Raw genomic sequence first — 115,343 nt, 5'->3', positions numbered from 1 at the left:
AATGCGGGCCTCGGCGGTTTCTGGCCGCTGCTGATCCTGGCGTTGCTGGCGTTCCCGATGACGTTCTACGCGCACCGCGGGCTGACCCGTTTTGTGTTGTCCGGTCGCGAAGGCGCCGACATCACTGAAGTGGTGGAAGAACATTTCGGCATCAAGGCCGGCGCGCTGATCACCTTGCTGTACTTCTTCGCCATTTTCCCGATCCTGCTGATCTACAGCGTGGCCCTGACCAACACCGTGGGCAGCTTCCTCGAGCATCAACTGCACATCACGCCGCCACCACGCGCCGTGTTGTCGCTGGTGTTGATCCTCGGCCTGCTGGCGGTGGTGCGTTGCGGCGAGCAATTGATCGTCAAGGCCATGAGCCTGATGGTCTATCCGTTCATCGTCGCCCTGCTGTTCCTGGCGGTGTACCTGGTTCCGCACTGGAACGGCGGCATCCTGACCACCGCCAGCAGCGTGCCGGCACCGTCGGCGCTGTTGCACACCCTGTGGCTGGCGATTCCGGTGATGGTGTTCTCGTTCAACCATTCGCCGATCATTTCGGCCTTCGCCGTGGACCAGAAGCGTCGCTACGGTGATCACGCCGAGGAGCGCAGCTCGCAGATCCTGTCCCGGGCGCACCTGTTGATGGTGGTGATGGTGCTGTTCTTCGTCTTCAGTTGCGTGCTGACCCTGTCGCCAGCGCAACTGGCTGAAGCCAAGGCGCAGAACCTGTCGATCCTGTCGTACCTGGCCAACCACTTCAGCAATCCGACCATCGCCTTCGCGGCGCCGTTGATTGCCTTCGTGGCCATCTCCAAGTCGTTTCTGGGGCACTACATCGGCGCCAGCGAAGGTCTCAAGGGGCTGATCGTCAAGAGCGGCAAGCGTCCGTCCGCCAAGGCCCTGGACCGCATGACTGCCGCGTTCATGCTGGTGGTGTGCTGGATCGTCGCCACGCTGAACCCGAGCATCCTGGGCATGATCGAAACCCTCGGTGGCCCGGTGATCGCGGCGATCCTGTTCCTGATGCCGATGTACGCCATTCGCAAGGTGCCGGCGATGGCACGCTATCGCGGTCAGGCGTCCAACGTCTTCGTGACGGCGGTGGGCCTGGTGGCGATCACTGCGTTGATTTATTCGTTGAGCGCGTAAGATCAAGAGATCGCAGCCTTCGGCAGCTCCTACGGTAGGCCGCGTTCCCCTGTAGGAGCTGCCGCAGGCTGCGATCTTCTGATTTTCAGCTACAGTGGCCGCTGCACGTGATACGTGCAGCGGCTTTTTTTCGCCTGGAGACATTGGATTGTCGAGCACCCCCAACGCCAACCCCACCGAGCAACCCAATCGCTGGCAGGACCTGTTGGCCGGGTTGTCGATAGCCGGCCTTTTGTTGCCCGAAGCCGTCGCCTATTCAAGCATCGCCGCAGTGGCGCCCCAGGCCGGGGTGATCGCCTTGTTTGCCGGGTTGTTGTGCTATGGCCTGTTCGGCACCAGCCGTTTTGCCATTGTTTCGGCCACTTCATCCTCCGCCGCCGTGCTGGCCGCCGCGACCGCCACCTTGGCCAATGGCGACTCTGAGCTTCGCTCGACGCTGGCCATCGGCCTGGTACTGATGACCGGGGCGTTTTTCTTGCTGGCCGGGCTGTTCAAGCTCGGCAGCGTGACGTCGTTCATCGCCAAGCCGGTGCTGCGTGGCTTTGCCTTTGGCCTGGCGCTGACCATCATCCTCAAGCAGGTCGCGAGCGTGGTGGGTGTGCATCTGACCGAAGCCAACCTGGTGGGTTTTCTGCCGCAATTGCTGGGACAACTGCCGCAATGGAACTGGGCCGCAGCCACGGTCGGCGCCGTGGCATTGGCCTTGTTATGGCTGTTCGCGCGGTTTCGGCGCCTGCCGGGTGGTTTGCTGGTGGTGGTGATCGGCATCACGGCGGGGCAGTGGCTGGACCTGCCGGCCTATGGCGTGAAGCTGATCGGCTTGATCGACCTGAGCCTGGAGGTGCCGAAGCTGCCGCTACTGCCGTTTACCGACTGGCTGCGTGTGGGTGAGCTGGCGTTCGCCATGGTGATGATTCTGTATGCCGAGTCGTATGGCTCGATCAGTGCCTATGCGCTCAAGCACGGTGATCGCGTCACCTCGAACCGCGACCTGCTGGCACTGGGGGCTTCCAACCTGCTGTCCGGTCTGTTCCACGGCATGCCGGCGGGCGCAGGGTATTCGGCGACGTCGGCCAATGAGGCCGCCGGTGCCACTTCACGCCTGGCCGGGATCGTGGCGGCGCTGGTGGTGCTGCTCATTGTCCTGACGGTGCTGCCGTATATCGCCCTGACGCCGGAACCGATTCTCGCCGCCATCGTTATCCATGCGTTGGCGCGTGGCTTGAGCCTGCAGCCGCTGGGACGCTATTTCATCTGGCGCCGTGACCGCTTGCTGGTGATCTGCGCCGTGGGGGCGGTATTGGTACTGGGTGTGCTGGACGGCTTGCTGGTGGCGGTGGCGATCAGTGTGTTGCTGATGCTCAAGCAGCTGTCGGCGGCGGATATCCAGATTCTCGGGCGCATCGATGGCGGTCACGACTTTGTCGACCTGCAACGCCATCCAACGGCCCAGGCCGTGCCTGGTGTGTTGATTGTGCGGCCGGGTGAAGCGTTGTTTTTTGCCAATGTCGAGCGGATTCTCGGCGCTGCCTTGCACTTGATCCGGCATTCGCAAACGCCGATTCATACGGTGATTCTCAGCCTGGAGGAGTCGCCGGATCTGGATGGCACCAGCATTGAAGCGTTGCAGGCGTTTTTCGTGCGGATGCGTCAGGAAGGTAAGTGTCTGATTCTGGCTCGTCTGAAGGACGACGCACAAACGGCGTTGGCGGCGTTGCCGCAGGTGGGGGCTAACGGGGTGGTGCTGAGCGGGTTGAGTGTGGATGGTGCGGTGCAGCAGGCGCTTCAGTTCAATGCATGACCCCCTGTGGGAGCGAGCCTGCTCGCGAAGACGGTGGGTCAGCCAGTATCGATGTTGAATGTACTGACGCTTTCGCGAGCAGGCTCGCTCCCACAGGGGGTGGCATAAAAAAACGCCGCTCATCTCACGATGGGCGGCGTTTTTCATTGCGTTGCAGCGTTAGGCTTGAACGACCGGGATGTTGGCGTTCGCAGCAGCTTCACGGAACTCGGCGATCTGGTCGAAGGACAGGTAGCGGTAGACATCGGCCGCCATGCTGTCGATCTTGCCAGCGTATTCCATGTACTCCTCGACGGTCGGCAGGCGACCCAGGATGGAAGCCACGGACGCCAGCTCGGCCGAAGCCAGGTAGACGTTCGCGCCGTCACCCAGACGGTTCGGGAAGTTACGGGTCGAAGTCGACACGACGGTCGAGTTCGGCTCTACACGTGCCTGGTTACCCATGCACAGCGAGCAGCCCGGCATTTCCATGCGCGCGCCGGCCTTGCCGTAGATGCCGTAGTAGCCTTCTTCGGTCAGCTGGTGAGCGTCCATCTTGGTCGGCGGCGACAGCCACAGACGGGTTGGCAGCTGACCCTTGACCTGTTCCAGCAACTTGCCGGCAGCGCGGAAGTGACCGATGTTGGTCATGCACGAACCGATGAACACTTCGTCGATTTTCTCGCCAGCAACGCTGGAGAGCAGGCGAGCGTCGTCCGGGTCGTTCGGCGCGCAGAGCACAGGCTCCTTGATGTCGGCCAGGTCGATCTCGATGACTTCGGCGTATTCGGCGTCCTTGTCCGCTTCCAGCAGCTCAGGGTTGGCCAGCCAGGCTTCCATCGCTTGAGCGCGACGTTCCAGAGTACGTGCATCGCCGTAGCCTTCGCCGATCATCCAGCGCAGCAGGGTGATGTTGGACTGCAGGTATTCGGCAATCGACTCTTTGGACAGCTGGATGGTGCAACCGGCAGCCGAACGTTCAGCCGAGGCGTCAGACAGTTCGAACGCTTGCTCTACGGTCAGCTTAGGCAGACCTTCGATCTCCAGGATGCGGCCGGAGAAGGCGTTCTTCTTGCCTTTCTTCTCTACGGTCAACAGGCCAGCCTGGATCGCGTAGTAAGGAATGGCGTGAACCAGGTCACGCAGGGTGACGCCTGGCTGCAGTTCGCCTTTGAAGCGAACCAGGATCGACTCAGGCATGTCCAGCGGCATGACGCCAGTGGCTGCGGCGAACGCAACCAGGCCGGAGCCGGCCGGGAACGAGATGCCGATCGGGAAACGGGTGTGGGAGTCACCACCGGTACCGACGGTGTCTGGCAGCAGCATGCGGTTCAGCCACGAGTGGATGATGCCGTCGCCCGGACGCAGGGAAACGCCGCCGCGGGTCATGATGAAGTCAGGCAGGGTGTGGTGGGTGGTCACGTCGATCGGCTTTGGATAAGCCGCGGTGTGGCAGAAGGACTGCATCACCAGATCGGTCGAGAAGCCCAGGCACGCCAGGTCTTTCAGTTCGTCACGGGTCATGGGACCTGTGGTGTCCTGGGAACCCACTGTGGTCATCTTCGGTTCGCAGTAGGTGCCCGGACGAACGCCGGTCACGCCGCAAGCCTTGCCGACCATTTTCTGCGCCAGGGTGAAACCCTTGGTGCTTTCAGCCGGAGCTTCAGGCTTCTTGAACAGGGTCGAAGGTGGCAGGCCCAGCTCAGTGCGAGCCTTCTCGGTCAGGCCACGGCCGATGATCAGCGGAATACGGCCGCCGGCACGAACTTCGTCCAACAGGACCGGGGTCTTCATTTCGAAGGTGGTCAGGACTTCGTCGGTGCCGTGTTTGCAGACTTTGCCAGCATGCGGGTACAGGTCGATCACGTCGCCCATGTTCATGTTGGAAACGTCGAATTCGATTGGCAGTGCGCCAGCATCTTCCATGGTGTTGTAGAAGATCGGAGCGATCTTGTTGCCGAAGCAGAAACCGCCGGCACGCTTGTTCGGCACGTAAGGAACGTCGTCGCCGAAGAACCACAGTACGGAGTTGGTCGCCGATTTACGCGAAGAACCGGTACCGACCACGTCGCCGACGTAGGCGATCGGGAAGCCGGCGTTGCGCATTTCTTCGATCTGCTTCATCGGACCGGTGACGCCTTGTGCGTCCGGCACGATGCCGTCGCGCGCCATTTTCAGCATGGCCAGGGCGTGCAGCGGGATGTCCGGGCGGGACCAGGCATCCGGAGCAGGGGACAGGTCGTCGGTGTTGGTTTCGCCGGAGACTTTGAACACGCGCAGGCTGATCTTGTCGGCCAGGGTAGGGCGCTTGACGAACCACTCGCCGTCAGCCCAGGACTGCAGCACGCCCTTGGCGTGAACGTTGCCGTTCTTGGCTTTTTCCGCGACGTCGTGGAAGGCATCGAACATCAGCAGGGTGTGCTTGAGTTCTTCGGCAGCTACTGGCGCCAGTTCGGCATCGTCCAGCAGGTTTACCAGGGTCACGATGTTGTAGCCGCCCTGCATGGTGCCGAGCAGTTCAACAGCGCGCTTCTTGTCGATCAGGGGGGAGTTGGCTTCGCCCTTGGCGATGGCGGACAGGAAGCCGGCCTTGACATAGGCTGCTTCGTCCACTCCAGGCGGAACGCGATTGGTGATCAGGTCAACGAGGAATGCTTCTTCGCCAGCCGGGGGATTTTTCAGCAGCTCGACCAGGCCTGCAGTTTGTTCGGCGTTTAGCGGCTGGGGAACGATACCCAGTGCTGCGCGCTCTTCGATATGTTTGCGGTAGGCTTCAAGCACAGTTATTACCCTCATCAGTGGTCCCAAATGGGTGTCCGGGACGCTCATCCCGAAATTGCCGTACTCATGCGCTGCATGGCGTTGTGAGCCACTTAGCCAGAATTACCGACAATTCCTTACAGAAGCTGCTTTCAAAGTTTTACGCCTGCAGAACGGGAGCTGATGAGGGTTGGCGTTGGGCTTTTCCCCGCTGGAAAAACCCCTCGCCAACACCGCTCTGAAGGAACGACTGTGCTCGTGACGCTTTGAAAACAGCTTCTAACGGACATTGGCGCCTAAAAAGGCAGGCTGATTCTACGGCAAAAAAAAATTTAAGGTAAGTCAGGTTTTATTGGACTTTGGTGGCGGGCGGTAAACGCATATTTAGCCATGGCCCTGAGCTTTGAGGGGTGATCAATGGTGGACAAAGGTCTAACATGCCGGCCTGTTCTGCTTTTTCGCGTTTTGCCTACCTATGCCCAATCAGACCATCAAGACGCCGTGCGTCGGCCTTTGCTCCACTGTTTACGGTGACCTGGTGTGCCGTGGCTGCAAGCGTTTCCACCACGAAGTGATCCACTGGAATGGCTACAACGAGGAGGAAAAGCGCGCTGTATGGCTGCGTCTTGAGCAATTGCTGTCGCAAGTGATGGCCGCCAAGGTGGAAATTTTCGATCCGGCGCAGCTGAGAATGCAGCTGGAGCAACGCAAGATCCGTTTCGTGCCCCATCAGTCGGAATATTGCTGGGCCTACCAGTTGATCGCCCGGGGGGCGCGGGTGATCAACAACCTGGAAGCCTACGGGATGGTGTTGCTGCCGGAGTTTCGCGACTGGAAGCTGCCGGAATTGCGCGATGCCATTGATCGGGAGTTTTTCCTGCTCTCCGAGGCGCATTACCAGCGCTACATTGCGCCGGGGTTCCTGAAAGACGCCTTTGGCGGCTGAAAAGATCGCAGCCTGCGGCAGCTCCTACAGGAAAACACGATCAATGTAGGAGCTGCCGCAGGCTGCGATCTTTTGATCTGCCCTCAATGCTTGCCGGCAATCTCCTCAAGATGATCCTCGATCTCCGTCGGCTTGAGCACCAGCACATCGCTCTCGACCGCATCGAGTACCACTTCCGCCGTATTGCCGATCAACGCGCCTGACAACCCGCTACGCGCCACGGTGCCGATGACGGTCACGGCCGCCTGCAGCTTATGCACCATGAACGGAATCAACACGTCCGCCGGGCCTTCCTCGATGTGCAGGTGTTCATCGTCGATGTCGAACTCGGCCTGGAACGACTTGCATTGCTCGCGGTAGCGCGCCTGGATGGTTTCGCTGAGTTGAAACGTCGGGTCGGCGGACGACAGCATCGGCGACGGGTGGGCGCTGATCACGTGCAAACGGGCCTTGGCCAGGGTTGCGATTTCATAGCCATGATTGATGATGGTGTCGTGCAGGTGGCGGTGTTCGAGGTCGGTGTTGCCGACGTCGACAGCGGCCAGGATCACTTTGCCTTGCCATGAGCCAGCGGTTTTCACCAGCAGTACCGGGGAAGGGCATTGGCGCAGCAATTTCCAGTCTTCGGGTGTCAGCAGGGCCTTTTTCAGGGCGTTGTCGGGAAAGTGCTGCTTCACCACCAGACCGCAGCCTTCGGCTTGCTGCACCTCGACGATCGTTTGATGCAGGCTGTGGTTCCAGGCCTGCTCGGTGGTGACGCTGTAGCCGTCCTCCGTCAAGGCGGCCTTGAGCACACTCAACATGCCACTGTGATCATGCCTGGGGTCGCACACCAGCAGATGCAACTGCGCCTGGGTCACGCCGGCGATCAGCTTCGCCCGTTTGAGCGCGAGGCTTTCAGAGTGTTCGGGGTCGATGACCACCAGAATGCTGCGTACGGCTTGCATGAGTGCGATCTCCTGAAAATTAAAAAGCACGGCGTTGCACAACTATAGTTGCTGCCTGCGATTCGGGGACTTGATGCATATCAACGGTTGGCGACTGGTGGTCTGCGGGCAGGCCGGTATAATCGGCGCCCTTCGTTTTGAACCTATTTGTCCGTGAGCCCCATGATCCTTCCCGAAATTCACGAGTTCCTTGGCTGCCGCACCCCCGACGGCTGGGTTCAAGCCGCGCTGGCCGATCAGGAAACCTTGCTGATCGACCACAAGAACTGCGAATTCAAGGCCGCCAGCACTGCGTTGAGCCTGATCGCCAAGTACCATTCCCACGCCGACCTGATCAACATGATGTCGCGCCTGGCCCGGGAGGAACTGGTGCACCACGAGCAGGTCATGCGCCTGATGAAGCGCCGCAAGATTGCGCTGCGCCAGCTGTCCGCCGGGCGTTATGCGTCGGGCCTGCGCAAGGTGGTGCGCAGTCACGAGCCGGTGAAACTGGTGGACACCTTGGTGGTGGGCGCATTCATCGAGGCCCGCAGTTGCGAGCGTTTCGAAGCGCTGGTGCCACATCTGGACGAAGAACTGGGCAAGTTCTATTTCGGCCTGCTCAAGAGCGAAGCCCGGCATTTCCAGGGTTACCTGAAACTGGCCTACCAGTATGGCGACGCCAGGGACATCGCCCAGGTGATCGACAAGGTCCGCGCCGCCGAACAGGAACTGATCGAGTCTCCGGATGTGGAATTCCGTTTCCATAGCGGCGTACCGGTCGCGGCATAACCACACAAACCCGGGAAAGTGTAGGAACAGCCGGTCGACGCTCGATTGCTGGCGATGGACTCCAGTGCGCCGCGTTTTTCCAGCTCTCACGCGTCATCGTTAACGACCATCGCTGCGATGCGGCGACCCGACAAGCCAGCTCCCACAGGGGACCCTGCCCACGCTGAAACTGTAGGAGCCAGCCTGCTGGCGATGGACTCCAGTGCGCCGCGTTTATCCAGTTCACACGCGTTATCGTTCACGACCATCGCGGGCAAGCCAGCTCCTACAAGTGTCCTCCAAACCAGTGAAAGTCCCCCCAAAAAAAACCGGCCTTTCTGGTCGGTTTTTTTGTCAGGTGTTCAGCTTCAGAAATCCCACGTGGTGGTCAACATCACGTTGCGTGGTTCGCCGTAGTACGTGGTGTCGAAGTTGCCCAGGCCCGTCAGGTAGCGTTTGTCGAAGACGTTGTTGGCGTTGACGGTGAAGCTCAGGTTCTCGTTGAACTGGTAGCGGCTCATCAGGTCGACGAGGGTGTATCCGCCTTGCTTGATGCGGGTGTAGTCGCCCACGGTCGGGCTGTAGATCTTGCCGTAGAACGCGCTCTGCCAGCTGATGCCGCCTCCGATGGTCACCTTGTCCAGTGCGCCGGGCAGGCGGTAGGTGGTGAACGTACGCACGACGTGTTCCGGTTTGCTGGTGGACAGCGGGAAGCCGAAGATGCGCTGTTCATCGGCGTCACGGGTGCGGGCGTAGGTGTAGCCGGCCGACACGTTCCAGCCTTCGGCCACTTCACCGGCCAATTCCAGCTCTACGCCTTTGGTGGTCGCGCCGTCGACGGCTTTGTAGATGCCTTCGTTGGTCACCGGGTTGGTGCCGATCGATTCGGCGAGGTTGTCTTGCTCGATGCGGAAGAAGGCCAGGCTGGCATTCAGGCGCCCGTCGAAGTAGGCGGCTTTCAGGCCGGCTTCGTAGCTGTCGCCTTCGACCGGTGCCAGGGTCGAACCGTTGATGTCCTTGTAGGTTTGCGGCTGGTAGATGCTGGTGTAGCTGGCGTAGGCCGAGTAGGTGTCGTCCAGGTCATAGACCACACCGGCATAAGGCGTGACCACGCCATGTTCCTTGTAGCTGGCATGGGTGTCATCGAGTCCGGCACCCGGATAGTACGAATAGTCTTCGTTGTACTTGAAGGTGCTCAAGCGGCTGCCGAGGATGATCGACAGGTCATCGGTCGCGTGCAGGCGCGTGGCCAGGTACAGGCCGTTCTGGCTTTGGGTGCGTTCGTACTTGCCGTTCTTCGGGAAGTCCTGTTCCGGCAGATCGCCGTTCCAGTCGTAGATGCTCCCCGGGACCATGGCGAAGGCACTGGTGTCGAAGGTCGCGCCGGTCTGGCGCGAGTGGGAGGCCATGAAGCCGGCCACCAGTTCATGCTCGCGGCCACCCAGGGAGAAGGGGCCGGTGACGTTCACGTCAGCGGTGTTTTGCACCCGATGACCTTCCCAGCGACCCCAGTACAGGAACATGCCTTCGCCGGTGGCGCGGTCCGGGTTGCCGCCACTGGCCGAGGCCAGGCGAGTGTCGTGATCGGTGGTTTTCTGGTCGACAGTGGCCTTGAACGTCCAGTCGTTGGCCAGGGCCTGTTCCAGGGAGGCGAAGTAGGTGATGTCGTCGAAGTCGCGACGACTCCAGTCGGCGCCCGGGTTGAAGTGACGCGGGAAGTCGGTACGGCCGCCGTCCGAAAAGTACACCGGGTTGCCGGTCCAGGACGAGCCGCGCGGGGTGGTGCTGGACTTGTCGACGCCGAAGGTCAGCAGGGTGTCGGGTGTCAGGTCGGCTTCGAGGATGCCGTAGAACAGGTCCTTCTTCTGGCTGTAGTGATCCTGGTAGGCGTTCTTGTCGGAATAAGCGCCGACAAAGCGGCCACGCACGCTGCCGGAATCGTTCAGCGAACCGGAAATGTCGCCGACGCTGCGATAGGCATCCCACGAACCGACAGTCCCGCTGATCGACGCCTTGAATTCCTTGGTCGGCTTCTTGCGGATCAGATTGACGGTGGCGGACGGGTCGCCCGAACCGGTCATCAGGCCGGTCGCACCCTTGACGATTTCGATACGGTCCAGGCTGGAGGCGTCGTCGCCATTGCTGGGGTTTTCACCGTAGACGCCGTCATACGGGATGTTGATGCCGTCGTACTGGAAGTTGGTGATGGCAAAGCCACGGGCGGAAAACTCGGTGCGGTCACTGTCGTACTTCTGCGTCGAAATGCCGGGGGTGTTGCGCAACGCGTCGCCGACGGTCTGCACGCCGCGGTCGTCCATCTGCTGACGGGTGATGACGGTCACCGATTGCGGCGTTTCGCGGATCGACAGGGGCAGGCCGGTGGCCGAAGACGTTGAACCGGTGGTGTAGGAGTGGGTGCCTTCGGTGGTGGCGCCCAGCGCCTGGGCGGAAATGTTCGTTGCGCCCAGTTGCAGTACACCGTCGTCCTTTGCCGGCTTCTTCTCGGCATCGGTTTCAGCGGCGTGGGCGGCGAGGCTCAACAGGGCGGCAGGCAGGGCCAGCGCCAGAGGGCACATGGCAAAACGGAAACGGGCGACAAGCGGGTGCGACATGGGGATCCCTTTGCATCGAATCGATCGGTAGTTGAAGTGCTTCTGAGGGGTTAACCGAACGAAACATGCAAAGGGGAACTGCCGCCTGAAAAAAACTGATAATTATTCTCAGCGAGCGAGGCCGAGACGCTGATGCCACTGGGCGATGGATTCTTCAGGGTACAGCTCGAACTGCTGATCCCCGGGCTGCGCCTGGACCTCCACCCACGGTGCTTTCGAGCCGAGCATCAGGTGCGTGTGCTCCGGCGGCACCGGCAGCGGCGTGTCGATGGCCGAGGCGAACGGATGAATCAATTCCGGCCACTGCGGGCTGAACAGCCACAGGCCCGAGCCGCAGACCGCACAGAAATGCCGCTCGGCGCTGCTGCTGTGGGCGCGTTTGTCGCCTTCTTCCTTGAGCCGCGCATGGTAAATCGCGATGTGCTTGCGCCCGCGTACCTTGAGGCTGGCGGCATCGCCGCCGAGGTTGATCGCATAGCCGCCACCACCCTGGGTCTTGCGGCAGATCGAGCAGTAGCAACGCTGGTACGGGTAGGGGTGGGCGCAGGTCAGGCTGAACGACACCGCGCCGCAATGGCAGGAACCTTCGAGTTGCATGGGAGCCTCCGGCTGTCTTGAGCGTACCCGGGACAGCCTAGACCCTTAGCGTGACTCGACAGGCACCAGAATCGCGTCGCCGGTCGCCACCAGTTTCAACTGATCGCCGGTTTGCGCGAACAACTCGGCGCGGGCGAATACCTGCTTCTTGCCGGCCTTCACCACGCGACCCCGGGCGATGAACACTTCACCCACCGCGGGCGCAAGGCAATTGACCGAGAAGTGCGAGGCCAGCACGTTGCCCGCCACGGTGCCGGCGGCAAAACCGCAGGCGGTATCGAGCATCGCGCCAATCAGGCCGGCATGCAGGAAGCCGGCGTATTGCGCCATGTCGGCTTCGCGAAACGCCAGGGTGAGTTCGGCTTCGCCGCTTTGTGCGCGGGTCACTTCGAAGCCGGCCCAACGGTTGAAGGGCGAGGTCGAGTTGATCTGTTTGAGTGTGTCGAGCATGGTGGATCCCTCCGGTTGAGTGTTCAACATGCGCCGGGTGCGGGTGGATGTCATGGTCCATAAGGGAAGGTGATGGGCGGGTGGGTTTGTGGTGAATGGGCTGGCCTCATCGCTGGCAAGCCAGCTCCTACAGTGTTCGAGTCGTACACAAAATATATGCATGCCGCTAAACCTGTAGGAGCTGGCTTGCCAGCGATAGCGCAGTCCCACTGGACGGCCGGCAAACGCCAAGTCAGCATGTCCCCCTCGAAACCGGGACACGACCTGATGCGACGATTACCTTCCCTGGCAGCCCTGCGAACCTTCGAATGCGCGGCCCGCCATGCCCATTTCGGCCGGGCGGCGGCCGAGTTGTGTGTCACCGACAGCGCGGTCAGCCACCAGATTCGCCAGCTCGAGGAGCAGCTCGGTGTGCCGCTGTTCGTGCGCGAAGGCCGGCAGATTCGCCCGACCCTGGCCGCCGGGCGCCTGATGCAAAGTTTGCAGCAGGCTTTCGAACTGATTGGCGATGCCTGCGATGAACTGCGCGATCCTTCATCGCTCGCGGTGCTGCGTCTGGCGGTGACCGCCGAGCTGGCGCAAAAGTGGCTGATGAGCCGTCTCACGGATTTCTATGCGCGCTATCCGCACATCACCCTGCATCTGTACGAACAACCGATCGACGCCACGGCGCCGGGGGAAGACATCGACCTGGCGATCACCTACGGCACCGGCCCGGTGGACAGCAGCGCATATTTCGTCCGGCCGCTGCCGGCGTTGCAGTTCTTCCCGGTGTGCAGCCCCGGCCTGTTCAACCAGGGCACGCTGAAAACCCCGAAGGACCTGGTCCGTCACTGCCTGCTGCACGACGACCAGGACGGCAAGACCTGGACCGCGTGGCTCACCAGCCATGCCGGCGACCAGCGCCCCGACCGCCAGTTGTATTTCGCTCATGCCGGGCTGGCGCTGGAGGCAGCGGCACAAGGGCAGGGCGTGGCCATGGGCGACAATCTGACGGCCCAGGAAGATTTGCTCAGCGGCCGCCTGGTACGGCCGTTTACGTCGAGCATGACTGCCCTGGGCCAATACGCACTGGTGTGCGAACGGGTGCGGCTGGAGCGTCCGGCCGTGGCGCAGATGCTGGAATGGTTCAACGATCAGTTGCTCGATTGATGAGTTGAATTCAAGTATTCCGAAATAATCATCGTTGGCGAGCCAGTCGCCAACGCCCTTAGCCTGTGGTCATTCCAATCCCTGCTGAAGAGGTTTGACCATGGCCCGTTTGCTCGACACCACTCCCAAACAGGACGGTTTCCGTCTGCCCGGCGAATTCGAAGCCAAGTCCGGTTGCTGGCTCGGCTGGCCGGAGCGCACGGACGTCTGGCGCAACGGTGCCAAGCCTGCGCAGAAAGTCTGGGTGCAGATCGTCACCGCCATTTCCATGAGCGAACCGGTCACCGTGTGCGCCTCGGCGGCACAGTTCGCCACCGCGCGCCGCCAGTTGCCACCGCAGGTGCGTGTGGTGGAAATGACCTGCAACGACACCTGGTTCCGCGACAGCGGCCCGTGCTTTGTGGTCAATGACCAGAGCGGCGAAGTGCGCGGCGTCGACTTCGAGTTCAATGCCTACGGCGGACTCGACGGCGGCCTGTACTACCCGTGGGACAAGGACGACCAGATCGCGGGCAAGATCCTCGAAATCGAACGTTTCGACCGCTATCGCGCGCCCTTGATTGCCGAATTGGGCGGCATCCAGAGCGACGGCCAGGGCAGCATCCTCACCACCGAGCAATGCCTGCTCAATCGCAACCGCAACCAACATCTGGGCAAGGACGAAGTCACCCGCCGCCTGACCGATTACCTCGGCGCCGAGCAGGTGATCTGGTTGCCGCGGGGCTGCAAGTTCGACGAAACCGATGGCCACGTCGACGACCTCGCCTGCTTCGTGCGCCCCGGTGAAGTGGTGCTGCAATGGACCGACAACCGCGACGACCCACAGTGGGAAATCTATCAGGAAGCCTATGACATCCTGCGCAGCACCCGCGACAGTCGCGGCCGCGAGCTGATCGTGCACAAGCTGCCGCAGCCGGATGTGCTGGAATGGACGGCCGAAGAAGCCGAAGGGCTCGACCAGCAGGACAGCACCCATACCCGCCAGGCCGGGACGAAGATCTGCGCGTCGTACATCAACTACTACGCCGGTAACAGCGCCATCGTGGTGCCGCTGTTTGGTGATCGCAACGACAAGGTGGCGCTGGCGACCCTGGCCGAGCTGTTTCCGAAACACAACATCGTCGGCATCGAAAACTCCCGGGAAATCCTCCTCGGCGGCGGCAACGTCGCGTGCATCACCATGCCGCAGTACGCCGGCACTGCTTGCAACAAAAAGGGAGTTTGACCATGGGCCTGCACAAACTGACTCAAGCAATACTGCTGGTGCTTGCACCCCTGTGTGTGCAGGCCGCCGACACCGCCAGACCGGTGGTCAACCTGTACATCTGGGGCGAGTACCTGGCCCCGGATACCCTGAAAAACTTCGAGGAAAAAACCGGCATCCATGTGGTGGCCGATCATTTCGATTCCCTGGAAACCGTCGAGACCAAGCTGCTCACCGGCCGCAGTGGCTACGACCTGGTGTTGACGGCGGGGCAGCACCTGTCGCGCGCCATCGAGAGTGGCGCGGTGCAGACGGTCGACAAGCAGCAACTGCCGCATTTCGCCGGCGTCGGCGAGGAGTTCCGCCAGCACATGGCGGTGTTCGATCCGGGCAACCGCTATGCCGGGATCTACGCCTGGGGCACCACGGGCGTGGGTTATCAGGAGCAGGCCGTGAAACAGCGCCTGGCCGACGCGCCGACCGACAGTTGGGCGATGCTGTTCGACCCGGCCGTGGTCTCGAAATTCGCCGATTGCGGGGTCAGCCTGCTCAACGATCCCAATGAAGTGTTCGCGGCGGTCATGAAGTACATGGGGCTGGACATCAATCGCCAGAACCTCGACGACCTGAAACTCGCCGAGCAGCAACTGGCGAAGATTCGGCCGTACATTCGCTACTTCGACAACGACCTGAACATCAGCGACCTGGCCAACGGCAACACCTGCGTGGCGATGTCGTGGAACGGCAACGTGGGCATCGCGGCGGGCCAGGCCGAGGCGGCGGGCAAACCGTATTCGCTCCAGTACCGGATTCCGAAGGAGGGCACGTTGATCTGGTTCGATGCCATGGTCATTCCCAGGGATGCGCCGCATCCAAAGGCCGGCCTCGCCTTGATGGACTACCTGATGACCCCGGAAGTGATCGCGCCGATCACCGACACCATCCATTACGCCAATGCGATCACCGCGGCGGATGGCTTGATCGACCCGGCGATCCGCAATGATCCGGGGACGTATCCACCGGCCGCGGTCAAGGCTTCGCTGTACAGCAAGAATGACAATGGCAAGGCGTTCAACCGGGCGTTGATCAGGGCGTTCAGCCGGTTGAAGTCAGGGTTGTAAGGTCAACCCGACCCTTGTAGGAGCTGCCGAAGGCTGCGATCTTTTGACCTGGCTTTTTAAAGATCAAGATCAAAAGATCGCAGCCTTCGGCAGCTCCTACAGTGGTCTAGCGGGTGGGCACCCGCCATAAATACCAGGCCGCCACCGTTCGGTAAGGGCTCCACGCCAAGCCGATCTCGATCATCTGCTTGCGTGTCGGCTGCACCTGAAGTCCCTTGAGCCGGCGATAACCCTCACGCACGCCAAAGTCGTCGGCCGGCAGGATGTCCGGGCGTTCCAGGCTGTAGATCAGCAGCATCTCCACGGTCCAGCGCCCGACGCCACGCAACGTGATCAACCGCTCGATCAATGCTTCATCGTCCATGGCCAGCGCCGTGGCGTAATCCGGAACCACACCGTCCAGTGATGCCTGGGCGATACCCTGGATGGTCGCGATCTTGCTCGCGGAAAACCCGCAACTGCGCAATCGGTCGAAATCCGTGGCGACGATCTGTTCAGGCCGGGGAAAGGCACCCGAACCGAACAGCGCCAGCAGCCGCCCGACAATCGCATCGCCGGCCTTGGCGTGCAGTTGCTGATAGGCAATCGCCCGCACCAGCGACTCATAGGGATCACGCGCCGCATGCGGCTGGTGCAGGCACGGGCCGATGGTGTCGATGTGGCGGCGCCAGTCGTCATCGATGGCGGCCAGGAATTCACTGGCCGCCTGATAGCCGTCGGTCATGGACTCAGGCTTTCCCGGACGGTTTCAACAGGGCGTTGATTTCGCCATAGGTGAAAGCCTTCAGGTTGTGGCTATCGAACTTGCCGGTTTGCAGAAAGCTTTGGGCGATGCCGGCCATGGCGCCGTAGAGGAATTCGGCGATGCCGGAACCGGCGCTCAGACGGCGTACGCCGAGCGCTACAAGCGCTTCGGGCGACGGCAGGCCCGGGAACCCCAGCACATTCAATGGCAGCGAGGTGCCGTGGCACAGCGCCTTGATCTCGTACTCGGCGGTAACGCCCGCCGCAAACAGGCCATTGGCACCGGCCGCCTGATACAGCGCGGCGCGCCTGAGGGTTTCGGCGACGCGGTCTTCGGCAGGCACCAGGCCGCGCAGGTAGACATCGGTGCGCGCATTGATGAACAGGTTCACGTTACGTCGATCGGCCACCTGGCGCGCGGTTTCAATCTTGCGTACCAGCAACTCCGGCGGCGAGGAACCGTCTTCGATATTGATCCCGACCGCGCCGGCGGCGATCACCGCGTCAATCACCTGTGCCACCCGTTCCAGGTCATCGGAGTAACCGGCCTCGATGTCCACCGTCAGCGGCACCGAAATGACCCGGGCAATCGACTCGACGGTCGAGACCAGGCGCTCAAGGGGCAGGGTGTTGCCGTCCGGGTAGCCATGCACCCAGGCCACCGCGGCGCTGCTGGTGGCGACCGCCTTGTTGCCCAGTTGCTCCACCAGTCGCGCCCCGGCGGCATCGGCGACGTTGGTGAGGATCAGCAAGCCTTCGTGATGCAGTTGGTGCAGTTGATTGTCGAGCCTGTCCATCGAGTTTCCTTCCTTATGAAAAGCCTGTGGGGGATCAGAGCGTCAACTGCTCCGTGAGCTGCACCGCAGCGTTTTCCAGCCTGAGCAGAAACGCCTTGCGCGGCTGGCCTCCAGCGTAGCCGGTCAGCGAGCCGTCGGCGCCGATCACGCGGTGGCACGGCACGACAATCGATAAGCGGTTATGCCCGTTGGCCAGGCCCACCGCCCGGCTGGCACCGGGCTTGCCCAACGTCGCGGCAAGGGTGCCGTAGGTGGTGGTCTGGCCGTAGGGGATCTTCGCCAGTTCAGCCCAGACGCGGCGGGAGAACTCGCTGCCGGGCATGTGCAGGGCAACGCTGAACTCAGTCAGCGTCCCGGCGAAGTACGCCGACAATTGCGCTTCGATCTGCTGCAAATGCGTGTTGTGCCCCGGGGCCACGGCGTAACCGAAACGGTTTTGCAGCGCTTGGACCGAAGGGGGCAGTGAGGCCTGATCGAGAAACTCCAGCAGCACCAGCCCGCGCCGTTCGGCCATGGCGATCATCGGCCCCAGCGGCGTGGTCAGGCGCGTGAACAGCAACGGCTCGCTGTTGGCCGCACGGCCCGGGGTGATGTGGAACGACTTTTGAAAGGCATCGCGAAAGCCGCTCAGGGACTCGTAGCCGGAATCGAAGGCGACATCGTCGATGGAGTCGCCCTGCTTGATCCCGCCCAACGCCGTGCCCAGGCGCCGGGCGCGCAGCCACGCGTGGAAGGTCATGCCGAAATGTTGCTTGAACCAGCGGCGCAGTTTCAGCGGCTCGATGCCTGCGGCCAGTAGCTGGGCGTCGGTCCAGCGCTGCTCCGGGTCGGCGTCTACCGATTTGAACAGCGTCTGCACCCAGTCCGGCGCACTGGCGGCAGTGTCCAGCGGTTTGCAGCGCAGGCAGGCGCGGTAGCCCGCCGCCAGGCATTGCTCGGCGTTGGCAAAGAACTCGACATTCTCAGGCTTCGGGCTGCGGGCGGTGCAGCCGGGGCGGCAGAAGATGCCGGTGGTCTTGACCGCCGTGAAGAACACGCCCTCGTAGGAGGTGTCTCGTTCGAGCATGGCGCGAACCATCTCGGCGCGGGGCGGGAGCAGCGTTTTTTGTAGGTTCATGGGCGCAGCATAGAGGGCGTCATGGGTGGCCTCCACCGGAAAATCGACAGCGAATTCCAGTTGTTTCCAATCCTGCTTCGCCCTCAAGTGTGGAATGGCTCGCGATCGGCCAGTTCTTCCAGCAGATCGGCCGAAGGCACAAAGAACAAGCCACCCGTGACTGCCGTGCTGAAATCCAGCAGGCGGTCGTAATTGCCAGGCGGTTTGCCGACAAACATGTTCTCGAGCATTTGTTCCATAGGCTCAGGCGAACGCGCATAGCCGATGAAATACGTGCCGAACTCACCGGCACCGGGCCGGCCAAACGGCATGTTGTCGCGCAGGATTTTCACTTCCTGCCCGTCCTTGGTGATCGTCGTCAAGGCGCTGTGGGAGCAGCTGGGTTTGATCGAGTCATCCAGTTCGATATCGGACAATTTCGTGCGCCCGATCACCCGTTCCTGGGCTTCGACCGAGAGCGCGTTCCAGGCCGTCATGTTGTGCAGGTATTTCTGCACCAGCACATAGCTGCCCGCGGCAAACAGCGGGTCTTCATCGCCGACCATCGTGAAGTGGGCAGCCTTGCGCCCGACCGGGTTTTCGGTGCCATCGACAAAGCCGATGATGCTGCGCATATCGAAATAGCGAAATCCCTGAACTTCATCGACGACCGAGACCGCGTCCCCAAGGGACGAGAGCAATTGCGTGGCCAGTTCGAAGCACAGGTCCATCTGCTCGGCACGAATGTGCAGCAAGATGTCGCCCGGCGTTGCCACCGCTCGACGTCCTTCGGCGCCGAACTCGCGAAACCCGTGCAGCGAGGCCGGGCGCGGGCTGCCGAACAAGATGTTCCAGGCACTGGAGCCAAAGCCACAGATGCACGACAAATTGCCGGAGGGAACACGCTTGCCAACTGAACGCGTGAGGGCCGCGATGTCTGTACACCAGGCCCGCACTTTAGCGGCCGCATCGCCACCGGGCGCCAATGTGGCAACGATGAAAATCGCGCTGCCGGTGATGGGGCTGCACACCGCTTGAGGCTCTGGTGTTGGGTGATCCATTGGCATTTGCACTCCATGAGCAGGGGGAATGTTCAGGCGCGTCGCGCCATCAGCAACACTGAAGCCGCCGCCGACAGCAACCCGGCGCAGCAGCGGTTGAACAGGCGCTTGCCGGACGGCCTGGCGAACCAGCGGCGCATGTGCAGGCCCATGTAGGCATAGGCGCCGATGGCGATCCATTCCAGCACCAGGAACAGCGTGCCCAACACCACGAACTGCGGCGCAATGGCCTGGGCCGAGTCGACGAATTGCGGCAGGAAAGCGGTGAAGATCAGGATCGCCTTGGGGTTGCCGGCCGCCACCAGGAACTCCTGCCGGGCCAGTGCCAAGGTGCCCGCTGGCGCACTGGTGACCACGTTCTCGACCGCGGGATCGGCGCGCCACAACTGCCAGGCGAGGTAGAACAGATACGCCGCCCCCAGGATCTTGATAGCGTAGAACAACAGTTCTGAAGTTTGCAGCACCACCGCCAAGCCCGCCGAGGCCAGGGCTATCATCCCGGCGAACGCCAGCAACCGGCCGATGCCGGCCACGCACGCGGTGCGGTAGCCATAGCGGGTCGAATTGCTGACCGACAGCAGGTTGTTGGGGCCGGGTGCCATGTTGAGGGCGAAGCAGGCCGGCAGAAACAGGGTGAGGGTGGCGAGGTCCATGGTCGGCTCCTGAAGCAAGAGCGCTATTTTTATCATAGGCCGGCGGTGGTCAGACCCATACAGTGATGGGCGTAAACCACCGTATCAGGGCTCATTTGGCGAATTTTTTCGCCCCGGCGACGCACAGGATCACCGCGACGGTCACACCCAGCATGCCGAGGCTGACCTGTTCATGCAGCAGGGTCGCCGCAAGAGTCAGCCCGAAAAACGGCTGTAGCAGCTGCAATTGTCCAACGGCGGCGATGCCTCCTTGGGCCAGGCCGCGATACCAGAACACGAAACCGATCAGCATGCTGAACAGCGAGACGTAAGCCAGGCTGAACCAGGCTGGGGTGCTGATGCCGCTGAACGAAGCCGGCATGCGCATCCAGCTGAGCAGCGCCACGACCGGCAGCGACAGCACCAGCGCCCAGGAAATCACCTGCCAGCCACCGAGGGTGCGCGACAGCTTCGCGCCTTCGGCATATCCCAGGCCACAGGCAAGGATCGCCAGCAGCATCAGGATGTCGCCCTGGGGGGAGGCGCTCAGCCCCTGGGACAGGGCAAAGCCGACCACCAACAGGCTGCCCAGCACCGAGAAAATCCAGAACGCCGCCCGTGGTCGCTCGCCGCCGCGCAGCACGCCAAACACCGCCGTCGCCAGGGGCAACAGGCCGACGAAGACGATGGAGTGCGCGGACGTCACGTATTGCAGCGCCAGGGCTGTCAGCAGGGGAAAACCGATGACCACGCCGAGGGCGACTATGATCAGCGGGACCAATTGCTGGCGCGCCGGGCGTTTTTCCTTGAATAACCCCAGCAGACACAGCGCCAGGATCGCCGCGATGGTCGCCCGCGCAACCGTCAGGAACACCGGGTCGAATTCCAGCACCGCCACCCTTGTCGCTGGCAGCGAGCCGCTGAAGATCACCACGCCGATCAGTCCGTTGATCCAGCCGCTGGTGTTGTTTTCCAGCGTCCGGTGTTGCAGGTTCGAAGTCCGTTCCATTTGGCTCACGCTCATTGTCTGATTGCACGAAACCCATCGTATGAGCGAGTATCGATACAATCAAAAAATTGTCATGGATACATCTCGACATGCCTCGATCCCGTTACAAAACGCTGGTGGATGCCTTTGCCGCCGACATCCGTTCCGGGTGTTTGCCGCCGGGCACGCGCCTGCCGACACACCGGCAACTGGCAACCGAGCACGGCCTGGCGCTGGTCACCGCCAGCCGGGTCTATGCCGAGCTGGAGGGCATGGGCCTGGTCAGTGGCGAGACCGGTCGCGGGACCTTTGTCAGGGAGACCTCGCTGCCGCCGGGGCAGGGCATTTCGCAGCACGTGGTGGCGGCGGGGATGATTGACCTGAACTTCAACTATCCGTCATTGCCCGGGCAGGCCGACCTGCTGCGCCATGCCTTGCGTCAACTGGCGTTGTCCGGTGACCTGGAGGCGCTCCTGCGCTATCAGCCCCACGCGGGGCGCCTGCATGAGCGGGCCTCGGTCGCGCGTCATCTGGCCGAGCGCGGGCTGAACGTGCCGGCCGAGCAGGTGTTGATCGTCAGCGGTGCCCAGCATGGCCTGGCGGTGACGCTGATGACGCTGCTCAAGCCCGGCGATGTCATCGCCGCTGATGCGCTGACCTACCCCGGTTTCAAGACGCTGGCCGAAACCCTGCATCTGGAAGTCTTGCCCATTCCGGTCACGGATACCGGGCCTGATCTGCCGGCCCTGGCAAAACTCTGCCGCAGCCGATCGGTGCGCGCCGTTTACTCGATGCCGACCTTGCACAACCCGCTGGGCTGGGTGATGGACGCCGATCAGCGCGAGCAACTGGTGGCGATAGCGCGCCAGTATGACCTGACGATCATCGAGGACGCCGCCTACGCGTTCCTGGCCGAAAACGTGCCGCCACCCCTGGCCGAGCTGGCGCCGGAGAGAACGGTGTACGTGTCCGGTCTGTCGAAGAATATCGCCACCGGCTTGCGCGTCGGCTTTATCGCCGCGCCAGCGCAATGGATTGCCGCCTTCGAACGCACCATCATGGCGACCACCTGGAACACCCCCGGCGTGATGACCGCCATCGCCACGGCCTGGCTCGACGATGGCACCGTCGTCCAGCTGGAAGCGCAAAAACGTGCGGACGCCCGGGCCAGGCAAGCCCTGGCCCGGGAGGTGTTGGCGGGACTCAGGACCGTCAGTCACCCGAATTCCTACTTCATCTGGTTGCCGTTGGCGGAAGACGCCCGGGCCGACCAGATCGCCATGGCGCTGATGCGCGAGCAAGTGTCGGTGTCGCCGGCCGAGCCCTTTGCGATCTCAGCCCATGTGCCCCACGCGATACGCCTGGCGTTGGGCTCGGTGGACATGGACTCGCTGCGCATTGCCCTGGGCAAAGTGAAAAGCGTTGTCGGCTATTACTCATAGCGAAGCAGGGCAGTTTTGTTCAATACGCGAGCCGCTCGGCTCTTTACCTTGAGGGCCTTGTTCAACTCGATGGAAGAAGGTGTGCAATGAGTCTGATGATGTCCATGGCGGCGTTTGCGCTGGTCGCGTCCATCACGCCGGGGCCGGTCAATATTGTGGCGTTGAGCGCCGGCGCGCGGTTTGGCTTCCGGGCCAGCCAGCGTCACGTGGCCGGGGCCACGCTGGGGTTTGTCCTGCTGTTGGTGCTGATGGGGCTGGGCCTGCATGAGTTGTTGCAACAGTGGCCGGCGTTGACCCAGGGGGTGCAATGGGCCGGCGTAGCCTTTCTGTTGTACATGGCCTTCAAGCTGGCGGCCGACAATGGGCAGGTGCAAGCCAGTGAGTCGGCGCAGGCCCCGTCAATGCTGTATGGCGCCATCATGCAATGGCTCAACCCCAAGGCCTGGCTGGCCTGCGTGGCCGGCATGGGCGCGTTTGTCGCCGATGGCGAGGCACGTCTGGTCTGGCAGTTTGCCGCGATTTATCTGGTGATCTGCTATGTGTCGGTGGGTTGCTGGGCTTATGCCGGGACGTTTTTGCGCGGCTTCCTGCACAACCCGGCGGGGATGCGGTTGTTCAATCGGGTTATGGCGGCGTTGTTGGTGGTGAGTGCGGTGTATCTGGTGTTGCCGTAACGGCAGTCACTGCAGCTTTTGTGGCGAGGGAGCTTGCTCCCGCTGGGCTGCGAAGCGGCCCCCGCTTTTCTTCAGGTCAATCATGTAGGCAGGTTTTGCGACGGCTTCGCCGTCGAGCGGGACGGTGCGGCGATCCGACAAGCTCCCTCGCCACAGATTCAGCCGAACCCAAGAGTCGACCTAAACCAAAGACTCAACCGCGATACTGCCCCGGTGTCGCCGCCAGATGCTGTTTAAACGCCCGTTGAAAATGCGCCTGATCGGCGAACCCCGCTTCCAGTGCCACGTCCGCGATCAGCTTGCCGCTGCGCAATTGATCCTGGGCGAACTGGATGCGCCGGTTCACCAGGAACGCGTGGGGCGTCATGCCGTAATGCTGTTTGAAGGCGCGGATCAGGTAGGACGGTGACAATTGCGCCGCCTCGCAAATATCTTCGAGCCTGAGGGTTTGCGTGCAGTGGTCGCGGATGTAATCGGCGGCACGCTCGAGCTTGAAATTGGGTTCGCGCAGCGGTTGATCGACCGGGTTGAGTCGTAGCTGCACGTCAGTGAAAAACTCCACGGCCACGCTGTGTTTGCGCAGGACATCCTGCTGCGGGTCGACCAGCACTTCATACAAGCCCGCGAGGCCGGCAAACAGATTGGCATCCCGCGTATGGGTCGCTGAAAAACGGCGAAACGCCGCGTCATCGCTGAACCCGAGCTGGTGCTGCAAATCGGTCAGCCACGGCGTATCGACGTACAGCATCAGGTACGACCAGGGTTGGTCTTCGATCGGGTTGCAGGCGTGCACGTCGCCGGGGTTCATCAGCACCACCGTGCCGGCGCTGACCTCGAAGGCTGACTGCTCATGGAGATAGGTGCTGCGCCCGGCGGTGATCGCCCCTATGGAGAAGTGCTCGTGGGCGTGCCTGGTGTAGCAGACCTCGCGCCCGTCGGCGATTGCGCGGGCTTCGATGAAGGGCAGGGCGTCATCGCGCCAGAAGCGCGGGGCCTTGTCGGCGTTCTTTGCAACGGCGTGCTTCATGCTCTCTCCTCGGCAGGTCAGCGTCCGAGTGTATTAGCTCTCGCCGTCAAAGGCTCGTTGCAGTGTGGCGATATCGAGTTTTTTCATTTGCATCATCGCCTGCATGGCTCGCTGGGATTTTTTCGTGTCGGGGTCTTTGAGCATGTCCATCATCGCGACGGGGACGATCTGCCACGACAGCCCGAACTTGTCTTTCAGCCAACCACATTGCTGGGCCTCGGGTGCTCCGCCGGCCGACAGGTTGCCCCAGTAATGGTCGACTTCTTCCTGGCTCACGCAATTGACCTGGAACGAAACCGCCTCAGTGAACTTGAACAGGGGGCCGCCGTTGAGGCCGGTGAAACTCTGGCCGTCGAGTTCGAAGCTGACGGTCATGACCGAGCCTTCGGGCCGGCCGTGGAACTCGAAACCGGCGCGGCCGTAATGGGTGATGGCGGTGATTTTCGAATGGTCGAAGATCGAGCAATAGAACTTCGCCGCTGCTTCGGCCTGATCGTCGAACCACAGGCAGGGCGTGAGTTTTTGTACGCGTTGCATGGCGGGCACTCCTCGGCAGGTTATGCATGCAGGAATACAGCGTAGCCAGCCTGAGTGGGGTCGGCAGTACCGTAGATCGCCAAACAGCCGTTTCAGGGCGCGATCAGAACGCCCACCGGGTGGTCAGTTGCACGGTGCGCGGTTCGCCATAAAACCCGGTGCCGAAGTTGCCCAGCCCGGTGTAGTAGGTTTTATCGAACAGGTTCTTCACGTTCAGCGTAGTGCTCAGGTGCTCGTTGAAGTGATAGCGCGCCATCACGTCCACCAGGGCGTAGCCCGGTTGGGTGATCGTCGTGTACTGACCGAAGTTGACCGTATCGGCGGGGTCGGGACGGAACACCTTGCCGAAGAATTCGCTTTGCCAGTTCACGCCGGCGCCGACGGTGAGCCCGTCCCACGCGCCTGGCAGGCGGTAGGTGCTGAAGACCCGCAACAGCTGTTCCGGTGCCGTGGTTTGCAGCACCGAACCGTAGACGTAATCACCCTGGGCATCGCGGGTGTGGTTGTAGGTGTAGCCGGCCGACAGGTTCCAGCCGTCGCGCAATTCGCCGGCCAGTTCGAACTCGAAGCCTTGGGTGGTGGCGCCCTGGACGGCGCGGTACACCGACTCGGTATCAACGCCACTCACATGTTCGGCGATGTTGTCCTGTTCGATGCGGTACAGGGTGAAGCTGGCGTTCAGGCGTCCGCCAAAGTATTCGGCCTTGATGCCTGCTTCAAGACTTTTGCCCTGTACCGGATCGAGCAGTTGCCGGTTGGCGTCCTTGCTCATTTGCGGCTGATAGATGCTGGTGTAGCTGGTGTACACCGACCAGGTGTCGTCGAGATCACAGACAAGCCCGGCGTAAGGCGTGACGACACCGCTCTGGCGATAGCTGTCGCGCAGGTCGGCGCTGTGCGGGTCACTGTAGTCCAGGTCGTCGTGTCCGCTGAAGTTGCTGACACGCGCGCCGAGGATCAGCGCCAGGTCGTCGACGGGTTTGAGCCGGGCGGCCAGGTAGGCGCCGGTCTGGCGCTGGACGATGTCGTCGGTGCCCACCCGCGGGATCTCGGGTTTGGCAAACTCGCCGCGCCAGTCGAAGATGCTGCCGTCCACCGGCGGGTACACCGAACCGTAAACCGGGATGTCCTGGCGCGTGTTCATCGACATGAACCCGGCGATCAGTTCGTGCTCGCGACCTGCCAGGGTGAACGGACCGCTCAGGTTGACGTCGACGTTGTCCTGCACCTGGTCGCCCTTGAACTTGCCCATGTACATGAACATGCCGTCACCGCTGACCGGGTCCGGGTTGCCGCCACTGGCGGAGGCGAGGAAGGTATCGTGCTGGCGGTGCTTGCGGTCGTAACTGACCTTGAGTGCCCAGTCGTTGGCCAGTTGTTGCTGCACGTTGGCGAACAGCGTCTGGTTGGTGAAATCGCGACGGCTCCAGTCGGTGGCCGGGTTGAAGGAACGGGAGAAATCGGTGCGCGAGCCGTCGCTGTAGTACATCGGGAAACCGGTCCAGCTGGCGCCCCGGGAGCGGGTGTCTTGCTGGTCGATACCGAGGGTGACGAGGGTGTCCGGGGTCAAGTCGGCTTCGACAATGCCGTAGGCGATGTCCCTGGTGTTGCGGTAGTGATCGACGTAGGCGCTGCGGTCCTGATAGACCCCGACCAGACGCCCGCGGACATTGGCGCTGGCGCTCAGCGGTCCGGATATATCGCCCTCACTGCGATAGTTGTCCCAGGAACCGACGGTGCCGCTGACCGAGGCTTTGAATGCTTGGGTCGGGCGCTTGCGAATCAGGTTGACGGTTGCCGAGGGATCACCCGCCCCGGTCATCAGGCCGGTCGCGCCCTTGATGATTTCGACGCGGTCATAGGGGGCCATGTCGGTGCTGGTGGTGCCGTAGTCGTAGACACCGTCGTAGTCGGTATTGACGCCGTCGTACTGGAAGTTGGTGATCGGCAGGCCACGGCTGGAGAACTCCCAGCGCTCGCTGTCGTAGTTTTGCACGCTGATGCCGGGCGCGCGGCGCAGGGCGTCGACGATGCTGGTGGCGCCCTGGTCGTCCATGAGTTGGCGGGTGATGACCGTGACTGATTGCGGCGTCTCGCGCAGCGACAGCGGCAGGCCGGTGGCTGAAGACGTCGAGCCGACGGTGTAGGAATGGGAGACTTCGCTGATGGTCCCGGGTGCCTGCCCGGAAATGTTGGTCGCCCCCAGTTCCAGCGGGCCTTGTATGACGGGGGCGGCGTGCAGCACATACCCGCCGTTCCCCTGGCGTTGCGCTTGCAGGCCGCTGCCTTGCAGCAGTCGTTGCAACGCTTGCTGCTGGCTGTAGACACCGTTGAGGCCAGGGCTGCGTTTGCCGACAGCGAGTTCATTGTGTCCGGCGAGAAAGATCCCGGCCTGTTCGGCAAAGCGGTTGAGAACGCTCACCAGCGATCCGCCGGCGATTGCGTAATGGTGTGTCTGGCTGCCGGGTTGTTCGCTCTCGACCAGAGGAGCGGCTTGACTGCGCGACACGTCAAGGCCCGGCAAGATCACCGCCAGTGCCAACACCAGCGGATGCAAGGCGAAGCGCTGGCGAGTAAGGGTGGCGCGCGGCATGGAGTTCCCGGAGGTCGGATCAATCTGCATTCGAAGTGCTTGAAGGATTAACCGAGCGAAAAAGACAAAAGGGAACCGATGCGCCGGAAAAAACCCTCATCAGGTTTTCGGGCCTACGTTGACCCACCACTCCAGTGGCTTCTGCACCCGGACCGGCAATGCCGCTTCCAGCAGGCGCAAGGCCTGATCGGTGTCCTTGAGCGGGAACGCACCCATGACCGGCAGCCCGGCCACCGCCGGGTCACATCCCAGATGCCCGGGACGATAGCGGCTCAGTTCTTCGAGCAACTGCCCCAGCGGCAGGTTGTCCGCCAGCAACAGGCCGCGGCGCCAGGCTTCGCGGCCGGCCGACGCAGCGGTCGGTGTCGGCGTGTGGTCTTGTGTAAAACACAGCTGCTGTCCGGCCTTGACCACCTGCACCTGACCCTGGGTGGTGTGGACTTCAACTGCGCCTTCGTAGACATTCAACAGCGTTTGCCGGTCTTCCTGGCGCACGCTGAAACGCGTACCCAGCGCGCGCAGGCGGCCCTCGACGGTTTGCACCAGCAGCGGGCGGCTCGTGTCGCTGGCGGTGTCGATCAACACCTCTCCGGCCTGCAACAGCAACAACCGTTGTGCGGTGTCGAAACGTACATCCAACGCGCTGAGGGCGTTGAGCCAGATCCGGCTGCCGTCGCTGAGCCGGGTTTCCCGGGTTTCGCCGGTGCCGGTGGAGAGGTCGGCGGTCCAGCGGGCCAGGGACAGCGGCAGGGCGCCTTGCCGCCATGCGCTCCAGCCGAGCCAACTGCCCGACACCAGGACCAGCAGGCTCTTGATCGTCTGGCGGCGGCTGATGGAGGAGCGCCCGCTGTTGCGTAACACGTGGCCGGCCGCTTGTTGATGATTGTCCTGTAGCGCGGCAAAGCGCTGGCTCACACGCTCGACATAGTGCCACGCGGCCTGATGCTCGCCGCTTTGCGCCAGCCAGGCTTGCCAATGCTCGCGTTCCTGCTCGCTGGCGTGCTGGTCGTTGAGTTGCACGTACCAGCTGGCCGCCTGTTCGAGGCTGGCGTGGCTGATGGCGTTGGTGGCGGCACGGGTCATTGAATCAGCAGGCCGTCGAGTTCGGCTTCGAGCATTGCGCAATGCATCAGCGCCTGGGCCAGGTACTTTTTCACCATGCGCTCGCTCACGCCGATTTCTTCGGCAATGTTTCGGTAGGGCAGCCCATGAACCTGCGCCAGAACGAACGCATCACGCACCCGCTGGGGCAAGCGCTGCAGCATGGCATCCACTTCGTACAGGGTTTCGACGATGATCGCCCGCTGCTCTGGCGAAGGCTGGACGGCCTGGGGCTGCGCGGCCAGGGTCTCGAGCCAGGCCCGTTCCAGATGGCGACGACGCCAGTGGTCAATGCACAGGCCGCGGGCGATGGTCGCCAGGTAAGAGCGTTCGTGGGTTTCCCCGTCAAACACCTGAGGACATTTGAGCACCCGTATGAAGGTGTCATGGGCCAGGTCTGCGGCATCGAACGCATTGTTCAAGCGTCGGCGCAGCAACTCGTGCAGCCAGTGGTGGTGGCTGGCGTAGAGGTTCTGGACGCTGGAGGAGTCGGCAACCGTCATCGTGAGCACATGTCCATGGGCGATCCGCCTGCCTGTGTAAATAAGAATTGATCGCGATTAAAGCAAAAGGCCTATGGGTGTGCAAATGATATTGGTTTGCTTTTACAGAATTCGATCCGGGCTCGAATGAATTTGCAGTCTTTATGACACCTGTGTGTGTCATAAAGACTATTTCTGCTATGAGTCAAATTGACTGCGGATCTTTGAAGTCATTGATTTGCAGGGAGTTAGCTCATTGGCACGAAACATGATGCAGGCAACGTACAACTGAACGCCTTCAGGAGTACGCAAAATGTTCGACTTCTTCAGCCACCCTCAGAACGTTCTTCAACTGTCGAGCCGTGTGCTCGGCGCTGGCCTGGCGATGCTGCTGGCCGGCATCTACGGCGCCTATCTCTACGACGGTCAGCTTCCGATCGTCGTGCTGGTGAGCCTGCACGCCATGACCATTCTCGGCCCGACCCTGTTGAAAATCGGTTATGTCATGCGCCTGCTTTCCCAATATCGCCTGAGCCGAGACTTGGTCCGGGTGGTGGCTTGATGCGTCGGCTTGGCGCTGCAGCGCTTTTCAGTGTTGGTTTTCGGCCGTTCTTTCTGGCCGGAGCCGGGTTCGCCACCCTCGCCGTGGCGGTCTGGGCAGTGTGGCTATACGGCCGTTTACCCCAAGCGCAACCCGTGGGCGGCATGCTGGCCTGGCATCGACATGAAATGCCCTTCGGCTTTGCCGCAGCCATCATTGCCGGGTTCCTCCTGACCGCGGTACCGAACTGGACAGGTCGACCGGGGCTCAAGGGCTGGCCGCTGATCGGCCTGGTGCTGGTGTGGTTGCTGGCGCGACTGGCTTGGTGCCTGCCGATGCCTGCATCCTTGCTCCTGGCCTTGCAGGTGCCTTTTCTGCCGCTGCTGGCGTGGGCGTTGGGGCGCGACCTGCTGGCTGCGGGCAAGCGCGAGAATTATCCGATTCTGTTGATGGTGTCGCTGCTGGCCGGGTGTCAGGCGTTGACGTTGCTGGGGATTGCCATTGATGACGGCAACCTGCAGCGGCATGGCGTGCTGGCTGCCCTGTGGCTGGTCGGTGCGCTGATGAGCGTGATTGGCGGGCGGGTGATTCCGTTCTTTATCCAGCGCGGCTTGAACCGCCCGGCAACGCCTGCGGCCCATCCGTTGCCGGGCAAGGTGCTGCTGGTCAGCGCCATGCTGGCGGCGCTGTCCTTTGCCGCCGGTTTGAATGACGTGCCCCGTGTGTGGCTGGCACTGCTGTTTGCGTTGATCAGCGCTTTGCATCTGCTGCGCCTGTGGCGTTGGCGTGACCGCGGCCTGTGGCGCGTGCCGCTGCTGTGGTCGCTGTACCTGGCTTACGCCTGGCTCGCCGTGGCGACGCTGGCCATGGCGCTGTGGCACCTGGGCTGGCTGGCGCAACAAAGCCTGGCCACCCACGCGCTGGCCGTCGGCGGTATCGGCGGGTTGATTCTGGCGATGATCGCGCGGGTCAGCCTGGGGCATACCGGGCGTTTGCTGCAGCCGTCCGGGGCAGTAGTTGCGGGGTTTGTCCTGGTGTTGCTGGCGGGGGCGTGCCGGGTAGGGTTGGTGCCTTTTTCCAGTCTCGGATTGGCGCTGTCGGCGTTGCTGTGGTGTAGCGCTTTTGCGCTGTTTGTCTGGCGCTACACTGGGATTTTATTGGGGCCAAGGCTCTAGCGAAGGGTTCCAGGGCCGCCCATCGAGGCGGCCATTGCATGACCGGTGGTCGATGCGCCAAGGTCTGGCGGCAAATCTGCGCTTAGCTGAAGGGATAACCCGAGGCGCGCGCAGGTTGTACAAGGCTGCAGCGACGCCCCTTCAGATCACCGTGAGTCTGAGGAACCGCGCCATGCTCACCCTGAACATCAATGGCCAGGATCAGGAGCTGGATGTCCCCGCCGACATGCCGTTGCTCTGGGTCTTGCGCGATGTCGCCCACCTCACCGGCACCAAGTTCGGTTGCGGCATGGCCCAATGTGGAGCCTGCACGGTGCACGTCGACGGCGCGCCGCTACGCTCCTGCATCACACCGGCCACCGCGGTCGCCCATGGACAAAAGATTCTCACCATCGAAGGCCTGTCGACGGACGGCTCGCACCCGGTGCAACAGGCCTGGGCGGAGCTCGACGTGGTCCAGTGCGGTTACTGCCAGTCCGGGCAGATCATGTCGGCCGTAGCGTTGCTGGCGAAAATTCCAAAACCGACCGACAGCGACATCGATCAGGCGCTGTCCGGCAACATCTGCCGCTGCGGCACTTACCCGCGGATTCGCGCCGCGGTCAAGCGCGCCGCCGAGCTGGGTTGAGGTGGCCATGAACAGCATCAACGCGTTATCGCGCCGGGGCTTTCTCAAGGGCAGTGCTGTGCTGGGCGGTGGGCTGGTGGTGGCATTTGTCATGCCCGGCACCCACCGGTTCGCCTTGGGCGCGGAGAATCAGGGCAACGTGTTTGCGCCCAACGCTTTCCTGCGCATTGGCAATGACAACAGCGTCACCGTGTTGCTCGGCCATTCGGAAATGGGCCAGGGCATCTGGACCGGCCTGACCATGCTGATTGCCGAGGAACTGGACGCCGACTGGTCGAAGATCCGCGTCGAGCATTCCCCGGCATCGGCCGCCGATTACGGCATGCCCGGGTTTGGCGGGATGCAGATCACCGGCGGTTCGACCTCGACCTGGATGGAATTCGATCGCTATCGTCAGGCCGGCGCGGCGGCGCGCTTGATGTTGATCGATGCCGCGGCCAAGCGTTTCAACGTTGCTCCCTCCGAAATTCATACAGAGTCGGGCGTGGTGGTTGCCGGTGAGCATCGCGCCACCTACGGCGAGTTGGCCGATGACGCCGGACAGCTGCCACCGCCGGACCCGGCCTCGATCAAACTCAAGGACGCGAAAGACTGGCGGCTGATCGGTAAACCCACCCAGCGTCTGGATACACCGGAGAAAATCACCGGTCGGGCGAAATTCGGCATGGACGTGCAGTTCGATGGGCTGATGACGGCGATGGTCGCCCGTTCGCCCACCTTCGGCGGCAGCGTCAAATCCTTTGAAGGCGCCGAGGCGCTGGCGATTCCCGGCGTGCACAAAGTGGTGCAAGTGCCGACGGGCATTGCGGTGATTGCCGATCATTATTGGGCGGCGAAGCTGGGGCGCGATGCGCTGAAAGTCGAGTGGAACCCGGGGCCGAACGCGGGGCTCAATAGCCGGGCGCTGCTGGAAAGCTTCCGCAAGCTCGCCGCCACCCCCGGCCTGAACGCTGGCCAGGCGGGCGATACCCCGGCTGCGCTGGCGAAAGCGGCCAAGACCATCGACGCCGAATACAGCGTGCCCTATCTGGCCCACGCGCCGATGGAACCGCTTAACTGCACCGTGAGCATCAGCAAGGACAAGTGCGAAATCTGGACCGGCACTCAGTTCCAGACCCTGGACCAAATGGTGGCCGGGCAAATCACCGGGCTCAAACCCGAACAGGTCGAGATCCATACCGAGTTTCTCGGCGGCGGCTTCGGGCGCCGGGCCAATCCGACCTCGGACTTCGTCAGCGAAGCGGTGCATGTCGCCAAGGCCGCCGGTATGCCGGTGAAAACCGTGTGGGCGCGGGAGGACGACATCCGTGGCGGCTATTACCGTTCGGCGTTCCTGCACCATGCGCGTATCGGGCTGGGCGCTGACGGCCTGCCGCTGGCCTGGAAGCATGTGATGGTCGGGCAGTCGATCATGGCCGGGACCTCGCTTGAAGCGAGCATGGTCAAGGACGGGATCGACAAGACCTCGGTCGAGGGCGTGGCCGACAGCCCCTACATCGGAGGGCTGGCCAATCACCAGATCGAACTGCACTCGCCACAAACCGGCATCAGCGTGTTGTGGTTGCGTTCGGTGGGTCACAGCCACACGGCGTTTGTCATGGAGTCGCTGATCGATGAGCTGGCGACGGCGGCCGGCAAGGATCCGGTGGAGTACCGGCGCACCTTGCTCAAGGACCATCCGCGCCACCTCGGTGTGTTGAACCTGGCGGTGGAGAAGGCCAACTGGACGGCGCCGCTGCCCGATGGCCATGCCCTGGGTGTGGCGGTGCATGAATCGTTCGGCAGTTACGTGGCCCAGGTGGCCGAGGTGTCCGAGGACAATCTCGCCATCCGTGTGCACCGGGTGGTGTGTGCGGTGGATTGCGGCATTGCGGTCAACCCGCAGAGCATCGCTGCGCAGATGGAGTCGTGCATTACCTTTGGCCTGAGCTTCGCCTTGCACAGCAAGCTGACGCTCAAGGACGGGCAGGTGGTGCAGTCCAACTATCATGACTATCAGGTGCTGCGGCTCAACGAAATGCCGGTGGTCGAAGTGCATATCGTGCCCAGCAGCGACAAACCCGGCGGTATCGGCGAAGCCGGTGTGCCACCCACGGCACCGGCGGTGGCCAACGCGGTGTTTGCCCTGACCGGGCAGCGCCTGCGCGAGCTGCCCTTGCAACTGTCGGGAGTGTGAGATGAAACGTCATCACTGGTTGCTTGGGGCGGTGATTCTGATCTGTCTTGCAGCCTACGCGTCGCACGTGTTTGCCGATGACCGCGAGGCCTTGCAGGCGTTCGACACCGTGCAGAAGGTCTTCCAGAGCCCGCGTTGCCAGAACTGCCACATTCCCGGGGATTCGCCGCTGCAATTCGATGCCGGCGTGCCTCACGCCATGAATGTGGTTCGCGGCATGGACGGCAAAGGCGCGGCCGGGTTGCCCTGTGCAACCTGCCATGCGCAAAGCAACCCACCGGCCAGTTATGGTCCTCATGCGCCGCCCGGGGCGCCACACTGGAGCCTGCCGCCGGCAGCGCAGCGGATGGCCTGGATCGGCCTGCCGGCCGACCGGCTGTGCGCGATGATCAAGGATCGCGCCAGCAACGGCGACCGGGATTTCGCCGCGCTGATCAAGCACGTCAGCGACGACAAGCTGGTGCTGTGGGGCTGGAATCCGGGCGGCAATCGCGCGCCGGTGCCGGTACCGCACGACATCTTCGTCAGCCAATTCAAACGCTGGGCCGACGCAGGCGGGCCGTGCCCGGTGACGGGTAGCTGACCAACGGCACGCTTGCGGGGAGTCAATGCGAGTATGGGCGACTCTAACGTGCATACCCGCAAAGGGAGTGAACGATGTTGATCTCAGGCAAAACGGGCAAAACGGGTCGATCCGCACGCCCGTTGCTCACGCCACAGCAAGAACGGGAGCGGCTGCGTGAAATGGCGCGCCAGGCCGAGCGAGAGCTGGCGGGCGTGCAAATGGCAAGCATGGATGAGCTGACGCTGCTGTCCAATCGCCATGGCTTCACCGCGCTGGCCCGGCTCGGGCTGGACGCTTGCCGGACGCTGGAGACGCCGGCGACGCTGCTGTACTTCTCCCTCGATGAGTTCAAGCGCATCAGCTATCTGTATGGCCGGGCCAAAGGTGACGATGCGCTCAAGTCCTTCGCCGATGTCCTGCGTATCGGCTTTCGTGAGAACGATGTGGTCGGCCGGCTCGAAGGCGACCGCTTCGTGGCGCTGCTGACCGGGTCCGGCACCGTGGAGACTGCGGCGATCAAGGCACGACTCAATGAGATACTCGACGAGCGCAACGCTGCGGCGCATCGCAGTTATGACATTCGCTTCAGTGTTGTCCAGGTCGAATATGACCCGGTTGTGCATGGCACGATCGAGGAGCTGCTGGGGGAGGCTGAGAGTGTGATGAGCCGTTAGGGCTGGACTGTGTACATATCCGTTTCTTCGGTAACGGCGGCTTATGGTTTCGCCCTTACGGCGAGTCCCTTTTGTCAAACGACACAAAAGGAACCAAAAAGTCTCGCCGGTATGACTCACCCACATAGGTAACAAAACAGTTCAAGCACATAGGTAACAGTTTTTAACTGGCACTGGTCGATTCCGAGGATCTGACCATGCCGTGGCGAGAGCTGAAACCTATGGACCTGAAAGTGATGTTCATTGCCGATTATTTGTCTGGTCGACTCAATTTCAGTCAACTCTGTGCGGCTCACAGCATCAGTCGCAAGACTGGTTACAAGTGGGTGGCCCGCTACAACGCGGACAGCATTAATGGCTTGGCGGAGTGCAGTCGCAAGCGACACTCCCAGGCTCAGGCCGTGCCGTTTGCGGTCAAGGAGGCCATTCTTGAGCTGCGCGGCCAAGGGCAAACCACACCGGGCCCGAAGAAGATTCAGACAGCCCTGAGTGAACGGTTTCCAGATCAGTCTCCGCCCTCGAAAACCACGATCTACAACGTGCTTAAAAAGGCGGGTCTGGTGCCCCCACGGCGTTTACGTCAGCGTGTCGCCATCTATCCCAAGCCACTTCAGAAAGCCGATCTTCCCAACCAGCTCTGGAGCGCCGATTACAAAGGCCAATACCTGACGGGAGACGGTGTCTGGTGTTACCCCCTGACAGTGATGGATCACGCCAGTCGCTTTCTACTGGCGTGTGAAAGCATGCCCAGCACGACTTTCAAGGACGCCAAGGCAACCTTCGAGCGGCTATTTAAGATGCATGGAATGCCCGAGCGGATCCGTACCGACAACGGTGTCCCTTTTGCTAGCGGTGGGCGTGCCGGGTTATCGCAGTTGTCCATCTGGTGGGCCCGTCTGGGCATCATTCACGAAAGGATTCAACCTGGTCGACCAGAGCAAAACGGACGGCATGAGCGCATGCACCGCACGCTGAAAAGTACGTTGCCAAGGCCGCCGGAAATTGAGTGGGGAGCCCAGCAGAAACATTTCGATCTGTTCATGCAGCACTACAATCATGAGCGTCTTCATGAGGCGCTGGGGCAGAAAACCCCCGGCTCTTGCTACACAAGCTCTTCACGACCTTATCCGGGCAAGCTGCCGGAGATGAGGTACCCAAGCCATGTTGAGGTTTACCGGACGGACTCCAACGGCGTGGTGAACAAAGGTAGGCTTAGAATCTATGTCGGCTACGTGCTCAAGCATGAAACGGTTGGGTTGGAGAGCGTCAGTGAGGGTGTTTGGGACATCATTTTTGGACCGGTAGTATTAGGCCGCGTTGATGAAAGGGATGCCAAAGACGCTTATCTGACGCTCAAAGTAATCAGAAATAAGTGATCAGGTGTTACCTATGTGACTGAACTCTTCTGTTACCTATGTGGTTGATCCCTTCACGCCCCTTACGTACGGCCCCTCGCTGAGGCTCGGGGTACCTTCGCTGCGGTATTCATCCGGGGGCATTGCCCTCCGGTCGGCTTCGCTTCGACCTACATGCAATGAGTTCGACTGCGTCGAACGGCGCTGCGCGCCCATCCCCGGATGAACACCTCCACTCAGCCTGCCGAGGGGGCGGGTGGATCAAGATCAAGAGCGGCAGGCGAGCTAACGCTCGGCCTGTTGAGTGGTGAAGAGCGTTTGTGTACGCCGTTCGGCTAAACACACGCCCCTGTAGGAGCTGCCGAAGGCTGCGATCTTTTGATCTTGATCTTCCGCTCTTTCAACATTGTCAAAAATCAAATGCAGGATCTGGCTTGCCAGCAATGGCGTCCCGACAGACACCGCCTATTTGGCAAACAACTGCCCAATATCCTTGAACGCCTTGAACTCCAGCGCATTCCCGCAAGGATCGAACAGAAACATCGTCGCCTGTTCGCCCACCAGCCCCCGAAAACGAATCCCCGGCTCAATCACGAAGCGAGTTCCCAGTGACTTCAGCCGCTCGGCCAGTGCTTCCCACTCCGCCATCCCGAGCACCACGCCAAAGTGCGGCACCGGCACATCGTGGCCATCGACAGCATTGGTATGAGCTGCTTCTTGCGAAGGGTTTTTCGGCGCCAGGTGAATCACCAGTTGATGGCCGAAAAAGTTGAAATCGATCCAATGGTCGCTCGACCGACCTTCTTCCAGGCCAAACACCGTGCCATAAAAGTGCCGGGCGGCGGGCAAGTCGTAGACCGGAATGGCCAGGTGAAAAGGGGAGAGTTGCATCGGGCGAACCTCGGTGGTGGGTGGGCGTGTGTTGAGTTTAGTCCTGTGCTTTTTGATTGAAAGACGATAATTTTTGCGTCGAGCTCAAATTATTTCGATCAATCGAGGCCGCCATGCTGCGAGAACTGAAAACCTTTGTCGCCGTAGCGCGTCACGGCACTTTCGCTGCGGCCGGTATGCACATCGGCCTGACGCAGTCGGCCGTGAGCGCGCAGATTCGCAACCTGGAACAGGCCCTGGGCATCCGTCTGTTCGACCGCACCGGCCGCCAGGCGCTGCTCAATGCGGCGGGGCAGCGTGCGTTGCCGATGGCCCGGGAAATGCTCGAAACCTTCAGCCGCATGGCGGTCAGTGACGATGTCAGCGAGTACCGTGGCGAGTTGAAAATCGGCGCGGTGGCGACCGCCCAGACTGGACTGTTGCCCCAGGCACTGCTGCGATTGCGCCAGCAGGCGCCCTTGCTGGAGCCCAAGCTGGTGCCGGGTGTGTCACTGAACCTGCTGAGTCAGGTGGACACCGGGGAAGTGGACCTGGCGATCCTGATCAAGCCGCCATTCGAACTGCCCAAGGAGTTGTCCGCGCAGGTGATACGCCGGGAACCGTTCGTGCTGATCGTACCGGCGGACGTGGACGGCGATGATCCGTTGCAACTGCTCACCGAGCACCCGCATGTGCGCTACGACCGCAATTCGTTTGGCGGGCGACTGGTGACGCGTTTTTTGCGCGAACAGCAGATCGAGGTGCACGGGGCACTGGAGCTGGATGAACTGGAGGCGATTGTCAAAATGGTCGAGTGTGGGTTGGGGATTTCCCTGCTGCCGGAGGCGGGGCTTTGGCTGGAGCATGGGGCGAAGGTCAGGGTGATCCGCTTAGGCGAGCTGACCTTCTATCGAGAAATTGTCTTGTTGCAGCGCTACAGCCAGCGTAATCAGGCGATTCAGCGGTTGTTTGCCCAATGCCTGACGCCGATAGCTGACTGAATATAACCCCTGTGGGAGCGAGCTTGAACTGGCCTAATGATTTTGGACACTTCAATCGGGCGCTATGATGGCGCTCAAATCTGAGGTGTTTGGATATGCGTAAATCTTATTCCAGTGAGTTCAAACTCAAGGCCGCCAGCATGGTGCTGGACGAGGGTCAGTCAATTCCCGATGTTTGTGCCAGTTTGGATATTGGCCCTACGGCCTTGCGCCGTTGGGTCGACCAGGTTCGCAAAGAACGCTTGGGTTCGACCCCGGTGGGGGCCAAGGCAATCACCGCCGATCAGCGGGAGATTCAGCAGCTCAAAGCGTTGCTCAGGCAAAAAGACCTGGACATTGAAATCCTAAAAAAGGCCAGTGCTCTCCTGCTTTTGGACTCCAAAGATCATTCGCGCTGATCAATGAGCTGGACGAGCAGTACGGCGTTAACAATTGCTGCCGGGCGTTTGGAGTCACCCGCAGCAGCTTTTACGCCTGGCGTCAGCGCCAGGGCAAGGTGAATCCTGAACGGGAGAAACTTAAGGCCGTGCTGGTCAAGCATCATCAGGAGTCCAGAGCGTCCGCAGGGTCTCGCACCCTGTCCAAGGAACTGCAAGCCAAGGGGCATCGTGTCGGGCGACATATGGCTCGTAGCTTGATGCGCGAAGCCGGTGTTGCCAGTCATCAGCGGCGGCGGCACAAGTACAAATCTTCCGGCGTTGAGGCGCTGGTGGCGCCGCATGTGCTCAAGCGCAAGTTTGATGTCACGGCGGTTAACCAAGTGTGGTGCGGCGATGTGACCTACATCAAAGTCGGCACGCGCTGGATGTATTTCGCGGCGGTGCTGGATCTGTTTGCCCGCAGGATCGTGGGCTGGTCGTTTTCGATGATTTCCGATGCCACGCTGACCTGCGAAGCGTTGCGGATGGCGGTCGACCTGCGAGGCCGGCCAAAAGAGGTGCTGTTTCACTCTGACCAAGGCTGCCAATACACCAGTCATAAATTCAGGAAAGAAATGCGCAAACATGGCCTCCTGCAAAGCATGAGTCGCAAAGGTGAGTGCTGGGACAACGCTCCGATGGAGCGTTTCTTTGGAAGCCTCAAGTCAGAGTGGGTACCAGAAGACGGCTACCGCTCGGAACATGAGGCGCGGGTGGATGTGCAGCGTTATGTGATGCGTTACAACAACGTCAGGCTCCATAGCTACAACGACTACCGGTCGCCGGTAGCTATGGAGAAACTGGCGGCATGAAACCGTAACTGGTGTCCAAAATTAGTTGACCAGTTCAGCTTGCTCGCGATATCGGACTGACATTCACCATTGATGCCAACTGACAGATCGCCATCGCGAGCAAGCTCGCTCCCACAGGGGATTACATCAGGTCTGAAATTACGGGAATAAAAAACCCGCCAATAGAGGCGGGTTTTTATTGGCTGACCGAAGATTACTCTTCGAGGCTGCCCATGGCCGTGGTGTTGAAGCCACCGTCCACGTACATGATTTCACCGCTGATGCCGGACGCCAGGTCCGAGCACAGGAAGGCGCCGGCGTTGCCGACTTCTTCGATGGTGACGTTGCGGCGCAGCGGAGTTTGCGCTTCGTTGGCGGCCAGCATCTTGCGGAAGTTCTTGATGCCGGAAGCGGCGAGGGTGCGGATCGGGCCTGCCGATACGCAGTTGACGCGAGTACCGTCCGGGCCCAGGGAGCCGGCCAGGTAACGTACGCCGGCTTCCAGGGAAGCCTTGGCCATGCCCATTACGTTGTAGTTCGGCATGGTGCGCTCGGCGCCCAGGTACGACAGGGTCAGCAGGCTGCCGTTGCGGCCTTTCATCATTTCGCGGCCGGCCTTGGCCAGGGCCACGAAGCTGTAGGCGCTGATGTCGTGAGCGATGCGGAAACCTTCACGGGTGGTGGCTTCGGTGAAGTCGCCGTCCAGTTGGTCGCCCGGGGCGAAGCCGACGGAGTGCACGATGCAGTCCAGGCCGTCCCACTTCTTGCTCAGCGCTTCGAAGACCTTGGCGATTTCTTCATCGCTGGCCACGTCGCACGGGAAGCACAGCTCAGGGTTCGAACCCCAGCTCTGTGCGAACTCTTCGACACGACCCTTGAGTTTGTCGTTCTGATAAGTGAAGGCAAGCTCAGCGCCCTCGCGATGCATGGCGGCAGCAATGCCGGATGCGATGGACAGCTTGCTGGCGACACCGACGATCAGTACGCGCTTACCGGCGAGAAAACCCATGTGTTGCTCCTCTTTCAGGTTATTGCGCAGTGGCCGGAGCCAAAAAAGCGGCTTCCAGCAACTGCTGTGTATACGGATGTTGGGGGGCGGCAAAAATGCTTTGCGCGTCTCCCTGTTCGACCACTTGGCCATGCTTGACCACCATCAACTGGTGGCTCAGCGCTTTCACCACAGCCAGGTCATGGCTGATAAACAGATACGTCAGGTTGTACTTGGTTTGCAGCGAACGCAAAAGCTCCACTACCTGGCGTTGTACCGTGCGGTCGAGGGCCGAAGTCGGCTCGTCCAGCAAAATCAACGCCGGTTTTAACACCAATGCCCGGGCAATGGCGATTCTCTGCCGTTGCCCGCCGGAAAATTCGTGGGGGTAGCGGTGCCGGGTTTCCGGATCCAGGCCTACCTCCTTGAGTGCTGCAATGATCGCTTGTTCCTGTTCCGCCGCGGTGCCCATCTTGTGGATCCGCAGGCCTTCTCCAACGATGTCGTTCACGCACATCCGTGGGCTCAGGCTGCCGTACGGGTCCTGAAACACCACTTGCATCTCCCGCCGCAGCGGCCGGACCTGTTGCTGCGTCAGGCTGTCCAGCGGCTGGCCTTCAAAGCGAATGGCGCCTTTGCTGGCGATGAGCCGCAAAATCGCCAGGCCCAGGGTCGATTTGCCGGAACCGCTTTCACCCACTATCCCAAGGGTCTGGCCCTGGGGCAGGCTGAAATTGATGCCGTCGACCGCCTTGACGTAATCCACCGTGCGCTTGAGCAAGCCTTTCTTGATCGGAAACCAGACTTTCAGGTCCTCGACCGCCAGCAAGGGCGGGCCGATCACGTTGCTTGCAGGCTTGCCGCCGGGCTCCGCTGCCAGCAGTTCCCGAGTGTACGGATGCTGCGGCGCGCGGAACAATTCTTCGCACGATGCCTGTTCGACGATGCAACCTTGCTGCATGACACATACGCGATGCGCAATTCTTCGCACAAGGTTCAAATCATGGCTGATCAGCAGCAGCGCCATGCCCAGCCGCGCCTGCAATTCCTTGAGCAATTCGAGGATTTTCAGCTGAACGGTCACGTCCAGCGCAGTGGTGGGCTCGTCGGCGATCAGCAGTTCCGGTTCGTTGGCCAGGGCCATGGCGATCATTACCCGCTGGCGCTGGCCGCCGGACAATTCGTGGGGCAGGGCCTTGAGGCGTTTGTGTGGCTCGGGGATGCCGACCATCTCCAGCAACTCCAGGGTGCGTTTGGTCGCGACCTTGCCGCTCAGGCCCTTGTGGATGCCCAGCACTTCGTTGATCTGCTTTTCGATCGAGTGCAGCGGGTTGAGCGAGGTCATCGGCTCCTGGAAGATCATCGCAATCCGGTTGCCACGAATGTGGCGGATGGTTTTTTCCTTCAGGTCCAGCAGGTTCTGCCCGGAATATTCGATGGTGCCGGAGGGATGGCGGGCCAGCGGGTAGGGCAGCAGGCGCAGGATCGAGTGTGCGGTGACCGATTTACCGGAACCGCTCTCGCCGACCAAGGCCAGGGTTTCGCCGCGCTTGATGTCGAAGCTGATGCCTTCGACGGCCCGCTGACAACGATTGCCGACGACAAATTCGACGGACAGGTTGCGCACTTCGATCAGATTGTCCTGATTCATTTCACTTCCTCGGGTCGAAGGCATCGCGAGCGGATTCGCCGATGAACACCAGCAGGCTCAACATCAGGGCCAGCACCGCAAAGGCGCTGATGCCCAGCCACGGCGCCTGCAGGTTGGATTTGCCCTGGGCCACCAGTTCACCCAGCGACGGGCTGCCTGCCGGCAGACCGAAACCGAGGAAGTCCAGGGCGGTCAGAGTGCCGATGGCGCCAGTGAGGATGAACGGCATGAAGGTCATGGTCGAGACCATCGCGTTGGGCAGGATATGGCGGAACATGATCGCGCCGTTCTGCATGCCCAGGGCGCGGGCGGCGCGCACGTATTCCAGATTGCGCCCGCGCAGAAATTCGGCGCGCACCACGTCCACCAGGCTCATCCACGAGAACAGCAGCATGATCCCCAGCAGCCACCAGAAGTTGGGTTGCACGAAGCTGGCGAGGATGATCAGCAGGTACAGCACCGGCAGCCCGGACCAGATCTCCAGGAAGCGCTGCCCGGCCAGATCCACCCAGCCGCCGTAGAAACCCTGCAAGGCGCCGGCGATCACGCCGATGATCGAGCTGAGCACGGTCAGGGTCAGGGCGAACAGCACCGAAATGCGGAAACCGTAGATCACCCGGGCCAGCACGTCGCGGCCCTGGTCGTCGGTGCCCAGCAGGTTGTCCGTCGAGGGCGGGGCCGGGGCCGGGACTTTCAGGTCGTAGTTGATGCTCTGGTAGCTGTAGGGAATCGGCGCCCACAGCACCCAGGCGTCCCTGGCCTTGAGCAGTTCGCGGATGTACGGGCTCTTGTAGTTGGCTTCCAGCGGAAATTCGCCGCCGAAGGTGGTTTCCGGGTAGCGCTTGAGCGCCGGGAAGTACCAGTTGTTGTCGTAATGCACCGCCAGCGGCTTGTCGTTGGCGATCAGCTCGGCGCCGAGGCTGGCGCCGAACAGGATCAAGAAAAGCCACAGCGACCACCAGCCACGCTTGTTGGCCTTGAACAGTTCGAAGCGCCGGCGATTGAGAGGGGACAGGTTCATCTCAATGCTCCCGGCTTTCGAAGTCGATGCGCGGATCGACAAAGGTGTAGGTAAGGTCGCCGATCAGTTTCACCACCAGCCCCAGCAACGTGAAGATGAACAGCGTGCCGAACACCACCGGGTAATCGCGGTTGATCGCCGCTTCGAAACTCATCAGGCCCAGGCCGTCGAGGGAGAAGATCACCTCCACCAGCAGCGAGCCGGTGAAGAAGATACCGATGAAGGCTGAAGGGAAACCGGCGATCACCAGCAGCATGGCGTTGCGGAACACATGGCCGTACAGCACGCGGTGGTTGGTCAGGCCCTTGGCCCTGGCGGTGATCACGTACTGCTTGTTGATCTCGTCGAGGAAGCTGTTTTTGGTCAGCAGGGTCATGGTCGCGAAGTTGCCGATCACCAGCGCGGTCACCGGCAGCGCCAGGTGCCAGAAGTAGTCGAGGATCTTGCCGCTCATGCTCAGTTCATCGAAGTTGTTCGAGGTCAGCCCGCGCAACGGGAACCAGTCCAGATAACTGCCGCCGGCGAACACCACGATCAACAGGATGGCGAACAGGAACGCCGGGATCGCGTAGCCGACGATGATCGCCGAACTGGTCCAGACGTCGAAATGGCTGCCGTGTCGCGTGGCCTTGGCGATCCCCAGCGGGATCGACACCAGGTACATGATCAGGGTGCTCCACAGCCCGAGGGAGATCGACACCGGCATCTTTTCCTTGATCAGGTCGATGACCTTGGCGTCGCGAAAGAAGCTGTCGCCGAAATCCAGCGACGCATAGTTCTTGACCATGATCCACAAGCGTTCCGGCGCCGACTTGTCGAAGCCGTACATGTGTTCGATTTCCTTGATCAGCGCCGGGTCCAGGCCCTGGGCGCCGCGATAGGCCGAGCCTGCCACCGAGACTTCGGCACCGCCGCCGGCGATGCGGCTGGTGGCGCCTTCGAAGCCTTCGAGCTTGGCGATCATCTGTTCCACCGGCCCGCCCGGGGCGGCCTGGATGATCACGAAGTTGATCAGCAAGATGCCGAACAGGGTCGGAATGATCAGCAACAGTCGACGAAAAATGTACGCCAGCATCTGATTACTCCGTGCCCGCAGGATCGGCCTGCAGTATGGTTTCGACTTCTATCGCCGGCTTGATGTCGGGCTTGACCCACCAGGTGGCCGTGCCGATGTCGTACTTGGGCGAGACCTTCGGGTGGCCGATGTGGTTCCAGTACGCCACGCGCCAGGTCTTGATGTGCCAGTTGGGTATTACGTAATAGCCCCATTGCAGAACGCGGTCCAGCGCGCGGGCATGGGCCACCAGGCTTTTGCGCGAATCGGCGTTGATCAGTTGTTCGACCAGTTGATCGACCACCGGATCTTTGAGCCCCATGGAATTGCGGCTGCCGGGTTTGTCGGCGGCGGCCGACATCCAGAATTCCCGTTGTTCGTTACCTGGTGAGTTGGACTGCGGGAAGCTGCCGACGATCATGTCGAAGTCCCGGGAGCGCACGCGGTTGATGTACTGCGAGACGTCGACCCGGCGGATCACCAGATCGATACCCAGGTCGCTCAGGTTGCGTTTGAACGGCAGCAGCACCCGTTCGAATTCGGTCTGGGCCAACAGGAATTCGATGACCACCGGCTTGCCGGTGGCGTCGACCATTTTGTCATCGACGATGCGCCAGCCCGCCTCCTGCAGCAGTTGATAGGCTTGCCGTTGCTGGGCGCGGATCATGCCGCTGCCGTCAGTGGCGGGGTTCTGGAAGGCTTCACTGAACACCTGCGGAGGCAGCTTGGCGCGAAACGGTTCGAGGATCGCCACCTGTTCGGCGTCAGGCAGGCCGGTGGCGGCCATTTCCGAGTTCTCGAAATAACTGCGGGTACGTGCGTAGGCGCCGTTGAACAGTTGCTTGTTGGTCCATTCGAAGTCCAGCAACAGCGACAAGGCCTGGCGCACACGCACATCCTGGAACACCGGGCGACGCAGATTGAACACGAAGCCTTGCATGCCGGTCGGGTTGCCGTTGGGGATCTGCTCCTTGACCAGTCGGCCCTCGGTGACCGCCGGGATGTTGTAGGCGTTGGCCCAGTTTTTCGCGGTCATTTCCAGCCAGTAGTCGAACTGCCCGGCCTTGAGTGCTTCCAGGGCCACGGTGTTGTCGCGGTAGTAATCGGTGGTCATCACGTCGAAGTTATAGAAACCGCGATTGACCGGCAGGTCCTTGCCCCAGTAGTCCTTGACCCGCTCGTAGCGCACCGAGCGCCCGGCCTTCACTTCGCCGACCTTGTACGGGCCGCTGCCCAACGGGATCTCCAGGTTGCCCTTGTTGAAGTCGCGGTCGGCCCACCAATGCTTGGGCAGCACCGGCAACTGGCCGAGGATCAGCGGCAGCTCGCGGTTGTTGGTGTGCTTGAACTTGAACAGCACGGTCAGCGGGTCTTCGGCGATCACTTCGGCCACGTCGTTGTAGTAGCCGCGGTACATCGGTGCGCCGTCCTTGGTCAGCATCTGGAAGCTGAACACCACGTCTTCGGCGCGTACCGGATGGCCTTCATGGAAGCGTGCTTCGGGGCGCAGGTAGAAGCGCACCCAGCCGTTGTCCGGGGCTTTCTCGATCAGCCGGGCGATCAGGCCGTACTCGGTGAACGGCTCGTCCAGGCCTTGCTTGGCCAGGGTGTCGTAGATGATGCCGATATCATCCGCCGGTACGCCTTTGCTGATGAACGGGTTGAGGCTGTCGAAGCCACCGAACCCGGCCTGGCGGAAGATCCCGCCCTTGGGGGCGTCGGGATTGACGTAGTCGAAGTGCTTGAAGTCGGCCGGGTATTTCGGCGGCTCGTTGTACAGGGTCACGGCGTGTTGCGGGGCGGCGCAGGCCAGCCCGGCGAACAACAGGCCGCTGGCCTGCAGGAGCAGGGTGCGGATGGGGTTCATTGATCTTTCTCCGAAGATTTCAGCCACCACGCATTCAGGCCCAGGGTGTAAGGCGGCGTGGTGACAAAGGCGAGCCGGTTGCGGTACGCCAGGCGGTGATAATTGAGGTACCAGTTGGGAACGATGTAGTGCTGCCACAGCAGCACGCGGTCAAGGGCCTTGCCGGCGGCGACTTGCTGGTCACGGGTCTGGGCGGCCAGCAACTGTTCGAGCAGATGGTCGACCACCGGGTTGGCAATGCCGGCGTAGTTCTTGCTGCCTTTGACCTCGGCCTGGCTGGAGTGAAAGTACTGCCATTGTTCCAGGCCCGGGCTGAGGGTCTGGTTGAGGGTCATCAGGATCATGTCGAAATCGAACTGGTCGAGGCGCTGCTTGTATTGCGCGCGATCGACCGTGCGCAGCTGCGCATCGATGCCGATGCTGGCGAGGTTCTCGACGTAGGGCTGGAGGATGCGTTCCAGGTTCGGGTTGACCAGCAACAGCTCCAGGCGCAAGGGTTGGCCTGCGGCGTTTTGCAGGTGCTGGCCATTGAGCTTCCAGCCGGCTTCGGCGAGCAGGCCGAGGGCTTTGCGCAAGGTCTCCCGGGGGATAGCGCGGCCATCGGTCTGCGGCAGGCTGAACGGCTCGGTAAAGAGCCTGGCCGGCAGCTGTTCACGGTAGGGCTTGAGCAACAGCCATTCATGCCCGACCGGCAAGCCGCTGGCCGAGAACTCGCTGTTGGGGTAATAGCTCAGGGCGCGTTTGTAGGCACCGCTGAACAGCGCGCGGTTGGTCCATTCAAAGTTGAACATCAGCCCCAGCGCTTCACGGACCCTGGCGTCCGAGAAAGTCACCCGGCGGCCGTTCATGAACAGGCCCTGGGTCTGGGTCGGGATCTGGTGGGGAATCTGTGCCTTGATCACGTCACCGCGGCGTAGGGCGGGAAAGTTGTAGCCGGTGTCCCAGTTTTTCGCCTGATGCTCGATATAGATGTCGAATTCACCGGCCTTGAACGCCTCGAACGCGACGTCGCTGTCGCGGTAGAACTCGACTTCCATGCGGTCGAAGTTGTACTTGCCGCGATTGACCGACAGGTCCTTGCCCCAGTAATCCTTGACCCGTTCGAAAACGATCTGGCGTCCTGGCGTGACCGACGTGATGCGATACGGCCCGCTGCCCAGCGGCGGTTCGAACGTGGTGGCCTTGAAGTCACGGCCTTTCCAGTAGTGCTGTGGCAACACCGGCATTTCGCCCAGGCGCAGGATCAGCAGCGGATTGCCGGCGCGCTTGAACACGAAACGGATGCGCTGGGGGTTGAGGATGTCGACCCGCAGCACCTCCTGAAGGTTGGTGCGGTACAGCGGATGCCCTTCCTTGAGCAGCGTGCGATAGGAGAACGCAACGTCGAAGGCGGTAATCGGCGTTCCGTCATGGAAGCGTGCTTCAGGGCGCAGGTTGAACACCACCCAACTGCGGTCCTCGCTGTACTCCACCGACTGGGCGATCAGGCCATAGCTGGACGCGGGCTCGTCACCCGAAGGCGCGTACTGCCCGGTGCCGACCATCAGCGGTTCGTTGAGTTCGTTGATGCCGTATTGCAGGAAGTTCGGTGTGGTGACCGGGCTGGTGCCCTTGAAGGTGTACGGGTTGAGCGTATCGAAGGTGCCAAACGCCATCACCCGCAACGTACCGCCCTTGGGCGCTTGCGGGTTGACCCAGTCGAAGTGGGTAAATCGGGCCGGGTACTTGAGCGTGCCGAACTGCGCATAACCATGGCTTTCGCTGATCGTCGCGCTTGCGGTGGAGCTCAAGGCCAGGCTGATCAGGAGCAGGGGCAGGGGACGCTTCAAATAGGAGATCCGATCCAGGCGGCTTGGGCTTTGTGGACCGTACAGTAACAGCTTGTATGGACAGGAAAAAGACGGGGGTTAATGGGTAAATTCGGCTGGACGCAATCCTGTGGGAGCTGGCTTGCCAGCGAAGGCGGCGTGACGGGCGAAATCGATGTTGACTGTGCCGATGTCTTCGCTGGCAAGCCAGCTCCTACAGGTATAAAAAAGCCCCTGAAATCAGGGGCTCTTTTTAATGCGGATTGGCCACCGTCAACATCTGGCCGGGCTTCAGCGCCTGGCCGACACGAGGATTCCAGCGCTTGAGGTGCTGCATCTCGACGTTGAAACGCTTGGCCACGAGGGCCAGCGAGTCGCCTTGCTGGACCTTGTACTTGGTCTGCTGCTTTTTGGAGTTGGCGGCAATCACGGTGTTGACGCGCCCGGAGCTGCGTTTGCTGTTGTCCTGCATGACCAGGGTCTGGCCGGGCTTGAGATTCTTGCCGGTCAGTTTGTTCCAGCGTTGCAGGTCCTTCACGTCAACGTTGTTGGCCTTGGCGATGGAGCCGAGGTTGTCTCCCCGTTTGACCCGGTAGGACCGCCTGGCGCTGGCGACCTGGGTGTCGTCGGCGCCTTCGAAGACCGGCTTGAGCGATTTTTTGCTGATCAACTCTTCAGGACGCATGGTCTGCAGGCTGCTGGTCAGCAGTTGCGCCTTGGAGGTCGGCACCAGCAGGTGCTGTGGGCCGTCGATGGTGGTGCGCTGCTTGAAGGCCGGGTTGAGCTGGAACAGTTCGTCTTCGTCGATGTTTGCGACTTCAGCGACCTTGGACAGGTCCATGCGCTGGTTGATTTCGACGACCTGGAAATAGGGCTGGTTGGCGATCGGGTTGAGGTTCACGCCGTAGGCTTCCGGCGCCATCACCACTTGCGACAGCGCCAGCAACTTCGGCACATAGGCCTGGGTTTCGGAGGGCAGCGGCAGGTTCCAGTAGTCGGTCGGCAGGCCCAGCCGCTCGTTGCGCTCGATGGCCCGGCTGACGGTGCCTTCACCGGCGTTGTAGGCCGCCAGGGCCAGCATCCAGTCGCCGTTGAACATGTCGTGCAGGCGGGTCAGGTAATCCAGCGCGGCGGTGGTCGACGCGGTGATGTCGCGACGGCCATCATAGAAACGGGTCTGGCGCAGGTTGAAGTAACGTCCGGTGGACGGGATGAATTGCCAAAGACCCACCGCGTCGGCCCGGGAGTAGGCCATCGGGTTGTAGGCACTTTCAATCACTGGCAGCAGGGCCAGTTCCAGCGGCATGTTGCGCTCTTCAAGGCGCTCGACGATGTAGTGAATGTAGAGGCTGCCACGTTCACCGGCGTTTTCGAGGAAAGACGGGTTGCTGGCGAACCACAGGCGCTGCTGCTCGATGCGCGGGTTGACACCCAGCCCGTCCTGCAACTGGAAGCCCTGGCGCATACGCTCCCAGACGTCCTGTGGAATTTGCGGGCTGGGCTTTTCGCTGAGCCAGATCGGCTTCTGCTTGGCGCGCGCGGCGATGTTCGGCGTGTGCGCCGCATCGGTCTGCGGCGCATGGCTGGAACAGCCCGCCAGGGTGGCGGACACAGCCACCGCAATGGCTTGAGCCAAGCGGGTCAATGCGTCTGAACTGATGGCTTTGCGAATAGGTGACGACATTGGCTGGAAGTAAGTTCCGGGCAAAAATGTCGGGCGATTCTAGAAAGCGCACCCTGCGCGGTCAACCTTTCAGAATTGTTGCAGCCTTGTGGGACCCCTTTAGAACGTGTCTTTCCACGCTCGAAGCGCAGCAAAAACCATATCGGGCGCCGAGTTATCGGTGCCGGTCCGTTCGTCCGCTTTTTCTTTAACGGATGTTTCAGCGGAACGCAAAAACGGGTTTGTGAGCTTTTCCAGTGCCAGTGTCGACGGCAGCGTCATGATCCCGGACTCCCGTTGGCGGGTGACTTTGGCCAGGCGTTCGGCCGTATCCGGGTTGTTCGGCTCGACGGCTGCGGCAAACTTCAGATTGCTCAGGGTGTATTCGTGGGTGCAGTAGACCAGCGTGTCTTCCGGCAACCCCGCGAGGCGTGTCAGCGAGCTGTACATTTGCTGTGGCGTGCCTTCGAACAACCGCCCGCAACCGGCGGCAAACAGGGTGTCGCCGCAGAACAGCAAACCGTGATGGTAATAGGCGATATGTCCCAGGGTGTGGCCGGGGACCGCGAAGATATCGAAGTCCAACCCGAGCACGCTGATGCGGTCGTTGTCCTTGAGCGCAACCTCCCGCGCCGGGATCGTTTCGCTGGCCGGACCATAGACTTTCGCGTCCGTCGCTTTTTTCAGCTGTTCGACGCCGCCGACGTGGTCATGATGGTGGTGAGTGATCAAAATATCACTCAGTACCCAACCCGGATTGGCCGTGAGCCAGGCGTGTACCGGGGCGGCATCACCCGGGTCGACGACCGCGCAGCGTTTGCTGCCGTGGTCTTGTAACAACCAGATGTAGTTGTCGGTGAAGGCGGGCAGGGCTGTGATCTGTATCATCGTCGGATTCGCCAAGCGGAAAACAATGGCGCATCTTAGAACTTCCTGGCGCGTTGGAGAATGCAATGACTGATAAAGCGTTCGCACAGGCTGATCCTGACTGGCTGGCGTTGATCGGCGCGGCCCGCGAGTGGCTGGAAGGTCCGATCGGGCAATTCCTGCTGGACGAAGAGCGGCGCATGCTCGAAGACGAACTCGGGCGGTTCTTTGGTGGCTATCTGGTGCATTACGGTCCCTCGGCTCAGACTCCGCCGTCAGCGCCGCAGGTGCAGCGTAACGTACGCCTTGGCGCGCCGTTGCCGGGGGTCGAGATCGTCTGTGAGGAGCAGGCCTGGCCGCTGAGCGAGCACGCCGCCGATGTGGTGGTGCTGCAGCACGGCCTGGATTTCTGCCTGTCGCCCCATGGTTTACTGCGCGAGGCGGCAAGCAGCGTGCGGCCCGGCGGGCATTTGCTGATCATCGGCATCAATCCCTGGAGCAGTTGGGGCCTGCGGCACGTGTTTGCCCAGGATGCGCTGCGCAAGGCGCGCTGCATTTCGCCGTCACGGGTTGCGGACTGGCTGAACCTGCTGGGCTTCGCGCTGGAGAAACGCCGCTTCGGGTGCTATCGTCCGCCGCTTGCGTCACCGGCGTGGCAGACGCGCCTGGCCGGTTGGGAGCGCAAGGCCGGAGACTGGCAACTGTCGGGCGGCGGCTTCTATTTACTGGTGGCACGCAAGATCGTGGTGGGCCTGCGACCGGTCCGTCAGGAGCGGCGCGAGCCGATGGGCAAGTTGATTCCCTTGCCGATGGCCAAGGTCAACCGTCGCAATATCGAACCGTAATACACACTTTTTCATTTGCGGCCGGGCCTGTCCCGGCTTCGGGCGTCGTCGATCAGCGATCGGCGGGCCAGCGCATTTTCTGGATAGATTGGCATGAGCGATAGCGTAGAACTGTTCACCGACGGCGCCTGCAAGGGCAACCCTGGCCCTGGCGGCTGGGGCGCACTGCTGGTGTGCAAGGGCGTTGAAAAGGAACTCTGGGGCGGCGAAGCCAATACCACCAACAACCGTATGGAGCTGATGGGTGCGATCCGTGGCCTGGAAGAACTCAAGCGTCCCTGCGAGGTGCTGCTGGTGACCGACTCCCAGTACGTGATGAAAGGCATCAACGAGTGGATGGACAACTGGAAGAAGCGCGGCTGGAAAACCGCGGCGAAGGAGCCGGTGAAAAACGCTGACCTGTGGAAGTTGCTCGACGAGCAGGTCAACCGCCACAAGGTCACCTGGAAATGGGTGCGCGGGCATATTGGCCATCACGGCAACGAACGCGCCGACCAGTTGGCCAACCGTGGCGTCGATGAAGTGCGTGGGTACAAGCAGGGCTGATTTGGGCTCGACTGCTGGACCGAGTCGCGGCCTTCGCGAGCAGGCTCGCTCCCACTGTTGATCTCCATATGCCGAAGAGCCCTTGTGGGAGCGAGCCCGCTCGCGAAGGGCGCAACACGGTCCACCTGAAAGACCCCGGCGAGCGTGTTAACATCGCCGCTTTTGCACGATTGACCGATTGAGAGCTGAGCACTGATGGCCACCAGATCCGTTGTACTCGACACCGAAACCACCGGCATGCCGGTGACCGACGGCCACCGGATTATCGAAATCGGTTGTGTCGAGTTGATCGGCCGACGCCTGACGGGCCGACACTTTCACGTCTACCTGCAGCCCGATCGCGAAAGTGACGAGGGCGCTATCGGCGTCCACGGCATCACCAACGAATTTCTCGTGGGCAAGCCGCGTTTTGCCGAGGTGGCCGAAGAGTTCTTCGAGTTCATCAAGGGCGCGCAGCTGATCATCCATAACGCGGCGTTCGACGTTGGCTTCATCAACAACGAATTCGCCCTGATGGGGCAGCAGGACCGCGCGGACATCACGCAGCATTGCTCGATCCTCGACACCCTGATGATGGCCCGGGAACGTCACCCGGGGCAGCGCAACAGCCTCGACGCCTTGTGCAAGCGCTATGGCGTCGACAACTCCGGCCGTGAACTGCACGGCGCCTTGCTCGACTCCGAGATTCTCGCCGACGTCTACCTGACGATGACCGGCGGGCAGACCAGCCTGTCCCTGGCCGGTAATGCCTCCGATGGCAATGGCTCCGGTGAAGGGGCGGACAATTCGGCCACCGAAATCCGTCGTTTGCCGGCGGATCGCCAGCCGACGCGCATCATCCGCGCCAGCGAAGACGACCTGGCCCGCCACGCAGCGCGCCTGGAAATCATCGGCAAATCCGCTGGTGCCCCGGCGTTGTGGGTGCAGTTGGCTGAGGCTGAAGCGCAGGCGTAATTCCTCATTTCCAATGAACGCTTTTTGTGGCGAGGGAGCTTGCTCCCGCTCGGCGGCGAAGCCGTCGTAAAACCTGCATGCAAAGTATGTCTGAAGGAACGCCGAGGACCGCTTCGCGCTCCAGCGGGAGCAAGCTCCCTCGCCACAGGGAAATTCCCCCTTCGCCACAAGCTGGTGCATCCCGCTCGCCACTTGCGCTGCAACACTCTACCCTGAGGTGATTGGCAGGCTCTGGTCTGCCGCCTCAGGACACTGAGCCTCATGTATAAAGATTTGAAATTCCCGGTCCTGATTGTCCATCGCGACATCAAGGCCGACAGCGTCGCCGGCGACCGCGTGCGGGGGATTGCCCGGGAGCTGGAGCAGGAAGGCTTCAGCGTCGTTTCGGCGGTGGACTACACCGAAGGACGACTGGTGGCGTCGACCTACCATGGCTTGTCCTGCATGTTGATAGCGTCCGAGGACGCCAGCACCCATTCTCACTTGTTGCAAAACATGGCCGAACTGATCGGTCTGGCGCGAGTGCGTGCGCCGGATCTGCCGATCTTCGCCCTAGGCGAAAAAGTGACCCTGGAAAACGCGCCCGCCGATGCCATGGCCGAGCTCAACCAGTTGCGCGGCATTCTTTACCTGTTTGAAGACACCGTGCCCTTTCTTGCCCGGCAGGTAGCCCGTGCTGCGCGCAAATACCTCGATGGACTGTTGCCGCCGTTCTTCAAGGCCCTGGTGCAGCACACCGCAGATTCCAACTATTCCTGGCACACCCCCGGTCACGGTGGTGGCGTGGCGTATCACAAAAGCCCGGTCGGGCAGGCGTTTCACCAGTTTTTCGGGGAAAACACCCTGCGCTCGGATCTTTCGGTGTCGGTGCCGGAGCTCGGTTCCTTGCTCGATCACACCGGCCCCCTGGCTGAAGCCGAGGCCCGCGCAGCCCGTAATTTCGGCGCCGATCACACCTTTTTCGTGATCAATGGCACGTCCACCGCCAACAAGATTGTCTGGCATTCGGTGGTCGCTCGCGATGACCTGGTGTTGGTGGACCGTAATTGCCACAAGTCGGTGCTGCACTCGATCATCATGACCGGCGCGATCCCGCTGTACTTGTGTCCGGAGCGTAATGAGCTGGGGATCATCGGCCCGATTCCCCTGAGCGAGTTCAGCCGCGAATCGATCCAGGCCAAGATCGACGCCAGCCCGCTGACAAAGGGGTGTTCGCCGAAGGTCAAGCTCGCCGTAGTGACCAACTCGACCTATGACGGCCTCTGCTACAACGCCGAACTGATCAGGCAGCAACTGGGCAATAGCGTCGAGGTGCTGCACTTCGACGAGGCCTGGTACGCCTATGCGGCGTTCCATGAGTTTTTTGCCGGGCGCTACGGCATGGGCACGTCCCGTGATGAAGACAGTCCGTTGGTGTTCACCACCCATTCCACCCACAAGTTGCTGGCGGCCTTCAGTCAGGCGTCGATGATTCACGTGCGCGATGGCGGCGCGCGGCAACTGGACCGGGATCGCTTCAACGAAGCGTTCATGATGCACATCTCGACCTCGCCGCAGTACGGCATCATCGCCTCGCTGGATGTGGCTTCGGCCATGATGGAAGGGCCGGCCGGGCGTTCGCTGTTGCAGGAAATGTTCGACGAAGCCCTGAGTTTTCGCCGGGCGCTGGCTAACTTGCGCCAGCATATTGCCGCTGATGACTGGTGGTTTTCGATCTGGCAACCGCCGTCGGCACAAGGCATCGAGCGGGTCGTCACCGAGGACTGGTTGCTGCAACCGGAGGCCGACTGGCACGGCTTTGGCGGCGTGACCGACGATTATGTGCTGCTCGACCCGATCAAGGTCACGCTGGTGATGCCGGGGCTGACGGCCGGTGGCGCCCTCAGCGAGCGCGGGATTCCGGCGGCGGTGGTCAGCAAGTTCCTTTGGGAGCGTGGCCTGGTGGTTGAGAAAACCGGGCTGTATTCGTTCCTGGTGCTGTTCTCCATGGGCATCACCAAGGGCAAGTGGAGCACGCTGCTCACCGAGTTGCTGGAGTTCAAGCGCAGCTATGACGCCAACGTCAGTCTGGCCAGTTGCCTGCCTTGCGTGGCGCAGGAGAATGTCGCGCGGTATCAGGGCATGGGCCTGCGTGATCTGTGCGATCAGTTGCATGGCTGTTATCGCAGCAATGCCACCGCCAGGCACCTCAAGCGCATGTACACCGTACTGCCGGAAGTCGCGATGAAGCCGGCGGACGCCTATGATCAACTGGTTCGGGGTGAAGTCGAAGCCGTATCGATCGATGCGCTGCTCGGACGGATCGCCGCGGTGATGCTGGTGCCGTATCCACCCGGCATTCCGTTGATCATGCCGGGTGAACGCTTTACCGAGTCGACCCGCTCGATCATCGATTACCTGGCGTTTGCCCGCACGTTCGATAGCAGTTTCCCGGGGTTCGTTGCTGATGTGCACGGATTGCAACACGAAGATCAGGGCAGTGGGCGGTGCTACACCGTCGATTGCATCAAGGAGTGAGGACCTTTCCCAGTATGCAGCCGGTTATAAATCCGAATTATCCAGGGTTGTCGGTACGGGTTGCCGATGAAGGTTTTGCCGCCTACATCTGGGGCAGTGATTTCAGTTTTGAAGTCGCAGCCTATGGTGCGGCCGAAATCGGCAAACCGGTCGCACAGTGGCCGGTGACGCCGATCACGCCTTACCGCAAGTGCTACGGCATCGACCCGGAGGAGTTCAGCAGCTTTCGCGATGCCGCCGACAGCGCGATTTTCATGGCCTATCTGGATGACGAGCCCGTGGGGCACCTGGTGGTCAGCACCAACTGGAACGGCTTTGCCCATATCGACGAGTTGGCGGTGCATGCACCGGCCCGACGGCACGGCGTGGCCAAGGCCCTGCTGGATGTGGCGCAGTTCTGGAGCCGCAAGAAGAAACTCCCGGGCATCATGCTCGAAACCCAGAACAACAACCTGGGAGCCTGCCGGCTCTATGAACGCTGCGGTTACATGATCGGCGGGATCGACCACCTGCGCTATCGCGGCATCGATCCGAACACCGCTGAAGTGGCGCTGTTCTGGTATCGAATATTCGAAAACCCGCTGGAAAACCCGCTCAGTTCGTCAGCATCGCCGCGGCTTGTTCCGTGACGATGGCCAACAGGGTCTGAACCGCCGGAGATGCTTCGGCGTTTTTCAGGGACAGGGCGTAGAGACTGACCGGGATGGCGGGTGCCAGCGGGCAGCTGTCCAGTCCCGAGGCTTTGGCGCCGAGGGCGGTGAAGGGGTCGACGATGGCCAGGCCTTCGCCGGCCTCGACCATGCTGCGCATCATCTGGTGCGTCTGCACCCGGGTCTGGATCACGGGGGCAGGGCGCAAGCCGTGCAGTTTGTTTTCCAATGCCGGGCTCAGCGGGTCGTGCCCCTCCAGGCCGATCATCGATTGGCCGGCCAGGTCCTGCAGTGAAATGTATTTCTGTTTCGGTTGCAGCCAGCCATGGGGGGCGAGCAACTGAAGTTTGCCCTGGGCAATCACCTGGCAATCGAGGTCGGCGTGATCGGGGTCGTGCAGGCTCAGGCCCAGATCGCTTTCACGCAGCAGCAGGGTTCTGACGATGTCGCGGGTCGGCTGGCTCAGCAGTGTGCAAGGGGCGTCGGGCAGGCGTCGCCGCAGGGCCGCGATACTGTGTGGCAACAATTGGTTGGCCAGAGGTGGGGTGCAGATGATGCGCAGCGGCGGCGCCAGGTATTGCCTGAGGCTGTTGGCCAGACGCTGCACCGGTTCGAGCGCGTCGTAGACCCGGGCGATTTCCACCTGCAGTTGCTGCGCTTCGCGGGTGGCCTGCAATCGTCCGCGAACGCTGGCGAACAGCATGAACCCCAACTGATCCTCGGCGTCGCGCAGCAAGCGCTCGACTTCGGCCACTGGCAGCTGCAGCCATTCGGCGGCGGTACCCAGGTGACCGGTCTGCAGGAGCGCCTGGATCACTTCGATATGGCGTAAGCGCATGCGTGAAGTCCATGTTCAGCAGGTGGAGGAGTCAGTGGCTGAATCCTACCCCAAGTCCGCGCATATGACTTCTGCTCATAACGACCAGTTATGAAGCGCTGACGGTTTGCGGTTCACGGGTAATGGTCACGCCGGTTTGCACCAGCATGAATTCATTGTCGTCGACCTTGTTGACACGGTCGCCAATGGCCAGCTTATAGGTAGTGACAGGCCCTGAACCGTCTACCGCCGGGGTGGATTCCTGGAACTCGTGCACCGAATAAATACGGCCTTCCGCGTCTCTTGCATGGAACTGACCGACGAGTACTGCTGCCATCTGCTTAGAACCTCTGGAGATAAATCACTCAATTTGCGGCTCTGTAGACCGTGCCTGGGTGAGGTAAGTTTTCCTACAGGAAAAAAATAGTCAGGGACGGCGTTTTCAGTCGCCCGCTGCTTGAATCGTCATCTATAACTACAAGCTCTTCATATCGGACAGTCGAGACATTCCCATGAGCAACGTCTATTCGGTCGCCGTCGTGGTCGGCAGCTTGAGAAAGGAATCGATCAACCGCAAGGTCGCACGGGCCCTGGCTGAACTGGCACCGGCCAATCTCAAGCTCAACATCGTCGAAATTGGCGACCTGCCGCTCTACAACGAAGACATCGATGGCGCTTCACCGCCGGCAGCCTACAGCACTTTCCGACAACAAGTGAGTTCATCCGACGCGGTGCTGTTCGTAACCCCGGAATACAACCGTTCGGTGCCGGCACCGTTGAAAAACGCGATTGACGTGGGTTCGCGTCCCTATGGGAAAAGTGCCTGGAACGGCAAACCAGGCGCGATTATCAGCGTTTCGCCGGGGGCCGTCGGCGGGTTTGGTGCCAACCACAACCTGCGTCAATCCATGGTGTTCCTCAATGTGCCGCTGATGCAGCAACCTGAGGCCTATCTGGGGAACGCCGGTTCGGCGTTCGACGAGGCGGGCAAGCTGTCCGAGTCGGTCAAGCCGTTCCTGCAAAGTTTCATCAATGCCTATGGGCAATGGGTCGAGCAGCACAAGAAAGTCTGATGTTCGTTTGCCAGCGCTCAGTCCCGCGACGCGCTGGTCAATCGGCTGCAAACCAGTGCTTCCATTTCCGACAGCCAGGCGGCGGTTTGTTCCGCCGCCGGTTGTGTCGTGATGCAGTAGCGACGACCGCCCCAGGCCATGATGACCCAGGCTTCAATAGTCGGCGCTGACGGCTGCGTCGGCAAATCGCCGCAGGCCGCGAAGGCTTCCCGCCATTTTTGCGACAGTTCCTCGTACACCCTTCGGTGATGCTTGGGTTCGGCGATCTGATGCTCGATGAGCGACACGGCATGGTTGAACAGCGGTTGGCGAGGATCATCAGGGTCGCAGGTCAGGCGCACCAGTCGCTTGATGCGCGCCAGCCAGTCCAGGTCGTTTGCCTGAATGACGTCTTGATCCATTTGCGCCAGCAGTACATCCAGGCGATGCCGAATGTAACCCGACAGCAGGGCTTTCTTGCTCGGGAAATAGTCATACAGCGTGCCAATCGCCACACCGGCCTCCAGTGCTACCTCCCGCGTGGTCAGTCTTGACCAGCCGTTGCGCTGCCAAATCCGAACAAAAGCCTCGTAAATCGCCTCGACGGTGAAAATCGCCCGAGCCTGGCTGGGTCGTTTCAGCGGCTTGGCGCGGGAATTGAGGGGGGGCGAGTCGCCCCTGGTGTTTCCGAACCCACTCTTCATCGGCAGTCATTACTCTTGTGTGACCCGCCACCGTGTCGCAGCAGGAGACCGAACATGCAGGATTTCACCACGGTAACACGCCTGATTACCCGTAAAAATGCTCTGGACCAGAGCCGCATAGAGCAGGAACGACGTAGCCTGGTTCCGGCAGCCGGCGAGGTAATCCTGAAGATTGATCGTTGCGCACTGACTACCAACAACATTACGTACGCGGCTTATGGCAATTCAATGAACTACTGGGGTTTCTTTCCCGCAGTCGAGGAGGGCTGGGGCCACATTCCGGCCTGGGGGTTCGCGGACGTCATTGCGTCAACCGTGACCGGCATCGAAGTGGGCGAGCGCTTCTACGGCTACTTTCCGCTGGCCAGCCACCTGTGGATGCGCCCGGAACGGGTCACCGAACGTGGGTTCTACGATGGGGCTGAACACCGATTGGGGCTGACCTCGGCGTACAACCAATACACGCGCTGCGGTTGGGATGCGTTCTACAGGCCTGAAACCGAAAACCTGCAGATTCTGCTTAAGCCGTTGTTTCTGACTTCATCGATGCTGGCGGATTTCCTGCAAGACAATCGGTTTTTCGAAGCGACCCGCCTGGTGTTCTCCAGCGCTTCCAGCAAAACCGCCTACGGCACGGCCGTGTGTCTGGAGAATCATCCGCAACTGGAACGTGTGGCGCTGACATCTGCCGGCAACAAGGCGTTTGTCGAAAACCTCGGGTGTTACGAGCGCGTGGTGTCCTATGCCGAGTTGGCGACCCTGGCCGGTGACCGTCCTACGTTGTATGTGGATTTTTCCGGCGACCTGGATCTACGTGATCGGGTGCACCAGCACTTTGCCGGGCAACTGGTCTACAGCTGCTTCGCCGGCTCTGCGCAAAGTACCGATGAGGCACGGTTGACGGCTATCGAAGGGCCACAACCGGTGTTCTTTTTTGCGCCGATCCAGATCCGCAAGCGCAATGCCGAATGGGGGCCGGAAGGGGTCAGCCAGCATATTGGCGAAGGGTTGCTGCGGTTTTTTCGGCAGGTGACAGCTCGGGAAAATCCCTTGCTGGAAGTCATTGAAAGTCGAGGTTATGAGGCCGCGCAAAGTGTCATTTCACGTTTGTTCCATGGCCAGGTCCCACCCGTCGAGGGGCATGTGATTCGGTTGTAGGCGGGGCAGACTTCGTGCTTTCGGGGCTTCTCAGGTAGACCGTGTTGACTTCTTCGCGAGCAAGCCCGCTCCCACATTCCATCTCGGTCGAGTGCAGATTTTGTATCCGCCGAGATTACTGTGGGAGCGGGCTTGGTCCGGGCGGCGATCCGACGAAGGGGCCGGCTCAGGCAATGCAAAACTCATCCCTGTCCCGGCACATTCGGCCAAAGATCCGCCACCAGAAACAGGCGCTCGGCCTCTTCCCAGTCGCCATTGGCATTTTCCGTCAGACGTACCAGCAGTTGTGCCGGCGCCAACGGGTCCAGGCCATCGAGCCATGCCCGCATCTGTTCAGGGGTCCAGGTGTGCTCCGCCGCATAGTGCGCCGGTGCCAGCCAGGCATGGCGGGGCAAGGGTTGCCAGCGACCGGGCGCGCTCTGGGAAACCAACGCCGGCCAATCCTTTTGATGCAGCCAGCGCCCGCGCAAATGCTGCGGATGGGCACCCGACGGCGGGGCGGCCTGTCCGGGCCAGGGGTACAGCAAATAACCCCCCAGCCACAAATGGGCGCTGAAGGCCTGGATATCCAGCGCCGCCAGCACTTCACGGCTCTCGGGGCGTGCGGAAATCGGCAGTTGATGCTGGCTCAGGTGCGCCAGCTTGCGGTCGAGCCGGTCGTGGCAGCCGGGACCCAGCCACTGGGCGGTGTCATGCCCGTCGCCCGATTGCGGGCCGAGGTAGAGCTTGATCGCCAGTTCCAGGTGATGCACGCCGTCGCGGTCGCGCAGCAGCATGTCCAGTTCACCCAGGGTGTGCCCTTCGCGGCGAATCGGCATGTTGGCGGCAATCAGCTCAATGCCCGGCGCGTGCTGCACGGCAAATTGCCAGAGGCGTTCGTAGTACAGGCCCAGGCGGCGGGTGCGGGCCTGGGCCAGCCAGTGCAGCAAGCCATAACTGTCCCGGTCCAGCTGCCGCAGCCACTGCTCCAGCCGGTCGGGCGCCTGCACCCAGTCGCTGCCGGCCAACGGGTGACGTTGCGGCCACGGGGTATCGTCCAGCATGGGCGGGGCGAGGATGACCCACGCCAGGTCACGCACTTCGGGATGGCGTAACTGATGGGGCAGGTGGAGCAAATCCGGAAATAGCATCATCTTGCGAGCATAGCCCGAAACCCGGGCACCCCCTTGAAGCTGAAAGGATTTTGTCTACGGGCGGCTTTCGCCCATAATCGTGGTTTTCGCCGCCACACAGATCCCCGCAGGAGCCCCATGGAGCAATTTCGCAATATCGGCATCATCGGTCGCCTGGGCAGTTCCCAGGTGCTGGATACCGTCCGCCGACTGAAACGGTTTCTGCTCGATCGTCACCTGCACGTGATCCTCGAAGACACCATCGCCGAAGTGCTGCCAGGGCACGGCCTGCAAACCTCGTCGCGCAAGATGCTCGGCGAAGTCTGCGACATGGTCATTGTGGTCGGTGGTGACGGCAGCCTGCTCGGCGCTGCCCGGGCGCTGGCCAAACACAATATTCCGGTGCTCGGCATCAACCGGGGCAGCCTGGGGTTCCTCACCGACATCCGCCCCGACGAGTTGGAAGCCAAGGTCGCCGAAGTGCTGGATGGCCACTATCTGGTGGAAAACCGCTTCCTGTTGCAGGCCGAAGTCCGCCGCCATGGTGAGGCCATCGGCCAGGGCGATGCCCTGAACGATGTCGTGCTGCACCCTGGCAAATCCACGCGAATGATCGAATTCGAGCTGTACATCGACGGCCAGTTCGTCTGCAGCCAGAAGGCCGACGGCCTGATCGTCGCCACGCCGACCGGTTCCACTGCCTACGCGTTGTCTGCCGGCGGGCCGATCATGCACCCCAAGCTCGACGCTATTGTTATTGTGCCGATGTACCCCCATACCTTGTCGGGTAGACCGATCGTGGTCGATGGCAACAGTGAGCTGAAAATCGTCGTGTCCAAGGATATGCAGATTTACCCGCAAGTCTCGTGCGACGGGCAGAACCACTTCACCTGCGCACCCGGCGACACCATTACCGTCAGCAAAAAAGCCCAGAAACTGCGGCTGATTCACCCGCTCGACCACAACTACTACGAAGTCTGCCGGACCAAGCTCGGCTGGGGCAGCAAGTTGGGGGGTGGAGGCGACTGATGCTCGATCCCGCGCGTAGCTACGACCTGATCGGTGACGTGCACGGTTGCGCTCTGACCCTGGAGCACTTGCTCGACCGACTCGGTTATCACAAACAGGGCGGCGTCTGGCGGCACGCGTCGCGCATGGCGGTGTTCGTCGGCGATATCATCGACCGCGGCCCGCGGATTCGCGAGGCGCTGCATATCGTCCACGACATGGTCGAGGCCGGTCAGGCGCTGTGCATCATGGGCAACCATGAGTTCAATGCGCTGGGCTGGAGCACGCCGGCGCTGCCCGGCAGCGGCAAGCAGTTCGTGCGCGAGCACACGCCGCGCCATGCCCGCCTGCTGCAAGAAACCCTGACCCAGTTCGAAGGCCATCCGGCTGACTGGCACGACTTCCAGCAATGGTTCTATGAGCTGCCGCTGTTCGTTGATGCCGGGCGTTTTCGCGTGGTCCACGCCTGCTGGGATGCCGGGCTGATCGAGCCGCTGCGAGCGTTGTTCCCCAACGGTTGTGTCGACGAGCATTTTCTCCAGGCGTCGGCGGAGTCGGGTTCGTTTGCCTGCACCGTGTTCGATCGCCTGTTGCGCGGCACCGACATGCGCTTGCCCCATGGCCTGACCATGACCAGCGGCGACGGCCTGGTGCGTTCGTTCTTCCGCACCAAGTTCTGGGAAGACGATCCGAAAACCTACGGCGACATCGTGTTCCAGCCGGACGCGCTGCCTGAGCCCGTGGCCCGGACGCCGCTGACATCCACTGAAAAGAACAGCTTGCTGCGCTATGGCATCGATGAACCGTTGTTGTTCGTCGGCCATTACTGGCGCAGCGGCAAACCGGCACCGATCCGCCCGAACCTGGCCTGCCTGGATTACAGCGCAGTGCTCTACGGCAAACTGGTTGCCTACCGACTGGATCAGGAAACCCGCCTCGATCCGGATAAATTCGTCTGGGTCGATGTCGAGCGGCCGGAGGTGCTGCAATGAGTGCTGTAGCGGTATTGCGTCTGCCCCTGGCGGTGGACCTGAGCGGGTTCGTCACCTTGCTCAAACGCATGCAAGTGCCCCATCGGGTCAGCGAAGAAGCGGGCGAGCAGGTGCTGTGGGTGCCGGACAACATCAGTGAAGACGTGCGCGCCCTGTACGAACGGTTTCCGGCGGGCGATCCCGACCAGCAACTGGACATTCCGGTGGCGCAGACCATCAAGCGTCCGGGCTTTTTCGAACAGCTGAAATACGCCAGGGCCACTGCGCTGGTATTGCTGCTGAGCATCATCGTCGGTGCGATCACCTTGCTCGGTGACAACCTGGAAACGATGCGCTGGCTGACCTTCCTCGAATTTCGTGTAGTCGGCGAATACCTCCACTTCACACCGCTGGCCGACAGCCTGGCGGCGGGGCAGTGGTGGCGCCTGTTCACGCCGATGCTGATCCACTTCGGCTTCCTGCACCTGGCGATGAACGGCATGTGGTACTGGGAGCTGGGGCGGCGCATCGAATCGCGCCAGGGCAGCATCAACCTGATCGGCCTGACCCTGCTGTTCAGCCTGGTGTCCAACTACGCCCAGTACTACTTCAGCGGCCCGACCTTGTTCGGTGGCCTGTCCGGCGTACTGTACGGCCTGCTTGGACATTGCTGGATCTTCCAGCTGCTGGCGCCGAACCCGGCTTATCGCCTGCCGCGCGGCGTGCTGGTGATGATGCTGGTGTGGTTGCTGCTGTGCCTGTCCGGGCTGGTCTCGATGATCGGCTTCGGCGAAATCGCCAACGCGGCCCACGTCAGCGGGTTACTCATCGGATGCTTCACCGGTTTGTTGGGCGGTTTGTATAACCGCCGTAAACTGGCCGCCTAATTCAAGAACATGCAATAAAGAGACGGAGACCCAATGTCCTCTTTTAACGAAATGATCCAGAACATCACCCCGGATATCTACGAGAGCCTGAAACTGGCCGTGGAAATCGGCAAATGGTCCGACGGTGGCAAGCTCACCGCCGAACAACGCGAGCTGTCGCTGCAGGCGATGATCGCCTGGGAAATCCAGAACCTGCCCGAGGACCAGCGTACCGGCTACATGGGGCCGCAGGAATGCGCCTCGAAGTCGATCGAAGTGCCGAACATCCTGTTCAAGTCGGATGCCATCCATTGATCGAGATTGGCCGCGGTGCAATCAGCAAAATGTCGGCACGCCTTGACGGGCCGAACGTGCAATACGCTTTCCGTCTGGGCGAAACGGAGGTCCCGGTCAATCCGTTGATCGGCACAACGGTGCGCCTGGAATACCTGGGGGCGATCCACTGCACCCATTGCGGACGCAAGACCAAAACCAGCTTCAGCCAGGGTTACTGCTACCCGTGCATGACCAAGCTGGCCCAGTGCGACGTGTGCATCATGAGCCCGGAGCGCTGCCACTTCGACGCCGGCACCTGCCGTGAGCCGGAGTGGGGCGAGAAGTTCTGCATGACCGATCACGTGGTGTACCTGGCCAACTCGTCGGGGGTGAAAGTCGGGATTACCCGTGCCACCCAGTTGCCGACCCGCTGGCTCGACCAGGGTGCGAGCCAGGCCTTGCCGATCGTGCGCGTCTCAACCCGGCAGCAGTCGGGTTTCGTCGAGGATCTGTTTCGCAGCCAGGTGGCGGACAAGACCAACTGGCGTGCTTTACTCAAGGGCGATGCGGCGGCGGTGAACCTGGCCGAGGTCCGCGATCAACTGTTCGACAGCTGCGCTGAAGGCTTGCAAGGGTTGCAGGAACGATTCGGCTTGCAGGCGATCCAGACGGTTGTCGGCGTCGAACCGCTGGAAATCCGCTACCCGGTCGAGCAATACCCGGCGAAGATTGTCAGCTTCAACCTGGACAAGAACCCGATTGCCGAAGGCACGCTGATGGGGGTCAAGGGCCAATACCTGATCTTCGACACCGGCGTGATCAACATTCGTAAATACACGGCTTACCAGCTCGCCGTGCATCAGTAAGGACTCCAGCATGCGCACCGAACAACCGAAGATGATCTACCTCAAGGACTATCAGGCGCCCGAGTACCTGATCGACGAAACACACCTGACCTTCGAGTTGTACGAGGACCACAGCCTGGTCCATGCGCAACTGGTGATGCGCCGCAACCCCGAGCGTGGCCCGGGGCTGCCGCCGCTGGTGCTGGATGGTCAGCAGCTGGAACTGCTGTCGGTCACCCTGGCCGACCAGGCGCTTACTGCAGCGCAGTATCAACTGACCGAGAATCACCTGACCCTGCACCCGACCAGCGCTACTTTCACGGTCGATACCAGTGTCAGGATCCACCCGGAAACCAACACCGCGCTGGAGGGCCTGTACAAGTCCGGCACGATGTTCTGCACCCAGTGCGAGGCCGAAGGCTTCCGCAAGATCACCTATTACCTCGACCGCCCGGACGTGATGAGCACCTTCACCACCACGGTCGTCGCCGAGCAGCACAGCTATCCGGTGCTGCTGTCCAACGGCAACCCGATCGCTTCCGGCCCCGGCGAAGATGGCCGGCACTGGGCGACCTGGGAAGACCCGTTCAAGAAACCGGCGTACCTGTTTGCGCTGGTGGCCGGTGACCTGTGGTGCGTCGAAGACAGCTTCACCACCATGAGCGAGCGCAACGTGGCGCTGCGCATTTACGTCGAGCCGGAAAACATCGACAAATGCCAGCACGCCATGAACAGCCTGAAGAAGTCCATGCGCTGGGACGAAGAGGTCTACGGTCGCGAGTACGACCTGGATATCTTCATGATCGTCGCTGTGAATGACTTCAACATGGGCGCCATGGAGAACAAGGGCCTCAACATCTTCAACTCCAGCGCCGTGCTGGCCAAGGCCGAAACCGCCACCGACGCCGCGCACCAGCGGGTCGAGGCGATCGTCGCCCACGAATACTTCCACAACTGGTCGGGCAACCGCGTGACCTGCCGCGACTGGTTCCAGCTGTCGCTCAAGGAAGGCTTCACCGTGTTCCGCGATGCAGGTTTCTCCTCGGACATGAACTCGGCCACGGTCAAGCGCATCCAGGACGTGGCGTACCTGCGCACCCACCAGTTCGCCGAAGACGCCGGCCCCATGGCTCACGCCGTGCGCCCGGACAGCTTCATCGAGATTTCCAACTTCTACACCCTGACCGTGTACGAAAAGGGCTCGGAAGTGGTCGGCATGATCCACACCTTGCTCGGCGCCGAAGGCTTCCGCAAAGGCAGCGACCTGTACTTCGAACGCCATGACGGCCAGGCCGTGACCTGCGATGACTTCATCAAGGCCATGGAAGATGCCAATGGTGTCGACCTGACCCAGTTCAAGCGCTGGTACAGCCAGGCCGGTACACCGCGTCTGGCGGTGAGCGAGTCCTTTGATGCCGTGGCGAAAACCTACAGCCTGACCTTCCGCCAGAGCTGCCCGGAAACCCCGGACAAGGTTGAAAAACTGCTGTTCGTGATCCCGGTCGAGCTGGGGCTGCTGGATGCCAAAGGGGCAGCGATTGCCCTGCGTCTGTCCGGTGAAGCTACCGCGCAAGGCACCTCGCGGGTCATTTCCGTGACCGAAGCCGAGCAGACCTTCACCTTCGTCGACATCGCCGAACAGCCGCTGCCTTCGTTGCTGCGTGGTTTCTCGGCGCCGGTGAAACTGAGCTTCCCGTACAACCGCGATCAGTTGATGTTCCTGATGCAGCACGACAGCGACGGTTTCAACCGCTGGGATGCCGGCCAGCAACTGTCGGTGCAGGTGCTGCAGGAATTGATCGCCCAGCAGCAGAAGGGCGAAGCCCTGGTGCTCGATCAGCGTCTGGTGTCGGCGCTGCACACGGTGCTCTCGGACGCGTCGCTGGATCAGGCCATGGTCGCCGAAATGCTCTCGCTGCCAAGCGAAGCGTACCTGACCGAAATCAGCGAAGTGGCGGATGTCGAGGCGATTCACAACGCCCGCGAGTTTGCCCGCAAGCAACTGGCTGACGCGTTGTTCGAAGGCTTGTGGCTGCGTTACCAGGCCAATCGCGAGCTTTCCAAGCAAACTCCGTACGTGGCCGAGGCGGAACATTTTGCCCGTCGTGCCTTGCAGAACATCGCGCTGTCGTACCTGATGCTCAGCGGCAAGCCGGAGGTTCTGGCGGCGACGCTGGAGCAGTTCGACGCGTGCGACAACATGACCGAACGCCTGACCGCGCTGGCGGTGTTGGTCAATTCTCCGTTCGAGGCCGAGAAGGCCAAGGCCCTGGCCAGCTTCGCCGAGCACTTCAAGGACAACCCGCTGGTCATGGACCAGTGGTTCAGTGTCCAGGCCGGCAGCGTGTTGCCGGGAGGACTTGCGCGGGTCAAGGCGTTGATGCAGCACCCGGCGTTCAACATCAAGAACCCGAACAAGGTGCGGGCGTTGGTCGGTGCGTTTGCCGGGCAGAACCTGATCAACTTCCATGCGGCGGATGGTTCCGGGTATCGCTTCCTGGCGGATCTGGTGATCGAGCTGAACGGGTTTAATCCGCAGATTGCTTCTCGGCAGTTGGCGCCTTTGACTCGCTGGCGCAAGTATGACGGTGCTCGGCAGGCTTTGATGAAGGGGGAGCTGGAGCGGATTCGGGGTTCGGGGCAGTTGTCCAGTGATGTGTTTGAGGTGGTCAGCAAGAGTTTGGCTTGAGTCTGCTGTTGACCTTGGCGGCCTTCGGGCCGACCAGGTTCTTGGTTGATTGAGTACATATCCGTTTTTTTGGTAGCGGCGGCTGGCGGTTTCGCCCTTACGGCGACTCCCTTTTTTACAAGCGCCTAAAAAAGGAAGCAAAAAACGCTCGCCCCGAACGTACGGCCCCTCGCTGAGGCTCGGGGTACCTTCGCTGCGGTATTCATCCGGGGGCATTGCCCTCCGGTCGGCTTCGCTTCGACCTACATGCAATGAGTTCGACTGCGTCGAACGGCGCTGCGCGCCCATCCCCGGATGAACACCTCCACTCAGCCTGCCGAGGGGGCGGGTGGATCAAGATCAAGAGCTGCAGGCGAGCTAACGCTCGGCCTGTTGAGTGGTGAAAAGCGTGGGTGTTCGTCGATCTGCTTTTGCTCTTCTGTGGGAGCTGGCTTGCCAGCGATGGCGGCCTGACAGTCGACCTGAATTGCGCGGCGGTACTCAGTCCTCTGTAGGAGCGAGCCTGCACGCGATGGACGTCAACGATGACGCGGGCTGTCTGAGTACCCGCGGTGTCCCGGCGTTTTTCGCGAGCAGGCTCGCTCCTACAGGGAAACGCGTTCAATCGCGATCAGGCCGGCCGGTAGGCCGCCTCGCTTTGGCTTTTGCGGTGCACGCCCCCTCGAGAGGCCGAGTGGAGGTTCTGCGCAGTGGGCAACCCGGCATGGATGCCGGGTTAGCCGCGTACGGCCATGGATGGCCGATCGCGGCGGGCCCACGGAGCAGGACCGGAGCGAGGGAATGCCGAGCCTTGGCGAGGCACCGAACGTCAGGGGCAAGAGCGCTTGGTTACTTGGGGCTTTTCCAAGTGACCCGCTGTAAAAGCGGAACCATAAGTAGCCGTTACCGCAGCAACGGATATGCACACCGAACACCCACCCCAAAACCGCAATCACCCCACCGAATACCCAACCATTCAGACCAAGCCCCCATCCCCCTCGGTTAACAAAAGATAACGTGGCGTCGATTGTCAGACATTAAAAAACACCGATAGGATAGTCCAGCTTCCGAAGGGGCTCTGGATGGCGGGTTTCAGGACTATGCTCTGAAACAGCCGGTCCAGACACGCATCCTTGCGGCGCCCAGAAAGGTTGAACGACCTAACAATAATAATGGGAGAAGGTCTATGAGTGAGCCTGTCATGGGTGTGGGTATCTGCCGCCCGCCGGCACTGCGCAAATTAGCGTTGCTGGCCACAGCGCTCTCGCTGTTGGGCTCTGCCATGCTGTCGGCACCTGTGCTGGCCGCGGCGGCGCCAGCATCCGATGTTGTTTATTCCATTGAATCCGCCAAGGCTGCCAAAACACTGATGCTCGATGTCGTCCACGCCGGCAAGCGCCTGGTGGCCGTCGGGGATCGTGGGCACATCCTGTATTCCGATGACCAGGGCGCGACCTGGACCCAGGCCAAGGTTCCGACCCGGGCCCTGCTGACGTCGGTGTTCTTTGTCGATGACAAGCACGGTTGGGCCGTCGGCCATGACGCGCAGATCCTCGCCAGCGAGGACGGCGGCGCGACCTGGACCAAGCAATTCGAAGATCTGAATCGTGAATCGCCGCTGCTCGATGTCTGGTTCAAGGACGTCGACAGCGGTTTTGCCGTGGGCGCTTATGGCTCGCTGATGGAAACCACCGACGGTGGCAAGCATTGGGAGGACGCCAGCGACCGCCTGGACAACGAAGACCAGTACCACCTGAACGCGATCGCCGCGGTCAAGGATGCCGGGCTGTTCATCGTCGGCGAGCAGGGCAGCATGTTCCGCTCCGCTGATTGGGGCCAGACCTGGGAGAAGCTCGAAGGTCCGTACGAAGGTTCGCTGTTTGGCGTGATCGGCACGGCGCAGGCCAATACGCTGCTGGCCTACGGACTGCGCGGCAACCTTTACCGCTCCACGGATTTCGGCAGCACCTGGGAGCAAGTCGAACTCAAGGCTGAGCGCGGCGACCTGGAGTTCGGGCTGTCTGGCGGCACGCTGCTCGACGATGGTTCGATCGTGATCGTCGGCAACGGCGGTTCGGTGATTCGCAGCAGTGACAATGGCGAAACCTTCAAGGTGGTCAACCGTCCAGACCGCATTTCGGTCTCGGCAGTGACGGCGGCAGGCAATGGCAATCTGGTTCTGGCCGGGCAGGGCGGCGTTCGCGTCACCTCGCCAAACGGCACCGAGTCGGGCAAATGAGCCGGGTTAATAATAAGAAGGCGGAGCTATGACTTCCTTGAGTACGCATCACCAGGACAAGGCGACGTTCCTCGAGCGCCTGATCTTCAACAACCGTCCGGCAGTGATTACGATCTGCCTGCTGGTCAGTATTTTCCTGTTCTGGCAGGCGACACTGATCCGTCCGTCCACCAGCTTCGAAAAAATGATCCCGCTGGAGCACCCCTTCATCCAGAAGATGATGGAGCACCGCAACGATCTGGCGAACCTGGGCAACACCGTGCGGATCTCGGTGGAAGCCACCGATGGCGACATCTTCTCCAAGGAGTACATGGAGACCCTGCGTCAGATCAACGACGAGGTGTTCTACATTTCCGGTGTCGACCGTTCCGGTCTGAAGTCGCTGTGGAGCCCCAGCATTCGCTGGACCGAGGTGACGGAAGAGGGCTTCGCCGGCGGTGAAGTGATCCCGCAGAGCTACAACGGCTCCCAGGCCAGTCTCGATTTACTGCGCAACAACGTGCTCAAGTCCGGTCAGGTCGGGCGCCTGGTGTCCAACGATTTCAAATCGAGCATCGTCGACATTCCGTTGCTGGAGTCCTACCCGGATCCGCAGGACCAGGGCAAGCTGCTGGCGCTGGACTACCGCAAGTTCTCCCACGAGCTTGAAGACAAGATCCGCACCAAGTTCGAAGCGCAGAACCCGAATGTGAAGATCCACATTGTCGGTTTCGCCAAGAAGGTCGGTGATCTGATCGATGGCCTGGTGATGGTGGTGATGTTCTTCGGCATCGCCTTCGTCATCACCCTGATCCTCCTGCTGTGGTTCACCAACTGCCTGCGCAGTACCGTCGCCGTGTTGAGCACGACGCTGGTGGCAGTGGTCTGGCAACTCGGCCTGATGCACTTCTTCGGTTTCGGGCTCGACCCCTATTCGATGCTGGTGCCGTTCCTGATCTTCGCCATCGGTATTTCCCACGGCGTGCAGAAGATCAACGGGATCGCCCTGCAATCGAGCGAGGCGGACAACGCCCTGACGGCGGCGCGTCGCACCTTCCGTCAATTGTTCCTGCCGGGGATGATTGCGATCCTCGCCGATGCCGTGGGTTTCATCACGCTGCTGATCATCGATATCGGCGTGATCCGCGAGCTGGCGATTGGCGCGTCCATCGGTGTGGCGGTGATCGTGTTCACCAACCTGATCCTGTTGCCGGTGGCGATTTCCTATGTCGGCATCAGTAAGCGTGCCGTGGCCCGCAGCAAGAAAGACGCCACCCGCGAACATCCGTTCTGGCGCCTGCTGGCGAATTTCGCCAGCGCCAAAGTCGCCCCGGTTTCCATTCTGCTGGCGCTGATCGCCTTCGGCGGCGGCCTGTGGTACAGCCAGAACCTGAAAATCGGCGACCTCGACCAGGGTGCCCCGGAGCTGCGTCCGGACTCGCGCTACAACAAGGACAACAACTTCATTATCAACAACTACTCCACCAGTTCCGACGTGCTGGTGGTGATGGTCAAGACCAAGTCCGAAGGTTGCTCGCGCTATGAAGCCATGGCGCCGATCGACGAGTTGATGTGGAAAATGCAGAACACCGAGGGCGTGCAGTCGGCGATTTCCCTGGTGACCGTGTCCAAGCAAATGATCAAGGGCATGAACGAAGGCAACCTGAAATGGGAAACCCTGTCGCGTAACCCTGATGTGCTGAACAACTCCATTGCCCGCGCCGACGGCCTGTACAACAATAGTTGCTCCCTGGCGCCGGTGCTGGTGTTCCTCAACGATCACAAGGCCGAGACCCTGGATCGCGCGGTGCATGCGGTGCAGGAGTTCGCCAAGGAAAACAACAAGGAAGGCCTGGAGTTCATCCTCGCTGCCGGTAACGCCGGGATCGAGGCGGCCACCAACGAGGTGATCAAGAAGTCCGAGCTGACCATCCTGATCCTGGTGTACATCTGTGTGGCGGTCATGTGCATGATCACCTTCCGCTCCTGGGCGGCGACCTTGTGCATCGTGCTGCCGCTGGTGCTGACCTCGGTGCTCGGCAACGCGCTGATGGCCTTCATGGGCATCGGCGTGAAAGTGGCGACCCTGCCGGTCGTAGCGCTCGGGGTGGGGATTGGCGTGGACTACGGCATCTACATTTATAGCCGCCTGGAAAGCTTCCTGCGTGCCGGCCTGCCGCTGCAAGAGGCTTACTACCAGACGCTGAAGTCTACCGGTAAGGCCGTGCTGTTCACCGGTCTGTGCCTGGCGATCGGCGTGTGCACCTGGATCTTCTCGGCCATCAAGTTCCAGGCCGACATGGGTCTGATGCTGACCTTCATGCTGCTGTGGAACATGTTCGGTGCGCTGTGGCTGTTGCCGGCACTGGCGCGGTTCCTGATCAAGCCGGAGAAACTGGCGGGGCAGAAGGGCAACTCGTTGTTTGCTCACTGATCCATGCAGAAATGAAAAAGCCGCAACCTTGGTTGCGGCTTTTTTGTGTGCGTTGAAGATCAAAAGATCGCAGCCTTCGGCAGCTCCTACAGGTCATCAATTGGCAATGACGCTGTGGTCAATCCCGGTAAAACACCTGTACCAGGTGATACCCGAACTTGCTCTTGATCGGGCCATGCACCACCCGCAGCGGTTTCTTGAAGATCACCGCATCGATCACGCCAACCATCTGCCCCGGGCGCACTTCGCCGAGGTCGCCGCCGCGCTTGCCCGACGGGCAGGTCGAATACTTCTTGGCCAGCACATCGAACGCTTCACCCTTGGAGATGCGTTGTTTGAGCTGCTCGGCTTCTTCCGAGGTTTTCACCAGGATATGGCGGGCTTGAGCTTTCATGGGGCGGTTACCTTGCAACGATACTGGCTATGTGGGTGGCAGCGGGGGGCGCGATTATGCCTCAACTCAGTCCGGTTGGCCGATCATCGTGCGAATCTTGTTGGCCAGCAGGTCGATGGAAAACGGTTTGGTCACCATGTCCATGCCTTCTTCAAGGAAACCCTGGCGCTCGGCCGCGATCTCCGCATAACCGGTCATGAACAACACTTTCAGTCCGGGACGATGCTGGCGGGCGATTTCTGCCAGTTGTCGGCCGTTCATGCCCGGCAACCCCACGTCGGTCACCAACAGGTCCACCCGCAGGTCCGACTCCAGCACCGGCAGCGCGTCTTTGGCATCTTCGGCTTCATGGGCGCGGTAACCGAGTTCCTTGAGCAGGTCCAGTACCAACATGCGTACCGCCGCATCGTCCTCGACCAGCATCACCGTTTCGCCGGCAATCGCAGCCGGCGCTTCGCTGACCACGGGTGACAGGACTTTTTCCGGCTCGGTCGAATGCAGGCGCGGCAAGTACAAGCGCACGCTGGTGCCTCGTCCGGGCAGGCTGAACAGGCTGACGTGGCCCCCCGATTGCTGGGCAAAACCGTAGATCATCGACAGGCCCAGGCCAGTGCCCTGGCCGATGGGCTTGGTGGTGAAGAACGGGTCGAATGCCTTGGCCAGCACCGAGGGCGTCATGCCGGTGCCGTTGTCGCTGACGGCAATCATCACGTAGTCGCCGGCCTTGACCGGTTCCAGGGTCGTGATGTCGCTGCCGTCGAGGTACACGTTGGCCGTTTCGATCTGCAACTCGCCGCCCCCGGGCATGGCATCCCGGGCGTTGATCACCAGGTTGAGCAGGGCGTTTTCCAGCTGACTGACATCGGTGTTGACCCGCCAGATGTTCTGCGCAAGTTGCAGCTTGAGTTCGATGTGGTCGCCCTTGGTACGACTCAACAGGTCTTCGAGCGAGCGAATCAGGTCGTTGGGGTTCAGCGGCGTGCGATTGAGCGACTGACGCCGGGAGAACGCCAGCAAGCGATGGGTGAGGGCGGCGGCACGGTTGGCCGAGGACACTGCCGCCTCGGTGAACCGGCCGATCTCGCTGGCGCGGCCTTCGGCGATGTAGCGCTGCATCAGGTCGAGGCTGCCAATGATGCCGGTGAGCATGTTGTTGAAGTCATGGGCGATGCCGCCGGTAAGCTGGCCGACGGCTTCCATTTTCTGGGCATGACGCAAGGCGTCTTCGGCACGCTCACGCTCGAACATCTCGTTTTGCAGACGCTCGTTGGCCTCGGCCAGTTGTCGGGTGCGGGCGGCCACCCGTTCCTCAAGGGTTTCGTTCAGGTTGCGCAGGGCTTCTTCGGTGTTTTTGCGTTCGGTTTCGTCGATCACGAAGATGTAGAAGCCGTTGACCGCACCGTCTGCACCGTGGCGTGGCAGGTAATTCATCAAGGCCTGGCGCAGGCTGCCGTCGCGGTGTGGCGTGCTGATGCTGAAACAGCAGGGTCGGCCGGACAGCGCCTCTGTGATGTACGGGGCGCGTAGCGCGTAGGCTTCTTCGCCGAGCACTTCAAGAATGGTTCGCCCATAAAGCTCTTGCGGCGTCAGCCCGTACCAGTCGAGGTACGCCGCGTTGTTGAGGCGAAAGCGTTCTTCGCGGTCGACGTAGCTGATCAGGATCGGCATGGCATTGATGATCAGTTGCAGCTCGGTCTGACTCTGGCGCAGGGCCTGTTCGGTGTGTTTGCGCTCGGTCAGGTCCAGGGCTGCGCCGAGGAATCGGATCGGCCGGCCGTGATGGTCCTTGTAGCAGCGACCGCGGGCAAACACCCAGCGCATCTGGCCGTCGGTTTGCAACAGGCGATATTCCTCGGCGTATTCGCTGCCGTGGGTGATGCAGTGCTTGATGCTGCGGGCGATCAGGGCGCGGTCTTGCGGGTGTACGCCGTGCAGGTATTCGCTGATCGGCAACTGGTTGGCCATGGCCGGGTCGACGCCGTGGAGCTGGGCAAAATGCACATCGGCGATGAAACGGTCCTCGCTGATGTCCCAGTCCCAGGTGCCGACCGCATCGGTGGCGGCGAGGGCCAGTTGCAGGCGTTCCTCGGTTTCACGCTGGGCCTTGAGGCTGGCCGCCGAGCGTTGTTCGAGTTCGAGGGCGATGCGCCGGCGTTCATTGGTTTCGATGGCGGTGACCAGGATCCCGGCCACCTCGGCACCTTCGTCGCGGATCGGGCTGTAGGTCAGGTCGAGCCAGAAGTCGGACTCCCGGCCCTCACGTTGCAGGGTAAAGCGCTGCTCGCTGTAGGTTCGTACCTGACCTTGCAGGACGGCGCTGTAGATCGGGTCGGTAAAGTCTTTCAACTCTGGCCAGATCAGGTGTGTCGGTTGTCCGAACGCGTGCGGATGCTTGCTTCCGGCGAGCAGGGCGAAGCCGTCGTTGTAGATCTGTGTCAGTTGCGGGCCCCATAGCAGCAGCATCGGCATCGGTGAGTGAATGACAATGTCCACGGCGGTTCGCAGGCTCTGTGGCCAGGTGCTGGCAGCGCCCAGCGGGCTGCTTGCCCAGTCGATCCGGGCGATCAGGGCCTGGGCATCGCTGGCGGTGGGTATGGCGTTCATCCGGGAGTCCTGCGCCTGAGTCGCTTTAGCTGGCGTCTATTCTTGCACAGGTGGCAGACGCAGGTTGATTCAGGCGCTTGAGCGGTTAAGCGACGCAGGACCTGTGGGAGCGAGCTTGCTCGCGATGGCGTCGGGTCAATTTGCATTGATGTCAACTGACACTCCGCTATCGCGAGCAAGCTCGCTCCCACAGGTTTTTGCGGCGGTTCAAGACTGAAGTTCGGGACGATCGCGGTACTGTTCCAGCGCTTCGGGATTGGCCAGGGCATCGGTGTTTTTCACCTTCTGCCCGTGCACCACATTGCGCACCGCCAGTTCAACCACCTTGCCGCTGATGGTCCGCGGAATGTCGGTGACTGCGACAATCTTCGCCGGCACATGGCGCGGCGTGGTGTTGGCGCGAATCGTCTGGCGGATCTGTTGCTGCAGCGCCTCGTCCAGCTCCAGCCCGTCGCGCAAGCGTACGAACAGCACGACCCGCACGTCATCCTGCCATTGCTGTCCGATGGCCACGCTGTCGAGCACCTGCGGGATCTTTTCCACCTGACGGTAGATTTCCGCGGTGCCGATGCGCACGCCGCCGGGATTGAGCACGGCATCGGAGCGGCCGTGGATCATCATCCCGCCATGGGGCAATTGTTCGGCGTAGTCGCCCTGGGCCCAGACGCCGGGGAACAGGCTGAAATAGGACTGGCGCAGCTTTTCGCCATCGGCATCGTTCCACAGGCCGACGGGCATCGCCGGGAAGTGCCGAGTGCAGACCAGTTCGCCTTTTTCGCCGATCACCGGCTGGCCGGCGTCGTTCCATACCTCGACGGCCATGCCCAGGCTCTTGCCCATGATTTCGCCGCGCCGCACTGGCGACACAGGGTTGCCGTTGACGAAGCACGAGACGACGTCGGTGCCGCCGGACATCGAGGCCAGGCACAGGTCAGGCTTGAAGTCGCGATAAACAAAGTCGTAACTCTGCGGCGACAGCGCCGAGCCGGTGCACAGCAACGTCTTGAGGCTGCCCAGGTCATGACTGTCACGGGGCTTGATGCCGCTGCTTTCCAGGGTGGCGAGGTATTTCGGGCTGGTGCCGAAGACGCTGATCCCTTCGTCGTCGATCAGGTCGACCAGGCGTTGCGGGTCGGGGTGGAACGGCGAGCCGTCGTACAGCACCACTGCGCTACCTACCGCGAGGGCCGAGACCAGCCAGTTCCACATCATCCAGCCGCAGGTGGTGTAGTAGAACAGGCGTTCGCCGGGGCCGAGATCGCAGTGCAGGCCGTGTTCCTTGACGTGTTGCAGGAGTACGCCACCGGTGCTGTGGATGATGCATTTGGGCACGCCGGTGGTGCCGCTGGAGTAGAGGATGTAAAGCGGATGGGCGAAGGGCACCGGGACGAAATCTGGTTCGCCGCCGGGTGCGTAGAAATCGTCCCACAGCGTCACGTTGGCCGGGGTGCGGAAGTGTTCGATGTGCGCCTGTGGGCGTGCATAAGGCACGACGATCAGCTGTTGCAGTGAAGGCAGGCGCTGGAGGATTTCGTTGATCTTGGCGGTCTGGTCGATCTCTTTGCCGGCATAGCGGTAGCCGGCGCAGGTCACCAGCACTTTCGGTTCGATCTGGCCGAAACGGTCAACCACCCCTTGGGTGCCGAAGTCCGGTGAAGAGCAGGACCAGACAGCGCCAAGGCTGGTGGTGGCGAGCATGGCCACCAGGGTTTGCCAGGTGTTGGGCATGCACGCGGCGACCCGGTCACCCACACCGACGCCGGCGGCGATCAAACCGTTTTGAAAGCCGGCGACCTGTTCGGCCAGCTCGGCCCAGGTCAAATGTTCACGCTGACCGTTTTCGCCAACGGCTACCACGGCGATCGCATCATCGCGGCGCTGCAGCAGGTGTTCGGCAAAGTTCAGCGTGGCGCCCGGGAACCACTGGGCGCTGGGCATCTGCGGGCCTTCGAGCAGCACGGCGTCGGGTTGTTCGTGGAAGCGGATGTCGAAGAAATCGACGATGGCCTGCCAGAAATCCGGACGTTGCTCGATGGACCATTGGTGCAGGGCCGGGTAGTCGTCAATCTTTAGGTGATGCCGCTGATTGATGAAGCGCCGGAAGGCCTCCATGCGGGTCTTGCCGATGCGTTTGACGTCGGGTTGCCAGAGGATGTCGGACATGGTTTGCCTCTTCTTATGTCTTGAGATCCATTCGCGAGCAGGCTCGCTCCCACAGGGGATCACATTTCCATGTGGGAGCGAGCCTGCTCGCGATGAACGATAACGCGGTCTAGCAGATGTTCACTGCGCCAACCACCCACCATCCACATTCCACGCCGCGCCACGCACCTGGCTGCCGGCTTCGCTGCACAAAAACAGCACCAGTTCACCCAATTGCGGTGGTGTCACGAACTCCAGCGATGGCTGCTTTTCAGCGAGTAAATCATGCTGTGCCTGCTGTGGATCAACCCCGCTGGCGGCACGGTCGTCGATCTGTTTCTGCACCAGCGGCGTCAGCACCCAGCCCGGGCAAATCGCGTTGCAGGTGACCTGGGTGGTCGCGGTTTCCAGCGCGACCACTTTGGTCAAGCCGATCACCCCGTGCTTGGCGGCGACATAGGCTGACTTGCCCACCGAACCGACCAGGCCATGCACCGAGGCAATGTTGATCACCCGGCCCCAGCCCTTGGCGCGCATGCCCGGCAGGCTCAAACGGGTGCTGTGGAACACCGACGACAGGTTGATCGCGATGATCGAATCCCAGCGCTCCACCGGGAACTCATCCACCGCTGCCACGTGTTGAATGCCGGCATTGTTGACCAGGATATCGACGCCGCCGAACTCACGCTCGGCGTAGGCGATCATGTCGGCAATCTGTGCCGGATCGCTGACATCGGCCGGGTGATGGCCGACCTTGCCGCCAAACTGTTCCACCTCGGCAATAACGTTGGACGCATCGCCAAAACCGTTGAGGATCAGGTTGGCCCCGGCCCTGGCCAGGCTGAGGGCGATCCCCAGGCCGATGCCGCTGGTGGAACCGGTGACCAGTGCGGTCTTGCCCGAAAGAGTCGTCATGAATACCTCACACAATGCCAGTGGCGTAGAAGGTGCCGATCACCACGAAAACCGCCAGGGTCTTGATCAGCGTAATACAGAAAATGTCTTTGTAAGCCTCGCGGTGGGTCAGTCCGGTGACCGCCAGCAGGGTAATCACCGCGCCGTTGTGCGGCAGGGTGTCCATGCCGCCGCTGGCCATCGCGGCGACCCGGTGCAGCACTTCCAGCGGAATGTTCGCCGCATGGGCGGCGCTGATGAACTGCTCGGACATGGCCGCCAGCGCAATGCTCATGCCGCCCGAGGCGGATCCGGTGATGCCGGCCAGCAGGGTCACGGTAATCGCTTCGTTGACCAGTGGATTGGGAATGCTCTTGAGCCAGTCGGCCAACACCAGGAAGCCCGGCAGGGACGCGATCACCGCGCCGAAACCGTATTCCGAAGCGGTGTTCATGGCCGCCAGCAGCGCCCCGCTGACCGCACTTTTACTGCCTTCGGCGAGTTTGCTGCGAATCGCCTGGAAGCCAAACACCAGCACCATGAGGATGCCGACCAGCAAGGCTGCCTGTACCGCCCAGATTGCCGTGAGCTTGGCGATTTCCGTGGTCACCGGCGCGGCCATGCCTGGCAGCGCGAGACTGTGGGTCTTGCCGTACACCTGCGGAATCCAATGGGTGAACAGCAGGTTCATGATGCCTACCGCCAACAGTGGCGACAGTGCGAGCCACGGGTTGGGCAGCTTGAGGTCGGCGGCGGTTTCCGGCTCGTTGCGCAGGTCGGAGCCATAACCTTCACCGGCGCGCTGTGCCTTGTTGCGCTGGCGCTGGAGAAACAGCATGCCGGCACAGAACACGAAGATCGTGCCGATCACGCCCAGCCACGGCGCCGCCCACGCAGTGGTGTTGAAGAAAGTGCTGGGAATGATGTTCTGGATTTGTGGCGTGCCGGGCAGGGCGTCCATGGTGAACGAGAACGCGCCCAGGGCAATGGTCGCCGGGATCAGGCGCTTGGGGATGTTGCTCTGGCGGAACATTTCAGCGGCAAACGGGTAGACCGCGAACACCACCACAAACAGCGACACGCCGCCATAGGTGAGCAGGGCACAGACCAGCACGATCACCAGCATCGCCTGGCGGGTGCCGAGCAGGCGAATCGCCGCGGCGACGATGGAGCGCGAGAAGCCGGACAGTTCGATCAGCTTGCCGAACACTGCGCCGAGCAGGAACACCGGGAAATACAGCTTGATGAAACCGACCATTTTTTCCATGAACACCCCGGTGAAAGCGGGGGCGACGGCAGAGGGGTCGGTGAGCAGGACAGCGCCGAGGGCGGCAATCGGGGCAAAAAGGATAACGCTATAGCCACGGTAGGCAGCCAGCATCAGCAGCGCGAGGGCTGCCAAGGCAATGATCACACTCATGGTGTGTCTCCAGGGTTGTTATTTTTGTAGGGTGAAGCTTGGTAGGAGATGCGTATAGCGAGTTTTGTGCCAGATACTTAAGCTATTGAAATATAAGAATATATTTGTATTTTCGTGAGTTTCCTGGGTGGTTTTGTCTCAATTTGGAGACGTGTGTTGGCTGTACTGGCCTCATCGCTGGCAGCCAGCTCCTAAAGGGGATTGCGTAAACCTGTAGGAGCTGGCTTGCCAGCGATTCGCGCGCAGTGCGTCCTATAAATGAGAATTGTGTCTCTTTATAGAGACTCAACAATCCCCAGCGCTGCCATCTTCTTGTACAACGTCGACCGCCCCAGCCCCAATCGTGCCGCCGCCTCAATGACCTTGCCCCCGCATTGCGCAAGGGTCGTTTCGATCAGTTGTCGGTCGAATCGCTCCCGCGCCGCACTGAAGGTTTCATGGGCAAGGGGCTCCTGGGCCACGGGCGTCACGCGTTCAACCCGGGTGAACGTACCAATCGCCGCGCGGATGTCCGCCGCCGTCAGGCGCAAGTCATCACTGAGCAGCGCCGCGCGCTCCAGCACATTGCGCAATTCTCGGATGTTCCCCGGCCAGGCGTGTTGCCCCAACAATTCCAAGGCTTCGTGGTGCAGTTCATGCTGGCTGCGCAGTTCCTCGAGAATCGCTTCACTGAGCGCCGGCACGTCATCGAGGCGGTCGCGCAGGGGCGGAACCTGGATCGGCAGCACGTTGAGCCGGTAGTACAAGTCGGCGCGGAACTCGCCGCGTTTGATCGCCGCTTCCAGGTCGGTCGAGGTCGCGGCGATCACCCGCACATCGCTCTGGATCACTTCATTGGACCCCACCGGCTCAAATTCCTTTTCCTGCAGTACTCGTAGCAGTTTGCTTTGCAGGGGCAGCGGCATGTCGCCGATTTCGTCGAGGAACAAGGTGCCGCCCTGGGCGATCTGCAATTTGCCGGCGCGCCCCTTGCGGTCGGCGCCGGTAAACGCGCCGGGGGCGGTGCCGAAGAATTCGGCCTCCAGCAGAGATTCGGGAATCGCCGCACTGTTGATACTGACAAACGCCTTGTGCGCGCGGGGCGAGGCATTGTGGATGGCCTGGGCCAATAACTCCTTGCCGGTCCCGGTTTCGCCGAGCAGCAGTACCGGCGATTCGGTACTCGCACTGCGCCGGGCGCGGCGTTTGACTTCCAGGCTGGCGGCGCTGGTGCCGATGAAATGGGCGAAGTTGTATTTGGTCTGCCGCGCGCGCAGCAGCGAGCGGGTGGAGGCCAGTTCTTCCTGCATGCTCATGTAGCGCTTGAGCATCGGCGACAGGCTGCGCAGTTCGTCGAACAGGGCGAAACCGATGGCGCCGATGACCACGCCGGCATCGTCGTGAATCGGCAGGCGCATGACCACCAGGGGCTCTTTTGGGGTGTCTTGCATGTCTAGCAGAATCGGCCGGCCGGTGCGCACCACTTCACGCAACAGGCTGCCGGGGATCACGCTTTCGCAGGGCTTGCCGATCGCAACTTGTGCCGATTGCAGGCCGAAGCGCCGGGCGTAGCGCTCATTCATCCAGACGATGTTGGCGTCGCGGTCGACAATCACCGTGCCCTCGCTCGATTGCTCGATGATTTCGAACAACGAGCGGATCGCCAGCAGGCGAACGCGCTGGTAGTCCTTGAGGCTTTCGGTGGTGTTCATGGGTTTGATCCTGATTATGTTTTGCCTGTGCCGGCCACTTCGCGAGCAGGCTCGCTCCCACAGGGGATTTGTGAACGACACAGATCAACTGTGGGAGCGAGCCTGCTCGCGAAGGCCGCGCCTCGGTCCAACTTCATGCAACGGATTATGCCTGCCCCAACAACGCCGCCGCCAACAGCTCCTTGGTGTACGGATGCTGCGGTGAGTCAAACACTTCATGGCTGGCGCCGCGTTCCACCACCTTGCCGTCCTTGATCACGATCATGTCGTGGGCCAGGGCGCGGACCACCGCCAGGTCGTGGCTGATGAACAGGTAGGTCAGGCCGTGCTTTTCCTGGAGCTGGCGGAGCAGGGCGACCACCTGTTTCTGCACCGTGCGGTCCAGCGCCGAAGTCGGTTCGTCGAGCAGGATCAGCGCAGGCTTGAGCACCAGCGCCCGGGCGATGGCGATGCGCTGGCGCTGGCCACCGGAGAATTCGTGGGGATAGCGATGGCGGCTTTGCGGGTCGAGGCCGACTTCGCTCAGTGCGCGGATCACTTCGGCGTTGCACTCTTCAGTGCTCAACTGGCTGTGCACTTCCAGGCCTTCGCTGATGATCTGCGCCACCGACATTCGCGGGCTGAGGCTGCCGAAGGGGTCCTGGAACACCACCTGCATTTTCTTGCGCCACGGCCGTAGCTGTTTTTGCGTCAGGCCATCCAGCGCCTGGCCCTGAAAGCGGATGCTGCCTTCGGAGTCGAGCAATCGCAGGATCGCCTGACCGAGTGTGGACTTGCCGGAACCGGATTCACCGACAATGCCCAGGGTCTTGCCGCGTTGAATGTTCAGGCTGATGCCATCGACGGCACGCAGCCAGGTCTTGCGCTGGAACAGGCCACCACTGACGGGAAACCGCACCTGCAGATCGTTCACCTCCAGTACGTTTTCGCGCTCGTCCCGGGGCAAGGCTTCGCCTTCGGGTTCGGCGTGCAGCAATACGCAGCTGTAAGGGTGCTTCGGTTCGGTGAACAGGGTTTCGCACGGTGCTTGCTCGACGATTTCCCCGGCCTTCATCACGCACACGCGCTGGGCGATACTGCGCACCAGATTCAGGTCGTGGCTGATCAGCAGCAGCGACATGCCCAGCCGCTGTTGCAGGGACTTGAGCAGCAGCAGGATCTTGCGCTGCACGGTCACATCCAGCGCGGTGGTCGGTTCGTCGGCAATCAGCAGTTCCGGCTCGCACGCCAGGGCCATGGCAATCATCACCCGCTGGCGCTGGCCGCCGGAAAGTTGATGGGGATAGGCCTTGAGGCGTTCCTCGGGTTTCTGGATGCCCACCAGGTGCAGCAGTTCAAGGATCCGCGCTTGCGCCGCTTTGCCCGCCAGGCCTTTGTGCACCAGCAAGGTTTCGCCGATCTGTTTTTCGATGCTGTGCAGCGGGTTCAGGGACGTCATCGGTTCCTGGAAAATCATCGCAATGCGATTGCCGCGCAGTTGTCGCAACTTGCCGACATCGGCACCCACCAGTTCCTGGCCGCGATAGCGGATGCTGCCCGTTGTCCGGGTATCGGTTTGCGGCAGCAGTTGCAGGATCGAGTGGGCCGTCACCGACTTGCCCGATCCCGATTCGCCCACCAGCGCCAGGCATTCGCCGGGGCGGATGTCCAGGCACAGATTGCGCACCACGGTCTGGCCGCTGAAGGCCACGCTGAGGTCACGGATTTCGATCAGGTTGGTCATTGCAGCCGTCCGCTCAAGATCTCGGATCGAAGGCGTCTCGCAACGCCTCGCCGATAAACACCAGTAAAGAAAGAATCAGCGCCAGGGTGAAGAACGCCGTCAGGCCCAGCCACGGCGCTTGCAGGTTCTGCTTGCCCTGGCCGATCAGTTCACCCAGGGAAGCGCTGCCCGCCGGCATGCCGAAGCCGAGGAAGTCCAGGGCCGTCAGGGTGGAAATCGCCCCGGTGAGAATGAACGGCAGGTAGCTCAAGGTCGCGTTCATGGCGTTGGGCAGAATGTGCCGGACGATGACTTTGCGGTCGGTCAGGCCCAGCGCGCGCGCGGCCTTGACGTATTCCAGGTTGCGCCCGCGCAGGAACTCGGCACGCACCACGTCCACCAGGGCCAGCCATGAAAACAGTGCCATGATTCCCAGCAGCCACCAGAAATTCGGCTCGACGAAACCCGACAGGATGATCAGCAGGTACAGCACCGGCAACCCGGACCACACCTCCAGCAGGCGCTGACCGAGCAAATCCACCCAGCCGCCGTAATAGCCTTGCAGGGCACCGGCCGCGATGCCGATCAACGCGCTGACAAACGTCAACATCAAGGCAAACAGGATTGACACCCGGGCACCGAAGATCACCCGGGCCAGAACGTCCCGCGCCTGGTCGTCGGTGCCCAGCCAGTTGACGCTGGTGGGCGGACTGGGAGCGGGTTTGTTCAGGTCATAGTTGGGCGTGTCGTCACTGAATGGAATCGGTGGAAAGAGCAACCAGCCACCATCCTTCTTGATCAGCTGCTGCACGTAGTCGCTGCGGTAGTCGGCCTGGAACGGCAGTTGCCCGCCGAACTCCTGTTCGGTGTGGCGCTTGAACACCGGGAAGTACCACTGGCCTTGATAGCTGACCATCAGCGGTTTGTCGTTGGCGATCAGTTCGCCGCCCAGGGTCATCAGGAACAGGCCGACAAACAGCCAGAGCGACCACCAGCCCCGGCGGTTTTTCTTGAAACGCTCGAAGCGCCGGCGCGCCAGCGGTGAAAGCTTGAGCATCAGGCGTTCCTCGCGGCGAAGTCGATACGCGGGTCGACCAGGGTGTAGCAGAGGTCGCCCACCAGTTTTATCAATAGGCCAAACAGGGTGAAGATGAACAACGAGCCGAACACCACCGGATAGTCCCGGGATACCGCTGCTTCGTAACTCATGCGGCCCAGGCCGTCGAGGGAGAAGATCACTTCGATCAGCAGGGAGCCGGCAAAAAACACACTGATGAACGCCTGGGGAATGCCCGACACCACCAGCAGCATGGCGTTGCGGAACACGTGTCCATAGAGCACCCGTCGTTCACTCAAACCCTTGGCCCGGGCAGTGACCACGTACTGGCGGGTGATTTCATTGAGGAACGAGTTCTTGGTCAGGATGGTCAGCGTGGCGAAACCGCCAATCACCAGCGCGGTGACCGGCAACACCAGATGCCAGAAGTAATCGGCCACTTTGCCAATGGTCGACAGCGATTCGAAGTTGTCCGAGACCAGCCCGCGAACGGGGAACCAGTTCAGTGAAGTGCCGCCGGCAAACACCACAATCAGGAACATCGCAAACAGGAACGCCGGCATGGCATAGCCGATGATGATCGCGGTACTGCTCCAGATGTCGAAATGGCTGCCATGGTGCACGGCCTTGCGGATACCCAGGGGAATCGACACCAGGTAAGTGATCAGCGTCGCCCAGAGTCCGAGGGAAATGGTCACGGGCATTTTCTCGAGGATCAGGTCGGTGACGGTGGCGCCGCGGAAGAAACTCTTGCCGAAGTCCAGGCGCGCGTAGCTGGTGAGCATCAGCCAGAGGCGTTCGTGTGCCGGTTTATCGAAGCCGTACTGTTTTTCAATGTCCTTGATCAGCTGCGGATCAAGCCCGCGACTGGCCCGGGACTTGCCGCTGATGGATTCGCCGGAGCCGCCGCCAACCGCGGCACCGCCGATGCCCTGCAAGTGTGCGATGGCCTGCTCGACCGGCCCGCCCGGCGCGGCCTGAACGATGACAAAGTTGACCAGAAGAATGATCACCAGCGTCGGAATGATCAGCAGCAGGCGCCGCAGTATGTAAGCCCACATCAGTGCGGCCCTCCGGGTTTGCCACGGCTGATACGCTCGGCCGTCATCTGTTGGTTGGTCAATGGCGTAGTGCTCATCTCCCACCAGCTCTCGACGGCTTCGTCATTGCTCGCTTGCACGTTCGGGATGCCGAAGCGGTTCCACCACACCGTCGAGGTGCCCGGCGGGTAATAGTTGGGAATCCAGTAGTAATTCCATTGCAGCACCCGGTCCAGGGCATGGGCGTAGCGCAGCATGTCAGCCTGGGTGGTGGCGCGGATAAGCCCGGTGATCAGGGTGTCCACTGCCGGGTTCTTCAACACCATGTAGTTGTTGGAACCGGGGTCGGTGGCCGCCTCGGAACCGAAGTAATTGAGCAGTTCGCCTCCCGGAGAGGTGGTGACGGGGTAGCCAGTGACGATCATGTCGTAGTCGCGGCTCATCAGGCGATTGACGTACTGGGACGAGTCGATGCGGCGGATATTGAGGTCGATGCCGATCTGTTTCAGCGTGCGTTTATAGGGCAACAGCAGACGGTCCATGCCGTTCTGGCTGACCAGGAAGGTGAAACTCAGCGGCTCGCCCTCGGCGTTGACCAGTTGGTCGCCTTCGGGTTTCCAGCCGGCCTGTTCGAGCAAGTCCAGGGCCTGTAGTTGCTTGTCGCGTATCACGCCGCTGCCGTCGGTCTTCGGCGCCTCGAACACCTGGGTGAAGACTTCGTCGGGAATTTGCCCGCGTAGCGGTTCGAGAATCGCCAGCTCCCCGGCATCCGGCAGTTGCCGGGCGGCGAGATCGGTGTTGGAGAAAAAGCTCTGCTGGCGAATGTACATGTCGCGCATCATCTGCCGGTTGCTCCACTCGAAGTCCCACAGCATCACCAGCGCCTGGCGCACGCGACGGTCCTGGAACATGGGCTTTTGCAGATTGAACACAAAACCCTGGGCCGGCTGCGGCGCCTCGGTGGCGAGGTGGGCCTTTTGCAGGCGACCGTCGCTCAGGGCCGGGCTGTCATAGCCGATGGAATAACCGGTGGCGGAAAATTCCCGGTTGTAATCATAGGCGCCACCGCGCAGGACCTGGCGCGCCACGTCGGTATCGCCGAAGTACTCGATGCTGAAATGATCGAAGTTGTACAGGCCACGGCTGACCGGCAGGTCCTTGCCCCACCAGTCGGGATTGCGCTCGAAGGTGATGCTGCGCCCGGAGTCGATCTTGCCGACTTTATAGGGGCCGCTGCCCAACGGCGCTTCATAGCCGCCGCCACCGGCGAAATCGCGAGTCTTCCACCAGTGTTCGGGAAACACCGGCAGGGTCGCGATATCCAGCGGCAGGGTGCGATTTTCGTTGTTCTTGAAATCGAAGCGGATAGTCAGCGGTGATTCCACTTCGACGCCTTTGACGTCGGCGAACTGGGTGCGGTAACGCAGGCTGCCCTGGGTCATCAGCAGGTCGAAGGTATAGCGCACGTCTTCGGCGGTAATGGCTTTGCCATCGGCAAAACGCGCCTTGGGGTTGAGGTAAAAACGCAGCGACAGGCCGTCCTCGGAACGCTCCATCTTCTCTGCCACCAGGCCATACACGGTGTACGGCTCGTCCAGCGAGCGCTGGGCCAGCGGCGAATAGAGCAAACCGTCGATCTGGGTGACGCCGATGCCTTTGTCGATGTAAGGCAGGACATGATCGAACTGGCCGATTTCGATCGCCGATCGCCGCATCGTGCCGCCTTTGGGGGCCAGTGGATTGGTGTAGGCAAAATGACTGAAACCGGCAGGGTATTTTGCCGGTTCGCCGTACACGGTCATTGCCGGTTGCGGTGCCGCATTCACACCCGCGGCACCCGACAGCAGGGCCACGGCCGTGAACAACAAGGTAGGGAAAGCCAGTCGCATTGTCAGCCTTAGAGCCGGGTGGTCGTTAACGACAATTTGTACGCTAGCGGCGCGTCCCTCGCCAGCCGAATTACGCGTGTGAAACACAACGGCCCACCAAAAGGCGGGCCGTTGTGTGGATAGCTCAAGCGTCGATCAGTCCTGACGGCTGGTCACTTCCAGCAGGTGGTAACCGAACTGGGTCTTGACCGGGCCCTGGACCACGTTGAGCGGCGCGCTGAAGACCACGGTGTCGAATTCCTTGACCATCTGGCCTGGACCGAACGAACCCAGATCACCGCCCTGGCGGCTGGAAGGGCAGGTGGAGTTTGCCTTGGCAACTTCGGCGAAATCGGCGCCAGCCTCGATTTGAGTCTTGAGTTCGTTGCACTTGGCTTCCGAGGCAACCAGGATGTGACGGGCAGTGGCTTTGGCCATGGAAAAATACTCCTTTCAATATTCGGTAAAATGCGGAGCCTACCGGATTCAGTGAGCTATTTCTCCTCAAAGTTCCGTTCCATTCGCGATCCACGGCAGGTAGCCGCTCAAAGGCCGGCGGCGCTCAAGCGCTCGGCATGCCGGACATACAGTTCGACCGGGTCGACACCTGTGCGCAACTGGCCGGCCGGCTGGCCAAGGGTGTCCAGATGACCCAGTGCATAGTCGGAACGGATAACCGTGCCCAGGTGAGAACTGAAGCGACCGACCAAACCGTCGTTCTGCCCGGCTTCCGTGACGAAATAGCCAGAAAGGACCCGACAGAAAGCGTTGAGCGGATCGAGCGCATTGAGCCCTTCCTTGAGCAAATTTGACTGCAGTACGCCGCTCCACGAGTAGTAACGAACACCGTTGACCCGTTCGCGCCCCTTGCCGCCCCAGGTGGCGGGCAGCCCTTGCGGGTATTTGTCGTTGAATGCGCCTACGCCTTCGGTGGTCAGGGCATTGAGGGCGGCAATGGCGTTCTGCGGCTGGTACTGGTTGTCGCTCAAGGTCGCGAGGAAGTCGGCGAAGAGGGTCACCACCGTCTCGGCCACATGGTCCGGCAGACGGCCCGGTGTCAATGCCTTGCGTAGGAAATCGGCGAGCTCCGAGCCATGGTTCGGCCCGCTGACGGAAGTCACCGATGCCACACAGTGTGGCGCAACCGCTGCGGCATAACGTGCGGCCAGTGCACCCTGGCTATGGCCTATGAGGTTGACTTTGTGCGCACCGGTTCCTTCCAGTACCCGCTCGATCTGCATGAGCAATTGGTTACCGCGCACTTCGTTGTCGTGGATGGCCGACAAGTGGGGAACGAACACCCTTGCTCCGGCGTTCCTCAGCGCCTGCCTGATGTCGTGAAACAGCTCGAACTTGCCGATTCTTTCGAAGCCGAAAAGGCCGTGGATCAGCAGTATTGGATAACGAGTGCTTGCATTCCTTTGCATATTCACACCTTTGCACAGAAGTTCGTCGGGACTGCGTTGCGCTTCACTCTAAAACACTCGAGGGTGGCGCGATGTATGAAAAGTCCGCCGGAACTTGCGGAAAGCGGAATAGAGCAAGTGTGAATGCTCAAGATCTGCTGAGGCTTTAGTCGGAATCGCTTGACGATTTTTCACGGCAATCAGGTGGCTCTTGATCAAAGACCTACTTCACATGTATCGACTTTCCGAGCGAGGCTGAGTGAGAGGCCGACATCACGGCGGATAGTCGTGAGGTTCAATAGACGTCATCCAAAGCCGGCCACCCGTTCGGTGTTTATTCCAAGGAATGGAGCGAATGAATGACTGTTTATGAACCCGACACCTTGAATCTCGTACTGCAACCCTTGCCACCGCCCGTACTGGAGCAGGCGGAAAACGGCGTTCTGAACCCCTCTGACCGAAAAGCCGTGATCAGGGTCCGCCCATACCCAGGCATGACCTGCGGCGACAAATTGCTATTGAATTGGGCGGGTCTGGATGCCGATGGCCTCGCTTGCAATCATCAGGTGACGCGTTTTGTCAGTGACGAGCGGGTCGGCGAGGACATGATCTTTGCCGTGAGCAGCGCTTATATCGAGGCGCTCGACGGTGGCTCACTCGAAATCAGCTACTCGCTCCTGAGCAGTCGTTTTACCGGGCTCGTGCATTCCCATCGTTTGCAGCTGTGTGTGGGTGATGTGCAGTCAGACCTGTTACCCGCGACGGTGAACGACGCGGTGGGTAGAACGCTTGATCCGGATCGGGTCAAGGAAGGGGCGATCGTTACAATCAAACCCTATGCGCGCATGACGGCGGGCGACTGGGTGTTGCTGACCTGGGCTGGTGTTTCGGTCGAAGCAAGTTTCAGTGATGCACTCAAGGTCGAGTCCTTTGCGGTGGGGGGCGAACTGTCGTTTTGGGTTAGTCCGGAGTGCGTTGCGCTCAATCTGGGTTCCTCGGTTTCCGTCGATTATTGCGTCAAGCAAGCAGGGCATGGTCCTCGTTACTCTGAAGCAACGACACTGATGATTGGCAAGATGGAGCGGGGACCACTGCCAGCACCCATGGTGCTGGAAGCCGACGAAGGTTGGGTGGATCTGCTTGATGCGCAGGATGGCGTGACCGTCGTCATCGAAAACCCCAGGGCTGAAAAAGGGGAGCTGGTTTGCCTGAGATGTGACGGGGAGAAATTCAATCACCGTGACGAGCGCGAAATCACCAGAGACACCGCGGGCGAGCCGTTGATATTCATCGTTCCCTACCGGTTCTGGAGGGAGCATCGAGATTCTGCGATCCGTATTTCCTGTTCGGTCGAACGCCTTGATGGCACCTCTCAGCAATCCGGGGTGACACGGGTTCAGGTGCAATCCCTGATGGGGCATTGATCGCCATTTGCCCTCCAGTCTTCAGATGAAGGCCGGAGGGCGGACAGGTGATGCCGGTTACCGGGCGTTGTCTTGCACTCGCAGCCGACCTGCCGCTTCAAGCAACAGTTGTTCTGTCCCGGCCCAACCTAGGCAGCCATCGGTCACTGACACACCGTATTGCATTGACGAACTCAACGGCTGACAGCCCTCGAACAAATGGCTCTCGATCATCATGCCGATCAGCGAACGATCACCTTGCAGACGCTGTTCAAGTACATCGTTGAACACGGCTGGCTGGCGCAACGGGTCTTTGCCGCTGTTGGCGTGACTGCAATCGACCATGATCCGGGCCGGAATCCTGAGCCGGGTCAAGTCACTGTTCACCCGGGCGACGCTGGCGCTGTCGTAGTTCGGACCGCGATGGCCGCCGCGCAATACCAGGTGAGTGTCCGCATTGCCCGGGGTTTGAATGATCGCCGGATGTCCCTGGCTGTCGACACCGAAATGGCGATGCGGATGGGCGGCGGAACGCATGGCGTCGCTGGCGACAGCGACACCGCCGTCAGTCCCGTTCTTGAACCCGACAGGCATGCCCAGGCCGCTGGCCATTTCCCGATGGATCTGCGATTCCGTGGTCCGGGCGCCGATCGCCACCCAGCTCAACAGGTCGTCGAAGTAGCCGGCGGCCATCGGCTGCAGCAGTTCAGTCGCAACGGGCAAGCCCAGGCGTAGCATTTCACGCATCAGCTCGCGGGACAGCGTCAGGCCGGCAGCCATGTCATCGCTGCCATCCAGGTGCGGATCGTAGGCCAACCCTTTCCAGCCAACCGTGGTACGGGGTTTTTCGACGTAGGCGCGCATCACCAGGAGCATTTCGTCACTGACTTCGGTGGCGAGGCGGGCAAGGTTGCCGGCGTATTCGAGGGCTGATTCCGGATCGTGGATCGAGCATGGGCCTACGATGACCAGCAGACGGGAGTCTTCACCGTTGAGGATCGCGCGAACCGCCTGGCGGTGGGTGGCGACTTGCTGGGTCAGGATGTTGCCGAGGGGCAATTGCTGTTTGAGTTGCAATGAGCTGGGCAGACGCAGGGTCAGCGCTTCATTGGCAGGGCTCAAGGTGGACAGCGGCAGTGCGGAGACGGACGAGTTCATATTCAAGGCTTCCTGGGCTGGTGGCGGGTTCGTGCCCGCGCGCTCGGCCCTACTGGGGTGTTCGACAATTGGCCAGACTGGCTGTGTGTGTGTGCTTGCCACCTGTGGGTGACCGATCGGAGGCGGCAGGCTGTCCCGAGCGGAGGGTGGTAAATCGCCAGGCGGTAAAACTGTCGTAACGGTAATAAGTGGCGTAGTTCATGCTCTGAATCCTCTAAATGTCTGGTGTGTCGCTAAAAGTGTGGGGGCTGAAAAAACAAAACCCCCGGTCGGGAGGCCGACCGGGGGTTGAGAATTCTCTGGTGGCGACCCGTTTAAAGTGGGCGCCGTGTGGGTATCAGGCGCGCCAGTGGCTAAACCAATACCCAAAATAAAAGCTGACCGGAGCACAACCGTCGTTCACCCGGGCAGCCGCAACCGAGCGCAGGGCGCTGGCGGTACGAAGCTGTGAGAGGGTGTTGAACATGGTCTGTCTCCGATGGATGGGTCGAGCTTACTAGAGGCCGGTGCGCAGATTCAATCAGAAAATGCTATTGGCCGGCGACAGGGTTTTCTATCGCTTGAGTGGCCTGCGGGTTGTGACAAACTCTGCGTCTGTTCCAAAACACATCGACACAAGGACGCTTCATGTTTCCGCTGACCATCGCCGCAGCCCAATCGATCTCCATCGCCGGAGACCTTGCCGGCAATATCGCCAGGCACCAACGCTTCATCGCGGCAGCCGCGGAGCAGGGCGTGCAGTTGCTGGTATTCCCTGAGCTGTCGCTGACCGGCTACGAACGCGGGCTCGCGGACGAGCTGGCCATTGTGCCGGATGCCGCCATCCTGCAACCGCTGCGGGACCTCGCCCGGGCAGTCGGTGTGACGGCGGTTGTCGGTATGCCGATTCGGCTGTCGGATAACTCGCCGGTTCTAATTGGTGCGCTGGTGCTGGGGGCCGATGGTTCGCTTGGGGTCTACAGCAAGCAGCATCTGCATCCTGGGGAAGAAGTGGTGTTTGCACCGGGCGCCGGGGGTGAGCCCCTGACCATCGGGACAGACACGATTGCACTAGCGGTCTGCGCCGACTTTTCCCACGCCAGCCATGCGGCTGCTGCGGCGTGCCAGGGTGCAGGTGTCTACGCCGCAGGCGTGCTGATCACGGAAAACGGCTACGTCGCGGATACCGCGTTGCTGCAAGGCTATGCCGCGGAGCACGCCATGGTGGTGTTGATGGCCAATCATGGTGGCGCGACAGGTGGCTGGGCGTCGGCAGGACGTAGCGCGATCTGGGCGTCGGACGGTTTGTTGATTGCGGCCGCCACCGGTACCGGCAGCCAGATGGTTGTGGCTCGGCGCAACAGCGAGGGCTGGAGCGGGGCAGTCGTCGCCGTGGAGCCGGCGTGATGGACTGCGCATGGCGTGCGGCCACGCCAGAGGACCTGGCCTTCGCCCGCCAACTGACCTGTAAAAACATGCTGCGCTACTACATTCGGCACGACCTGATGTGGCAGGACGAAGCTTTTGACGTGGCCTGGGCAGGGCGGGACAACCGCTTGCTGACAAGCGGCGATCAGTTGTTGGGTTATGTGAGCTTGAGCCGTGATGCCAGAGCGTTGTACATCCGCGAACTGCAAGTCGTCGAAGCGTTTCGCGGGCTGGGCATGGGTTCCTGGGCAATCGATCAGGTGCTGGCAGTCGCGCACCAGGAGCGGCGACCGGCGTTACGCTTGACGGTTTTTGAAAATAACCCGGCACGGGCGTTGTACGAGCGCAAAGGATTCACAGTGGTGGGTAAGGATGAATGTTTCCTGAGAATGCAGCTTGATATCAGTCCATGACGTTGCCGCAACGCGTTTGCGACTGGCCTTTCAAGATGAATTGAAACTTTTAATCTGATGCTTTCCGCTAGGTCTGCCAGATGCTTTTTGCTAAGGTGTCTGGCAACCCAATAAGACCATATCGCGAGGTGTCTGCTTGATTAGGGTGCTAGTAGTCGATGACCATGATCTCGTTCGTACAGGCATTACACGAATGCTGGCTGACATCGATGGCCTGCAAGTAGTCGGCCAGGCCGAGTCGGGTGAAGAATCCCTGCTCAAGGCGCGTGAGCTGAAACCCGATGTGGTGTTGATGGACGTCAAGATGCCGGGTATCGGCGGTCTTGAGGCCACTCGCAAATTATTGCGCAGTCATCCGGATATCAAGGTCGTCGCGGTGACCGTGTGTGAAGAAGACCCGTTTCCTACGCGGCTGTTGCAAGCCGGTGCGGCAGGGTACCTGACCAAGGGGGCAGGTTTGCCGGAAATGGTCCAGGCCATCCGCCTGGTGTTTGCCGGGCAACGCTACATCAGCCCGCAAATTGCCCAGCAACTGGCGATCAAGTCCTTCCAGCCCACCAACGACTCGCCTTTCGATGCCCTGTCCGAGCGGGAAATCCAGATAGCGCTGATGATCGTCGGCTGCCAGAAAGTACAGATCATTTCCGACAAATTGTGCCTGTCCCCGAAAACCGTGAACACCTACCGTTACCGCATCTTCGAAAAGCTTTCGATCAGCAGTGATGTCGAGTTGACGCTGTTGGCGGTGCGTCATGGCATGGTCGACGCCAGCCTCTGAAAATGACCGAAACCTTTGATCCGAGCGCCTTTCTGTCGACCGTCAGCGGTCGCCCCGGCGTGTACCGCATGTTCGACAGCGAAGCGCGGTTGCTTTACGTCGGCAAGGCGAAAAACCTCAAGAATCGCCTGTCGAGTTACTTTCGCAAGACCGGGCTAGCCCCCAAGACTGCCGCACTGGTGGCGCGTATCGCCCAGGTCGAAACGACGATCACGGCCAACGAAACCGAAGCCTTGCTGCTTGAGCAGACGCTGATCAAGGAATGGCGCCCGCCCTATAACATCCTGCTGCGCGACGACAAATCCTACCCCTATGTCTATCTCTCCGACGGAGAGTTTCCGCGCCTGAGCATTCATCGCGGTGCGAAAAAGGCCAAGGGCAAATATTTCGGTCCTTACCCCAGCGCCGGCGCGATCCGCGAAAGCCTGAGCCTGCTGCAAAAGACGTTTTTCGTTCGGCAATGCGAAGACAGCTATTACAAGAACCGCACCCGTCCTTGCCTGCAATACCAGATCAAACGCTGCAAGGCGCCCTGCGTCGGGCTGGTGGAGCCTCAGGTGTACGCCGAAGATGTGCGCCACTCGGTGATGTTTCTTGAGGGGCGCAGCAACGCGCTGACTGACGAGTTGTCTGCCGGGATGGAAGAGGCGGCGATCAACCTGGAGTTCGAGCGAGCGGCCGAGCTGCGGGACCAGATTGCGTTGCTGCGCCGGGTCCAGGACCAACAGAGCATGGAAGGCGGGACCGGGGACGTCGATGTGATCGCCGCGTTCGTCAACCCAGGTGGTGCCTGTGTGCACTTGATCAGCGTGCGGGGCGGGCGGGTGTTGGGCAGCAAGAACTTCTTCCCGCAAGTCGGTATTGAAGAAGACGTTTCTGAAGTCATGGCCGCGTTTCTTGGTCAGTACTTCATTAGCAGCCCTGAACGCGACTTGCCCAGCGAGTTGATCGTCAATGTGGTCCACGATGACTTTCCAACACTGATCGCGGCCATCGACGAGCTGCGCGGTCGTGAACTGACCATCAGCCATCGCGTGCGTGGTACGCGAGCGCGCTGGCAGCAATTGGCGGTGACCAATGCCGAGCAGGCGCTGAGTGCGCGCCTGGCGAATCGTCAGCACATTACGGCGCGCTTCGATGCGCTGGCCGAGGTGCTGAAACTGGATGAGCCTCCACAACGCCTGGAGTGCTACGACATCAGTCATTCCAGTGGCGAGGCGACAGTGGCGTCTTGCGTGGTCTTCGGCCCCGAAGGCCCGATCAAGTCCGATTACCGCCGGTACAACATCGAAGGCGTTACGGCCGGCGATGATTACGCGGCGATGCACCAGGCGTTGACCCGGCGCTTCAGCAAACTGAAGGACGGGGAGGGCAAGCTGCCGGATATCCTGCTGGTGGATGGCGGTAAAGGTCAGTTGTCCATGGCCCGTGACGTGCTCGATGAACTGGCAGTACCTGATCTGATCCTGCTCGGCGTGGCAAAAGGCGCGACGCGCAAGGCCGGTTTCGAAACCCTGTACCTGAACGACGCCGCGCATGAGTTCACCTTGCGCGGCGATTCACCCGCGCTGCATCTGATCCAGCAGATTCGCGACGAAGCCCACAGATTTGCCATCACCGGGCACCGCGCCCGGCGTGGAAAAACCCGCCGCACGTCTACACTGGAAGGCGTTGCTGGCGTCGGTCCAACACGTCGGCGGGATTTGTTGAAACATTTTGGTGGATTGCAGGAGCTGTCTCGTGCAAGCATCGAAGAAATTGCCAAAGCCCCCGGGATCAGTAAAAAGCTCGCAGAGTTGATTTATGCAAATCTGCACAGCGAGTAGAATGCCCCCTCACCTCGTAGCCAGTTGTGCCGATGAATATCCCTAATCTGATTACCGTTCTACGCGTTCTGCTCATTCCGATCTTCATTTTGCTGTTCTACCTGCCTTACCACTGGAGCTTCCTGGCTTCGGCCTCGGTCTTCGCCTTTGCTGCAGCCACCGACTGGCTGGACGGGTACCTGGCCCGCCGCCTGGAACAAAGCACACCGTTCGGGGCTTTTCTCGATCCGGTTGCCGACAAGCTGATGGTCGCGGTTGCACTGGTACTGTTGGTGCAGGAACACGGAAACCTGTGGCTCACGCTGCCGGCTGCCGTGATCATCGGTCGCGAGATTGTCGTCTCGGCCCTGCGCGAATGGATGGCCGAACTGGGCGCGCGTGCCCACGTCGCCGTATCGAACCTTGGCAAATGGAAAACCGCCGCGCAAATGCTCGCGTTGGTGATCCTGCTGGCCAATCCCAAGGATTTCAGTTTCTGGGTCTTGCTGGGCTACACCTTGCTGATGGTGTCGGCCGGCCTGACTTTGTGGTCGATGGTCCAGTACCTGCGGGCTGCCTGGCCACATCTGAAGACCGACGTTGAAAAGAAATAAAACTTTTTTGAATCAAAGGGTTGACGGGGCTTCTGGATTCTATAGAATGCGCCACACCAAGACGCGGGAATAGCTCAGTTGGTAGAGCACGACCTTGCCAAGGTCGGGGTCGCGAGTTCGAGTCTCGTTTCCCGCTCCAAGTTTGTACGCATTTGATGTCGCGCTACTAGATATCAAATGTTTTGAGGCCGAGTAGCAAAATGGTTATGCAGCGGATTGCAAATCCGCCTACGCCGGTTCGATTCCGACCTCGGCCTCCACTAATAAACAAGCTCCGTAGATCTATGATTTACGGAGCTTTTTTATTCGCAGCTGCCTGCAAGATTTAGTCTTGAAAAGGGTATTTGCGAACTTGCTTCACCGGGGCGGGATGTATATATTTCCACCTCTGCTGCACAGGCGTCAGAACTGCCGGATCGTTATTTGGCAAAACCTGGACGCTTCACCGCGCTACCGCCCGAATGGCGAAACTGGTAGACGCATGGGACTTAAAATCCCCCGCTCGTAAGGGCGTGCCGGTTCGATTCCGGCTTCGGGCACCATCTAAAATCAAGGGTTTGCGGGCGAAAGCTGATGCAAACCCTTGTTTGTTTCTGGTCCGCAATTATTGGGCTGGTCCGCAATTCACTTGGTTCGCGAGACGTTCTCCCCTTTCGGCTACAGATGTATTGCTCGGTCATTACACGGTCGTATGTCCGGGTTGATCCCTGACCTGCAAAATGTCGAAAAATTTGATTTGTGGAGTGCCTGTCGCACTGAATCCTGAGCGTAGGAGAGCGACTGTTGGTCGGATAAAGATGTATCCGGGTTTTATGAGGCTGTCTGTTTTTAGACGTTTTTATGGGTGTTTAAAAACAATGGGTTGCGGTGTAAATGTTTGTATATTTGTAATGGCGATTGTTTGTTGATGATCGATTTTTATCAGACTTAAGTCTGATTTCCGTACGCCCGCAGCCTGGGAAACACGACGGGTGACCGGTGTCATCTCGGGTTTCCTGCTATTAATCAATGATCTGTGGTTCGAGTGCTAATCCTTTCGGGAGCGCGTCATGAATCCGTTCATTCGTATCTGCATTGTCGACGACCACCCGTTGTTGCGTGAGGGCGTTGCCAACATATTGAAAAGAAGGGCGGATCTGCAGGTCGTGGAGCAGGGCGCCAACGCGGATGAGGCCAGGGAAATTGCCCAGAGGGTGCGTCCGGATGTGATGCTGATGGACGTCAATATGCCGGGTGATGTTTTCGCCGCGGTGCGGTTCATTTCCACTGAACTGTCGGATGTGAAGGTGCTGATGCTGACGGTTTCAGAGTCCGAAAATGACGCTTTTTTGGCGCTGGAGGCCGGCGCGCTCGGGTATGTGTTGAAAGGTGTCAGCGGACCGGAACTGGTCTTGGCGATCCGGTTGGTTGCCAAGGGGCAGACGTATATCACCCCTGATTTTGTCAACAAACTGCTGAGTACCTTCAAGACACACGCAGCGGAGATTCACACGTTTGATCTGACCCTGCGCGAGGAACAGGTTATTTATGAAGTTTCCAAGGGACTGACCAATAGAGAGGTTGCGTCAAAGCTGTTGATCAGTGAAAAAACCGTCAAGCACTACATGACCTGTGTGATGCAGAAACTGCATGCCCGAAATCGTGTCGAAGCGGTCGCGGCCCTACGCTATTACAGGGAGCGCGAAGCTCTCGGGCGATTTCACATCGGCGTAGGGAAAACATCAGTCGATGCCCGAACCCGCTTCTGACTAAAGTTTGAACTGTGCATTGACCGACGTCCCTGAGTTACAAGAGTCGATACTGAACAACCCGCCCAGCGATTCAACGCGATAACGCAAACCGGCGAGCCCCAATCGGGTTCTGCCGGATGTATCGAGTTGCATGGCATCCTCCGCCATACCCGGACCACTATCCCTGACGCTGATATTTAATACCTGATCAATGTATTGCGCCTGGATGACCTGACCCTCGCCGTTGGCATGACGGTAAGCATTGTTGAGGGTTTCCTGGACAAAACGGTACAAACAGAGTTTGAGCGGCAGCGGCGTGGCCTCTGGTAGCGGCCCTAGGGCCAGGGTGACCCTGGTGCCGGTGCGTTGCTCGTGACGTTGCGCCACCAGTTGCAACTCTTCCACCAGACTCAGGTCGTTGATTTCCGGAAGTGCCAGACCTCGTGATAAATCGCGGACCTCCCGCAATGCGTCGGTGGCGGCACCACGAATGGTTTCCAGCGCCTCCTGATCGACAGCCGAGCCGTTATCGGCCAACTCGTCGAGCCAGATCAGAATCAAGGTCAATAACTGCGCCGGCCCATCGTGCAGGTCTGCACCAATGCGCCGCAAGTTGAGTTCATTGATCCGGGAAAACTCCTGGGTCGCCGTCGCCATTTTGCGCTGGAGTGCGGCATTGCTGATGCGCAGGCGAGTTTGCTCCATCAGCCGTAAGCGCAGTGCCACTTGTTGTTGCTCGATAATATTGTCGCCGCGTCGCACGATGAAAAAAAGCAGCGTCAGCATCGCCAATGTCGCGGCACCGACGACTATCCATACCTGCTGTCGGACGCGATTGATTTCACGCTCCAGACTTTCGGCCCTTTCATAAAACTCGCCCACCGCGATCACTTTCCTTGAGTTGAAATCCCGCAGGGGGGCGTAGATCTCATAGAGCGGCAGGTTGAGTTTGCGCTCGAACTCGTTTTCATCCTGGCTCAGCTCTTCAAGGTCGGTGACCACGTTTCCCTTGAGCGCCTCGGTGATCTCGTCTGTTGGGAAGACGCGATTGGTGATGGCTTTATTCGTGCTGTAGACCACCATGCCATCCGCTCGCCAGATCTTGATCGAGACAATGTGCTGGTTTAGCGAACTGTTTTCCATGAGGCGGTCCAGGGATTTGACACTTTCAGCCGAGAGGCTTTCGTCCCGCCCCATCTCCTGCACATAGGGCTCCAGAAACGCTTCCATGTAGTGGGCGCCTGCTTCTGCCGCGCTTTGCACCGCAGCACTTTCTATTCGTTCGCTCACCAGTTTGCCGACGAAGAACATGGTCAACCCCAGGATCACCGCCGCGGCAATGACAAATTGGGCCGAGCGACTCAGCTTGCGCGTCTGGGCCTTTATCCGGGTGCGCCAAATTCCCTTGCGAGCCACATCGGAAACAGAGTCTGGTCCGACCAAAGTCTCAGTCTCGTCCGCTATGAAAGTCTCGTTTTTTGATTCGACTTTTGCATCTTTTTCCATCGGGCTGGTTCCCTGAACATAGTGATATGTCGGCTGGAAATCCCTGCAACTCAAAGTAGATCTGGAGATTGCCATGTATGAGCTAAAGCGCTTCACCCTCAATCAAAAAGATATTTCGTTTCTTGATCAGCAGGTTTCCTTTCCGACCATTCATGTCGTCGGTTATAACGCCGCCGGTGATCCGCTCTACGGCTATCAGGGCTCGGATGGTAGTGTCCATGTGCTCGGCGTGCTGGGAAGTTTCAATCCGCTTGACGCACCTCTTGGTGAAGCCATCTGGTACAACGGTGCCCGCGACCCGATCGGCTTGCGCAACGTATCGGGGCACTTCAATAACATGACTCTGGATGGGCAGGCCTGGGGCAGTTTCGGCCAGAACTTCATACGCCTGACCCATGCGGACTACACACACTACGTCCAGCAGAACCTGAGCAATTCCGCATTGACGGGGGCGGGTGTCCCTGTGGACGCTACACCCATGATTGACAGTAGTTCACTGTATAGCCTTCCGACAGCTTCACTGGTGGACTACACGCCACGGATGATCAGCCAGACCATCGTCAGTGGCGGAGTGACGTTTGCCACCGATGCCAACGGGCATATACAGCACACTGCCACGGGGGTTGCGATCGTCACGGATCCGGGAATCCTGGGTACCATTGGCGAAGTCGATACCACGTCGCCGGACTCCGGCCAGTACTACATCCGAAACCAGAATACTGTCGCCGGCGACCCGTCGACCACTGGCTGGTTCACCCTGTTTGGACAGTTCTTTGATCATGGGCTGGACTTCATCAACAAGCCCAATCAAAACGCAACGATCACTATTCCCCTTGCGCCGGACGACCCGCTGTACGGTTCGATCGGTCCGGATGGGCAGCCTGTGTACTCGATCAAGGTACACCGGGCCTCCGTCAGCGAAGTGGACGGGCAGGGGCAGGCGCAATACGTCAACCTCGACTCGCCCTACATCGACCAGAACCAGACTTATGGCTCCAATGACGCGGTGACGCAATTGCTGCGTCAGTGGGTGGCGGATCCAAATCATCCAGGGCAGTTCATTGCTGGTGCAGCGCTGTTCGATGGCACCACCTTGAGTAATGACGCGGCCTGGACCCTCAATGGCGTATTGACCCACCAGACTCTCCCGACCCTGAGCGAACTGCGCGCTCATGTGCAGGCAACCGGCCGTGACGATCTGACCTGGGATGACGTCGCCAACTTCCGCGTGCGCGATGCCAACGGTCACGTGTTGGATGCAGACCCCGGCACTCCCGGCGTGCAAGCGGTGTACACCCGTGAGGCGATCCTTCTGGACATGAATCCGCACTTCGATGATCTGCATATCGACCAAGCGAAACTGATGTCTCTGGATGCGCATATCACCAGTATTACCTTCGACGCGAACAACCCCTTCGGGATGGTCATCAATTACGATAATTCCGGACCGAAAAACCTGTTCAGTTTTGTCAATTTTGCCGACTTCTCCATCAGTGCCGCTGCGGGCAGTGCCGATTACGCGGTGGCCAACGAACTGCTGCTGCAATCGGTGGGTGACCACTACATTGCCGGTGACGGCAGGGTCAACGAAAACTTTGGCCTGACCGCGATCCATCACGTCTTCCATGAAGACCACAACGTACAACTGATCAATCTGCAAGACGAAGTGCTGGCACAGACTGACGTTAACGTGCGTCACAACTGGCAGGTGCAGGTCAGCAATGGCAGTGGTGGTTTTTATACCGATGCCAACGGCAATTTCACCCAGGCGGATGGCCTTACGGTGTCCTGGGACCAGGACAAACTGTTCTACGCCGCCAAACTGACCGTGGAAATGGAATACCAGCACGTTGCGATTGACCAGTACGCCCGGCTGATCACCCCGGATTTGCCAGAGTTCGTGACCTATGACTCGGGCATCAACGCCAATATTTCGCTCGAGTACGGCCAGGCAGCGTTCCGTTTCGGTCACTCGCAACTGCGCGAAACCATCGATGCCCTGGAGAAAAATGCCAGTGGCGGTTATGACCTGACCGGTGCGATCACCCACTATGCACTAGAGCAGGCGTTCCTCAATCCCGGCGGTTTTGCCGAGGTAGGGCCGACGGCCATTGCTTTGGGCATGACCCGGCAGATCAGCAATGAGATCGACGAATTTGTCACCCCGGCTTTGCAACAAGGCCTGCTCGGTCAGCCGCTGGACCTGGCGACCATCAACCTGGCTCGTGGTCGCGACTTGGGCCTGCCTACCCTGAACCAGGCGCGTCAGCAGATTCACGATGCGCTCATCGAGGAAAGGGCGTCACCGGCAGGCGCGCAGCATCACACGAACCTGATCGTGGATGGCTTGACGCCTTATACCAGTTGGAGTGACTTCGCCAACAACATGATTCACCCCGAGTCATTGGTGAACTTCATCGCTGCCTATTCATTTGATGGTGACGTGGCCCATGCCCAAGCCATCATTGATGCCGATACCTCAGGTGTTACCACCAACTATGCCGGTGGCAGCGTCACGGCTGAAGAGGCGGCCTATTTCCTTTCCGGTGCGGCAGATGCCAACGGCAATCATGTGGCCGGTTACGACGGCTACAACGCGATTGATCTGTGGATCGGTGGCCTCGCGGAAAAACACGTCTACACCGGGCAACTGGGCACCACCTTCAACGCTATCTTCGAGGATCAGATGGAACGGTTGATGGATGGCGACCGTTTCTATTACCTGTTCCGCCTCGACCTCGGCTTGCCGGCGATGACCAACCTCAACGAACAGGTAGTGACCGAGCAATTCAAGGACATCATTGAACGCACCACCGATGCCCGGCACCTGGCCGGTGATGTATTCGGTTACGCCGACAGCTACATCGAACTGAGCAACACCGACTCCGGCGCGAGTGCGACGGCGTACAAGAGCGAGCACAAATACGGCACGCTGATTGCGGCGAACCATGTCGGCGTTTACTCAACCGGTGGCACGGGCGGGATTGGCGGTAATGGCTTGCTGGTCAGCCTGACCAATCCGGAAACGCATACCGCTCAAACCTATATCCGTGACTACCGTCCGGACCAGGGCCAGAACCCTGATGGCACTGCGGCAGTGGGCTACAACTCGCACGAAGTATTGTCTGGCACCGACTACAACGACTGGCTCGACGCTGGCGATGGCGACGATACGATCTATGGCGAAGGTGGCGATGACATTCTCGATGGCAAGGCCGGTGCCGACCATATCTATGGCGGTGACGGCAACGATGTGATCTACGGCGGTGATATCGAAGACTTCCTCGATGGCGGTGAAGGGGACGACACCATTTATGCCGGGACCAGCGCAGGTGCCCTCGATGTGGTGATTGGCGGTAACGGTAACGATCACCTCTACGGTGAAGCCGGGATCGACGAGTTGTACGGTGGCGCTGGCAATGACTACATCGATGCCGGCGGCGACACTGATCTGGTGCATGGCGGAGACGGTAACGACGAGATCTACGGTGGCGATGGCCCGGATATTCTGTTCGGTGAGGACGGCGATGACATCATTTCCGGCGGTTCCACGGGTGACCAGGAGTTCGGAGGTGCCGGTGACGACATTCTGTTGCCCGGCCTGGGTGGCGCTCCGGGTCAAGGTGACGGTGATGAAGCCATTGGCGATGTGGGCTTCGATATCGCGGCCTTCAGCGATGTGAACATTGCCCTGGATGCGGCCGCGGACCTTAACAACCAGAACATCGTGGCGGCGCCGGGCACCGCTGTGCTGTTCCAGCCGTTCAACGCCTTGCTGACAGACATTGAGGGTTTGATCGGTTCACGCTTCAGTGATAGCCGCCCAAACACGACGACCCCGGCCAACCCTCTGGCGGGTCTGATCGGTAATGCCACGGAAAACTGGTTGATTGGCGGCAGTGGCAATGATGTCTCCCAAGGTAATGGCGGTAATGACGTTATCGTCGGTGACTCGATCAAACTCGCCGATCTGAATCACTTGCTCGCCAGTCAGGGGGTTGCCCAGCACTTTACGGGCCTGCAAGCGACCCGTCCGGACTTCATTCTGGGTGACAACCACGCAGCTCCAGGCACGGCCGACGGCGCAGCCGATGAAGCGCTGTACAGTGGCAATTTTGCCGACTACAGCATCACCAAGTTCACCGACACCCGGCCGGGTGGCGAGTTGATCACGGCGTTCAAAGTGGTGGATTTGCGGGTCGGCGCGGCGAATATCGATGGCACCGACATCGTGACTGGCATTGAAAAACTGCGTTTCGCCGACCGCACAGTCAACCTGAACATCACCAACAGTCTGCCAACCGGCAATGTGGTGCTGTCGGGGTTTGCTACTGCGCCGACCACACCTGGCCGTCCGGTGCCGGCTCAATACCGGCTTACCGCCAATACCTCGACCATACAGGACGCCGACGGCCTGCCTGGGCCCAGCGGGTTCACCTTCCAATGGCAAGCACTGGTGGGCGCGGCCTGGATCAGTATTACCGGGGCGAATGCTTCGACCTTTGCGCCCACCTCGGCGCAGTTCGGCCAGCAGCTACGGGTCATCACCACTTACACCGACAACAACGGCACAGTGGAACAACTGACGTCCGCCCCTTCGGAAGCGGTAGGGCGCTTCATCGAAGGCACCAACTTCTTCGGCAACACGCTCAATGGCACCAACTATCAGGACATCCTGATGGGCTATTCGGGCAACGACGTCCTTAATGGTGGCCTGGGCTCCGACTTGCTCGACGGCGGCAGCGGTAACGACACGATGCGGGGGAACGCCGGTAACGATATCTACAGGGTGGATGCCAATGGCGATACGGTTCAGGAAAATCTGAACGAAGGCACCGACACGGTCATGTCCTCGGTCAGCTACACCCTGGGTGCCAACGTCGAGAACCTGACATTGCTGGGGTCGAACAACAGTCACGGCACGGGTAACGGGCTGGACAACGTCATCCACGGCAATACCGGTAACAACCAACTTAGCGGCATGGCCGGCAACGACTCCGTCTTTGGCGAGGCAGGCAACGATACGCTGCTGGCATCGTTGAACGACGGCAACGACCACTATGACGGCGGCACGGGTACCGACACCTATGACTTATCGGCCACATCGGCGTCGGCCACGGTCGATTTGCTCGTCGGCACATCAACCAGCACCCAGACCGGCAACGACACCCTGACCGGCATCGAGAACGTCACCGGTAGCTCCGGCAATGATCACATCCAGGGCGACGGCGCGAATAACCTGCTGCAGGGCCAGGGCGGTAATGACTGGATGGACGGTGGCAGCGGTAACGACACGCTGATTGGCGGGCAAGGCATTGACAGCCTGTTTGGTGGTCTTGGCAACGACACCTTCCGGGCGTCGGCCAATGACGGCAATGACAGCTACGACGGTGGTGGCGACAGCGATACCTACGACCTGTCGGGGACCTCGGCCAACGCCACGGTCAATCTGACTACTGGCCTGGCGAGCAGTTCGCAAACCGGTAACGACACCTTGAGCGGCATCGAGAATGTTCTCGGCAGCAACGGCACCAACAGCTTGACCGGCAATAACGCCAACAATGCCCTGACCGGGCAAGGCGGAATCGACACCCTCAGTGGTGGAGGCGGCACTGACACACTGACCGGCAATGGCAACCGCGACATTCTGACTGGTGGGGCGGGGGCGGACATCTTTATGTTCAGCGCCATCAACGACTCGGGCACTTCGACCGCAAGCCGCGATGTGATCACTGACTTTGCGCAGGGAGCTGACCACATCGATCTGTCTCAGATCGATGCCCGGACCTCCGGCGCAGGTTCCGCCGGTAATCAGGACTTTGCCTTCCTCGGCGAGTGGAATGGTGTCGGCACGGAGTTCAGTAACCAAGCGCAATTGAAGTACCACTTCGCCAATGTCGGCGGGGTTGATCACACGTATGTGGAGGGCAATGTCAACAACGGTAATGGCGCTGATTTCCAAATCGATCTGGTCGGGCATGTCGCCCTGACAGCGAGCGATTTCGTCGGCGTGGCGTAAGGCTTTAAATAAAAACGGCGCCCTCCTTTGAAGAGTGGCGTCGTTTTTTATGGGGGTTCGGCTAGACCAGCTTTATCCGCCATCAAACAATCTTTTCCGCAATTCGCTACTGCCCGGCTGTATGCGCTGCAGGGAACGGGTAAATTTCGACAGGCTGCCTGAAACGGGCTTTACTGGAAAAAGTCGTGCGGATTATCGAGGGCTGCCTGTTCTCGGCAGCCAGTACTGGCTGGATGCCGGGTCCACATCTACGCCCGTCGAGGTTGAGGACCAGCCCATGTCCCGGTTCCTCTGCGTCATGTTATTCGCGCTGCTGATCGTCGGTTGCGCCAACACGCGCATGCCCCACGACTTCAGCGAGGCGATCCCCGCCGGCGAATCGGCTTTCGGGCGTTCGATCCAGACTCAGGCTGCCGCGCATGAGGGGCGCTCGGGTTTTCGCTTGCTGCCCAACAGCAGTGAAGCATTCCGGGCGCGTGCCGAGTTGATCCGCAATGCGCAGAAATCCGTCGATCTGCAGTACTACATCGTGCATAACGGTCTCAGCACCCGGGCACTGGTTAATGAAATGCTGCTGGCTGCCGATCGCGGCGTACGGATACGTATGCTGCTCGATGACACGGCCACCGACGGCCAGGAAGAAGTCATCGCTACCCTGGCGGTGCACCCGAACATCCATATCCGCGTCTTCAACCCTTTGCATCTGGGCCGCAGCACCATGGTCACTCGAACCATGGGTCGTTTGCTTGATCTTTCCCAACAACACCGACGCATGCACAACAAACTGTGGCTGGCTGACAACAGCGCAGCCATCGTCGGCGGACGCAACCTGGGGGATGAATATTTCGACGCCAAGCCCGATCTCAACTTCACCGACATGGACCTGCTTTGCATCGGCCCGGTCGCCGAGCAGTTGGGGCACAGCTTCGATCAGTACTGGAACAGCGCCTTGAGCCAGTCGATCAGTGACTTCCAGATCAACAAGCCGACTACACAAGACTTGCTCGAGAGCCGCCAACGTCTGGAGCAGTCGCTCCAGTCCTCACGTACCGAGCACAGGGCGTTGTACGACCATCTCATGACCTACCAGACTCGACCGCAATTCCAGACTTGGCGCAAGCAGCTGATCTGGGCCCATAACACGGCGATGTGGGACGCTCCGAGCAAGGTCCTGGCTGACGGCGAACCGGCACGCGCGTTATTGATGGCCACACAACTGCGGCCTGAACTCGATGGCGTCCGCAACGAGCTGATCATGATGTCGGCCTACTTCGTCCCGCAAAAGTCGGGCATGGACTATCTCCTGGGGCGTGCAGATGCCGGCGTTGATGTGCGCCTGCTGACCAACTCACTGGAAGCCACCGATGTGCCGGCGGTGCATGGCGGCTATGCACCGTATCGCAAGACGCTGCTAGAACATGGCGTGAAACTCTATGAGCTGCGGCGTCAGCCGGAAGATACCGGCCGCAGTTCTTCGTTTGGACTCAGTGGTGGCTCGGACTCCAGCCTGCACACCAAGGCCATGATCCTGGACAGGCAGAAAGTGTTCATCGGTTCGTTCAATTTCGACCCGCGTTCACTGTTCTGGAACACTGAAGTCGGGGTGCTGGTCGACAGTCCCGAACTGGCCGGCTACGTGCGCCAGGCGGCGCTTGAGGGCATGGCGCCGGCCATGAGTTACCAGGCCCGACTGGAAAACGGCGAAGTCGTCTGGCTCACCGAGGATGACGGCCGCCAACATACCTTGCGCAAGGAACCCGGCGGCAAATGGCGCAGCTTCAAAGCCTGGCTCAGCGATAAGGTCGGTCTGGAGAAGATGCTCTGAATCGAAACCCGGAGTCCCCCTCTGGTCTCATCGTGCAACAGGGATTTACAAAGAACCCTTTCGATAAGGGTGACGCGATCAAGCTGGAAGTCTTCTGACGTTTTTGCCTGCAATTGCCTGACTCAGGCGCCTTGCAGGAGCCGGCTTGCCAGCGATGGTCGTTAGCGATTACGCGTGTGAACTGGATGAACGCGGCGCATTCAAGTCCATCGCCAGCAGGCTGGCTCCTACAGTTTCCCGGGATTGTGCGAAGAACTTTATTTTTGAGCGTGATGAATGACACAACGAAATATTTTGCTGTTGGCTTTGTTGTTCATGTTTTTGACAGGTTGCACGACTACGCCACCCAAGGATCAGGACAATCTCTGCAGTATTTACCGTGAATATCCCGACTGGTACGAGGACTCGCTGGAAATGCAGAGTGAGTATGGGACGCCTCTGCATGTGGCCATGGCGATCATGAAGCAGGAAAGCAGCTATGTGGCGGACGCATTGCCGCCGCGTGACTACCTGCTCTGGGTGATCCCCTGGGGGCGAGTCAGTTCGGCCTACGGTTATGCGCAGGCTCAGGACCCGGTGTGGGGTGAGTACAAGGACAGTACCGGCAACGGCGGTTCACGTGACAGTTTCGACGACGCGATCATGTTTATCGGCTGGTACACCACGGGCACGCAACGTCAGCTCGGAATCTCCAAATGGGACACCTACAATCAGTACCTGGCTTATCACGAGGGGCGTGGGGGCTTTAGCCGCAACTCCTATCGCAGTAAACCGTGGCTGATGCAGGTGGCCCAGAAAGTGCAAAAGCAATCGGAGATTTACAACGCCCAACTCAAGCAGTGTCGCCAGGCGCTGGAAGATGATCGCAGTGGGTGGTTCTAGCGCGGTAAAGACTCCGCTAGCGGGCGTTATGCGGGATCAAGGGCCTGCCTTGCGACGATCGCTGCCGGTCGGGTTGCCGGTGTTGATCAGCCTTCTTTCCTGCAACACGTTTTCCAACGCCTGGCGGTCTGACGGGGTCAATTGATGCTCTCGCTCCTTGAGTTCCAGCAGGATCGGGGTGGACCACTGGCGGTAGGTTTGTTCGGCACTACGATTGAGTGACATGCGTTTTCTCCTTGATCAGGCTCCTGCCAATTAAGGCGCCGCAGTTCGATACGCAAGAGACCCTAGTCGACGTACCCTGTTCTCGCCAATGCGTTACATCGTACGCCCCTTTCCCCAGATGCCTGCAGCCGCAGTGCGCTGCACGTAGTCGCTGAAATCGCGCGCCGGCCGTCCCAGTGCCCGCAGTACGCCATCGGTCACCGGTGTGTTGCGGCCGTCGAGCACGGTGGTGAAGAGGTACAGCACCAGATCGATCAACGCCGGGGGAAGTTGTTCCTGTTCCATTGCCTGTCGATAGGCGTGCGCCGGTACGGCCACGAATTCGATGTTGCGATGGGTGGCACGGGCAATCTCGGTCACGGCGTCGGCAAAGGTCAACGCCCGAGGACCGGTCAATTCATAGAGCTGGCCTGTGTGCCCGGGCTGGGTCAATGCGGCGACGGCGCACTCGGCGATGTCGTCTGCATCGACAAAGGGTTCGGCGACCTGGCCGACGGGGAGTGCGAGTTCACCTTGCACAATGGGTTCAAGAAAGTGCGCCTCGCTGAAGTTCTGGCAAAACCAGCTGGCCCGCAGAATCGTCCAGTCAATCCCGCTGTCCTGTACGACACGTTCGGCCTGTTGCGCTTCGACTTCGCCACGCCCGGATAACAAAACCAGTTTGCGGACTCCGCTTTTCACCGCCAGGTCGGTGAAAGCCTGGATGGTTTCGACGGCGCCTGGAACGGCGAGATCGGGCTGGAAGGAAATGTAGGCCGCATGAACACCATCGATTACGGCGTCCCAGGTTGATCGATCTTCCCAGTCGAAAGGAGGATTCGCATCGCGGGAACCCTGGCGAACGGGCAGGCCGGCCGCTTCGAGTCGTTGGGTGATTCGCCGGCCGGTTTTGCCGGTGGCGCCGAGGACCAACAGGGTTTGCTGAGCGGTGTTCATCGCGTTCATCTCCATCGGTTAATGTGAGTAATGCTCACGTTTAAAAGATGATAGATCCTCATGTTTGTACGTCAACCCATCGGATCGAATTGCCCGACGTGTGGGCATCTGTTGTTTGGCGTGGGGATGGGCGATGCTAAGGTGAGTACATGTCACGTTATTGATCGGGAAATTCACTCGTGCGCAAAAAGACCCCTGAAGCCCTCGAACAGCCTGCTGCAGAAGCTGTTCGGCGTAATCCCTCGCAACAGCGCAGTCGCGAGCGTCAGGAGCGGATTCTGACCGCGGCGACTCAATTGATTGCGGACAAGGGCAGCGATCAGCTCAAGATGAGTGAAATCGCCGAGCGCGCCGAGATCTCGATCGGTTCCCTTTATCAGTATTTTCCCGACAAGAGCTCTGTCATCCGAACGCTCGCCGAACGCTACAACGCTGAGAGCCGTCGTTGCATTGCACAGGCAATGGAGGCTGTGGAGGATGCCCAGGGTTTGCAGGCCGCCTATTCGCAGTTGCTCGACCTGTATTACGAGATCGTGATGGCGACGCCGGTGATGCGTGACATCTGGTCCGGCATGCAGGCCGACAAGCAGTTGTTGCAGCTGGAGCTGGAGGAGAGCCGGGTGGCCGGAGAAATGCTGGCCCAAGCCATGCTTCGTGTATTTGCGCAACGCGATGAGCTGAAGGTCCGGCAATCCGCGTTTTTGATCTGGCACTTGGGCGAGGCGACCATGCGGCTGGCTGTCACTTGTACGCCAGTGGAAGGGCGCGCGCTGGTGGAGACGTTCAAGCGCATGTCCCTGCGCGAGGTCATGGAGCCAGCGTGCAGGGACATCTGATCGCAGTAAAAGCTGCCTAAACGAAAGGTTGGCCGGCAAATCCCCGTGGCAGTCGTTGCAGGCCGGCCATCGCGGTCAGTCGTTCAGTCCAGGCTGAACGCCAGTTATCGGCGGTGTGCACGGCTTTGGCTTTGCGTGCTGCGCGGCGGGCAGCGTTGCGTTCAGTCTTGCGGGCTTCTTTGTAGGCGTCGGTGTTTCGGCAGCTTCTGCATTTCACCCGATTGAGTTCGCGGGTCGATACCAGGTTGTTGCCGTGGTGACCGCAGGCCAGGTGCCCGCTGACTTTGAAATGAGTGACCATTGGAACGTCTCCTTGGTGACGTGTGATCGGTTGACCCCATGTGAGCGGTGACGTTCGATTGGTTTTGCGCAGCAAAAAATCCCGGCACGAGGTCGGGTTGCAAGAGAGGGTGAAAACTCGGCAGGCAGACAGCTATCCGGAGGCGTCAGTGCCACCGGTCAAGCTGCCCGAATCGGGCCTGTCCTCGTACCGCGAGTCCGTGGCGGATCATCTGAACCGAGGCAGAGGCCGGTCGACAGGCTGGAGAGAAGACAGCGTGTGCCGGATCAGCGGCGTGTCCTTCTCGATGTCGTTCAGGCGATCACGAATTCTGAGGGCGGTGGGGTGTCCGCCTTGATGATCGACCCAGTCGGCGATTTCCTTGCAGGCCGCAGCCAGGCGCGCCTGACGGGAGTCCAGCAAGGTGAGCAGGGTGGTGATGGACTCTTTTTCGGACATGGGAGACACCTCCGTTCAAGAAACCTGGTGTGGCAGCAAAAAGCCCGCCGGGAGCGAGCTTTCTGCCGTTGGGGTCGCTGTTCCTTCAGCCATTTCAGTATAGACCCGTTAAAAAATGGTGACAGGCCCTCAACCTTGTCGGGCTGTCACTTGTGATTTGGCGTTCAACTGCCGGCAAACACGCTGAGCGTCTTCTTCTTTGTCGTAGCCATCTCCGATAAAGCCTTGGGTGCGGGTATCGGCGATGCGATACCAGACCGCGGCATCCGGAGGCAGATGGTCATTTTCACCCGCACGACGGCCATGAATGATGATCTTGTTGCAACGCTTCACGACGAAAATGTCTTCCATGGCGTCTCCGCAGCGGATTCGTGTTCAGTTCAACTATAGAAGTCATTGGTGATCGTGCAAAAAATAGGCAGGTCAATTCGTCGGTTCAGGCGCGGCGGGCATTCTCTCAAGGAAGATCGCCAGCCCGACCTCTTCGGCCGATAGCCCCTTGCGCGCCCTGGTCCTTGGCAGTTGCGCCAGATCACCGAGAAGAAAGCCGTCCAGCACCGCCGGATGGATATAGCATTTGCGGCACACCGCCGGGGTATTGCCGAGCTGCCTGGCAACGTTCTTGACCATGTCCACCAGGTGCCGCCTGGCATCCGCTTCAGGCTCCCACTGCAGTTTGCGCAACATCGCCAGAGCCAGGACGCTGCCGGCCCAGGTGCGGTAATCCTTGGCGGTGAAATCGGCGCCGGTGAGCGTTTGCAAATAGCTGTTGATGTCGGATGAACTGACGGTGTGCCGGTCTCCGTTTTCATCCAGATACTGAAACAGGTTCTGCCCTGGAATGTCCTGGCAGCGTTTGATGATCCGCGCCAGTCTTCGGTCTTTCACGGTGATCTGGTGTTCGACGCCACTTTTGCCGCGGAACTGGAACAGGATGGCACTGCCGTTAATCTCTACATGGCGGCTGCGCAAGGTCGTCAGGCCGTAGGAGCGGTTGTCCCGGGCATATTGGCTGTTGCCGATACGGATCAACGTCGTGTCCAGTAGAGTGATGATCGTGGCCATGACTTTGTCGCGACTGAATCCCGGTGCCGCCAATTCGGCTTCCAGTCGCTGACGCAGTTTCGGCAAGGCCAGGCCGAACTCACGCAGGCGCAAGTACTTGTCGGCGTCGCGCACCTCCCGCCAGCGCGGATGATAACGGTATTGTTTGCGACCTCGGGCATCCCGGCCGGTGGCCTGCAGGTGCCCGCATGGATCGGTGCAGATCCACACCTCGGTATAGGCGGGTGGCACCGCGAGTGCGTTGAGGCGTTTGACTGCCTCCGGGTCGGTGATGCGCTGGCCCGTCGGGTCGAAATAGGCGAATTTTCCGCGCAGTTTCCTGCGGGTGATGCCCGGCTGGGTGTCATCGACATAATGCAGGTCAGGTGGCAGTGCGTCGGGCATTACAAGCGTCCTGGGCGAGGAATCACGGGGCGTTACAGCCATGGACCGCGCCCCGCTGCAGTCGTGCCGACGGATTTACGCCAGCACCGCGACCGCTTTGATTTGTGCCCAGAGTTGCTGGCCAGGGTGGATGTCCAGGTGATCGCGGGAATAACGCGTGATCCGCGCCAGCAGCGGCGTACCGGCGGCGTCCAGGCGAATCAGCACATGGGCGGCGTTGTCGGCGTTCATTTCACTGACCACGGTGACCGGCAGGCGATTGAGAATGCTGCTGTGCCCGGCACTGTGCAGGTTCAGGCTGACATCCCGCGCCTGGACCTTGCAGCGCAGTGCCTGGCCTGCATCCATGGGCGTATGCGGTACCCGAATGTTGAGGCTGGTGCCGGGCAATTGCAGGCTCAGCAATTGGTAGTCGGCGTCATAGGCGCTGACACGGCCCTCGATCACCACACCGGCGTCGTCCCCCATGGCCAGAGGCAAGTCGAGACGCGCCAGGGTTTGGCCGATCGGGCCGCTGGCCAATGCCTTGCCGTTGCTGAGCAACACGATATGGTCGGCCAGCCGCGCGACTTCATCCTGGGAGTGGCTGACGTACAGCACCGGAATGTCGAGCTCGTCGTGCAGCCGCTGCAGGTAGGGCAGGATTTCACTTTTGCGTTGGGCATCCAGCGCGGCCAGTGGCTCATCCATCAACAACAGTTTCGGGCTGGTGAGCAAGGCGCGGGCGATGCCGACGCGCTGTCGCTCGCCGCCCGAAAGGTGTTGCGGGTGCCGGTCCAGCAAATGGCGGATGCCGAGCAATTCGCTGGCGTGGGCCATGTCGACCCGCCGCTGCGGCTTCGGGATGCGCTTGAGGCCGAACTCCAGGTTGGCCAGCACCGACAGATGAGGAAACAGGCTGGCTTCCTGGAACACGTAGCCCAGCGCGCGGTTGTGCGGTGCGACAAAAACCTTGTTGTCGCTGTCTTGCCAGACTTCATCGTTGACCTGGATAAAACCCTGATCGGCCCGTTCCAGGCCGGCGATGCAGCGCAGGCAAGTGGTCTTGCCCGAACCGGAATGACCGTAAAGCGCGGTGACGCCACGACCCGGCAGTTGCAGGTCGACGTCCAGGGCGAAGCCCGGGTAATCCAGTTTCAGGCGCATGTGAATCATCGGTCAGCTCCAGCCCGCTTTGGTTTTCCGGCTGGAATACAGCGCCAGCAAGACGACAAACGAGAACACCAGCATCGCCCCGGCCAGCCAATGGGCCTGGGCGTATTCCATGGCTTCGACGTGATCGTAGATCTGCACCGAGACCACGCGAGTCTTCTCGGGAATGTTGCCACCGATCATCAGCACTACGCCGAACTCGCCGACGGTGTGGGCGAAACCGAGAATGGCGGCGGTAATGAAACCGGGGCGGGCCAGGGGCAGGGTCACGCTGAAAAAGGTGTCCCAGGGATTGGCCCGCAGCGTCGCGGCCACTTCGAGCGGGCGCGTGCCGATGGCGGAAAAAGCGTTTTGCAGCGGCTGGACGACAAAGGGCATCGAATACAACACCGAGCCGATGACCAGCCCTGCAAAACTGAACGTGAGGGTGCCAAGACCGAGTGATTGGGTGAACTGGCCAATGAATCCGTGAGGGCCTAGCGCCAGCAACAGATAAAAACCGATCACGGTCGGTGGCAGCACCAGGGGCAGGGCGACAATCGCCCCGACCGGGCCGCGCAACCAGGAGCGGGTGCGCGAAAGCCATAACGCAATCGGAGTGCCGACAATCAGCAGGATGACGGTCGTCAGGGACGCCAGTTTCAGGGTCAGCCAGATGGCGGAAAAATCGGCACTCGATAGCGACATTTTAGATTTCGTAGCCGTAGGACTTGATGACAGCTGCCGCTTTCGGCCCCTTGAGGTAGTCAACCAATGCCTTGGCGGCCGGGTTGTCCTTGCCCTTGTTGAGGATCACGGCGTCCTGTTTGATCGGGTCGTGCAGGCTGGCCGGAACGATCCAGGCCGAACCGCTGGTGATCTTGCCGTCCTTGTAGATCTGCGACAGGGCGACAAAGCCCAGCTCGGCGTTGCCGGTGGAGACGAACTGATAGGCCTGGGTGATGTTCTGGCCTTCAACAATCTTGTCCTTGACCTTGTCGGTCAGACCTTCCCTGGTCAGCACCTGGGTTGCCGCCAGGCCGTAAGGCGCGGCTTTCGGGTTGGCGATGGACAGGTGCTGGTATTCGTTCTTTTTCAGCACGTCGCCCTTGGCATCGACGTAGCCTTCCTTGGCCGACCATAGCGCGAGGGTGCCGACTGCGTAGGTGAAGCGCGAACCCTTGACGGTGTCGCCTTCGGCTTCGAGTTTTTTCGGGGTGCTGTCGTCGGCCGAGAGGAACACTTCGAACGGCGCGCCGTTTTTGATCTGGGTGTAGAACTGGCCGGTGGCGCCAAAGGAGGTCACCAGTTTATGCCCGGTGTCCTTTTCGAAATCAGCGGCAATGGCCTGGATGGGCGCTGTGAAGTTGGCAGCGACAGCCACCTGGACTTCGTCCGCCTGGGCTGAGCCGAAGGCGAATACGGCGAGCAGGCTCGCCAGGCAGGTCGGGGCAAAACGTGAGGCACGAATGGTCATGAAACGGCTCCGTTAAAGGCAATTGCAGCAAGGGTAAATCGTTATGTACATAAATATATAGCGAATTGCCTTTAAACGGAATGTGCTGTCACAAAACTGTATACAATTCTAACGAAAATGATGCTCAGGGGCGACCTAGCAGCCTCGCCAATCCTTCTTCTGCCAGTTTTCGAGTCAGTGCCTCGGTGGTCAATTCAACGCCAAGAGTAAATGCCTGGCCGGCCCAGAGGTTGCTGAAGTCCGCTTCACCTTTGGCCCGCAACGGCATCAACGCGCCACCGGCCAAAGGGAAGGCCGGGGCCTTGGTGCTCATGGGCCCCAGTTCACGCATCACCCGGTTAAGAATGCCCCGGGCCGGGCGACCGGTGAACACGTTGGTAACCGCCGTCTCGCTTTCCTTTGCGGTGCGCAACGCTTTGTGATGGGATGGGCTGACCTTGGCCTCCGGGGTGAACAGGTACGCCGTGCCCACCTGCACCGCCGAAGCGCCCAGCATGAAGGCAGCGGCGACGCCTCGTGCATCAGCGATGCCGCCAGCGGCAATCACCGGTACTTTCACTGCATCGACGACTTGTGGCACCAGGGCGAACGTCCCCACCTGGCTGCTCAGGTCATCGCTGAGGAACATCCCGCGATGGCCTCCCGCTTCATAGCCCATGGCAATGATTGCATCGCAGCCATGCTGCTCCAGCCACACCGCTTCTTCGACGGTGGTGGCCGAGGACAATACCTTCGCACCGGTGGCTTTGACCCGGTCGAGCAGGGATTTTTCCGGCAGGCCAAAGTGAAAGCTCACCACTTCGGGGCGAAATTCTTCGATCACTTGGCAGCCTGCGTCATCGAACGGCGCCCGATTGGACACGGGGGTTGGCGCAGCGAAATCGGCGCCGAGTTCCTGGTAGTAGGGTTGCAGCAGGTTTTTCCAGTCCTGCGCGCGCTGCTCATCAGGGGATGGAGGCTGATGACAGAAGAAATTGACGTTGATCGGGTGCCGGGTGTGTTGGCGGATGGTTTTGAGCTCTTCGCGCAGTTGATCGATGCTGAGCATCGCCGCTGGCATCGAGCCGAGGCCGCCGGCATTGCAGGCCGCAATCACCATGGACGAGTTCGTGGCACCGGCCATCGGCCCCTGAATGATCGGCAGTTCGATCCCGAGCAGGTCAAGAATGCGGGTATCTGGCCATGGGTTCATGTGCTGTGTTCTCCGACGTTGAAGCAGGGCAGGGACGGTAGAACAGGATTTGTAACGCAACGATTGGCGCAAGGCCAGTCGTCTTTTCAGTTCGTCAGGCTTTCTTCGGCGCCCGACGGCTTGGCTGATTGGCTTAAAGTCGAGTACGACAATCTGTTGTCATGTGTTATTTCAAATGCACCACAACCCGACTGATTCCATTGAGAGGCCGTAAT

The 115,343-nt window shown here is 60.7% G+C and carries 100 protein-coding genes and 3 tRNA genes (2 of these 103 running past the window's edge); 49 read left to right on the top strand and 54 right to left on the bottom strand.

Translation table 11 applies throughout. The features are described 5' to 3' along the window. Together CD175_RS01535 and CD175_RS01530 are read left to right on the top strand one after the other, a co-directional pair. On the top strand, positions 1–1,137 hold the 3' portion of the coding sequence (locus tag CD175_RS01535; protein WP_102674538.1) for a serine/threonine transporter. It extends 144 nt beyond the left edge of the window; 1,137 of the gene's 1,281 nt are visible here — the last part of the coding sequence; its start codon lies beyond the left edge, outside the window; the stop codon is at positions 1,135–1,137. A 148-nt stretch (positions 1,138–1,285) separates the two neighbouring features. Beyond that, positions 1,286–2,938, top strand: a complete 1,653-nt coding sequence (locus CD175_RS01530) for a SulP family inorganic anion transporter (protein ID WP_104447382.1) — start codon at positions 1,286–1,288, stop codon at positions 2,936–2,938. A gap of 159 nt (positions 2,939–3,097) precedes the next feature. Here CD175_RS01530 and acnB read toward each other — a convergent pair whose 3' ends face one another. Next, the gene (gene acnB / locus CD175_RS01525) at positions 3,098–5,698 is read right to left on the bottom strand and encodes a bifunctional aconitate hydratase 2/2-methylisocitrate dehydratase (protein ID WP_104447381.1); all 2,601 of its coding nucleotides are present in this window, start codon (positions 5,696–5,698) and stop codon (positions 3,098–3,100) included. Positions 5,699–6,152: 454 nt separating this feature from the next. Between acnB and CD175_RS01520 the strand changes: the two genes are divergently transcribed. Then, positions 6,153–6,623, top strand: coding sequence for a DUF1289 domain-containing protein (locus CD175_RS01520; RefSeq protein ID WP_104447380.1), 471 nt, complete (start codon positions 6,153–6,155; stop codon positions 6,621–6,623). Positions 6,624–6,706: 83 nt separating this feature from the next. Here the strand turns inward: CD175_RS01520 and CD175_RS01515 are convergent, their stop codons facing one another. Continuing rightward, a complete protein-coding gene (locus CD175_RS01515; RefSeq protein WP_104447379.1) occupies positions 6,707–7,570 on the bottom strand; it encodes a universal stress protein UspL in 864 nt (287 codons plus the stop codon). Positions 7,571–7,732: 162 nt separating this feature from the next. Here CD175_RS01515 and CD175_RS01510 point away from each other — a divergent pair, with 162 nt between their 5' ends. Further along, positions 7,733–8,341 carry a MiaE family protein gene (locus CD175_RS01510; protein WP_104447378.1) on the top strand — a complete coding sequence of 203 codons (609 nt, stop codon included), beginning with the start codon at positions 7,733–7,735 and terminating at the stop codon, positions 8,339–8,341. A 347-nt stretch (positions 8,342–8,688) separates the two neighbouring features. Here the strand turns inward: CD175_RS01510 and CD175_RS01505 are convergent, their stop codons facing one another. The 3 genes from CD175_RS01505 to CD175_RS01495 all read right to left on the bottom strand — a co-directional run bounded on the left by CD175_RS01505 (position 8,689) and on the right by CD175_RS01495 (position 11,979). Then, a complete protein-coding gene (locus CD175_RS01505; protein ID WP_104447377.1) occupies positions 8,689–10,932 on the bottom strand; it encodes a TonB-dependent siderophore receptor in 2,244 nt (747 codons plus the stop codon). Positions 10,933–11,040: 108 nt separating this feature from the next. Beyond that, positions 11,041–11,529, bottom strand: coding sequence for a GFA family protein (locus CD175_RS01500; RefSeq protein ID WP_104447376.1), 489 nt, complete (start codon positions 11,527–11,529; stop codon positions 11,041–11,043). A gap of 45 nt (positions 11,530–11,574) precedes the next feature. Continuing rightward, the gene (locus CD175_RS01495; protein WP_104447375.1) at positions 11,575–11,979 is read right to left on the bottom strand and encodes a PaaI family thioesterase; all 405 of its coding nucleotides are present in this window, start codon (positions 11,977–11,979) and stop codon (positions 11,575–11,577) included. Between the two features lie 267 nt (positions 11,980–12,246). Between CD175_RS01495 and CD175_RS01490 the strand changes: the two genes are divergently transcribed. The 3 genes from CD175_RS01490 to CD175_RS01480 all read left to right on the top strand — a co-directional run bounded on the left by CD175_RS01490 (position 12,247) and on the right by CD175_RS01480 (position 15,456). Beyond that, a complete protein-coding gene (locus tag CD175_RS01490; protein WP_104447374.1) occupies positions 12,247–13,131 on the top strand; it encodes a LysR substrate-binding domain-containing protein in 885 nt (294 codons plus the stop codon). Between the two features lie 100 nt (positions 13,132–13,231). Continuing rightward, on the top strand, positions 13,232–14,356 hold the full coding sequence (aguA, locus tag CD175_RS01485; protein WP_104447373.1) for an agmatine deiminase: 1,125 nt from the start codon (positions 13,232–13,234) through the stop codon (positions 14,354–14,356). A gap of 2 nt (positions 14,357–14,358) precedes the next feature. Further along, complete coding sequence (locus CD175_RS01480; RefSeq protein WP_104447372.1) at positions 14,359–15,456, top strand: extracellular solute-binding protein; 1,098 nt, start codon at positions 14,359–14,361, stop codon at positions 15,454–15,456. A gap of 106 nt (positions 15,457–15,562) precedes the next feature. On the opposite strand, the gene CD175_RS01475 is transcribed toward CD175_RS01480, so the two are convergent. From CD175_RS01475 to CD175_RS01450, 6 genes are all read right to left on the bottom strand, one after another. Then, positions 15,563–16,180, bottom strand: coding sequence for a DNA-3-methyladenine glycosylase family protein (locus CD175_RS01475; protein ID WP_104447371.1), 618 nt, complete (start codon positions 16,178–16,180; stop codon positions 15,563–15,565). 4 nt (positions 16,181–16,184) lie between these two features. Next, positions 16,185–16,997: an isocitrate lyase/PEP mutase family protein gene (locus tag CD175_RS01470; RefSeq protein WP_104447370.1), complete on the bottom strand. Its 813-nt coding sequence runs from the start codon at positions 16,995–16,997 to the stop codon at positions 16,185–16,187. A 34-nt stretch (positions 16,998–17,031) separates the two neighbouring features. Then, complete coding sequence (locus CD175_RS01465) at positions 17,032–18,114, bottom strand: bifunctional transcriptional activator/DNA repair enzyme AdaA (protein ID WP_104448057.1); 1,083 nt, start codon at positions 18,112–18,114, stop codon at positions 17,032–17,034. Positions 18,115–18,197: 83 nt separating this feature from the next. Next, positions 18,198–19,154, bottom strand: coding sequence for a Dyp-type peroxidase (locus CD175_RS01460; RefSeq protein ID WP_420849091.1), 957 nt, complete (start codon positions 19,152–19,154; stop codon positions 18,198–18,200). A gap of 32 nt (positions 19,155–19,186) precedes the next feature. Next, complete coding sequence (locus CD175_RS01455) at positions 19,187–19,807, bottom strand: LysE family translocator (RefSeq protein ID WP_104447368.1); 621 nt, start codon at positions 19,805–19,807, stop codon at positions 19,187–19,189. Between the two features lie 91 nt (positions 19,808–19,898). Beyond that, complete coding sequence (locus tag CD175_RS01450) at positions 19,899–20,795, bottom strand: DMT family transporter (protein ID WP_102700578.1); 897 nt, start codon at positions 20,793–20,795, stop codon at positions 19,899–19,901. An 89-nt stretch (positions 20,796–20,884) separates the two neighbouring features. On the opposite strand from CD175_RS01450, the gene CD175_RS01445 reads away from it, so the two are divergent. Further along, entirely contained in the window at positions 20,885–22,216 is a 1,332-nt protein-coding gene (locus CD175_RS01445; protein WP_104447367.1) for an aminotransferase-like domain-containing protein, read from the top strand. An 86-nt stretch (positions 22,217–22,302) separates the two neighbouring features. Beyond that, entirely contained in the window at positions 22,303–22,890 is a 588-nt protein-coding gene (locus CD175_RS01440) for a LysE family translocator (protein ID WP_104447366.1), read from the top strand. A 193-nt stretch (positions 22,891–23,083) separates the two neighbouring features. Here CD175_RS01440 and CD175_RS01435 read toward each other — a convergent pair whose 3' ends face one another. The 5 genes from CD175_RS01435 to CD175_RS01415 all read right to left on the bottom strand — a co-directional run bounded on the left by CD175_RS01435 (position 23,084) and on the right by CD175_RS01415 (position 28,651). Continuing rightward, a complete protein-coding gene (locus CD175_RS01435; RefSeq protein WP_104447365.1) occupies positions 23,084–23,917 on the bottom strand; it encodes an AraC family transcriptional regulator in 834 nt (277 codons plus the stop codon). A gap of 33 nt (positions 23,918–23,950) precedes the next feature. Further along, a complete protein-coding gene (locus CD175_RS01430; protein WP_104447364.1) occupies positions 23,951–24,454 on the bottom strand; it encodes a VOC family protein in 504 nt (167 codons plus the stop codon). A gap of 103 nt (positions 24,455–24,557) precedes the next feature. After that, positions 24,558–27,047, bottom strand: a complete 2,490-nt coding sequence (locus CD175_RS01425) for a TonB-dependent siderophore receptor (protein WP_104448056.1) — start codon at positions 27,045–27,047, stop codon at positions 24,558–24,560. A 99-nt stretch (positions 27,048–27,146) separates the two neighbouring features. Then, positions 27,147–28,130: a FecR domain-containing protein gene (locus CD175_RS01420; RefSeq protein ID WP_104447363.1), complete on the bottom strand. Its 984-nt coding sequence runs from the start codon at positions 28,128–28,130 to the stop codon at positions 27,147–27,149. Then, the gene (locus CD175_RS01415; RefSeq protein WP_104447362.1) at positions 28,127–28,651 is read right to left on the bottom strand and encodes a sigma-70 family RNA polymerase sigma factor; all 525 of its coding nucleotides are present in this window, start codon (positions 28,649–28,651) and stop codon (positions 28,127–28,129) included. The genes CD175_RS01420 and CD175_RS01415 overlap by 4 nt, the downstream gene beginning before the upstream one ends. A gap of 292 nt (positions 28,652–28,943) precedes the next feature. On the opposite strand from CD175_RS01415, the gene CD175_RS01410 reads away from it, so the two are divergent. The 7 genes from CD175_RS01410 to CD175_RS01380 all read left to right on the top strand — a co-directional run bounded on the left by CD175_RS01410 (position 28,944) and on the right by CD175_RS01380 (position 35,765). Next, positions 28,944–29,192 carry a transmembrane sensor/regulator PpyR gene (locus CD175_RS01410; RefSeq protein WP_104447361.1) on the top strand — a complete coding sequence of 83 codons (249 nt, stop codon included), beginning with the start codon at positions 28,944–28,946 and terminating at the stop codon, positions 29,190–29,192. After that, on the top strand, positions 29,192–30,346 hold the full coding sequence (locus tag CD175_RS01405; RefSeq protein ID WP_104447360.1) for an NnrS family protein: 1,155 nt from the start codon (positions 29,192–29,194) through the stop codon (positions 30,344–30,346). Before CD175_RS01410 ends, CD175_RS01405 begins: the two co-directional genes overlap by 1 nt. A gap of 172 nt (positions 30,347–30,518) precedes the next feature. Continuing rightward, entirely contained in the window at positions 30,519–30,974 is a 456-nt protein-coding gene (locus CD175_RS01400; protein WP_104447359.1) for a (2Fe-2S)-binding protein, read from the top strand. A gap of 7 nt (positions 30,975–30,981) precedes the next feature. Beyond that, a complete protein-coding gene (locus CD175_RS01395) occupies positions 30,982–33,150 on the top strand; it encodes a xanthine dehydrogenase family protein molybdopterin-binding subunit (RefSeq protein WP_104447358.1) in 2,169 nt (722 codons plus the stop codon). Between the two features lies 1 nt (position 33,151). Then, positions 33,152–33,733 (top strand): hypothetical protein, encoded by a 582-nt coding sequence (locus CD175_RS01390; RefSeq protein ID WP_104447357.1) that lies wholly within the window; start codon positions 33,152–33,154, stop codon positions 33,731–33,733. A 74-nt stretch (positions 33,734–33,807) separates the two neighbouring features. Then, a complete protein-coding gene (locus CD175_RS01385) occupies positions 33,808–34,389 on the top strand; it encodes a GGDEF domain-containing protein (RefSeq protein ID WP_104447356.1) in 582 nt (193 codons plus the stop codon). 197 nt (positions 34,390–34,586) lie between these two features. Beyond that, positions 34,587–35,765, top strand: a complete 1,179-nt coding sequence (locus tag CD175_RS01380; protein WP_104447355.1) for an integrase core domain-containing protein — start codon at positions 34,587–34,589, stop codon at positions 35,763–35,765. Between the two features lie 444 nt (positions 35,766–36,209). Here the strand turns inward: CD175_RS01380 and CD175_RS01370 are convergent, their stop codons facing one another. Next, positions 36,210–36,635: a VOC family protein gene (locus CD175_RS01370; protein ID WP_104447354.1), complete on the bottom strand. Its 426-nt coding sequence runs from the start codon at positions 36,633–36,635 to the stop codon at positions 36,210–36,212. 113 nt (positions 36,636–36,748) lie between these two features. Between CD175_RS01370 and CD175_RS01365 the strand changes: the two genes are divergently transcribed. The 3 genes from CD175_RS01365 (at position 36,749) to CD175_RS01360 (ending at position 38,846) form a co-directional block, all read left to right on the top strand. Continuing rightward, entirely contained in the window at positions 36,749–37,615 is an 867-nt protein-coding gene (locus CD175_RS01365) for a LysR family transcriptional regulator (protein ID WP_104447353.1), read from the top strand. Positions 37,616–37,710: 95 nt separating this feature from the next. Next, positions 37,711–38,013, top strand: a complete 303-nt coding sequence (locus tag CD175_RS31510) for a transposase (protein WP_240628910.1) — start codon at positions 37,711–37,713, stop codon at positions 38,011–38,013. Beyond that, complete coding sequence (locus tag CD175_RS01360; RefSeq protein WP_338066200.1) at positions 38,010–38,846, top strand: IS3 family transposase; 837 nt, start codon at positions 38,010–38,012, stop codon at positions 38,844–38,846. The genes CD175_RS31510 and CD175_RS01360 overlap by 4 nt, the downstream gene beginning before the upstream one ends. 193 nt (positions 38,847–39,039) lie before the next feature. On the opposite strand, the gene fabI is transcribed toward CD175_RS01360, so the two are convergent. The 8 genes from fabI to gloB form a co-directional block, all read right to left on the bottom strand. Beyond that, positions 39,040–39,834: an enoyl-ACP reductase FabI gene (gene fabI / locus CD175_RS01355; RefSeq protein ID WP_104447352.1), complete on the bottom strand. Its 795-nt coding sequence runs from the start codon at positions 39,832–39,834 to the stop codon at positions 39,040–39,042. Positions 39,835–39,853: 19 nt separating this feature from the next. Next, positions 39,854–41,464 carry an ABC transporter ATP-binding protein gene (locus CD175_RS01350; RefSeq protein WP_104447351.1) on the bottom strand — a complete coding sequence of 537 codons (1,611 nt, stop codon included), beginning with the start codon at positions 41,462–41,464 and terminating at the stop codon, positions 39,854–39,856. Position 41,465: 1 nt separating this feature from the next. Beyond that, positions 41,466–42,485 carry an ABC transporter permease gene (locus CD175_RS01345; protein WP_104447350.1) on the bottom strand — a complete coding sequence of 340 codons (1,020 nt, stop codon included), beginning with the start codon at positions 42,483–42,485 and terminating at the stop codon, positions 41,466–41,468. A gap of 1 nt (position 42,486) precedes the next feature. Then, positions 42,487–43,560, bottom strand: a complete 1,074-nt coding sequence (locus CD175_RS01340; RefSeq protein WP_104447349.1) for a microcin C ABC transporter permease YejB — start codon at positions 43,558–43,560, stop codon at positions 42,487–42,489. Between the two features lie 4 nt (positions 43,561–43,564). Further along, complete coding sequence (locus CD175_RS01335; RefSeq protein WP_104447348.1) at positions 43,565–45,406, bottom strand: extracellular solute-binding protein; 1,842 nt, start codon at positions 45,404–45,406, stop codon at positions 43,565–43,567. Beyond that, complete coding sequence (locus CD175_RS01330) at positions 45,403–47,223, bottom strand: extracellular solute-binding protein (RefSeq protein ID WP_420849090.1); 1,821 nt, start codon at positions 47,221–47,223, stop codon at positions 45,403–45,405. Before CD175_RS01330 ends, CD175_RS01335 begins: the two co-directional genes overlap by 4 nt. Positions 47,224–47,467: 244 nt before the next feature. Further along, a complete protein-coding gene (locus tag CD175_RS01325; RefSeq protein WP_007979119.1) occupies positions 47,468–48,898 on the bottom strand; it encodes a transglycosylase SLT domain-containing protein in 1,431 nt (476 codons plus the stop codon). Between the two features lie 99 nt (positions 48,899–48,997). Then, on the bottom strand, positions 48,998–49,765 hold the full coding sequence (gene gloB / locus CD175_RS01320) for a hydroxyacylglutathione hydrolase (protein ID WP_104448055.1): 768 nt from the start codon (positions 49,763–49,765) through the stop codon (positions 48,998–49,000). 65 nt (positions 49,766–49,830) lie between these two features. On the opposite strand from gloB, the gene CD175_RS01315 reads away from it, so the two are divergent. The 5 genes from CD175_RS01315 (at position 49,831) to CD175_RS01295 (ending at position 55,235) form a co-directional block, all read left to right on the top strand. Next, positions 49,831–50,589, top strand: coding sequence for a class I SAM-dependent methyltransferase (locus CD175_RS01315; RefSeq protein ID WP_104447346.1), 759 nt, complete (start codon positions 49,831–49,833; stop codon positions 50,587–50,589). A 93-nt stretch (positions 50,590–50,682) separates the two neighbouring features. Beyond that, positions 50,683–51,135, top strand: a complete 453-nt coding sequence (rnhA, locus tag CD175_RS01310; RefSeq protein ID WP_007979123.1) for a ribonuclease HI — start codon at positions 50,683–50,685, stop codon at positions 51,133–51,135. A 195-nt stretch (positions 51,136–51,330) separates the two neighbouring features. Continuing rightward, positions 51,331–52,089, top strand: coding sequence for a DNA polymerase III subunit epsilon (gene dnaQ / locus CD175_RS01305; RefSeq protein WP_046037200.1), 759 nt, complete (start codon positions 51,331–51,333; stop codon positions 52,087–52,089). A 261-nt stretch (positions 52,090–52,350) separates the two neighbouring features. Further along, positions 52,351–54,606 carry an Orn/Lys/Arg family decarboxylase gene (locus tag CD175_RS01300; RefSeq protein ID WP_104447345.1) on the top strand — a complete coding sequence of 752 codons (2,256 nt, stop codon included), beginning with the start codon at positions 52,351–52,353 and terminating at the stop codon, positions 54,604–54,606. Positions 54,607–54,620: 14 nt separating this feature from the next. Further along, the gene (locus tag CD175_RS01295) at positions 54,621–55,235 is read left to right on the top strand and encodes a GNAT family N-acetyltransferase (RefSeq protein ID WP_104447344.1); all 615 of its coding nucleotides are present in this window, start codon (positions 54,621–54,623) and stop codon (positions 55,233–55,235) included. Here the strand turns inward: CD175_RS01295 and CD175_RS01290 are convergent. After that, positions 55,201–56,094 (bottom strand): LysR family transcriptional regulator, encoded by an 894-nt coding sequence (locus CD175_RS01290; protein ID WP_104447343.1) that lies wholly within the window; start codon positions 56,092–56,094, stop codon positions 55,201–55,203. The genes CD175_RS01295 and CD175_RS01290 overlap by 35 nt on opposite strands. Positions 56,095–56,182: 88 nt before the next feature. Further along, positions 56,183–56,410 carry a hypothetical protein gene (locus tag CD175_RS01285; protein WP_007979133.1) on the bottom strand — a complete coding sequence of 76 codons (228 nt, stop codon included), beginning with the start codon at positions 56,408–56,410 and terminating at the stop codon, positions 56,183–56,185. Positions 56,411–56,585: 175 nt separating this feature from the next. On the opposite strand from CD175_RS01285, the gene CD175_RS01280 reads away from it, so the two are divergent. Next, positions 56,586–57,146: an NADPH-dependent FMN reductase gene (locus CD175_RS01280; protein ID WP_007979138.1), complete on the top strand. Its 561-nt coding sequence runs from the start codon at positions 56,586–56,588 to the stop codon at positions 57,144–57,146. Between the two features lie 17 nt (positions 57,147–57,163). Here CD175_RS01280 and CD175_RS01275 read toward each other — a convergent pair whose 3' ends face one another. Then, positions 57,164–57,829 (bottom strand): TetR/AcrR family transcriptional regulator, encoded by a 666-nt coding sequence (locus CD175_RS01275; RefSeq protein WP_104447342.1) that lies wholly within the window; start codon positions 57,827–57,829, stop codon positions 57,164–57,166. A gap of 54 nt (positions 57,830–57,883) precedes the next feature. Between CD175_RS01275 and CD175_RS01270 the strand changes: the two genes are divergently transcribed. Continuing rightward, complete coding sequence (locus CD175_RS01270; protein WP_104447341.1) at positions 57,884–58,987, top strand: DUF2855 family protein; 1,104 nt, start codon at positions 57,884–57,886, stop codon at positions 58,985–58,987. Positions 58,988–59,169: 182 nt separating this feature from the next. Here CD175_RS01270 and CD175_RS01265 read toward each other — a convergent pair whose 3' ends face one another. Further along, complete coding sequence (locus CD175_RS01265) at positions 59,170–60,120, bottom strand: DUF1853 family protein (RefSeq protein ID WP_104447340.1); 951 nt, start codon at positions 60,118–60,120, stop codon at positions 59,170–59,172. A 117-nt stretch (positions 60,121–60,237) separates the two neighbouring features. On the opposite strand from CD175_RS01265, the gene CD175_RS01260 reads away from it, so the two are divergent. From CD175_RS01260 to CD175_RS01220, 8 genes are all read left to right on the top strand, one after another. After that, positions 60,238–61,128: an NAD(+) kinase gene (locus CD175_RS01260; protein ID WP_007979142.1), complete on the top strand. Its 891-nt coding sequence runs from the start codon at positions 60,238–60,240 to the stop codon at positions 61,126–61,128. Further along, entirely contained in the window at positions 61,125–62,099 is a 975-nt protein-coding gene (locus CD175_RS01255) for a metallophosphoesterase (RefSeq protein WP_420849089.1), read from the top strand. The genes CD175_RS01260 and CD175_RS01255 overlap by 4 nt, the downstream gene beginning before the upstream one ends. Then, complete coding sequence (locus CD175_RS01250) at positions 62,096–62,965, top strand: rhomboid family intramembrane serine protease (protein ID WP_104447339.1); 870 nt, start codon at positions 62,096–62,098, stop codon at positions 62,963–62,965. Before CD175_RS01255 ends, CD175_RS01250 begins: the two co-directional genes overlap by 4 nt. A gap of 33 nt (positions 62,966–62,998) precedes the next feature. Beyond that, positions 62,999–63,259: a YeaC family protein gene (locus tag CD175_RS01245; protein ID WP_007979148.1), complete on the top strand. Its 261-nt coding sequence runs from the start codon at positions 62,999–63,001 to the stop codon at positions 63,257–63,259. Next, positions 63,256–64,086 carry a DUF2797 domain-containing protein gene (locus tag CD175_RS01240; RefSeq protein ID WP_104447338.1) on the top strand — a complete coding sequence of 277 codons (831 nt, stop codon included), beginning with the start codon at positions 63,256–63,258 and terminating at the stop codon, positions 64,084–64,086. The genes CD175_RS01245 and CD175_RS01240 overlap by 4 nt, the downstream gene beginning before the upstream one ends. A 10-nt stretch (positions 64,087–64,096) precedes the next feature. Continuing rightward, on the top strand, positions 64,097–66,754 hold the full coding sequence (pepN, locus tag CD175_RS01235) for an aminopeptidase N (protein WP_104447337.1): 2,658 nt from the start codon (positions 64,097–64,099) through the stop codon (positions 66,752–66,754). 1,165 nt (positions 66,755–67,919) lie between these two features. Beyond that, positions 67,920–68,972, top strand: coding sequence for a WD40/YVTN/BNR-like repeat-containing protein (locus CD175_RS01225; RefSeq protein WP_104447336.1), 1,053 nt, complete (start codon positions 67,920–67,922; stop codon positions 68,970–68,972). A 28-nt stretch (positions 68,973–69,000) separates the two neighbouring features. Further along, positions 69,001–71,385: an efflux RND transporter permease subunit gene (locus CD175_RS01220; RefSeq protein WP_104447335.1), complete on the top strand. Its 2,385-nt coding sequence runs from the start codon at positions 69,001–69,003 to the stop codon at positions 71,383–71,385. Positions 71,386–71,503: 118 nt separating this feature from the next. On the opposite strand, the gene CD175_RS01215 is transcribed toward CD175_RS01220, so the two are convergent. From CD175_RS01215 to CD175_RS01155, 12 genes are all read right to left on the bottom strand, one after another. Then, positions 71,504–71,779: a peptidylprolyl isomerase gene (locus CD175_RS01215; RefSeq protein ID WP_104447334.1), complete on the bottom strand. Its 276-nt coding sequence runs from the start codon at positions 71,777–71,779 to the stop codon at positions 71,504–71,506. Positions 71,780–71,845: 66 nt separating this feature from the next. Next, positions 71,846–74,383, bottom strand: a complete 2,538-nt coding sequence (locus CD175_RS01210; protein ID WP_104447333.1) for a PAS domain-containing hybrid sensor histidine kinase/response regulator — start codon at positions 74,381–74,383, stop codon at positions 71,846–71,848. Between the two features lie 207 nt (positions 74,384–74,590). Next, positions 74,591–76,546, bottom strand: coding sequence for an acetoacetate--CoA ligase (locus CD175_RS01205; protein WP_104447332.1), 1,956 nt, complete (start codon positions 76,544–76,546; stop codon positions 74,591–74,593). A 120-nt stretch (positions 76,547–76,666) separates the two neighbouring features. Continuing rightward, positions 76,667–77,440 carry a 3-hydroxybutyrate dehydrogenase gene (gene hbdH, locus CD175_RS01200; RefSeq protein WP_104447331.1) on the bottom strand — a complete coding sequence of 258 codons (774 nt, stop codon included), beginning with the start codon at positions 77,438–77,440 and terminating at the stop codon, positions 76,667–76,669. 7 nt (positions 77,441–77,447) lie between these two features. Next, positions 77,448–78,839: a GntP family permease gene (locus tag CD175_RS01195; RefSeq protein ID WP_007974692.1), complete on the bottom strand. Its 1,392-nt coding sequence runs from the start codon at positions 78,837–78,839 to the stop codon at positions 77,448–77,450. Positions 78,840–79,114: 275 nt separating this feature from the next. After that, complete coding sequence (locus CD175_RS01190; protein ID WP_104447330.1) at positions 79,115–80,530, bottom strand: sigma-54 interaction domain-containing protein; 1,416 nt, start codon at positions 80,528–80,530, stop codon at positions 79,115–79,117. 145 nt (positions 80,531–80,675) lie between these two features. Continuing rightward, on the bottom strand, positions 80,676–82,253 hold the full coding sequence (locus tag CD175_RS01180; RefSeq protein WP_104447329.1) for an ABC transporter ATP-binding protein: 1,578 nt from the start codon (positions 82,251–82,253) through the stop codon (positions 80,676–80,678). A gap of 13 nt (positions 82,254–82,266) precedes the next feature. Beyond that, a complete protein-coding gene (locus tag CD175_RS01175) occupies positions 82,267–83,289 on the bottom strand; it encodes an ABC transporter permease (RefSeq protein ID WP_104447328.1) in 1,023 nt (340 codons plus the stop codon). After that, positions 83,289–84,350, bottom strand: coding sequence for a microcin C ABC transporter permease YejB (locus CD175_RS01170; protein WP_104447327.1), 1,062 nt, complete (start codon positions 84,348–84,350; stop codon positions 83,289–83,291). Before CD175_RS01170 ends, CD175_RS01175 begins: the two co-directional genes overlap by 1 nt. Then, positions 84,350–86,218, bottom strand: a complete 1,869-nt coding sequence (locus tag CD175_RS01165) for an extracellular solute-binding protein (RefSeq protein WP_104447326.1) — start codon at positions 86,216–86,218, stop codon at positions 84,350–84,352. Before CD175_RS01165 ends, CD175_RS01170 begins: the two co-directional genes overlap by 1 nt. A 135-nt stretch (positions 86,219–86,353) precedes the next feature. Then, positions 86,354–86,635 carry a peptidylprolyl isomerase gene (locus tag CD175_RS01160; protein WP_104447325.1) on the bottom strand — a complete coding sequence of 94 codons (282 nt, stop codon included), beginning with the start codon at positions 86,633–86,635 and terminating at the stop codon, positions 86,354–86,356. Positions 86,636–86,742: 107 nt separating this feature from the next. After that, the gene (locus CD175_RS01155) at positions 86,743–87,624 is read right to left on the bottom strand and encodes an esterase/lipase family protein (protein WP_104447324.1); all 882 of its coding nucleotides are present in this window, start codon (positions 87,622–87,624) and stop codon (positions 86,743–86,745) included. Positions 87,625–87,962: 338 nt separating this feature from the next. On the opposite strand from CD175_RS01155, the gene CD175_RS01150 reads away from it, so the two are divergent. Beyond that, positions 87,963–89,027 (top strand): hypothetical protein, encoded by a 1,065-nt coding sequence (locus CD175_RS01150; protein WP_104447323.1) that lies wholly within the window; start codon positions 87,963–87,965, stop codon positions 89,025–89,027. A gap of 57 nt (positions 89,028–89,084) precedes the next feature. Here CD175_RS01150 and CD175_RS01145 read toward each other — a convergent pair whose 3' ends face one another. Further along, positions 89,085–90,164, bottom strand: a complete 1,080-nt coding sequence (locus tag CD175_RS01145; protein WP_104447322.1) for a 3-deoxy-7-phosphoheptulonate synthase — start codon at positions 90,162–90,164, stop codon at positions 89,085–89,087. 337 nt (positions 90,165–90,501) lie between these two features. Next, complete coding sequence (locus CD175_RS31840) at positions 90,502–90,630, bottom strand: hypothetical protein (RefSeq protein WP_256589904.1); 129 nt, start codon at positions 90,628–90,630, stop codon at positions 90,502–90,504. 161 nt (positions 90,631–90,791) lie between these two features. Between CD175_RS31840 and CD175_RS01140 the strand changes: the two genes are divergently transcribed. The 9 genes from CD175_RS01140 (at position 90,792) to CD175_RS01100 (ending at position 96,929) form a co-directional block, all read left to right on the top strand. Next, complete coding sequence (locus tag CD175_RS01140) at positions 90,792–91,550, top strand: carbon-nitrogen hydrolase family protein (protein ID WP_104447321.1); 759 nt, start codon at positions 90,792–90,794, stop codon at positions 91,548–91,550. Further along, positions 91,550–91,984 (top strand): GNAT family N-acetyltransferase, encoded by a 435-nt coding sequence (locus CD175_RS01135; RefSeq protein ID WP_104447320.1) that lies wholly within the window; start codon positions 91,550–91,552, stop codon positions 91,982–91,984. The genes CD175_RS01140 and CD175_RS01135 overlap by 1 nt, the downstream gene beginning before the upstream one ends. A gap of 136 nt (positions 91,985–92,120) precedes the next feature. After that, complete coding sequence (gene gacA / locus CD175_RS01130; protein WP_008015884.1) at positions 92,121–92,762, top strand: response regulator transcription factor GacA; 642 nt, start codon at positions 92,121–92,123, stop codon at positions 92,760–92,762. A gap of 2 nt (positions 92,763–92,764) precedes the next feature. Continuing rightward, positions 92,765–94,588, top strand: a complete 1,824-nt coding sequence (gene uvrC / locus CD175_RS01125) for an excinuclease ABC subunit UvrC (protein ID WP_104447319.1) — start codon at positions 92,765–92,767, stop codon at positions 94,586–94,588. Between the two features lie 32 nt (positions 94,589–94,620). Further along, positions 94,621–95,181: a CDP-diacylglycerol--glycerol-3-phosphate 3-phosphatidyltransferase gene (gene pgsA / locus CD175_RS01120; RefSeq protein ID WP_102702169.1), complete on the top strand. Its 561-nt coding sequence runs from the start codon at positions 94,621–94,623 to the stop codon at positions 95,179–95,181. A 63-nt stretch (positions 95,182–95,244) separates the two neighbouring features. Then, positions 95,245–95,320, top strand: a tRNA-Gly gene (locus tag CD175_RS01115). 47 nt (positions 95,321–95,367) lie between these two features. After that, positions 95,368–95,441, top strand: a tRNA-Cys gene (locus CD175_RS01110). A 195-nt stretch (positions 95,442–95,636) separates the two neighbouring features. Next, positions 95,637–95,723: transfer RNA gene (locus CD175_RS01105), tRNA-Leu, on the top strand. 507 nt (positions 95,724–96,230) lie between these two features. Next, positions 96,231–96,929 carry a response regulator gene (locus CD175_RS01100; RefSeq protein WP_104447318.1) on the top strand — a complete coding sequence of 233 codons (699 nt, stop codon included), beginning with the start codon at positions 96,231–96,233 and terminating at the stop codon, positions 96,927–96,929. On the opposite strand, the gene CD175_RS01095 is transcribed toward CD175_RS01100, so the two are convergent. Next, the gene (locus CD175_RS01095; protein WP_104447317.1) at positions 96,930–98,417 is read right to left on the bottom strand and encodes a sensor histidine kinase; all 1,488 of its coding nucleotides are present in this window, start codon (positions 98,415–98,417) and stop codon (positions 96,930–96,932) included. A gap of 73 nt (positions 98,418–98,490) precedes the next feature. Here CD175_RS01095 and CD175_RS31835 point away from each other — a divergent pair, with 73 nt between their 5' ends. From CD175_RS31835 to CD175_RS01080, 3 genes are all read left to right on the top strand, one after another. Further along, complete coding sequence (locus tag CD175_RS31835) at positions 98,491–104,436, top strand: peroxidase family protein (protein WP_104447316.1); 5,946 nt, start codon at positions 98,491–98,493, stop codon at positions 104,434–104,436. Between the two features lie 277 nt (positions 104,437–104,713). Next, positions 104,714–106,261 (top strand): phospholipase D family protein, encoded by a 1,548-nt coding sequence (locus CD175_RS01085; protein WP_104447315.1) that lies wholly within the window; start codon positions 104,714–104,716, stop codon positions 106,259–106,261. A 276-nt stretch (positions 106,262–106,537) separates the two neighbouring features. Beyond that, positions 106,538–107,143: a transglycosylase SLT domain-containing protein gene (locus CD175_RS01080; RefSeq protein ID WP_104447314.1), complete on the top strand. Its 606-nt coding sequence runs from the start codon at positions 106,538–106,540 to the stop codon at positions 107,141–107,143. Positions 107,144–107,179: 36 nt separating this feature from the next. Here the strand turns inward: CD175_RS01080 and CD175_RS01075 are convergent, their stop codons facing one another. Next, entirely contained in the window at positions 107,180–107,368 is a 189-nt protein-coding gene (locus CD175_RS01075; RefSeq protein WP_007975986.1) for a hypothetical protein, read from the bottom strand. A gap of 93 nt (positions 107,369–107,461) precedes the next feature. Further along, positions 107,462–108,304, bottom strand: a complete 843-nt coding sequence (locus CD175_RS01070; protein WP_104447313.1) for an NAD(P)H-binding protein — start codon at positions 108,302–108,304, stop codon at positions 107,462–107,464. 179 nt (positions 108,305–108,483) lie between these two features. On the opposite strand from CD175_RS01070, the gene CD175_RS01065 reads away from it, so the two are divergent. Then, positions 108,484–109,140: a TetR/AcrR family transcriptional regulator gene (locus tag CD175_RS01065; RefSeq protein ID WP_104447312.1), complete on the top strand. Its 657-nt coding sequence runs from the start codon at positions 108,484–108,486 to the stop codon at positions 109,138–109,140. 16 nt (positions 109,141–109,156) lie between these two features. Here the strand turns inward: CD175_RS01065 and CD175_RS01060 are convergent, their stop codons facing one another. From CD175_RS01060 to CD175_RS01025, 8 genes are all read right to left on the bottom strand, one after another. After that, the gene (locus CD175_RS01060) at positions 109,157–109,441 is read right to left on the bottom strand and encodes a hypothetical protein (RefSeq protein WP_041474854.1); all 285 of its coding nucleotides are present in this window, start codon (positions 109,439–109,441) and stop codon (positions 109,157–109,159) included. Between the two features lie 207 nt (positions 109,442–109,648). Continuing rightward, positions 109,649–109,879 carry a hypothetical protein gene (locus CD175_RS01055; RefSeq protein WP_007975977.1) on the bottom strand — a complete coding sequence of 77 codons (231 nt, stop codon included), beginning with the start codon at positions 109,877–109,879 and terminating at the stop codon, positions 109,649–109,651. A gap of 129 nt (positions 109,880–110,008) precedes the next feature. Beyond that, a complete protein-coding gene (locus CD175_RS01050) occupies positions 110,009–110,230 on the bottom strand; it encodes a hypothetical protein (RefSeq protein WP_104447311.1) in 222 nt (73 codons plus the stop codon). A gap of 72 nt (positions 110,231–110,302) precedes the next feature. Then, positions 110,303–111,328: a DNA topoisomerase IB gene (locus CD175_RS01045; protein ID WP_104447310.1), complete on the bottom strand. Its 1,026-nt coding sequence runs from the start codon at positions 111,326–111,328 to the stop codon at positions 110,303–110,305. A 75-nt stretch (positions 111,329–111,403) separates the two neighbouring features. Then, a complete protein-coding gene (gene modC / locus CD175_RS01040) occupies positions 111,404–112,483 on the bottom strand; it encodes a molybdenum ABC transporter ATP-binding protein (RefSeq protein ID WP_104447309.1) in 1,080 nt (359 codons plus the stop codon). A 3-nt stretch (positions 112,484–112,486) separates the two neighbouring features. Continuing rightward, on the bottom strand, positions 112,487–113,167 hold the full coding sequence (modB, locus tag CD175_RS01035; protein WP_015094922.1) for a molybdate ABC transporter permease subunit: 681 nt from the start codon (positions 113,165–113,167) through the stop codon (positions 112,487–112,489). A 1-nt stretch (position 113,168) separates the two neighbouring features. Then, the gene (modA, locus tag CD175_RS01030) at positions 113,169–113,936 is read right to left on the bottom strand and encodes a molybdate ABC transporter substrate-binding protein (RefSeq protein ID WP_104447308.1); all 768 of its coding nucleotides are present in this window, start codon (positions 113,934–113,936) and stop codon (positions 113,169–113,171) included. Positions 113,937–114,060: 124 nt separating this feature from the next. Beyond that, on the bottom strand, positions 114,061–115,128 hold the full coding sequence (locus CD175_RS01025; RefSeq protein ID WP_104447307.1) for an NAD(P)H-dependent flavin oxidoreductase: 1,068 nt from the start codon (positions 115,126–115,128) through the stop codon (positions 114,061–114,063). Positions 115,129–115,341: 213 nt separating this feature from the next. Here CD175_RS01025 and acuI point away from each other — a divergent pair, with 213 nt between their 5' ends. After that, a protein-coding gene (acuI, locus tag CD175_RS01020) for an acrylyl-CoA reductase (NADPH) (protein ID WP_104447306.1) crosses the window boundary here: on the top strand, positions 115,342–115,343 show a 2-nt sliver of it. It continues 982 nt past the right edge of the window; a 2-nt sliver of its 984-nt coding sequence is all that appears in the window; the start codon is cut by the window's right edge — 2 of its three bases fall inside, at positions 115,342–115,343; the stop codon falls past the right edge of the window.

It is taken from the genome of Pseudomonas laurylsulfatiphila (genome assembly GCF_002934665.1).
Classification (GTDB): Bacteria; Pseudomonadota; Gammaproteobacteria; order Pseudomonadales; family Pseudomonadaceae; genus Aquipseudomonas; species Aquipseudomonas laurylsulfatiphila.
This window is presented reverse-complemented; position numbering and strand designations above follow the sequence as displayed.

Bases quoted from the DNA above. Each gene is read 5' to 3' on its own strand.
- CD175_RS01420 (WP_104447363.1), bottom strand. From the start codon at position 28,130: ATGACCCGTGCCGCCACCAACGCCATCAGCCACGCCAGCCTCGAACAG.
- CD175_RS01365 (WP_104447353.1), top strand. From the start codon at position 36,749: ATGCTGCGAGAACTGAAAACCTTTGTCGCCGTAGCGCGTCACGGCACT.
- CD175_RS01325 (WP_007979119.1), bottom strand. From the start codon at position 48,898: ATGTCGTCACCTATTCGCAAAGCCATCAGTTCAGACGCATTGACCCGC.
- CD175_RS01150 (WP_104447323.1), top strand. From the start codon at position 87,963: ATGACTGTTTATGAACCCGACACCTTGAATCTCGTACTGCAACCCTTG.
- CD175_RS01440 (WP_104447366.1), top strand. From the start codon at position 22,303: ATGAGTCTGATGATGTCCATGGCGGCGTTTGCGCTGGTCGCGTCCATC.
- pgsA (WP_102702169.1), top strand. From the start codon at position 94,621: ATGAATATCCCTAATCTGATTACCGTTCTACGCGTTCTGCTCATTCCG.
- modB (WP_015094922.1), bottom strand. From the start codon at position 113,167: ATGTCGCTATCGAGTGCCGATTTTTCCGCCATCTGGCTGACCCTGAAA.
- CD175_RS01350 (WP_104447351.1), bottom strand. From the start codon at position 41,464: ATGAATCAGGACAATCTGATCGAAGTGCGCAACCTGTCCGTCGAATTT.
- CD175_RS01395 (WP_104447358.1), top strand. From the start codon at position 30,982: ATGAACAGCATCAACGCGTTATCGCGCCGGGGCTTTCTCAAGGGCAGT.
- CD175_RS01315 (WP_104447346.1), top strand. From the start codon at position 49,831: ATGACTGATAAAGCGTTCGCACAGGCTGATCCTGACTGGCTGGCGTTG.
- CD175_RS01160 (WP_104447325.1), bottom strand. From the start codon at position 86,635: ATGGCCAAAGCCACTGCCCGTCACATCCTGGTTGCCTCGGAAGCCAAG.
- CD175_RS01140 (WP_104447321.1), top strand. From the start codon at position 90,792: ATGTTTCCGCTGACCATCGCCGCAGCCCAATCGATCTCCATCGCCGGA.
- CD175_RS01265 (WP_104447340.1), bottom strand. From the start codon at position 60,120: ATGATGCTATTTCCGGATTTGCTCCACCTGCCCCATCAGTTACGCCAT.
- CD175_RS01400 (WP_104447359.1), top strand. From the start codon at position 30,519: ATGCTCACCCTGAACATCAATGGCCAGGATCAGGAGCTGGATGTCCCC.
- CD175_RS01300 (WP_104447345.1), top strand. From the start codon at position 52,351: ATGTATAAAGATTTGAAATTCCCGGTCCTGATTGTCCATCGCGACATC.
- CD175_RS01210 (WP_104447333.1), bottom strand. From the start codon at position 74,383: ATGAACGCCATACCCACCGCCAGCGATGCCCAGGCCCTGATCGCCCGG.
- CD175_RS01205 (WP_104447332.1), bottom strand. From the start codon at position 76,546: ATGTCCGACATCCTCTGGCAACCCGACGTCAAACGCATCGGCAAGACC.
- fabI (WP_104447352.1), bottom strand. From the start codon at position 39,834: ATGGGTTTTCTCGCCGGTAAGCGCGTACTGATCGTCGGTGTCGCCAGC.
- gloB (WP_104448055.1), bottom strand. From the start codon at position 49,765: ATGATACAGATCACAGCCCTGCCCGCCTTCACCGACAACTACATCTGG.
- CD175_RS01490 (WP_104447374.1), top strand. From the start codon at position 12,247: ATGCGACGATTACCTTCCCTGGCAGCCCTGCGAACCTTCGAATGCGCG.
- CD175_RS01050 (WP_104447311.1), bottom strand. From the start codon at position 110,230: ATGGAAGACATTTTCGTCGTGAAGCGTTGCAACAAGATCATCATTCAT.
- CD175_RS01405 (WP_104447360.1), top strand. From the start codon at position 29,192: ATGCGTCGGCTTGGCGCTGCAGCGCTTTTCAGTGTTGGTTTTCGGCCG.
- aguA (WP_104447373.1), top strand. From the start codon at position 13,232: ATGGCCCGTTTGCTCGACACCACTCCCAAACAGGACGGTTTCCGTCTG.
- CD175_RS01385 (WP_104447356.1), top strand. From the start codon at position 33,808: ATGTTGATCTCAGGCAAAACGGGCAAAACGGGTCGATCCGCACGCCCG.
- CD175_RS31835 (WP_104447316.1), top strand. From the start codon at position 98,491: ATGTATGAGCTAAAGCGCTTCACCCTCAATCAAAAAGATATTTCGTTT.
- CD175_RS01165 (WP_104447326.1), bottom strand. From the start codon at position 86,218: ATGCGACTGGCTTTCCCTACCTTGTTGTTCACGGCCGTGGCCCTGCTG.
- CD175_RS01270 (WP_104447341.1), top strand. From the start codon at position 57,884: ATGCAGGATTTCACCACGGTAACACGCCTGATTACCCGTAAAAATGCT.
- CD175_RS01070 (WP_104447313.1), bottom strand. From the start codon at position 108,304: ATGAACACCGCTCAGCAAACCCTGTTGGTCCTCGGCGCCACCGGCAAA.
- CD175_RS01455 (WP_104447368.1), bottom strand. From the start codon at position 19,807: ATGGACCTCGCCACCCTCACCCTGTTTCTGCCGGCCTGCTTCGCCCTC.
- CD175_RS01480 (WP_104447372.1), top strand. From the start codon at position 14,359: ATGGGCCTGCACAAACTGACTCAAGCAATACTGCTGGTGCTTGCACCC.
- CD175_RS01060 (WP_041474854.1), bottom strand. From the start codon at position 109,441: ATGGTCACTCATTTCAAAGTCAGCGGGCACCTGGCCTGCGGTCACCAC.
- CD175_RS01080 (WP_104447314.1), top strand. From the start codon at position 106,538: ATGACACAACGAAATATTTTGCTGTTGGCTTTGTTGTTCATGTTTTTG.
- dnaQ (WP_046037200.1), top strand. From the start codon at position 51,331: ATGGCCACCAGATCCGTTGTACTCGACACCGAAACCACCGGCATGCCG.
- CD175_RS01055 (WP_007975977.1), bottom strand. From the start codon at position 109,879: ATGTCCGAAAAAGAGTCCATCACCACCCTGCTCACCTTGCTGGACTCC.
- CD175_RS01175 (WP_104447328.1), bottom strand. From the start codon at position 83,289: ATGCTCAAGCTTTCACCGCTGGCGCGCCGGCGCTTCGAGCGTTTCAAG.
- CD175_RS01445 (WP_104447367.1), top strand. From the start codon at position 20,885: ATGCCTCGATCCCGTTACAAAACGCTGGTGGATGCCTTTGCCGCCGAC.
- CD175_RS01195 (WP_007974692.1), bottom strand. From the start codon at position 78,839: ATGAGTGTGATCATTGCCTTGGCAGCCCTCGCGCTGCTGATGCTGGCT.
- CD175_RS01275 (WP_104447342.1), bottom strand. From the start codon at position 57,829: ATGAAGAGTGGGTTCGGAAACACCAGGGGCGACTCGCCCCCCCTCAAT.
- CD175_RS01370 (WP_104447354.1), bottom strand. From the start codon at position 36,635: ATGCAACTCTCCCCTTTTCACCTGGCCATTCCGGTCTACGACTTGCCC.
- CD175_RS01430 (WP_104447364.1), bottom strand. From the start codon at position 24,454: ATGCAACGCGTACAAAAACTCACGCCCTGCCTGTGGTTCGACGATCAG.
- CD175_RS01170 (WP_104447327.1), bottom strand. From the start codon at position 84,350: ATGTGGGCTTACATACTGCGGCGCCTGCTGCTGATCATTCCGACGCTG.
- uvrC (WP_104447319.1), top strand. From the start codon at position 92,765: ATGACCGAAACCTTTGATCCGAGCGCCTTTCTGTCGACCGTCAGCGGT.
- CD175_RS01515 (WP_104447379.1), bottom strand. From the start codon at position 7,570: ATGCAAGCCGTACGCAGCATTCTGGTGGTCATCGACCCCGAACACTCT.
- CD175_RS01250 (WP_104447339.1), top strand. From the start codon at position 62,096: ATGAGTGCTGTAGCGGTATTGCGTCTGCCCCTGGCGGTGGACCTGAGC.
- CD175_RS01295 (WP_104447344.1), top strand. From the start codon at position 54,621: ATGCAGCCGGTTATAAATCCGAATTATCCAGGGTTGTCGGTACGGGTT.
- CD175_RS01285 (WP_007979133.1), bottom strand. From the start codon at position 56,410: ATGGCAGCAGTACTCGTCGGTCAGTTCCATGCAAGAGACGCGGAAGGC.
- CD175_RS01495 (WP_104447375.1), bottom strand. From the start codon at position 11,979: ATGCTCGACACACTCAAACAGATCAACTCGACCTCGCCCTTCAACCGT.
- CD175_RS01045 (WP_104447310.1), bottom strand. From the start codon at position 111,328: ATGCCCGACGCACTGCCACCTGACCTGCATTATGTCGATGACACCCAG.
- CD175_RS01215 (WP_104447334.1), bottom strand. From the start codon at position 71,779: ATGAAAGCTCAAGCCCGCCATATCCTGGTGAAAACCTCGGAAGAAGCC.
- CD175_RS01145 (WP_104447322.1), bottom strand. From the start codon at position 90,164: ATGAACTCGTCCGTCTCCGCACTGCCGCTGTCCACCTTGAGCCCTGCC.
- CD175_RS01335 (WP_104447348.1), bottom strand. From the start codon at position 45,406: ATGAACCCCATCCGCACCCTGCTCCTGCAGGCCAGCGGCCTGTTGTTC.
- CD175_RS01245 (WP_007979148.1), top strand. From the start codon at position 62,999: ATGTCCTCTTTTAACGAAATGATCCAGAACATCACCCCGGATATCTAC.
- CD175_RS01505 (WP_104447377.1), bottom strand. From the start codon at position 10,932: ATGTCGCACCCGCTTGTCGCCCGTTTCCGTTTTGCCATGTGCCCTCTG.
- CD175_RS01460 (WP_420849091.1), bottom strand. From the start codon at position 19,154: ATGGATCACCCAACACCAGAGCCTCAAGCGGTGTGCAGCCCCATCACC.
- CD175_RS01465 (WP_104448057.1), bottom strand. From the start codon at position 18,114: ATGAACCTACAAAAAACGCTGCTCCCGCCCCGCGCCGAGATGGTTCGC.
- CD175_RS01415 (WP_104447362.1), bottom strand. From the start codon at position 28,651: ATGACGGTTGCCGACTCCTCCAGCGTCCAGAACCTCTACGCCAGCCAC.
- CD175_RS01280 (WP_007979138.1), top strand. From the start codon at position 56,586: ATGAGCAACGTCTATTCGGTCGCCGTCGTGGTCGGCAGCTTGAGAAAG.
- CD175_RS01340 (WP_104447349.1), bottom strand. From the start codon at position 43,560: ATGCTGGCGTACATTTTTCGTCGACTGTTGCTGATCATTCCGACCCTG.
- CD175_RS01410 (WP_104447361.1), top strand. From the start codon at position 28,944: ATGTTCGACTTCTTCAGCCACCCTCAGAACGTTCTTCAACTGTCGAGC.
- CD175_RS01135 (WP_104447320.1), top strand. From the start codon at position 91,550: ATGGACTGCGCATGGCGTGCGGCCACGCCAGAGGACCTGGCCTTCGCC.
- CD175_RS01180 (WP_104447329.1), bottom strand. From the start codon at position 82,253: ATGACCAACCTGATCGAAATCCGTGACCTCAGCGTGGCCTTCAGCGGC.
- CD175_RS01435 (WP_104447365.1), bottom strand. From the start codon at position 23,917: ATGAAGCACGCCGTTGCAAAGAACGCCGACAAGGCCCCGCGCTTCTGG.
- CD175_RS01290 (WP_104447343.1), bottom strand. From the start codon at position 56,094: ATGCGCTTACGCCATATCGAAGTGATCCAGGCGCTCCTGCAGACCGGT.
- hbdH (WP_104447331.1), bottom strand. From the start codon at position 77,440: ATGACGACTCTTTCGGGCAAGACCGCACTGGTCACCGGTTCCACCAGC.
- CD175_RS01225 (WP_104447336.1), top strand. From the start codon at position 67,920: ATGAGTGAGCCTGTCATGGGTGTGGGTATCTGCCGCCCGCCGGCACTG.
- CD175_RS01025 (WP_104447307.1), bottom strand. From the start codon at position 115,128: ATGAACCCATGGCCAGATACCCGCATTCTTGACCTGCTCGGGATCGAA.
- CD175_RS01345 (WP_104447350.1), bottom strand. From the start codon at position 42,485: ATGAACCTGTCCCCTCTCAATCGCCGGCGCTTCGAACTGTTCAAGGCC.
- CD175_RS01380 (WP_104447355.1), top strand. From the start codon at position 34,587: ATGCCGTGGCGAGAGCTGAAACCTATGGACCTGAAAGTGATGTTCATT.
- modC (WP_104447309.1), bottom strand. From the start codon at position 112,483: ATGATTCACATGCGCCTGAAACTGGATTACCCGGGCTTCGCCCTGGAC.
- CD175_RS01500 (WP_104447376.1), bottom strand. From the start codon at position 11,529: ATGCAACTCGAAGGTTCCTGCCATTGCGGCGCGGTGTCGTTCAGCCTG.
- CD175_RS01095 (WP_104447317.1), bottom strand. From the start codon at position 98,417: ATGGAAAAAGATGCAAAAGTCGAATCAAAAAACGAGACTTTCATAGCG.
- CD175_RS01520 (WP_104447380.1), top strand. From the start codon at position 6,153: ATGCCCAATCAGACCATCAAGACGCCGTGCGTCGGCCTTTGCTCCACT.
- CD175_RS01510 (WP_104447378.1), top strand. From the start codon at position 7,733: ATGATCCTTCCCGAAATTCACGAGTTCCTTGGCTGCCGCACCCCCGAC.
- CD175_RS01390 (WP_104447357.1), top strand. From the start codon at position 33,152: ATGAAACGTCATCACTGGTTGCTTGGGGCGGTGATTCTGATCTGTCTT.
- CD175_RS31510 (WP_240628910.1), top strand. From the start codon at position 37,711: ATGCGTAAATCTTATTCCAGTGAGTTCAAACTCAAGGCCGCCAGCATG.
- CD175_RS01075 (WP_007975986.1), bottom strand. From the start codon at position 107,368: ATGTCACTCAATCGTAGTGCCGAACAAACCTACCGCCAGTGGTCCACC.
- pepN (WP_104447337.1), top strand. From the start codon at position 64,097: ATGCGCACCGAACAACCGAAGATGATCTACCTCAAGGACTATCAGGCG.
- CD175_RS01450 (WP_102700578.1), bottom strand. From the start codon at position 20,795: ATGGAACGGACTTCGAACCTGCAACACCGGACGCTGGAAAACAACACC.
- CD175_RS01155 (WP_104447324.1), bottom strand. From the start codon at position 87,624: ATGCAAAGGAATGCAAGCACTCGTTATCCAATACTGCTGATCCACGGC.
- CD175_RS01220 (WP_104447335.1), top strand. From the start codon at position 69,001: ATGACTTCCTTGAGTACGCATCACCAGGACAAGGCGACGTTCCTCGAG.
- CD175_RS01190 (WP_104447330.1), bottom strand. From the start codon at position 80,530: ATGAACACCACCGAAAGCCTCAAGGACTACCAGCGCGTTCGCCTGCTG.
- modA (WP_104447308.1), bottom strand. From the start codon at position 113,936: ATGACCATTCGTGCCTCACGTTTTGCCCCGACCTGCCTGGCGAGCCTG.
- CD175_RS01100 (WP_104447318.1), top strand. From the start codon at position 96,231: ATGAATCCGTTCATTCGTATCTGCATTGTCGACGACCACCCGTTGTTG.
- CD175_RS31840 (WP_256589904.1), bottom strand. From the start codon at position 90,630: ATGTTCAACACCCTCTCACAGCTTCGTACCGCCAGCGCCCTGCGCTCG.
- CD175_RS01260 (WP_007979142.1), top strand. From the start codon at position 60,238: ATGGAGCAATTTCGCAATATCGGCATCATCGGTCGCCTGGGCAGTTCC.
- CD175_RS01475 (WP_104447371.1), bottom strand. From the start codon at position 16,180: ATGACCGACGGCTATCAGGCGGCCAGTGAATTCCTGGCCGCCATCGAT.
- CD175_RS01470 (WP_104447370.1), bottom strand. From the start codon at position 16,997: ATGGACAGGCTCGACAATCAACTGCACCAACTGCATCACGAAGGCTTG.
- rnhA (WP_007979123.1), top strand. From the start codon at position 50,683: ATGAGCGATAGCGTAGAACTGTTCACCGACGGCGCCTGCAAGGGCAAC.
- CD175_RS01085 (WP_104447315.1), top strand. From the start codon at position 104,714: ATGTCCCGGTTCCTCTGCGTCATGTTATTCGCGCTGCTGATCGTCGGT.
- CD175_RS01425 (WP_104448056.1), bottom strand. From the start codon at position 27,047: ATGCCGCGCGCCACCCTTACTCGCCAGCGCTTCGCCTTGCATCCGCTG.